The sequence below is a fragment of the Pseudomonas sp. B37(2017) genome (assembly GCF_002112885.1).
In the GTDB taxonomy this organism is placed as follows: domain Bacteria; phylum Pseudomonadota; class Gammaproteobacteria; order Pseudomonadales; family Pseudomonadaceae; genus Aquipseudomonas; species Aquipseudomonas paraglycinae.
In genome coordinates, this window is record NZ_NEIX01000010.1 from 57,672 (window position 1) to 173,014 (window position 115,343).

Below are 115,343 nucleotides of genomic sequence, written 5' to 3' on the forward strand. Positions count from 1 at the left end.
TTCGACACCAACCGCCAGTGGTCTGCGCGACTGCCGGCCATCAACGACCTGTTCCCTCAAGCCAAGGTCATCGCCTGTGTGCGCAATGTCGCCTGGGTGATGGACAGCCTTGAGCGGCTGTACCGCGCCAATCCTTTTGAAAACACCAAACTGTTCGGCGATGCGGTCGAGCGCAACACTGTCTACAGCCGCTGCGAGACTTTGGCCCAGCGCAATCGTCTGGTGGGTTTCGCCTGGGCGGCGCTCAAGGAAGCCTATTACGGCGAGCACGCCGATTCGCTGCTGATCGTCGATTACGACCTGCTGACCCAGGCCCCCGAGCGGGTGCTGCGGCTGGTCTACGACTTCATCGGCGAACCCTGGTTCGAGCACGATTTCGAGCACCTGGCCTATGACGCGCCGGAGTTCGACCAGGCCCTGGGCGTGGCCGGCCTGCACAAGGTCAAGCCCAAGGTCGCCCTTGAGTCGCGGCGCACGATCCTGCCGCCGGACCTGTTCAAGCAATACGCCGATCTGTCCTTCTGGCTCGATGGCTCAGCCAGCGCTGCCAATGTCATTCGTATGAAGTCCGACGCCGCGATCAGCTGATCGCGGCGTTTTTCATTGATGCGTCAACAACTGTGTTCGAGTCCGGGTGAGCAACATGTGGTGGAGCAAGCAGAAGTCGCGGGTTACCGAAGGCCAACGGACGCTGGCGGCGCCCATGATCATGTCGCTGGAACCGCGCATGCTGTTCGACGGCGCCGTCGCGGCCACCGTGGCCACCGTGGCCGACACCGCCGCCCAGGCTGACAGCCATGCCACCGCCGATGCCGCGAAAGCGCCGGCTGCCGACCACCCGAGCGCCAGCAAGGACACCCACGGCCAGGCCGACGCCACGCCCGCCGCCAGCCCGGTCGCGGTGCCGGGGCAGAGCGTGGTGTTCGTCGATTCCCGGGTCAAGGATGCCGACAGCCTGCTCAAGGGCGTGGCCCCCGGCACGCAAGTGGTCAAGCTCGATGCCGGCAAGGACGGTTTGCAGCAGATCGCCGATTACCTCGACCAGCATCAGGGCGTGAGCTCGGTGCAGATCATCGCTCACGGCAACGCCGGTGACCTGTGGCTCGGCAACAGTTACCTGTCGGCCGACAACGTCGCCCAGCGCAGCGCGATCCTGGCGGAAATCGGCAAGGACATGAACGTCGGCGGCGACATCCTGATCTACGGCTGCTACACCGCCGAAGGCGATCGTGGCCTGAGCTTCGTCGACTCGCTGGCGCAATTGACCGGCCGCGATGTGGCCGCCTCGAACAACCGCACCGGGGTGGGCGGCGACTGGGATCTGGAGATCGCCACCGGCAACATCGAAAGCGCCAACGTGCTGTCGACCCGGGCGATGAGCGAATACCAGTGGGGCCTGGCCACCTGGACCGCCACCAACAATGCCAACACCGGGGTCGGCTCGCTGCGCGCCGCGCTGGCGTCGGCGCAGAACGGCGACATCGTGACCTTCAGCAGCGGCATGACGGTGCAGCTCACCTCGGAATTGCTGATCAACAAGAACGTCACCGTGGATGGCGACCTGAACAACGACGGGGTTGCCGACGTTACGCTCGACGGCCAATACCGGACCCGAGTGGTGGAAATCACCTCCGGCAGCACGGTGACCCTGGATGGTCTGGTCATCACCCGGGGCCTGGTCTCGGGCAACGGTGGCAATGGCGGCTACGGGGCAACCGGCGCCATGGGCGGCGGGATTTTCAACGCCGGCATCCTGACCCTGAACAACGTTTCGGTCACCGGCAACGCGGCGGCCGGCGGTGGTGGTGGCGGTGGTGTCACCGGTGCGTTTTACGGCGGTGGCGGCGGCGGTGGCGGTGGTCTTGGCGGTCAGAGCGGCGGTCATGGCGGCACGGCCGGGCCGGGCACCGGTACGCTGGGCGGCCAGGCCGGCAGCGGCGGTGTCGGCGGTTACGGCGGTGGCTACGACGCGACGCACATGGGCGGGCGCGGCGGCTCGACCACGGGCGGCGCGGGCGGTGTGGGCGTGTCCTATTACAGCAATGGCGGCAATGGCGGCACGGCCAGCAACGGCACGATTTCCATCGGTGGCGGCGGTGGCGGCGCTGGCTGGGACAAGGTTGGCGGCGTCGGCGGCAATGCGGCCGGCGGCATTTACAACGCTTCCACCGGCACGCTGAAAATCGTCGGCACCTCGGTCATCAGCAACAACATCGGCGCGGGCGGCGGTGGTGGTGGCGGCAGCGGCCAGGGCAGCAACAACCTGAACGGCGGCGACGGTGGACGGGGTGTCGGCGCGATCTGGAACCAGGGCGGCACGGTACTGATCACCGCTGCCAACTTCAGCGCCATCAGCGGCAACGCGGCCGGCAGCGGTTCCGGCGGCGCAGAACTGGGCGGTGGCGTGACGGGCTCTGTACCGCTGGCCTTCGCGGCGATCTACAACAATGGCGGCACGCTCAACACCGCCTATGTGGAACCACCGACCGCGACCATCGTGATGGCGGACACGGCCCTGAAAATCGGTGAAACCTCGCTGGTGACCATCACCTTCAGCCGGGCAGTCACCGGGTTTACCAACGCCGACCTGACCATCGCCAACGGCACGCTGACATCGGTCAGCAGCAGCGATGGCGGCCTGACCTGGACCGCGACTTTCACGCCGACAAACAACATTACCGACAGCACTAACCTGATCACCCTCGACAACACCGGTGTGACCGCCATCAGCGATGGCGTGGCGGGCGTCGGCACGACCAGCTCGGTCAATTACGCGATCGACACCGCACGGCCGACCGTGACTATCGTGATGTCCGACACGGCGTTGAAGATCGGCGATACCTCGCTGGTGACCTTTACTTTCAGCGAGGCGGTGACCGGCTTCACCAACGCCGACCTGACCATCGCCAACGGCACGCTGAGCGCCGTGAGCAGCAGCGACGGCGGCATCACCTGGACCGGAACGTTCACCCCTACGGCCAGCATCACGGACACCACCAACCTGATCTCCCTGGACAAGACCGGTATCGCTGACCTTGCCGGCAACGCCGGCAGCGGCACCACCGATTCGGCCAATTATGTGATCGATACCGTGCGCCCGACCGCGACCATTGTTGTGGCCGATACCAGTCTGGCAGTGGGTGAAACGTCGCTGGTGACCATCACCTTCAGCGAAGCGGTCAGCGGTTTCACCACCGCCGACCTGACAGTGGCCAACGGCATCCTGACCGGCCTGAGCAGCAGTGACGGCGGCATCACCTGGACCGCCACGCTGACGCCGACCACCAACATTACCGACACCACCAACCTGGTCACCCTGGATAACACCGGGGTCGTCGATCTGGCCGGCAACGCCGGCAGTGGCACCACCAATTCCAACAATTACGCGATCGACACCGCGCGTCCGACCGCGACCATCGTGGTGGCCGACAACGCCCTGAAAATTGGCGAAACCTCACTGGTGACCATCACCTTCAGCGAAGCGATCACCGGTTTCACCAACGCCGACCTGACCATTGCCAACGGCACGTTGACGGCGGTCAGCAGCAGCGACGGCGGTATCACCTGGACGGCGACGTTCACGCCGACCGCCAGCATCACCGACGCGACCAACCTGATCACGCTGAACAACACCGGCATCGCGGACCTGAACGGCAACGCCGGCAGCGGGACCACCGACTCCAACAACTACGCCATCGATACCGTGCGCCCGACCGCGACCATTGTGGTGGCCGACAACAACCTGCGGATCGGTGAAACCTCGCTGGTGACCATCACCTTCAGTGAAGCGGTCAGCGGTTTCACCAACGCCGACCTGACGATCGCCAACGGCACGTTGAGCGCGGTCAGCAGCAGCGACGGCGGCATCACCTGGACCGCGACGTTCACCCCGAGCGCCAGCATCACTGACACCACCAACCTGATCACCCTGGACAACACCGGCATCGTCGACCTGTCGGGCAACGCCGGCAGCGGCACCACCGATTCCAACAATTATGCGATCGATACGGTGCGGCCAACCGCAACCATCGTGGTCGCCGACAGCAACCTCACTGCCGGCGAAACCTCGCTGGTGACCATCACCTTCAGCGAAGCGGTCAGCGGCTTCACCAACGCCGACCTGATCATCGCCAACGGCACGTTGACGGCGGTAAGCAGCAGCGATGGTGGCATCACCTGGACGGCAACGTTCACGCCGAACCTGGGCGTCAACGACGCGACCAACCTGATCGTGCTGGCCAATACCGGCATCGCCGACCTTTCGGGCAACGCCGGCAGCGGCACGACCAACTCCAACAACTACACCATCGACACCGTGGTGCCGACCGCGACCATCATCATTGCCGACAACTCGCTGAAAATCGGCGAAACCTCGCTGGTGACCATTACCTTCAGCGAAGCGGTGACCGGTTTCACCAACGCCGACCTGACGATTGCCAACGGCACGCTCAGCGCGGTCAGCAGCAGCGACGGCGGGATCACCTGGACGGCGACCTTCACACCGACCACCAACATCACCGACGCCACCAACCTGATCACGCTGGACAATACCGGCGTACAGAACCTGTCAGGTAATGCCGGCAGCGGCACCACCGATTCGAACAACTATTCGATCGACACGGTCCGTCCGACCGCCACCATCGTGGTCGCCGACACCGCGCTCGGCGTCGGTCAGACCAGCCTGGTGACCATTACCTTCAGCGAAGCGGTGACCGGTTTCACCAACGCCGACCTGATCATCGCCAACGGTACGCTGAGTGCGGTCAGCAGCAGCGACGGCGGCATCACCTGGACCGCGACGTTCACGCCGGCGGCGGGCATCACCGACACCACCAACCTGATCACCCTGGACAACACCGGCATCTCCGATCTGGCGGGCAACGCCGGCAGCGGCACCACCGATTCCAATAACTATGCGGTCGACAGTCAGCGTCCGACGGCGACCGTCGTCATGACCGACAGTGACCTGCGGCCCGGCGAAAACGCGCTGGTGACCATCACCTTCAGCGAGGCGGTCACCGGTTTCGACAACTCCGACCTGAGCGTTGCCAACGGCACCCTGAGCAACGTTTCGTCGAGCGACGGCGGCATCACCTGGACGGCCACCTTCACGCCGAACATCGGCGTTACCGATCTGACCAACCTGATCGTCCTGAACAACACCGGCATCACCGACCTGGCCGGCAACACCGGCACCGGCACCACCAGTTCGGCCAACTATCAGGTGCAGACTCAGGTGCCGACCGCCACCATCGTGGTTGCCGACACTTCGCTGAAGGCCGGGGAAACCTCTCTGGTAACCATCACCTTCAGTGAAGCGGTCAGCGGTTTCGACAACAGCGACCTGACCATCGCCAACGGCACGTTGAGCAACGTCAGCAGCAGCGACGGCGGCATCACCTGGACTGCGACTTTCACCCCAACCAACAACATCACCGACAGCAGCAACCTGATCACCCTGAACAACGCCGGGGTGGCCAACCTGTCGGGCAACAGTGGCGTCGGCACCACCGATTCCAACAACTTCGCGATCGACACCGCGCTGCCGACCGCCACCATCGTGGTCGCCGACAATCGCCTGGGCATCGGTGAAACCACCACCGTGACCATTACTTTCAGCGAAGCAGTGAGCGGGTTCGACCTGTCGGACATCAGCGTCGCCAACGGTTCGCTGTCGAACCTGACCAGCAGCGACGGCGGCGTGACCTGGACCGCGACCTTCACGCCGACAGCCAACGTCAACGACCCGACCAACCTGATCCTGATCGACACCGCCGGCGTCCAGGATCTGGCCGGCAACCTCGGGGCGAGCATCGCCATCTCCAACAACTACATCCTCGATGCGACCCGGCCGACGGTGAACATCGTGGTCGCCAACCCGCATCTGGGCATCGGCCAGAGCACCACGGTGACCTTCACCTTCAGCGAGGCGGTGAGCAATTTCGACCTGTCCGACCTGAGCGTGACCAACGGTGATCTGAGCAACCTGAGCAGCAACGATGGCGGCAAGACCTGGACCGCGACCTTCACGCCGACCGCGAATGTCACCGACCCGAGCAACTTCATTGCCCTGGACACCAGCAACGTCACCGACCTTGCGGGCAATGCCGGCAGCACGGTGGCGGTGTCGAACAACTACGCCCTCGACAGCGAGCGGCCGACCGCCACGGTGGTGATCGCCAATCCGAATCTGGGCGTCGGTCAGACCTCGCAGGTGATCATCACCTTCAATGAAGCGGTGAGTGGTTTCGACCTGTCGGACCTCAGCGTAGCCAACGGCACCTTGTCCAACCTGAGCAGCAGCGACGGTGGCAAGACCTGGACGGCGACCCTGACGCCGAACGCCAACGTCAACAGCGCCAGCAATGCGGTCAGCCTCAACACGGCCGGGGTCAGCGACCTGTCGGGCAACAGTGGCAGCAGTGTCAGCAGCTCCGGCAATTACGTGATCAACACGGTGCCGGTGGTGCCTGTGCCTCCTGTGACACCGACTTCTCCGCTGATCGTGGTAACGCCAGATCCGGAATTCCGCAGCAGCGATCCGGTCGCACCGCCACCACTGCCGAACGTTCCGCTGCAACCCATCGTCTTCACGCCGCCCACCGGTGACCTCGGTTCACCGCTGACTTTTGCGCCGTTGTTCGAGCAGCGGGTGATCGGCAACGGCATCCGTCCGCTGGGGGACATTTTCATCAACCGCGGTGCGCTGAGCCCGAGCTTCATTGCCCAGGTTTTCAGCAGCAGCGACAACCTGGGTGACGGTTCCGGTCATGGCTTCCTCGGATTCGGCGGCGGCGATGGCGGGGTGTTCGGCAGCAGCACGCTGTCGAGCCTGTTCAATCAGGACAGCAGCGCCGAGCGCGATTCGCTGAATGCCTTCGGCAGCCAGTCGATCAAGGGCGGCGATATTTCCCAGGGCCTGCGCGGTGTGTTCGGCGCGCCGACCCTGGGCCAGCAACTGCAACAGATCAAGGACAGCGAGCAGCACCGGGTCGACAACCTGGCAGCAGCACTGCAACAGGTCGGCATCAGCGAAATGCCGGCCTGACAACACACAACAACTCACATATGTGCGGGACCTAGGGGCGATCCAGGGATGAAGAAAAGTCAGAAGTTGTTCGGCGCCAGCCTGCTGGCGCTGGCGATCAGCGGATGTGCAGTGACCAGTGAACCGATCGAACGCAGTGTCAGCGAACAAAGGGCCCGGGCCGACCTGCAAAGCATGTACAAGGGCCAGGAACCGCTGAGCGGTCCGCTGACCCTGCACCAGGCCATGGCACGCGCGGTGAAATACAACCTCGAAGGCCGCTTGAAAATCATGGAGGAAGCGCTGGCCAAGCGGCAGCTCGACCTTGCCAGTTTCGACATGCTGCCGCGCATGGCGCTGGACGCCGGCTACGTCGGGCGTAACAACGTCAGCGCCTCCAGCAGCCAGAGCGTGCGCACCGGCACCCAGTCCCTGGAACCGTCGACCTCCCAGGACCGCGACCGCGACGTCGCGGACCTGACCATGGTCTGGAACGTCCTCGATTTCGGCGTCAGCTACATCAGCGCCAAGCAGCAGGGCGACCAGCGCCTGATCGTTCAGGAACGCCGGCGCAAGGTGATCAACACCATCGTTCAGGACGTGCGCTCGGCCTATTGGCGGGCAATGGCCGCCGAACGTCTGCTCAAGCAGATCGACAGCCTGATGGCGCGGGTCGACACCGCCCGCCGCAACAGCGAAAGCATGAGCGAACAGCGCATCGGCGATCCGGTGCAGTCCCTCGGCTACCAGCGTTCGCTGATCGAGGCGACCCGGCAACTGGAAGAACAACGCCGCGCGCTGTCGCTGGCGAAAACCGAACTGGCGACCCTGATCAACCTGCCGCTGGGCACCAACCTGACGTTGGCCACCGATGACGGTTATCAGATCCCGGAACTCAAGGTCGATCTGAGCAAACTCGAACAGGAAGCCCTGACCAGCCGTCCGGAACTGCGCGAGCAGGATTACCAGACCCGGATCAGCGCCGCCGAAACCCGCAAGGCCATGCTGCGTCTGCTGCCGGGCCTGGAGTTCTCCGCTGGCGGGCATTACGACAGCAACTCGTTTCTGGTCGAGCAGGGCTGGGCCGACTACGGCGTGAAGGTCACCTGGAACCTGTTCAACGTGATCTCCGCCCCGGCGGCCATCGACGTGGCCAAGGCCGGCGAAGAAGTTGCTGCTGCACGGCGTCAGGCGATGTCGATTGCAGTGCTGGCACAGCTTTACGTGGCCAATGCCAACTATCAGGAGGCGCTGCGCCAGTTCAAGACCAACCAGCAACTGTCGGACATCGACGGGCAAATCGTCGGTCAGTTGCGTAACCGTCGTCAGGCCGACGGCATTGGTGAGCTGGACCTGATTCAGGGCGAGCTCAACACCTTGCAGGCCGACTTGCGTCGGGACCTGTCCTACGCCGATCTGCGCAATGCTTACGGCCAGATTTTCGCCAGCGCCGGCCTCGATCCGCTGCCGGATCAGGTGCAGTCGACCGAAGTCCAGTCGATCGCCACCGCGCTGGCCAACCGCGAAGCGGCGTGGGCCTCGGGGAATATTTCAGTGCCGGTGGCCCATGCCTCCGCGCAGTGACGTATTGGCGCCGACCGCCAGTATCAGCCGTGCCCAACGCGAGGCCCGCAACGGCCACCGCGGCACGGCGATGCTGCTGACCGGTCTGCCGGCGGCGGGCAAATCGACCCTTGCCCAGGCGTTGCATGCCGAGTTGTTCAGTTGCGGTCTGCAAAGCGTGGTGCTTGATGGCGATGGGTTGCGGGTCGGGCTCAACCGCGACCTGGGGTTTACCGATGCCGACCGCCTGGAAAACATCCGCCGCGCCAGTGAGCTGGCGGCGTTGCTGGTGGAGAACGGGCAGATCGTGATTCTGGCGATGATCGCGCCGTTGGCGGAACTGCGCGAGGTGTTTGCCCGCCGTTTGGGCGAGGACTATCGCGAGGTCTGGTGCAGCGCCGCGCTGGCGGTGTGCGAGCAGCGCGATCCGAAAGGGCATTACGCCCGGGCCCGACGCGGCGAGTTGGCCGGGTTCACCGGCATATCGGCACCTTACGAGGCGCCAGCCCAGGCTTCGCTGGTGCTCGACACCGGCACGCTGACGGTCGAAGCCTGTCTGGACCGGTTGCTGACCTGGCTCGGCGAAACTGCGGTGTTGCCCAAGGCATGAGCCGGCCGGCGTTCTCACGGTTGCCGGTGACGATGGACCTGCCGTTGCTGTTGCAGGCGCTGGCGGCGATTGACGACGCTGCCTGGCGCGGTCATTTCAACACCGCTTATTTCGCCGGCGACTGGAGCGGCGTGGCGCTGATTTCCGCCGCCGATGCGCTGACCGAACTGTCCCCCGGCAGTGCCGAACCCGTACAACGCGCCCCTTGGCTGAATGATCGTCGCTGGCAGCAGGCGCTGCGGGATCTGCCGCTGGAAATCGTCAGTGCGCGGCTGCTGCGACTAGGGCCGGGCGGGCAGATTCATGAGCATCGCGACTACGATCTTGAGGGTGCGGACGCCGATTTGCGCCTGCATATTCCACTGCTCAGTCCGCCCGCCGTGGACTTCTGGCTCGACGGCCAGCGTATGCCGATGACGGCGGGAGAATGCTGGTTTCTTGATCTCGCCCGGCCGCATCGGGTCGACAATCGCGACAGCACAGCTCGGGTTCATCTGGTGCTCGATTGCCGCCCCGCGCCCTGGCTGGAGCAGATGGTTGTTGACGGTTTGCCGACCACTCCGCAGCCCGATGGCGCGGAGACGGCGCTGCAGCGTTTTCAACGGTTGCTGGTCACGGATCCGGTGTTGTCCGCAACGTTGCAGGCATTGCACGACCCAGAAGCATTTATCGCCCAGACGCTGGCGCTGGCCACTGAGCGCGGTCTGCATTTTTCCCGTGAAGAACTGCTGGCGGCGATGCGTAACGGTCGCCGGTCATGGAACGAACAATGGCGTCTGTGAATTTCGACGGCTGGTTGCCGATTCGCATCTGGAAAACCGCCGGGCAATGGCAGGTCGACTGGTGCTGGTTTGGCGACACGCCGCTGCATCAGCCGTTCTTTCGTGAGGCCGTCGAAGACGCGTTGCGCCTGCCGTTCAATCAGGCGTTCCGCCGGCAAACACCCTTGTCGGCGCTCATGGATTGGCAAGCGCTCAGTCCGGGTCTGCCGCCGAGTGCCTTTATCCTCCACGCCTCGCGATGCGGTTCGACGCTGATCAGTCAGATGCTTGCCCGGCTCGACGATCACATCGTGGTCTCGGAGCCGCCGCCCCTTGATGCCTTGCTGCGTAGCGCTCTGCCGGACGAAGAACGCCGCGCGGCCATCGCCGGATTGCTTTCGGCGTACGGTCAGCGGCGGTGCGGTACGGAGCAGCGACTGGTGATCAAACTCGACGCCTGGAACATCGGCGAATGGCCGTTGCTGCACGAGTGCTTTCCCGATACGCCGTGGCTGTTTGTTTATCGCGATCCGCTGGAAATCGCTGTCTCTCACCTGCGTCGCCCCGGCCTGCACATGGTGCCGGGCGCGCTCGGCGATTGTGTGCTGGACGATGATTTGCCGTTCGAGGGTCGCGAGGATTTCATCGCCCGGCGGCTGGGGCGCCTGCTGGAGGCGGGGTGGGTGCATTGCCGTGATTCTGCCGGGCTGGCGCTCAATTACAGCGAATTGCCCGACGCGATGAGCGGACGGCTGGCGCGGTTTTTCAAGCTGAGTGCCGCGCAATGTGAACAGACGTTGGCGGCGACGGCGCAGCACGCGAAGCAGCCGTCACAACCCTTTCTCGTCGATAGCGAGCACAAGCGCCGCGAGGCATCGGCGCTGTTGCAGGCACGGGTCGAACATTGCGCCCGTGCGCCTTATGCCGCGCTGGAACGCTTGCGCGCGCTCACGATTTCGCCGACAGATCCGCCATCCCCTTGAGCAACTCGATCGGCAACGGAAAGACGATGGTCGAGCTCTTGTCGCCGGCAATCGAACTCAAGGTCTGCATGTAGCGCAGCTGCATGGCGCCGGGCTGGCGGCCGAGCATTTCGGCGGCCTGCATGAGTTTTTCCGAGGCCTGCAATTCGCCTTCGGCGTGGATCACCTTGGCTCGCCGTTCCCGCTCGGCTTCGGCCTGCTTGGCGATGGCGCGCACCATCGACTCGTTGAGATCGACGTGCTTGATTTCGACGTTGGCGACCTTGATCCCCCAGGCGTCGGTCTGGGCGTCGAGCACTTGCTGGATGTCGATGTTCCGGCGTTCGCGCTCGGCCAGCAGTTCGTCCAGCTCATGTTTGCCGAGCACCGCGCGCAGGGTGGTCTGGGCCAGTTGGCTGGTGGCCATGAGGAAATCTTCGACCTGGATGATCGCTTTCTGTGGGTCGAGCACGCGGAAGTACAGCACCGCGTTGACCTTCACCGAGACGTTGTCGCGGGTGATCACGTCTTGCGGCGGCACGTCGAGGACGATGGTGCGCAGATCGACCCGGACCATTTGCTGCACCACCGGAATCAACAGGATCAGCCCAGGCCCCTTGACCTGCCAGAAGCGTCCGAGCTGGAACACCACGCCGCGTTCGTATTCGCGCAGGATGCGGAACGTCGAGCCGGCCAAGGCGATCAGCAACAGCAGCAGCGCGACAAAACCGATTTGCAGACCCATGATCACTCTCCGAGCGGTGCCGCGTCAGTCGCGGCCACTTGCAGCAACAGGCCCTTGCGTCCGACCACGCGCACCGGTTGCCCGGTGTACAGCGGCGTGGCGCTCAGCACCTGCCAGCGTTCTCCTTGTAATTGCACCCAGCCGTTGCGGCTGTCTTCCGGTTGCACCACCGTCACCGCCGTGACACTGCCGAGCAGGCCGGCATCGCCGCTGACCGGTTGGCGCGGTCGGGTTTTCAGGGCGCGGACCAGCAGCGCGATCAGCAGCAGGGCGCTGACCAGCCCGAGGCCGATCATCATCGGCACCGGCAGTTCGGCGTTGCTCAGAATCAGCGCGCCGATCACAAACATGACGATGCCGCCCAGGCCGATCACCCCGTAGTTGGGCAGCGCGGCTTCGGCGATCAGGAAGGTGATGCCCAGAGTAATCAGCCACAGGCCGACCGGACTGACGGCGGTAAACAGACCGTCAGCCGCAACCACCGATCCACTCAGCAGCAACAGGGCAAGCGCACAGCAACGAATGTTCACGTGACCCTCCGCGAGAGTCAGGACTTGTTCTTACAGTCTAGTTGAGGCTGTGGCTGGATGATTTTTGATCAATCCGCCTGCCTCGCCAGTGGGCGGATTTCCCGGTGTTCGCGGCTCGCCGGACTAGACTTTCAAGGACAGCCACAGCGTTTCATTACCGTCCGCCGCGCAGCGTCGGCGGGCACCGAGGTGCATCATGCGTATGGCCAAGAAAGTGCAGAGCAGCCTCAACCGGGCGCAATGCGAATATGACATCGTCACTCACCCGCACTCGTCCAGCAGCCTGGAAACGGCGCGGGTCTCCGGGATTGCCGCAGAACGGGTGGCCAAATCGGTGATCCTGGACGACCGTCACGGGCACTACCTGATGGCGGTGCTGCCCGCCAGCCGCCACCTGGACTTGAGCAAGGTGCGCAGCAGCGGCGAATGGCAAATCACCCGCGAAAGCAATCTGGCGCACATTTTCGACGACTGCGAACGCGGCGCCGTGCCGCCACTGGGCGATTCCTACGGCCTGGACATGGTCATCGACCCGCTGCTGACCCGGCAGAAAGACATCTACCTGGAAGCCGGCAACCACAACAACCTGCTGCACATGAGCATGCCCGAGTTCCTGAAAATGGTGCCGCGTGCGCAGGTGCGGGAACTGAGTCAGTAGCTTTTTTAGCGTCTGTGCCGACACCCATCGCGAGCAAGCTCGCTCCCACAGGTTCTGCGCTAAACCTGTGGGAGCGGGCTTGCTCGCGAAAAATCTTTCACACCCTTTAAACTCGCAGGAGTTCCGACATGGAAAACCCGACGCACAGCCTCCCATCCCTGTTCAAGCAACTCGGCCTGGACAACGACCCGGTCAGCATCGACCAGTTCATCGCCACCCATTCCCCGCTCAAACCCGAACTGCACCTGTGCGACGCGTTTTTCTGGACCAAGAGCCAGGCGGATTTCCTGCGGGACGAGATTCTCGATGATGCGGATTGGGCGGAGGTGGTGGATCAGTTGGATGTGATGTTGAGGAAGGGGCGGGGGTAATTATCAGCTTGCCGTTCGTAAGCTGAATCAACTCACCCGGTTGCCAGTAATGCTTCCTTAGACCAGAATTACGACCTCAATTGAGGTCTTTTATTATGCAAAGTGTTCTGGCCGATATGGCTGTCAGTGTTTCTGAATTGAAGAAAAACCCCTCCGCAGTGCTTAACGGCGCGCACGGAGGAGCAGTTGCTGTCCTGAATCACAACCGGGTCATGGGCTACATGGTGCCGGCTGACGTTTACGAAGCCATGATGGAGCGGCTCGATGATCTCGAGTTGGCAGAAATCGTTCGTTCTCGCAGTCACGAGACTCCCATACCGGTGAGCCTGGATGACCTATAAGCTCGAATTTCTACCTTCCGCCCACAAAGAGTGGAACAAACTGGGTCATACGCTGCGTGATCAATTTAAAAAGAAGCTGGCTGAGCGTCTTGAGCGTCCCCGTATTCCGGCTGACTCCCTCCACGGCATGCCTGACTGCTACAAGATCAAACTCAAAGCGTCCGGTTATCGACTGGTTTACCAAGTGATCGAAGAGCGGGTTGTTGTCTCGGTAGTCGCCGTGGGTAAGCGCGAGCGAAGCGACGTTTACGAAAACGCGAAAAGACGCTGAGCTGAAGCACGCAACCCAATTTGTTTCAAAACTTGACTGAATTTCCCCACCAATGCGATATTGATAGTTAGCAAACTAACAGTGTGTGCATTCCCTCGTGCCGAATAACCTCGACGCTCTCCAGATGAATATCAGCAGTGCCATGGTGGTGGCCGCCAGGCATTGGCGGAAGATCTGCCAGACCACGCTGGTCAACTATGGAATTTCCGAAGCCTGCGCCGTCCCGTTGTTGATGATCGGGCGTTTGGGCGAGGGTGTGCGCCAGGTGCAGGTGGCGCAGGCGGCGGGGATGGAGTCGCCGTCGCTGGTGCGCCTGCTTGACCAGTTGTGTCACGCCGGATTTGTCTGCCGCACTGAAGATGCCCAGGACCGTCGCGCCAAATGCCTGAGCCTGACCGACACCGGCCGTGAGCTGGTGCAAGCGGTCGAAGCGCAACTGGTGCGCCTGCGTCATGAAGTGCTCGAAGGCATCGACCAGCGCGATCTGGAGGCTACGCTTCGGGTACTGAGAGCTTTTGAGGCGGCCACTCCGCCAACGGTGATCAATCCGTGAACGGGTTCTTTTCCGGCATGCCACCCGCGCGGGACTGGTTCTACGGGATCCGCACGTTCGCGGCCTCGATGATCGCGCTGTACATCGCCTTGCTCATGCAAATGCCGCGTCCTTATTGGGCGATGGCCACGGTGTACATCGTTTCCAGCCCGTTCCTCGGCCCGACCAGCTCCAAGGCGCTGTATCGCGCGATCGGCACGTTTCTCGGTGCGGCGGCGGCAGTGCTGTTCGTGCCGATGTTCGTCCAGAGCCCGTATGTGCTGGTGGTGGTCATCGCCTTGTGGACGGGGATTCTGCTGTTTCTGTCCCTGCACCTGCGCACCGCCAACAACTACGCGCTGATGCTGGCCGGCTACACCTTGCCGCTGATCGCCCTGCCGGTGGTGGATAACCCGCTGGCGGTGTGGGACGTGGCCGAGTCGCGGACCGAGGAAATCTTTCTCGGCATCGCCGTGGCGGCGGTGGTCGGCGCGATGTTCTGGCCACGGCGCCTGGCACCGGTGTTCAACGATGCCGTGGGCAAGTGGTTCGCCGACGCCACAACTTACAGTCTGAAATTCCTCAGCCGCGACGTGCAGCCCGAAGAGGTCGCAGCCCTGCGCATGGCGATGGTTGGCAGTTTCAACAGCCTGGAATTGATGATCGGTCAGTTGCCGCACGAAGGTGCGCGGCCGCAGACGGTGCGCAACACCAAGGAATTGCGTGGGCGGATGATCCACCTTTTGCCGGTGATCGATGCCCTCGAAGATTCGCTTTATGCCCTCGAACGGCGCACACCGGAGCTGGTGGAAAAGTTCGCGCCGCTGCTCACCGCGACCCGCGAATGGCTCGGCCACAAAGACGCCGATCTCGAGCGCTGGCAAGCGTTGCGGGATCAGCTCGAAGCGCTGCAACCGAGCGCCGACGCCCTCGAAGATCGCAAACAGTTGCTGTTTTCCAATGCGCTGTACCGCCTCGGCGAATTCATCGATCTGTGGCAGGACTGCCGCAGCCTGCAGGACGCGATCCTGTGCGAGCGCCAGGACAGCTGGCGCGCGGTTTATCGCCACTGGCGGCTGGGTCGCCTGACGCCATTCATCGACCGTGGGCTGATGCTGTATTCGGTGGTCTCGACCATCCTGGCGATCATCGTCGCCTCGGTACTGTGGATCCTGCTGGGCTGGACCGACGGTGGCAGTGCGGTGATTCTGGCGGCGGTGTCGTGCAGCTTCTTCGCCTCGATGGACGACCCGGCGCCGCAGATCTACCGGTTCTTTTTCTGGACCGGGATGTCGGTGCTGTTTGCCAGCCTATACCTGTTTCTGGTGCTGCCGAACCTGCATGACTTTCCGATGCTGGTGCTGGCGTTCGCGGTGCCGTTCATCTGTGTCGGCACCCTGACGGTGCAGCCACGTTTCTATCTCGGCATGCTGCTGACGCTGGTCAATACCTCGTCGTTCATCAGCATTTCCGGTGCTTACGACGCGGACTTCTTCGCCTTCGTCAATTCCAACCTGGCGGGCCCGATGGGACTGTTGTTCGCGTTCATCTGGACGCTGATCGCCCGGCCGTTCGGCGCCGAGCTGGCGGCCAAGCGCCTGACCCGTTTCAGCTGGAAAGACATCGTCAGCATGACCGAACCGGCGAACCTCGCTGAACACCGGCAACTGGGCGTGCAACTGCTTGACCGCCTGATGCAGCACCTGCCGCGTCTGGCGCTGACCGGCCAGGACACCGGCATCGCCATGCGCGAGGTGCGCGTGGGGCTGAACCTGCTCGACTTGCTTGCCTATACACCGCGAGTGACGGGCGCGCCGAACGCGTTGCTCAAGCAAGTGGTGGCAGAGGTCGGCGAATATTTCCGGGCCTGCCTCAAGGCCGGGGAACGCTTGCCGGCGCCAAGCGCCTTGCTGATGACCATGGATCGCACCCGCCGCGCGCTCAATGGCCACGGCGATGAAGAAACCCGACTAAACCTGTTGCACGCCTTGAGCGGTTTGCGCCTGGCGCTGTTGCCCGGCGTGGAATTCGTCTCCAACGCAGAGCCCGAAGAACCGTTGCCCGAAGGAGCGCCCCTATGATCGGTGATCTGGACATCAGCGGCATTTTCCTGCCGACCCTGCTGGTGTTGATGGGCATCACTTATGTGCTGTTTGTTTTGGTACACGGCGTGCTCACACGCCTGCATTTCTACCGTCTGGTCTGGCACCGGGCATTGTTCAACGTGGCTCTCTACGCCGTGATGCTGTACGGCGTGGATTCACTCAGTCGATACCTGATGACATGAAAAAACCGTTTCTGACCCTCGGTCGCGTCGTCCTGACGCTGCTGATCGTGACTTTCGCCGTCGTCGTGGTCTGGCGCATGGTGATGTATTACATGTTCGCGCCCTGGACCCGCGACGGCCACATTCGCGCCGACATTGTGCAGATCGCTCCGGACGTGTCCGGGCTGATCCAGCAGGTCGAAGTAAAGGACAACCAGCTGGTGAAACGCGGCCAGGTGCTGTTCAGCATCGACCAGGACCGTTTCAAACTGGCGTTGCGCCAGGCCAAGGCGGCGGTCGCTGATCGCGAAGAAACCCTCGCCCAGGCGCAGCGTGAAGCCAAGCGTAACCGTGGTCTGGGCAATCTGGTGCCGGCCGAACAGCTGGAAGAAAGCCAGTCGAAAGTGGCCCGCGCGCAATCGGCCCTGGCCGAAGCGCTGGTGGCGGTGGACAGTGCGCAGCTCAACCTCGACCGCTCGGTGATCCGCAGCCCGGTGGACGGCTACGTCAACGACCGTGCACCACGCTCGCAGGAGTTCGTCACCGCCGGGCGTCCGGTGTTGTCGGTGGTCGACAGCAATTCGTTTCACATCGACGGCTATTTCGAAGAGACCAAACTCGACGGCATCCACATCGGGCAGTCGGTGGATATCCGCGTGATCGGCGACCGTGCTCGCCTGCGCGGGCATGTCGAAAGCATTGTCGCCGGCATCGAAGATCGTGACCGTTCGAGCGGCAGCAACCTGCTGCCCAACGTCAATCCGGCGTTCAGCTGGGTGCGTCTGGCGCAACGGATTCCGGTGCGTATCGCCTTTGACGACGTGCCGGATGACTTCCGCATGATCGCCGGGCGCACCGCCACCGTGTCGATCATCGACGATCAACCGCAGGAGCCCGCCAAATGAGCAGGGCCCTGATGATCGCCGGTTTGGGCATGATGCTGTCGGCCTGCTCGATGGTCGGGCCGGACTACCACGTGCCCGAAGACGCGGCGATCCAGCGCAAGGATTTCCAGGGCGACCTGGCGGTGGCCGGCAAGCCGGTGGTGTCGGCCCCGGTGCCGGCGGACTGGTGGCGGCTGTATCAGGATCCGCGCCTGGATCAACTGGTGCAGCAGGCCATGGCGTCCAACACCGATCTGCGGGTGGCAGCGGCGAACCTGTCGCGGGCCCGTGCGCAGGTCGATGAAGCCGAGGCGGCCGGTGGCTGGAGCGGCGGCGTGAAGATGGGCGCGCAACGCTTGCAGGAATCCGGCGAGGCATTCCTGCTGCCGGAGAAAGTACCGGTGGCCAACATCGGCGATATCGGTATCAGCGCGTCCTACCAGTTCGACCTGTGGGGCACGCTGCAACGCGGGATCGAAGCGGCAAAGGCCAACGCCGACGCAACCCAGGCCGCGGCCGATACCGCGCGCATCACCCTGGTCGCCGACGTGGTGCGGGCCTACACCCAGGTCTGCGCGGCGAACGAGGAACGGGAAATCGCCCAGCATTCCCTCGACCTGCAATCCCAGAGCACCACCCTGATCCAGCGTCTGCGCGATGCCGGGCGCGGCGACGAAACCCAGGTCACCCGTTCGCAGACCCAATTCAAATCCCTACGCGCCGACATGCCGCGCTATGAGGCGGCGCGGCAGGCCGGGTTGTTCCGGCTGTCGATGCTGCTGGCCAAGCCTGTCGATCAATTGCCGGCCGGCACCGCGACCTGCGCCGAACTGCCGAAAATCGCTCAACTGGTGCCGGTCGGCGATGGCGCTGCGCTGCTCAAGCGTCGGCCGGACATCCGCCAGGCCGAGCGGCGTCTGGCGGCCGCGACGGCTGGAGTCGGTATCGCCACCGGCGAGCTGTACCCGGACATCAGTTTCGGCGCGACAATCGGCACCGTCGGTATTCTGGACAACCTTGGCAAACCGTCCACCAACCGCTGGGGCTTCGGTCCGTCGCTGAGCTGGAGTGTGCCGACCAACGGCGCCCGGGCCCGTATCCGCGAAGCCGAAGCCACAACCCAGGGCGCGCTGGCGCACTTTGACGGTGTCGTGCTGAACGCTATCCGCGAAACCCAGACCGGCCTGTCCCAGTACTCCGCGCTGCTGCAACGCCGCGATGCGCTGGCCGATGCCGAGCAGTCGGCGAAACTGGCGGCCGACCAGACGCACCGCTTCTTCCAGGCCGGCCGCGAGTCGTTCCTCGCCGACCTGCAGGCCACCCGCACCTACACCGACGTCACCGCGCAACTGGCCGCCGCCAACACCCAGGTTGCCATGAGCCAGATCGATTTGTTCCTCGCCCTGGGCGGCGGTTGGGAAAGCGGACGAACGCAAGCCTCGAGCGCCAGCAAACCCTGAGGCCGTTGCTATGCTTTGAAGTATTGAAAGGGCGCCCCGAACCAGGCGCATTTTCAGTGCACATCGCTAGCGCAGGTCTAGGGGAAACCAATAATGAAAAACCCTTACGCTCTCGGCTTCTGGTGCGCCCTGGTAGCCTTGGTGCTGCTGTCGGCCACCTATTTCTACGGCATCATGCTGGCCCACCAGATCGACAAGGCAATGGTCTTCCTCGACAGCACCGTGGCGCTGATCGCGGTCATGGCGATCGTGGTCGTGGCGTCGGCGCTGGTGCAAAGCCAGCGACTCAAGAAACGCCAGCTTGAGCAGAGCAAGACGCTGCTGCTGATCTGGGACACCAAAGTCGCGCTGCGCAAAGTCGAAACCGTGTTCGACCGCTACTTCTGGGGCAGCTACTGGCAACCGGGGCGGACCTTCGCCGAAGTCATGGGCGAACTCACCGGCACGCCGCTGGAAAAAAGCCTCGAAGCCCTGAAAAAACAATGTCTGGCCCTCGACCGGCAAGTCGCCGGCGACGGCTGGCACTGGCTCAACAACGCCCGCGAACTGTCGGACGTCGCCACGGCCATGGCCCGCGAGCGCTATCAGCTGGACTTCTGCGACCCGCGCAGCGACGGGCCGGGCGGGGCGGTGATCGACCGGGATTTCGAAGTGCTGGTGTACACCTGGACCGCGCGGCTGAAAAGCTTCGACCATCAGCTCGATGAGATCGAGGTGCAATATTCCTGATCCCGAAAAGATCGCCGAACCCGGCGATCTTTTTGTTTGTCCATGACTTGTCGACACTCTTTAACCTTTAAACATTGGGCCGCGTCGCACTGCCAGTGCTAATCTCCACCGCTAAATTCAGCGGAGTCGCGCCACGGCCCGGTCACGGGTTCAGGGAAGACGACCACACTTTCAGCCACGGAAATCGATCAGGTCATTCATGAATAAATCAGCAGGCGTGCTTCTCGGAATTGTTGTGGCCATCGGCGCCATCAGCGTAGGCGGGGCCTGGTACACCGGCACCAAAATCGAAGGCGTGCTGAACAATGCCGTCGCCAACGCCAACAGCGAGTTGCAGACCGCCATGGCCGGCTCCAACGGCAGTGCGTCGCTGGAACTGGTATCGCTTGAGCGCAACACCTTCAGCAGCACCGCGCACTATCGCCTCAAGGGCGAGGGTGAAATGTTCGGCGAGGCGCCGGTCGAGTTGCTGTTCGTCGATCACATCGAACACGGCCCGCTGCCGTTCTCGCGTCTGGTGTCGCTGAAGTGGCTGCCGGTCATGGCCACCAGTCACTACGAACTGGAAAAGACCCCGATCACCGAAAAATGGTTTGCCGCCACCAAGGGCGCCGCGCCGCTCAAAGGCGTGGTCAACATCGGTTACGACCAATCCACCACCGGCAACCTCGAGCTGCTGCCGCTGGAAGCCGCGCTGGACGACAAGTCGAGCCTGAAGTTTTCCGGCCTGAACATGGACATTTCCGCCAGCGCCCAGGCCCAGAAGGTCAAGGCCGACGGCTACATGGACAGCCTGCACCTGACCACGGTCGCCGAAGATCAGGCGCCGGTGCAGATCGAACTCAACGGCCTGACCCTGGCCAGCAACCTCGCCAAGAGCACCTACGGCTATTACACCGGCGAGAACACCCTGGAACTGACCAGCAGCAAGACCACCTTCGGCGTCAAACAATCGGTGCTGGGCGTGAAGAACTTCGAAATGAAGAACCGCACCGAAGAGAACGGCAGCAACGCCTCCGGCCGTGCCGACTACAAGGTCGGCGAAGTGACCCTCAACGACAAGAAAATCGGTTCGGCCAACCTGGCCATGAGTCTGAAAAACCTCGACATTCCGTCGGCCATGTCGCTGATGCAGATCTACCAGACCAAGCTCCAGCCTTACGAAAAAGCTGCTGCCGAAGCCACCGCCGCCGGCCTGCCGGCACCGGAGCTGAACCTGACCGAGGCCGAGTCCACCCAGGTCAAGGCCGACCTGCAGAAACTGCTGGCAGCCGGGCCGCAACTGGCGCTGGAAGACCTGTCGCTGAAAACCGCCAACGGCGAAAGCCGGGCGAGTCTGGTGCTCGATCTGGCCAAGCCACAGTCAATGGACCTGCCGCCGGATCAACTGGGCAAACAGCTGATCGCGCTGCTTGACGTCAATGTGCTGGTGTCCAAGCCGATGCTGGTCGATCTGCTCAGCGTCCAGGCGCAAATCGACGGTCAGACCGATGCCAAGGCCATCGTTGACCAGGCCAGCGCTGGCGCCGACATGTTCGCCGGCATGGCCGTCGGTTCGCAGCTGGCGACCCTGGATGGCACCAACGTTGTCACCAAACTGCATTACGCCGCCAATCAGGTGGAATTCAACGGCCAGAAGATGACCGTCGAGCAGTTCGTCGGCTTCCTGATGAGCAAGTTCGGCAGCATCGAACAGCCTCAGTAAACGCCCCGCGCTACACCGAAACGCCCGGCCTCTGCACCCGCAGACGCCGGGCGTTTTGCTGTCTGGCGTCCGGGTTTGCGGCCGGTCGGAAAAACCATCGTCACGAATCTGAACAATTATTGTGTTCTGAATATTGATCTACGCTTGCGTGCAAGACTGCTTGGATAAGCTTGGCTGAGCGTTTTTTGCTTGGCCTCCGTTACGAAATGGGCAAGGGGGGGCGTTGCTACCCGGCTGGCCATGTAAGGATGCTGACGAATGCCGCGTATTGATGTTCCTGTATTACATCGTGGTTTACGCCCTTTGTTTCGAGTCGCGCTGTGCAGCCAGTTGCTCTGGCCGGCGTTCGCGTTCGCCGATACGGCCTACGATCAAATGGTGCTCGATGCCCGGGCAGGGCATTACACGCCCGCGCTGACTGCTTTGCGTCAGGTGCCGCCGGCCCAGGCCACCACCGGCCAGGTCAGCGATCACCTGCAAATTGCCGGTTGGGCCGGGCTCGACGCCGAAGTAGTGCAGGTCTACGAGACTCAGGGTCGTGGCCGGGCACTGCCGGTTCAGGCGCTGACCGCCACCGCCCGGGCCTACCGCAACCTCAAACGCTGGGATCAGGCGATCCAGGTCTACAACAAGGCCCTGACGCTGGAGCCGGACAACGCCGACCTGCAACTCGGTCTCGCGCTGACCCAGGCCGATTCCGGCAAGCCTGACGAAGGGGTGATCCGCGCCCGTTCGCTGGTCGCCGCCAAACCCGATGATCCGTCCCGCCGACTGGCGCTGGGCTACGCCCTGAATCGCGCCGGCAAGCCGTACGACGCGCTGTTCGAATACGATCAGGCCTTCATTCGCGCCGGCAATAAACCGGAAGTCGCCCGCGAATACGTGGTCGCCCTGCAAAAGGCGCGTCTGCCGGAGCCGGCATTGCGTCTGGCGAAACAACGTCCGGGGCTGATCGATCCCGTCACCTTGCGACGTCTGGAAGGCGATCTGGCTGCCGAACGCGTGCGTCTCGCCGAACTGGCCACCCGCAGCGAAAAAGAACGCTACGTGATCGCCGATCGTGCCTTGGCCGACTACGACCAGTTGCTCGCCACCTGGACGCCGGACGCCACTGCCCACGACGACGTGACCCGCTGGCGCATCGACCGCATGGGCGCGCTCAAGGCCCGGGCGCGCACCGCCGAAGTCATCAGCGAATACCAGAAGCTGCAAGCCGAAGGCGTGAAGATCCCGACCTACGCCCTACGCTGGGTGGCGGCGTCCTATCTGGATCAGCGCCAGCCGGAAATCGCCACCGATCTTTACCGTCAGGTGCTGGCAGCGCCGGACGCCGATGTCGGCGACCGACTCGAAGACACCACGGCGCTGTATTACGCGCTGCTGGAAAGCGACCGCGCCGAAGAGGCGCGCAAAGTCGCTGAAGATCAGGCCAGGGCGCAGAAGCCGCGCGTCGAACTCAAGGGCCTGCCGATCGGCAACCCCAACGACGAATGGATGGACGCCCAGCAACTGGCGGCGCAGGCCGGAACTTACGGTTCCGACCTGCCTCACGGCGAAGAACGCTTGCAGACCCTGGTGGATCAGGTGCCGGGCAACATCGGCCTGCGCTTGGCCCAGGCCGATCTGTACCTGGCCCGTAACTGGCCGCGCCGCGCGGAAAACCAGCTCAAGGAAACCGAGAGCATCGCACCGCGTGACATGGGCCTGGAAGTCGCGCAGGCCCGCACCGCCATGGACTTGCAGGAATGGCGGCAGATGGATGCGCTGACCGATGACGTGGTGGCGCGTTTCCCCGACAACCGTCAGGTCCAGCGTCTGGCCCGTGAGCGCGAAGTGCACGACATGTCCGAGCTGCGCGTCGAGGCCTACGGCGGCAAGGCCAACGGCGGCAACGGTGGCGATGCCGGTGCGGTTACCGGCAGCCGGGATTTCGGCATCCAGACCACCCTTTACAGCCCGCCGATCAATGAAGACTGGCGAGTGTTCGCCGGGGCCGGATACGCCACTGGCGATTTCGCCGAAGGCACCGGCCACCATCGCTTCCAGCGTGTCGGTCTGGAGCGTCGCACACGCGACATGACCCTCGAAGCCGAAGTGTCGAACCATTCCTATGGTTTCGGCGACAAGCAGGGCGCGCGTCTGGCGATTGCCCGCGACATCGACGATCACTGGCAATACGGAGGCAGCCTCGAATACCTGTCGGCCGAGACCCCGCTGCGGGCACTCAACAGCGACATCAAGGCCAACGGCGGCAGCGGTTTCATCCGCTGGCGCGCCAACGAGAGCCGCGAGTGGCGGCTGGCGGTAAGTCCGTCGCACTTCAGCGACGGCAACAACCGCGTCGAAGCCTTGCTGACCGGAAAAGAGGGCGTCTACAGCGCGCCGAACCTGCAAGTCGACGCGGGCCTGGAAGTGGGCACCAGCCACAACTCCAAGTCCGATGACGTGCCGTACTTCAACCCGAAGTCGGACTTCAGCGTCATGCCGCTGCTGAACGTCAACCACGTGCTGTACCACCGCTACGAAACCGTCTGGAGCCAGCAATTCCAGGCCGGTACGGGTACTTACAGCCAGCGTGATCACGGCACCGGCGGCATGGCATTGCTCGGTTACGGCCAGCGCTACGCCTGGAACGACGTGTTCGAGGTGGGCGGTTTGTTCAGCGTGATCAACCGGCCCTACGACGGTGACCGGGAAACCGATCTGCGTCTGCTCGTCGACCTCACTTTCCGCTTCTAGAAGAGTTTGAAGATGCCTTTGATTTCGCGTTTCATCCTTCTGCTGGGAGTGCTGCTGGTCAGCGCCTGCGCCCAGCAAGCCCCGGCCTTCGTGCCGCCGTCCGAGCGACCGCTGGCAGCCAATGAAAAGCCCTGGCCGAAAAACCACGTGCTGGGCATTGCCTACCACGACGTCGAAGACCGTGACCCCGATCAGGCGGTGGTGGCGGTGCGCACCGAGCGCCTGCTCGAACAGCTCGCCTGGTTGCGGGAGAACAACTACAAACCGGTGACGGTCGACCAGATCATGGCCGCGCGCAAAGGCGGGCCGGAACTGCCGCCCAAGGCGATCCTGCTCAGCTTCGACGACGGTTACTCAAGCTTCTACACCCGCGTACTGCCGGTGTTGCGCGCCTACAACTGGCATGCGCTGCTGGCGCCGGTCGGCACCTGGATAGATACGCCGCTGAACCAACCGGTGGACTTCGCTGGCACGCCGCGTCCGCGCTCGGACTTCCTGACCTGGGCTCAAGTGCGGGAAATCTCCCAATCGGGCTTGGTGGAAATCGCCGCCCACACCGACGCCAGCCACAAAGGCATCCTCGCCAACCCGCAAGGCAACCTGCAGCCGGCGGCCGCGACCCGACGCTACGATCCGGTGAGCAAACGCTACGAATCCGAAGCCGATTTCCAGGCGCGGATCCGCGCTGACGTGCAGGCCATTTCGGAAAAAATCCGCAAGAACACCGGTAAAAAGCCGCGCATCTGGGTCTGGCCTTACGGGACGGCGGACGGCACATCGCTGACCGTGGTCAGCGAAGAGGGCTATGAAATGGCCCTGACCCTCGATGACGGCCTCGATGCCCTCGACAACCTGATGAGCGGGCCGCGTTTCCTGGTGGCTTCCGACCCTGACGGCGAGCACTTCGCCAACAGCGTGGTCGGCGTGCAATCGGACTTCACCATGCGTGTGGTGCATGTGGATCTGGATAACGTCTACGACCCGGACCCGGCGCAGCAGGAAATCAACCTCGGCAAACTGATCCAGCGCATGGCCGACATGGGCGCCAACACCGTGTTCCTGCAAGCCTTCGCCGATCCGAAGGGCGATGGCCTGGTGCATTCGCTGTACTTCCCCAACCGTCATCTGCCGATGCGCGCCGACCTGTTCGACCGTGTCGCCTGGCAATTGCGCACCCGGGCTCACGTGAAGGTCTTTGCGTGGATGCCGGTGCTGAGTTTCGAACTGGATTCGAAGCTGCCACGGGTGACGCGCTGGGATCCGAAGACCGGCACGACCGCTGTCGACCCGGATCAATACAAACGCCTGTCGCCGTTCGATCCCGAGGTGCGACGGATCATCGGCGAGATCTACGAAGACGTGGCACGCCTGACTTCGGTCGACGGCATTCTCTACCACGACGACGCGGTGCTCTCGGACTTCGAAGACGCCAGCCCTCAGGCCCTGGAGGCTTACACCGCCCAAGGCTTGCCGGGCTCGATCGCCGCTCTGCGTGACGATCCGGCGGCGATGCAGCGCTGGACCCGCTTCAAGAGCCGCTACCTGATCGACTTCACCAACGAGCTGACTGCCAAAGTGCGCGCGATTCGTGGCCCGCAAGTGCTCACCGCGCGGAACATCTTCGCCGAGCCGGTGCTCAATCCGCACAGCGAAGCGTGGTTCGCGCAGAACCTCGACGACTTCCTCGTGAGCTACGACTGGACGGCGCCGATGGCCATGCCGCTCATGGAAAAACAGACCCAGGCGCAATCCGGTCCGTGGCTTGAAGAGCTGGTAGCGAAGATCAAACAGCGCCCCGGTGCGCTGGATCGCACGGTGTTCGAATTGCAGGCCCGGGACTGGACGAAAAAGGACCAGGCCGACATCGACGGCGCACAACTGGCCGACTGGATGGGCCGCCTCAAGCGTCAGGGCGCCACCAGTTTCGGCTACTACCCGGACAACTTCCTCGAGAACCTGCCGGACCTGAAAACCGTGCGGCCTGCGCTCTCCAACAAATGGAACCCATGACATGCTGGATAGACTGCTGGCCCTGCTTGTTCTGGCGATCGTCCTCGGCGTCCCGCTGGGGCTGATCTTCCTGGTCACCGGGCAATTCCTGATGGACTTCGTGTTCTTCTACCCGCTGTTCATGTCCGGGTTGTGGATTTCCGGTGGCCTGTATTTCTGGCTGCACTGGGAACGGCACTGGCCCTGGAAGGACGACACCCTGCCGCCACCGCTGGAAGGCGAACCGCTGATTTCGATCCTGATCCCTTGCTACAACGAAGGCGACAACGCCGCCGACACCATCCACGCGGCGCTGGCGCAGCACTACCCGAACATCGAAGTCATCGCGATCAACGACGGCTCCAAGGACAACACCGCCGAAGTGCTGGATGCACTGGCCAAGGAAGATCCGCGATTGCGGGTGCTGCACCTGGCGGAAAACCAGGGCAAGGCCGTGGCCCTGCGCATGGGCGCCATCGCTGCGCGCAGCGAATATCTGGTGTGCATCGACGGTGACGCGCTGCTGGCGCCGAACACGGCGGCTTATCTGGTGGCGCCGATGCTCGACAACGCACGACTGGGTGCGGTGACCGGCAACCCACGGATCCGCACGCGTTCGACTCTGGTCGGGCGGGTTCAGGTCGGCGAGTTCTCGTCGATCATCGGGCTGATCAAGCGCACTCAGCGGGTGTTCGGGCGGATCTTCACCGTGTCCGGTGTGATCGTCGCGTTCCGTCGCACCGCGCTGAACCGGGTTGGCTACTGGAGCCCGGACATGATCACCGAAGACATCGACATCAGCTGGAAGCTGCAACTGGACCACTGGAGCATCTTTTACGAGCCCCGTGCCCTTTGCTGGATCCTGATGCCGGAAACCCTGCGCGGTCTGTGGAAACAGCGTCTGCGCTGGGCCCAGGGCGGCGCCGAAGTGCTGTTCAAGAACATTCGCGGGATCTGGCAGTACCGCCACCGTTACCTGTGGCCGCTGCTGTTCGAATACTGCCTGTCGACCGGTTGGGCATTCACCTTCCTGTTGTCGGTGATCTTCTGGGGCGTCGGCAAGTTCGTGGTCATGCCTGAAGCCATTGCCGTCGACCACCTCATGCCGCCGGCGTTTACCGGATTGCTGCTGGCGTTTGTCTGCCTGGTGCAGTTCGCGGTCAGCATCATCATTGACCGGCGTTACGAACCGGGCCTTGGCAAGACCATGTTCTGGGTGGTGTGGTACCCGATCGCGTTCTGGTTCGTCAGCCTGCTGACCACGCTGGTCAGTTTCCCCAAAGTACTGTTCGGCCAACACCAGAAGCGTGCGCGCTGGGTCAGTCCCGACCGGGGTATCAAACCGATCGGGGACGACGAAGAGGAGGTTATCAAATGAAAATCATCCGGACCCGCCAACGGCCGTTTCTGGTGGTGGTCGATGCGTTCTTCACCGTGCTGGCCTGGGTCGGCCTGTTGTATCTGCTGGTGCGCGGCCTGTGGCCGTTGATCGAGACCCACGAAGGCGGGCCGCGCATCGACAACTCGGCGTTCGAAGCCCTCGGCACCTTGCAGATTTATCTGTGGGTGGCGCTGGTCAACGCGGTGATCCTGATCGGCTGGGCGCGCTATCAGCAACGCAAGAGCCGAAGCTTCGCCCAGCGTCGCCTGCCGTCCCCGGTGGTCGACGATGAAGGGCTGAGCCGCAGCTTCAAGCTGTGCGACGAGCGCTTTCAGAAACTGCGCGGGCCGGGCGTGATGACCATCCACAACGATCAGGACGGTGACGTCAGTCACGTGGTGCCGCATCTGTGGCCGGTCCACCCCGAAGAGCTGCCGCCACCGCTGGCGCCACTGGAACATCCTCGGGTGATTTTTCTGCACGCCGAGGACGACGACAACCGCGAGCCGCTGAACCGGATCACCTGACGGCGCGAATCAGTCGCCAGGCTTCCTCCATCGTCAGCGGTTGCTTCATGCGTTCGGCGAGCAGGGCCATCGCTCGTTCCTCTTCGCAGGCGACTGCTGCCACCACCACGCCCTTGCTCCCGAACAGCCCGATAAACGGCGGCTGTTCGGGTTCGCCGATAAATTCGACCGCATCCCACGCCTCAGCGTGGCCGAGATAGTCGTAGTTGCGGCCGAAATGCCAGGTCCAGAAATACGGCACGTCGAGGTAATGCTCATCGCCACCGAGCAGGTTGGCGGCGGCGATCCGCGCGTGCTGCTGGGCCAGGCGCCAGTGTTCGATGCGTTGTGGTTTGCCGTTCAACGGGAAGGTGGCGATATCGCCAATCGCCCACAGGTTGTCGGTGACGCGCAGGCTGGCATCGACCAACAGTGATTGATCGTCCTCGCGCGGCAAGTCGCCGAACGCTTCGGTGGCCGGATGTACGCCGATTCCCGCCAATACCAGATCCGCCGACAGGCGCAGGCCGTTGTCGAGCAACACTGCCTCGACCTTGCCGTCGCCGGTGATCTCCCTGGCTTCGTGATCGGTGATGAATTTCACGCCGTTTTCTTCGTGCAGTGCCCGGATCGCCTTGCCGACGGCTTCACCAAATTGCGCTGCGAAGGGAATCGCATGGCGCGCCAGCACAGTCACTTCAAGACCGTGCTGGCGCAGGGCCGAAGCGCATTCGAGCGCAATGAAACTGTCACCGATGATCACCGCGCGCTGGCCGGGTTGGGCGGCGTCCATGATGGATTGCGCCTGAGCTTTGGAGCGCAGGACAAACACCTGGGGCAGGTCGGCGCCGGGCAGTTTCAGCGCGTTTGGCGTTGCGCCGGTGGCCAGCACCGCCGCGCTGTAATGCAGTGTGCGGCCATCGCTCAGGTGAAGGGTTTTGGTATCGGCATCGAGCCCGCTGACCTCGCCTGAAACCCGGTTGATGTGCTGTTCGCGGTAAAAGTCGTCATCGCGCAGGGGCGGGGTTTCCGCCGGCGGCATTTCCCCGGACAGCACGAATTTGCTCAGCACCGTGCGGTCGTAGCCGGCGTCCGGCTCGCGGTCGATCAGCACGATCCGCCCGCCGAAGCCTTTTTCCCGCAGGGCGGCGGCGCAGGCGGTTCCCCCGGCACCGGCGCCGACGATGACAAAGGTGCGCGGATCGTCCTGCGGCGGGGTGTGGGGATCCGGCAGCGGCTGGTCATCGACCCACACTTCGTCGCCGCGCAGTTCCAGCGGATAGCGCTTGAGGCTGTCCAGCGCCGGAGGTTCGCACAACGCGCCATCCTCGGCGCGAAAGGCTGCCTTGTGCCACGGGCAGATCAGTCGGCCGTGGCACAACGCACCTTCCACCAGAGGCGCGCCGGCGTGCGGGCATTCCCCCTGAAAGGCGCGCAACTGGCCGGCGGCGCGCAGCAGGATGATCTTGCAGTCGCCGATTTGCACCTCCAGCCCACGGTCTTCAGGCACATCGGCGAAACGGGCGACACGGTGCAGGGTCATGGTCGTGCTCCTCACAGGCATTTCTCTTACGAGTTTGGGCTGCATTGCGAGGTTCAGCCATTTCCCACTGCCACGGCACGAACGGTACGGCTATAGTTTGCAGGCCGACGAAGGCCCAACTGCACAAGGTGCTCCCGGAATGACCCGATTGACCTCTCTCAACCCTTGGCTGGCGGCCGCTGCCGTCGCCCTTTGCGTGCAGTTTCCGGCGCAGGCCCAGGAGCGTTTCACCCTCAGCATTCCCGGTGTGTCGGATAACCGTCTGTTCACCTCGGCGGCGGCCAGCGATGCGGCCGGATGCGGCGGCAAGAACCAGTCGCCGGCCCTGAGCTGGAATGCCGGCCCGAGCGGAACCCTGAGCTACGCCATTGTCATGCACGATCCGGACGGCCAGAAAGGCGCGGGCGTCGATCACTGGGTTCACTACGGGATCAAGGCCACGACCCGGCAGATTCCGGCCGGCGTTGGCGCCAAATCAGCCCTTGAAGGCGTCGGTGGCACCAACAGCAAAGGCACCACCAGCTACATCGGCCCGTGCCCGCCGGTGGGCGACAGCGCGCACCACTACATCATCCAGATCTACGCCCTGGATCTGGCCCCGGACGCCTTGCCCGCCGGCCTGACCCGCGCCCAGCTGATGGAAAAAATCAAAGGCCACGTGCTGCGCAACAGCAGTGCGGTGCGGCGTTATCACCGCTGAAAAAATTTTCGGCGAGGTTTAACCCGAACTGACAGGGCTGCCCGTCTCAGGGGATGAATGGATCAATTCTTCCCCGAGGTCAGCCCCCATGTCCCTTCCTTCCACGCTTCTGCGCCCCCTTGCTGCCAGTGTGTTGCTGGTGGTTGCCGGTTGCGGTGTTTCCTCCACTCCGGAAACCACCGTCGCGCCACCTCCGGCGCAGACCGAACTGAAATCTTCAGTGCAACCTGAAGCGGTCATGACCGATAGCGCGATGGCCAAGCGCAGTGCACTGGCGGCGCCGATCGCCAGTTTTGCACCGATGCCGACCGGTGAAAGTTATCCACAAGGCTATCGCGACGAACAGCGCGAGCAGTACGCCAAGCTGGCCGACAACCCGATCCACAGCGTCGCCGAAACCCCGGTCTCGACCTTTAGCGCCGACGTCGACACCGGCGCCTACGCCAATGTGCGACGCCTGCTCAATCAGGGTCGACTGCCGCCGGAAGGCGCAGTGCGGCTGGAAGAGATGGTCAATTACTTTCCCTACAACTACGCGTTGCCGAGCGATGGCTCGCCCTTTGGCGTGACCACCGAACTGGCCGCTTCACCGTGGAACCCGCACACCCGCTTGCTGCGCATCGGTATCAAAGCGTCCGACCGTGCAGTGGCGGAACTGGCCCCGGCCAATCTGGTGTTTCTGGTGGATGTATCGGGCTCGATGGACCGCCCCGAAGGCTTGCCACGGGTCAAAAGCACCCTGAAGTTGCTGGTCGATCAATTGCGCGAACAGGATCGGGTGTCGCTGGTGGTGTATGCCGGCGAATCCAGAGTGGTGCTGGAGCCGACTTCTGGACGGGAAAAGGCGAAAATTCGCACAGCCATCGAGCAATTGACCGCCGGTGGCTCGACCGCCGGCGCTTCGGGCATCGAGCTGGCTTATCAGATGGCGCAGCAGGCGTTCATCCCCAAAGGCATCAACCGCATCCTGTTGGCCACCGATGGTGACTTCAACGTTGGCATCAGCGACTTCGACAGCCTGAAACAAATGGCTGTGGATAAACGCAAGACCGGGATTTCCCTGACCACACTGGGTTTCGGTGTGGATAACTACAATGAACACCTGATGGAACAACTGGCCGATGCCGGTGACGGCAACTACGCCTACATCGACAACCTGCGCGAAGCGCGCAAGGTGCTGGTGGATCAACTCGGTTCAACCCTCGCCGTGGTGGCGAAAAACGTCAAATTGCAGGTCGAGTTCAACCCGGCGCAGGTCAGCGAATACCGGTTGCTTGGTTATGAAAACCGCGCGTTGAAGCGTGAGGATTTCAGCAATGACAAGGTCGATGCCGGTGAAATCGGTGCAGGCCATACGGTGACGGCGTTGTATGAAATTGTCCCGACAGGCGAGAAGGGCTGGCTGGAACCGCTGCGTTACGGAAAAACCGATGCAGTGGTTTCCGAGAAGAAAGGAGAATTGGCAATGCTGCGTGTGCGATATCAAAAGCCTGAGGGTGGGAAAAGTCTGCTGATCGAGCGGCCGATTGCCAGCCAGGTTGCGCCGGCCAGTGAGGATCTGCGTTTCGCTGCCGCCGTCGCCGCGTTTTCCCAGCAACTCAAGGACGGTCGCTACACCGGCGATTTCAGCTTGAAGGACACCGAAGCCTTGGCCCGAGGTGCGCGCGGCGATGACCGCTTCGGCCTGCGCAACGAATTCGTGCAGCTGGTTGAACTGGCGCAGAGCCTGCGTACCTCCACTGCCTCCAACGCAATGTCCACTGAGCGACGGATTGAATAGTGAGCCGCCTCAAAGGCTTCATCACACAGCTGTTTGCCTCCGCCGACCGCCTTGAGGCCAGCAGCGACGAATCGCTGCTGGCCCGTTATCGCGAGGGTGACGGCAAGGCGTTCGAGATCCTGTACGCGCGCCATCGCCAGAGCCTTTACCGGTTTCTGCTCGGTTTGAGCGGCAAACCGGAACTGGCCGACGAGGTGTTCCAGGAGACCTGGCTGAGCCTGATCCGCAGCGCCAGTCAGCCACAAGGCCGGGCGACCTTTCGTACGTGGTTGTTCCAGATTGCCCGCAATCGCCTGATCGACCACTGGCGCAAACACGGCGCCCGGCAACCGCTGTATGACAGCTACGACGAACAGACTCACGCCGTCAGCGACGACGCCTCCGATCCCGAACAACTGCTCAACCTCAGCCGCGACAGCGAGCGCCTGGAGAGCGCCCTGCAATCCTTGCCCGCCGACCAGCGCGAAGTGTTCCTGCTGCGCGCCCACGGCGACCTCGACCTGGCGCAAATCGCCATCCTCACCGAAACACCGCTGGAAACCGTCAAGAGCCGCTTGCGCTACGCCCAGCAAAAACTGCGTCGGCTGCTGGCCGAGGAGGTACTGACATGACGGACGCCCGCCCGACACCCGAAGAGCAACTGCTCAAGCACGTGCGCGAACAGCACAACGCCGAACCGCCGGCGCATCTCGATGCGCTGATCCTCAATGCCGCCCGCCGTGAAACCCCGGCACCACGGCAAAGCCTGTGGCAACGCTGGCTCAAGGCCTGCCAGCAACCGCGCTACCAGGTGGCTTTTGCCAGTCTGGTCGGCATCGCGCTGATGCTGTCGCTGGTGCAACGCGCGCCGGAGCCCGTGGCTCAATACGATTTCGCCCCTGCTGCCAAACCGGCCGCGCCTGTGCTCCGTCAGGAGGCCCGATCGTTGTCGACCCCCGCCGGGGCGCTTTCTGCGCCAGCTCCCGCGCCGATGGCGGAAATGGCTGCACCGATGCAGAGCGAGTCGATCAGCGCCGACACGGCAGACGAAGCCAAGGTCAGCAAGCGCGCCGCCGCCCCGGTCAACGGTCTCGACGAGCAACTGCGCGAAGTCCTGCGCCTGCGCGAGTCCGGCCAGTCGCAAGCGGCCGACAACCTGTTCAACAACCTGCACAAGCGCTACCCGAACGTGAATCTCGACCTGCGACTGGAAAAAATCCGCAAGAACTGACCGTATCAGCCATCCGCCATTTGGCATTGACCCGCAAAAACGCGCACTATCGGGTCATTGCCGATGCGCTGGAGGATGCCGTGGCCCAAAAAATCGACCGCATCGCCCAAATGCTCAACTGCCCGGTGAAGGGTGAGGAACTGCGGCGGGCAGTAACGGAGAGTCGCAAGGAGTTTCTTCTGGCCAAACAGGCTGAAGAGGATCTGGAGGAAGACGTTCTCGATGATGACTTGATCGAGGACGAAGAAGACGATGATGAATACGACGAGTTTGACTGGACGACGGAGTGAGTCGCCAGCCAGCAGACACAAAAAAGCCCCGGACCTTGCAGTCCGGGGCTTTTTCGTTTTGTTCATGGCGCACCAGGCGGGATTCGAACCCACGACCCCTGCCTTCGGAGGGCAGTACTCTATCCAGCTGAGCTACTGGTGCAGCGGGCGACATCATACCTAGGTCGGCTCGGGGCGTCCATGCCGGGTTTGGGCGTGGATTGTCAGTATGCATGTCGGTAAGAAACCCCTGCATTCCATAAAGCTGTAACGTCCTGCAAAAGGCTCGCTTGGCGCTTTGGGGAGGCTGTTCTATGGTTTCCATGCGATCAGGGCTGTTGGTACGTTGATCTGAAATGTTCAGCAATTGCGGCGTTTTTGTTCTTTTTTTCGAACGCCCTATTGTCCTGCAACCCCTTTGAACCTAGGATTCGTTTGAGATTTCAAACGCTCCTTATCCAGGTGCTGAGCCGCACGCGTTTTGAGTCGTGCGCTATTTATGTGCCAGCCCGGTAAATGATTTCCCTGACGGCAGCCTTGCGAGGCGCCTTTCTACAATCATAATTTTGCTCCGCGCCTTGCGCGGTGCTGTTAAGGAAAGCCGACATGCAGCTTAAAGACACCCAGTTGTTCCGCCAGCAAGCCTTCATCGATGGCGCATGGGTCGACGCGGACAACGGTCAGACGATCAAGGTCAACAACCCGGCCACCGGCGAAATTCTGGGCACCGTGCCGAAGATGGGCGCTGCCGAAACCCGCCGTGCCATCGAAGCCGCCGACAAGGCGCTCCCGGCCTGGCGTGCACTGACCGCCAAGGAGCGTGCAGGCAAACTGCGTCGCTGGTTCGAACTGATGATCGAGAACCAGGACGACCTCGCTCGCCTGATGACCCTCGAACAAGGCAAACCACTGGCCGAAGCCAAGGGCGAAATCGTTTACGCCGCATCGTTCATCGAGTGGTTCGCCGAAGAAGCCAAGCGCATTTACGGCGACGTGATTCCAGGCCACCAGCCGGACAAGCGCCTGATCGTGATCAAGCAACCGATCGGCGTTACCGCTGCCATTACCCCGTGGAACTTCCCGGCGGCGATGATCACCCGTAAAGCGGGCCCGGCCCTGGCTGCCGGTTGCACCATGGTACTCAAGCCTGCTTCGCAAACTCCGTTCTCCGCATTCGCTCTGGCTGAACTGGCCCAGCGCGCCGGCATTCCTAAAGGTGTGTTCAGCGTGGTGTCCGGCAGCGCCGGCGACATCGGCAGCGAGCTGACCAGCAACCCGATCGTGCGCAAACTGTCCTTCACCGGCTCGACCGAAATCGGTCGTCAGCTGATGTCGGAATGCGCCAAGGACATCAAGAAAGTCTCCCTCGAACTGGGCGGCAACGCGCCGTTCATCGTGTTCGACGACGCGGACCTGGATAAGGCTGTCGAAGGCGCGATCATTTCCAAGTACCGCAACAACGGCCAGACCTGTGTCTGCGCCAACCGTCTGTACATTCAGGATTCGGTCTACGATGCGTTCGCCGAGAAGCTGAAAGTGGCAGTCGCCAAGCTGAAGATCGGCAACGGTCTGGAAGAAGGCACCACCACTGGCCCGCTGATCGACGAGAAAGCCGTGGCCAAGGTACAAGAGCACATCGCTGACGCGGTGAGCAAAGGCGCAACCGTTCTGGCCGGCGGCAAGCCGATGGAAGGCAACTTCTTCGAGCCGACCATCCTGACCAACGTGCCGAAAGACGCTGCCGTGGCCAAGGAAGAAACCTTCGGTCCGCTGGCGCCGCTGTTCCGCTTCAAAGACGAAGCCGACGTGATCGCGATGTCGAACGACACCGAGTTCGGTCTGGCCTCGTACTTCTACGCTCGCGATCTGGGCCGTGTGTTCCGTGTGGCTGAAGCCCTGGAGTACGGCATGGTCGGCGTCAACACCGGGCTGATCTCCAACGAAGTCGCGCCATTCGGCGGCATCAAGGCCTCGGGCCTGGGCCGTGAAGGCTCCAAGTACGGCATCGAAGATTACCTGGAAATCAAATACCTCTGCCTGGGCATCTAAGCCTCGGTAGAAGATCGCTGTAAACGCAAAGGGCACGAGAGCGCTGTCCCTTTGCGTCGTTTCAAACCGGAATTTTCTCTGCGGCCGGGAACGCCGTGGCAGTCGATCATCGCATGCTGCCACCGCCGATTCCTCCCGCTTTATCCTTGAACCACGCCGCCCGATGAGCGGCGAATGAGGACTGTAATGAGCAAGACTAACGCTGAACTGATGGCCCGTCGTACCGCAGCTGTTCCACGTGGTGTTGGCCAGATTCACCCGATCTTCGCCGAGTCCGCGAAGAACGCGACCGTGACCGACGTTGAAGGTCGTGAATTCATCGACTTCGCCGGCGGTATCGCCGTACTGAACACCGGCCACGTGCACCCGAAAATCATCGCCGCCGTGACCGAGCAGCTGAACAAGCTGACCCACACCTGCTTCCAGGTTCTGGCCTACGAGCCGTACGTCGAGCTGTGCGAGAAAATCAACGCTCGCGTACCGGGCGACTTCGCCAAGAAAACCCTGCTGGTGACCACCGGTTCCGAAGCCGTTGAAAACGCCGTGAAAATTGCTCGTGCTGCCACTGGCCGCGCTGGCGTGATCGCCTTCACCGGCGCTTACCACGGTCGCACCATGATGACCCTGGGCCTGACCGGTAAAGTCGTGCCTTACTCGGCCGGCATGGGCCTGATGCCAGGCGGTATCTTCCGCGCGCTGTACCCGAACGAACTGCACGGCGTGAGCATCGACGACTCGATCGCTTCCATCGAACGCATCTTCAAAAACGACGCCGAGCCGAAAGACATCGCCGCGATCATCATCGAGCCTGTTCAGGGTGAAGGTGGTTTCTACGTCGCGCCGAAAGAATTCATGAAGCGTCTGCGCGCTCTGTGCGACCAGCACGGCATCCTGCTGATCGCTGACGAAGTGCAGACCGGCGCTGGCCGTACCGGCACCTTCTTCGCCATGGAACAGATGGGTGTTGCTGCCGACCTGACCACCTTCGCCAAATCCATCGCTGGCGGCTTCCCGCTGGCCGGTGTGTGCGGCAAGGCCGAATACATGGACGCCATCGCTCCAGGCGGCCTGGGCGGCACCTACGCCGGTAGCCCGATCGCTTGCGCCGCGGCCCTGGCCGTGATGGAAGTGTTCGAAGAAGAAAAACTGCTGGACCGCTGCAAGGCTGTCGGCGAGCGTCTGGTCACCGGCCTGAAAGCCATCCAGGCCAAGTACCCGGTGATCGGCGAAGTCCGTGCCCTGGGCGCGATGATCGCGGTCGAGCTGTTCGAAAACGGCGACAGCCACAAACCAAACCCGACCGCCGTCGCGGCTGTCGTGGCCAAGGCGCGTGACAAGGGCCTGATCCTGCTGTCCTGCGGCACCTACGGCAACGTTCTGCGCGTCCTGGTACCGCTGACCTCGCCGGACGAGCAACTGGACAAAGGCCTGGCGATCATCGAAGAGTGCTTCTCGGAGCTGTAATCCGTAGCACCGTGTGATCGGATCGACAAAAAACCCGCTTCGGCGGGTTTTTTCATGCCTGGAGAAACACTTGCGCGGTTTTCAGGTTGTACCGAAACGCCAGCATTGGCTAAGGTTCAAGCATTGCAAGGGAGGGCGAGCATGACTGCCGTCGATTTACCCGCTGTACCCCGAGTGCTGATTGCCGAGGCCGATCTCTGGTCGCGTGACCTGCTCAAACAAGTGTTGCTGAATGTGCGCTGCGACGCGCGGCTGGACCTGTGCGCCGATGGCCAGGAGGCAATGACGCTGCTCAGCGAAGTCCCCTATGACCTGGCGATCGTCGACTGGGAGTTGCCCGGCGTCGATGGCTTGAGCGTGTTGCGCAGTGTCCGCCAGCGCAAACGCAATCCGCCGCTGCCGTTCATTCTGATGAGCAGTCGCAACGACAGCGCCAGCGTGCGCGAAGCCCTGCCGCTGGCGCCGACCGCCTACCTGGCCAAACCCCTGAACATGGAAAGCCTGACCGAACGTTTGCAGGGTCTGCTGCTGAACGCCGGTGAAGAAGTGTTCTGTGAAGTACCGGCGCTGGCGCCGGGCATGACCCTCTCGGTATTCCTCGAACGTCGCCGCGAGCAGGCCGATGGCGCGCCGCTGATGACCGACGTGCAAGTGGCGGTCAAACGCAGCCTCAACCCCAACGGGCTGGACTTGAAGCTGCTGGAAGAGGAAATCCGCACCGATCCGCAGATCACCGCCGTGTTGATCGCAGCGTCGAACAGCGCCGCTCAGCATCATGGCGCGCCAGTGCAGACTCTGGCGCAGGCGCTGCATCGCCTGGGCACCGGGCAAAGCATGAACCTGATTCTTGGCCTTGCACTCAAACGCAGCGCCCGACTCAGCGACCCATGCCTGGCGGATTACGCCGAGCGTTATTGGGGCCTGTCGCTGCACACCGCCGAGTACGCCCGCACCTTGGCGCGGCTGCTCGATCTGGATCAGGAGCGCTGCTACTGCGCCGGGATGCTCCATCGCCTCGGTGATCTGGCGTTGCTGCGTTGTCTGCAGGAATGGAAGCAGGCCGGCGGCGAGCTGGATGAACTGGAGGAAGTCGGCGATGCGCTGGCGGAATTCGGTGCGGCTTACGGCTCGGCGTTGCGCACCCGCTGGCGTTTGCCACTGGAGCTGCGCGAGTTGATTGCCTCGGTCTACCAGCTCGGTGGCGGGGTGTACTCCCGCGAGGCGCTGGTGATGAACATGGCGGCGCAGATGGCCCGGCTGACCGAGCATGAAGGCGTTGAGGAGTTGGCGAAGAGCCGCACGGCGCGCTTGCTCAAGATCGGGTTGCCGGAGCTGACGCGGATGCGCAAATAGCGGCTTGATTGCGCATCCGGTCTGGAATCAGGCGGAAATGATCCGGTTCTTGCCCTGCCGTTTGGCCTCGTACATCGCCGCGTCCGCGCGGGCGAACAGTGTGTCGAGGCTTTCGTCTTCCGGGGTGAGGCTGGTCAGGCCTTGGCTGACGGTGATGCCGAACGTCTGATCGGCGTGATTGAAGCTCAGCCGCTGGATTTCCCGTTGCAGCCGTTCGGCCACCTGCATCGCCATGTCCGGCGCACAGCCCGGAAAAACCGCAGCAAATTCCTCACCGCCAATCCGCCCGAACAGGTCTCCCCGGCGTAACGAAGCACGACCGCATTCGGCAATTCGTTGCAGCACATTGTCGCCTTCCGGGTGGCCGTAGGTGTCGTTGATCACTTTGAAGTCATCGATGTCCAGCAGCAGGAACGCCAGTGGCGCACCCTGCAGGCGGGCGTTTTCGAATTCGCGGTGGGCGCACTCGAAGAAGTGCCGGCGATTGCTGCTCTGGGTCAGCACGTCGGTGGTGGCCAGGCGTTGCAGCTCGGTTTCCATCTGCTTCTTGTCGGTGATGTCTTCGGCGATGCCGACGATGATCACCGGTTGCCCCGGTTCGTCCTGACGGTTGATGAAGCACTTGTCGCTGATCCAGCGCACCTGGCCGTCGGCGTCGATGATCCGGTATTCGCGGTCTTCCACGGCGCCTTTGTGCAGCACTTCGGCGAGGCTGCGTTCGGCGTATTCGAGGTCATCGGGGTAGATGCTGTCGCGCCACTGGTTGTAGTCGGCCAGCAGCAGGGCGGCGGAGCGGCCGAAAATCCGTTCGTAGGCGGGGCTGACGTACAACACCTGACGGGTTTCCCAGTTAAAGGCCCAAAGCACGGCGTTGACGCTGACCAGTAGCGAACTGAACAGCTGTTCACGTTCGCTCAGTCGGGCGACTTCGCCCTGGGCGTGCATCAACGCCATCAGGGTCTGCGCGGCCTCGGGCCACTGGGGAGGGGATGAGTCTTTTTGATTGTTGTTGACCATCGACACGAATCTCAAAGGGCGTGCCGGGAAGTCGACAACGGCCACGGGAAAGCCCGCCGGGGGTGGCGAAGTGTCTTTGAGATAGGGGATCGGGGGTGAAGTTCCGAAGGGTGCGCCCTGGAATGGGGGCGCACCGATCAACGGCATCAGACGGCGGCAGGGCGCAGCGAGTAGGTTTTCAACTGGTCGGCGAATTCACGCAGAGACTGGATGCCACTGGCCTCGGCCTCGTGTACCCATTCCTTGATGGCGGCGAGCATGTCGTGGCCATTTGCGCTGGTCTTGACCCAGATCTGCTGCAGGGCCAGACGTTTCTCGTAGATTACCTTCAGCGCCTGGCTGTGCTCGAGCATGCTCTGGATGCGCGCGTGGTGGCGATCTTCCAGCAGGCTGGTTTCCCGCGACAGTAGACGCTTGGCGCGATGGAACTGGTGGCGTACCGAATGATCGACCTTGGCCAGTTCCTGTTTGACCAGCGGGCCGATCACCAGCTTGCGGTACTGGGCCATGATCTGGAAGCGGTTGTTGAGGATCGCCATGGCGGTGTCCATGTCCAGGCTGCCCTTGCCTTCGACGCGGTGGGCGATCGGGGCAACACGCTGAACCTTGGCCAGACGCAGGAAGCTGAAGACCTGGATCCAGGCCCAGCCGAGGTCGAACTCCCACTTCTTGACCGACAGCTTGGCCGAGTTGGGATAGGTGTGATGGTTGTTGTGCAGCTCTTCGCCGCCGATCAGGATGCCCCATGGCACCAGATTGGTCGCCGCGTCGCGGCATTCGAAGTTGCGGTAACCGACGGCATGGCCGAGACCGTTGACCACGCCGGCCGCCCAGACCGGGATCCACATCATCTGGATTGCCCAGATGGTGATGCCGATGGTGCCGAACAGCAACAGGTCGACGACGGCCATGATCGCTACGCCCAGCAGCCGGTAGCGGCTGTAGAGGTTGCGCTCGATCCAGTCTTCGGGGCAGTTCTTGCCGTAGATGCGCAGGGTTTCCGGGTTCTGCGCTTCTTCGCGGTACAGCTCGGCACCTTTGCGCAGGACAGTGGACAGACCCTTGACGACCGGACTGTGCGGGTCGTCTTCGGTTTCGCATTTGGCGTGGTGCTTGCGGTGGATGGCGGTCCACTCGCGGGTGTTCTGCGCTGTGGTCAGCCACAGCCAGAAACGGAAGAAATGCTTCAGCCCGGCATTCAGCTCCAGAGAGCGATGGGCCGAGTAGCGGTGCAAGTAGACCGTGACGGCAACGATCGTCACGTGGGTCATCACCAGGGTGACGGCGACCAGTGACCAGGCCGACAAGCCAAGAAAACCTTCGTACCACATAGGCTATAGGGCCCTCGATAAAGAAAAAACAGCCGTTGCATTATCACCAAGCACACAGATAAAACCAGTCGCCCTTTCAGATAAGAGATGGCTGGATGTTTCTTGACCTATAATCCCGACATTTTTGTAGGGACATGGACGGCCGAATGTCTGCCACATACCGCGATGCTGTGCGTGCAGCGCTGCTTTACCTGGTCCTTGCCGTTGTCTGGCTGCAAGGCACTGGCTATTTATTGAACAGTTTCTTTGATAACTCTGACGAACTGCTGCGCTGGCAACTGATCAACGGCTATCTGTTCGTAGCGCTCAGCGCCGGGTTGATCTTCCTGGCCCGGTCGCGGCTGTTCGAATGCCTGGGCATCGGCGCCCGATTGCGTGAGCGCCAGGCGGATCGCGAACGCCTGCGTCAGGCCGCTGCGGTATTCGATTGCACCCGCGAGGGCGTGCTGGTCACGGACCGGCAGGGGCTGATCGTGCACGTCAATCGCGCCTTCATGGAAATCACCGGCTATCAGCGTGAAGAAGTGATTGGCCAGCAGCCCAGCCTGTTCAAGTCCGGGCACCATCCGCCGGGTTTTTATCAGGCGATGTTCGCTACGTTGCAGGCGCAGGACGAGTGGAGCGGCGAGATCTGGAACCGCCGTAAAAGCGGCGAGATCTACCCGCAGTGGCAGACGATCCGGGTGATCCGCGACGAAGACGGTCGGCTCAGCCACTACGTCGCGGTGTTCTCCGATATCAGCGCGATCAAGGATTCCGAACACGAACTCAAACACCTGGCCCACCACGATCCGCTGACCGACCTGCCCAATCGCCTGCTGTTCAGCGACCGCGCCGAACAGGCGCTGGCATCGGCGCAGACCCACAAGCGCGGCTGCGCATTGCTGATGATCGATCTGGACCATTTCAAACTGATCAACGACAGCCTCGGCCACACCATTGGTGACCGTTTGCTCAAGGCAGTCGCGGCGCGTTTGCAGGCGTTGTTCGGGCCGGGCATCACCCTGGCGCGGCTGGGCGGCGATGAATTTGCGGTCCTGCTGGAAAGTTGTCCACAGCCGGCACAGGCGGCAGCGCTGGCTCAGCGTATTCTCGATGCGCTCAAGGAGCCATTCTGCCTCGACGGCCATGAACTGTTCATCAACGCCAGCCTCGGCATCAGCCTGTTTCCCAGTGATGCACTGAGCGCCGAACAGCTGTTGCGCAACGCCGATGCGGCGCTGTTCAAGGCCAAGAGCAGCGGCCGCAATGGCTACGCGCTGTACACCGAAGAGCTTACGGCTCACGCCCAGCAGCGGGTCGAAATCGCCTTCGAGTTGCGCCGCGCGCTGGAGCAGCAGGAACTGCGGGTCTACTACCAACCGGTACACGACCTGCAAACCAGTCGCCTGATCGGCGTCGAAGCGCTGGTGCGCTGGGAGCATCCGCAGCGTGGCCTGGTGTCGCCGGCGGAGTTCATCCCGATTGCCGAGCGCACCGGGCTGATCTCGGAAATCGACGCCTGGGTCATGCAGCAGGCCTGCCGGCAGATGTGCCAATGGCAGCAGGCGGGAGTAGTGCTGTCGTTTGTCGCGGTGAACGTGTCGTCACGTTTGTTCGCCCGTCGCGAGTTGTACGAGCAGGTTGCGCAGGTGCTGCACGAGACCGGCCTGGATCCGGCCTATCTGGAACTGGAGGTCACCGAAAGTGCGGTGATGGACGATCCGGAAGTCGCGCTGGAACAGATGCATCGTCTGCGCGAGCTGGGCATTCGTCTGGCCATCGATGACTTCGGCACCGGTTATTCGTCGTTGCTGCGGCTCAAGCGCCTGCCGGTGCAGAAGCTCAAGATTGATCAGGGCTTCGTTGCCGGCCTGCCGTGGGACGAGGACGATGCGGCGATCGTCCGGGTGATCATCGCCCTAGCCCGCAGCATGGGCATGCAGGTGCATGCCGAGGGTATCGAGCAGGCGGAACAGGCGGCGTTCCTGCTGGGGCAGGCCTGTGATCTGGGGCAGGGCTACTGGTTCGGACGGCCGGTCCCGGAAGCGCAAATCGACTGGAACCGGGCGCCCTTGATCGGTTGAGGGCGGCCTACGGCGGGTTTGCCGACGGGCAAATCCGCCGCAAACCCTTGCTGCACCACATAATGTTTTCCAGTTATATAAACATTCTTAAATAGTCTTTTTAAGAATATCCAAAGCTCTCTTATATTGCTCCCACGCCAAACGCAGTGCCGCCCACTGCCAGGCATATCCCATACAAAGGAGCAGCACCATGAGCGCATCCCTGCGTAGCGTTGACGGTCAGGACGAAAGCACCATCTTGCGCGAAATCCAGAGCGCCTTGCGCGACCTGCGTTTCGGCGCGGTGGAAATCACTGTGCATAACGCCCAGGTGGTCCAGATCGAACGCAAAGAGAAATTCCGTCTGCAGCAACCGGGTAACAAACCGGCCTGATTCGTAGTCTGCGGCAGCTCCTGCGGGGAGCTGTTGGCAGAAGCTGCCACAGGCTGCGGTCGTTGAACGAGCAACCCGATTCCAGCAATCCATAAGAAAAAGCCACCACCAAGAATTCCAGGAGCTTTCACCATGTCGTCGATTCGCCGTTACGCTTTGGCCGCCCTGGCCAGTGCTGTGTTTGCCGGTTCCGCGGTTGCCAAGGATTACGAACTGCTCAACGTGTCGTATGACCCGACGCGCGAGCTGTATCAGGATTACAACGCCGAGTTCGTGAAGTACTGGCAGTCGGAGCACGCCGGCGACACCGTGAAAATCCAGCAATCCCACGGCGGTTCGGGCAAGCAGGGCCGTGCGGTGATCGACGGTCTGCGCGCCGACGTCGTGACCCTGGCCCTGGCTGGCGACATCGACGAAATCGCCAAGCTCGGCAAGACCCTGCCGGCTGACTGGCAGAAGCGTCTGCCGGAAGCCAGCACTCCGTACACCTCGACCATCGTGTTCCTGGTGCGCAAGGGCAACCCGAAAGGCATCAAGGACTGGGGCGACCTGGTCAAGAACGACGTCTCGGTGATCACCCCGAACCCGAAAACCTCCGGCGGTGCGCGCTGGAACTTCCTCGCGGCATGGGCCTACGGCCTGAAAGCCAACGGCGGCAACGAAGCCAAAGCCAAGGAATACGTACAGACCCTGTTCAAGCACGTTCCGGTTCTGGACACCGGCGCCCGTGGCTCGACCATCACCTTCGTCAACAACGGTCAGGGTGACGTGTTGCTGGCCTGGGAAAACGAAGCCTTCCTGGCGCTGAAAGAAGACGGCGGCAAGGACAAGTTCGACATCGTCGTGCCTTCGCTGTCGATCCTCGCCGAACCACCGGTGGCCGTGGTCGACAAGAACGCCGAGAAGAAGGGCAACGAGCAGATCGCCGAAGCCTACCTCAAGCACCTGTACAGCCCGGCCGGCCAGGAAATAGCGGCGAAGAACTTCTACCGCCCGCGTGACAAGGACGTGGCAGCCAAGTACGCCCAGCAGTTCCCGAAACTGGAACTGGTGACCATCGACAAGGACTTCGGCGGCTGGAAAACCGCACAGCCGAAATTCTTCAACGACGGTGGCGTGTTCGACCAGATCTATCAGGCGCAGTAAGTTTCAATAGCCTAAAACGAGCCCCGGATTTATGTTCGGGGCTTTGCGCGTTCTCAAACCAAGGACTTTTATGTCGCGTCGTATCTCCCCCGTCATACCCGGCTTCGGGCTGACGCTGGGCTACACCTTGGTGTACCTCAGCCTGATTGTGCTTATCCCGCTGGCGGCGATGTTCGTCCACGCCGCCCAACTCACCTGGGACCAGTTCTGGACGATCATCTCCGCGCCCCGCGTTCTCGCCGCATTGAAGCTGAGCTTCGGCACCGCGCTGTGCGCCGCGATCATCAACGGCATCATCGGCACGTTGCTGGCCTGGGTGCTGGTGCGCTACACGTTCCCGGGGCGCAAGGTGATCGACGCGATGATCGATCTGCCGTTCGCCCTGCCGACCGCCGTGGCCGGTATTGCGCTGACGGCGCTGTACACGCCGACCGGGCTGGTCGGGCAGTTCGCCGCCGACCTCGGTTTCAAGATCGCCTACACCCCGCTCGGGATCACGCTGGCGCTGACCTTCGTGACCTTGCCGTTCGTGGTGCGCACGGTGCAGCCGGTGCTGGCCGACATCCCGCGTGAAGTCGAAGAAGCCGCGGCGTGCCTCGGCGCGAAACCTTTGCAGGTATTTCGTCACATCCTGCTGCCGGCGCTGTTGCCGGCCTGGCTGACCGGTTTTGCCCTGGCGTTTGCCCGGGGCGTCGGCGAGTACGGTTCGGTGATTTTCATCGCCGGCAACATGCCGATGAAAACCGAGATCCTGCCGCTGCTGATCATGGTCAAGCTCGACCAGTACGATTACACCGGCGCTACCTCCATCGGCGTGTTGATGCTGGTGGTTTCCTTCGTCCTGTTGCTGCTGATCAACTTGCTGCAGCGGCGCATCGAAACCCCATAAGGAGGCGCGAACCATGTCCCAATCGTCTATTGCGGCCGCTTCCTCGGCCAACGCCGCCCGCCGTGGCAGCGCCACTTCGCGGCGGATCCTGATCGGCCTCGGCTGGCTGATTTTCTTCCTGTTTCTGGTGCTGCCGCTGTTCATCGTGGTGTCGCAGGGTTTGAAGAACGGCCTCGGCGCGTTCTTCACGGCGATCTTTGAACCGGATGCCTTGTCGGCCCTGAAACTCACCGTGATTGCGGTGCTGATTTCGGTGCCGCTGAACCTGGTGTTCGGTGTCAGCGCCGCGTGGTGCGTGAGCAAATACTCGTTCCGCGGCAAGAGTATGCTGGTGACCCTGATCGACCTGCCGTTCTCGGTGTCGCCGGTGATCGCGGGTCTGGTCTACGTGTTGATGTTCGGCGCCCAGGGCCTGTTCGGGCCGTGGCTGCAGGATCACGATATCCAGATCGTCTTCGCCCTGCCGGGCATCGTGCTGGCGACAATCTTCGTCACCGTGCCGTTCGTGGCCCGTGAGCTGATCCCGCTGATGCAGGAACAAGGCACTCAGGAAGAGGAAGCCGCGCGCCTGCTCGGCGCCAACGGCTGGCAGATGTTCTGGCACGTGACCGTCCCCAACATCAAATGGGGCCTGATCTATGGCGTGGTGCTGTGTACCGCGCGGGCCATGGGTGAGTTCGGTGCGGTGTCGGTGGTTTCCGGGCACATTCGCGGGGTGACCAACACCTTGCCGCTGCACGTCGAGATCCTCTACAACGAATACAACCACGTGGCCGCGTTCGCTGTGGCGAGCCTGTTGCTGATCCTGGCGCTCTTCATCCTGCTGCTCAAGCAGTGGAGCGAAAACCGTATCAACCGCCTGCGCGCCAGCGCCGCGGAGGAATAATTCATGTCGATCGAAGTGCGTAACGTCAGCAAGAATTTCAATGCGTTCAAGGCGCTGGACAACATCAGCCTGGACATCCACAGCGGTGAACTGGTGGCGCTGCTCGGCCCGTCCGGCTGCGGCAAGACCACCCTGCTGCGCATTATTGCCGGTCTGGAAACCCCGGATAACGGCAACATCGTGTTCCACGGCGAGGACGTTTCCGGCCATGACGTGCGGGATCGCAACGTCGGTTTCGTGTTCCAGCACTACGCTTTGTTCCGCCACATGACCGTGTTCGACAACGTCGCATTCGGCCTGCGCATGAAGCCGAAAAACCAGCGCCCGACTGAAAGCCAGATCGCGACCAAGGTTCACGAGCTGCTGAACATGGTGCAACTGGACTGGCTGTCGGATCGTTATCCGGAGCAACTGTCCGGCGGCCAGCGTCAGCGTATCGCTCTGGCCCGTGCGCTGGCGGTAGAGCCGAAAGTGCTGCTGCTCGACGAGCCGTTCGGTGCCCTCGACGCCAAGGTGCGTAAAGAGCTGCGCCGCTGGCTGGCGCGCCTGCACGAAGACATCAACCTGACCTCGGTGTTCGTGACCCACGACCAGGAAGAGGCGATGGAAGTGGCCGACCGCATCGTGGTGATGAACAAGGGTGTGATCGAGCAGATCGGCTCACCGGGCGACGTCTACGAAAACCCGGCCAGCGATTTCGTCTATCACTTCCTCGGCGATTCGAACCGTCTGCATCTGGGCGATGACAATCACGTGCTGTTCCGCCCGCACGAAGTGTCGCTGTCGCGGCATGAGCTGGAGGATCACCACGCCGCTGAAGTCCGCGATATCCGTCCGCTGGGCGCGACCACGCGGGTGACGTTGAAGGTTGAAGGCCAGACGGATCTGATCGAGGCGGAAGTGGTGAAAGACCACGACAGCCTGACCGGGTTGGCGAAGGGGGAGACGTTGTTCTTCAAGCCGAAGGTCTGGCAGAAAGTCGCCAACGTTTGATCTCGCTCGTTCCCACGCTCCGCGTGGGAACGCCGCTATAGACGCTCCGCGTCCACTGTGACGCGGAGCGTCACGGGATTCATTCCCACGCAGAGCGTGGGAACGAGCGAGCCGGGCAGTGGTTCAGACAGCCGCGCGATTCGGATTGACCCGCACCACACCCGCCCGCGCCTCGATCTGCTCTTTCAGCTCATGGCGCATCCCGAGCATGAACGCCAGTTCGGCCACCACAAACAGCGGCCCGACAATCAACCCGCTCAAGTCATCGACGAACGCCGGTTTTCGCCCTTCATAGTGGTGCCCGACAAACTGGATCACCCAGCCAATCAAAAACATCGCCAGACCGCTGCTGAGCCAGACCATGGTGCTCTGCTGCGCCAGGACATGCCCGGCCCACACCGACAGCCCCATCAACACGGTCATCAACACCCCGAGTTTCAGTTCCAGGCGCAGGTAAAACCACGCCGAAGCGAGGGCCGCGATCACCGCCGGGGAAATCCACAAGCCGCCCACCGACCATTCCGGCCGCGACAACAGCACGGCCACCGCCACCACAATCAGCGGAATGCCGATAAAGTGGCTGGCGATGTTGCGCGGGTCACGGTGGTAAGCGGCGTATTGACTCAAATGATCGACGAGGCTTTTCATTGTTGTTCCTCCTGTAGGGTGATCGAATCATGCCCCGGGTTCACGGCTCGCTCTGTCAGGCAGGCGACAATCTTTAGGAGAACGCATGGATAAGGTCTGGCGCGAGCGTCTGTTGACCGGGCAATGGTTCAGTCATCTGCCTTCGTCCTTTCAGGATAGTCTGCTGGCGGCGGCCCGGGAGCGGCGGCTGGCGGCGGGGCAGCGCTTGTTCCAGCGCGGCGATGCGCCATGCGGGCTGTACGCGGTGCTCGACGGCGCGGTACGCATCGGCGCGGTCAGCGAGCAGGGCAAGGAGGCGTTGCTGAGCCTGGTGGAAGCGCCGCACTGGTTCGGTGAAATCTGCCTGTTCGACGGCCAGCCGCGTACCCACGATGCCTACGCGGTCGGGCCTTGCACCTTGCTGAACATTCCCCAGGCCACGCTGCTGAAACTGCTCGACGAACAGCCCGTCTACTGGCGCCATCTCGCTCTGTTGATGAGCCACAAACTGCGCCTGACCTTCATCAATCTCGAACAATTGAGTCTGCTGCCGGCCCCTGCGCGTCTGGCCCATCGCTTGCTGATGATTACCGAAGGCTACGGCGAACTTGATCCACCGCGCCGGGTGCTGCAACTGCCCCAGGAACAGTTGGCGTCGATGCTGTCGTTGTCGCGGCAGACCACCAACCAGATCCTCAAGGAGTTGCAGGGGCAGGGGATTATCGGATTGAGTTATGGCGAGATCGAGATCCTCGACGCCGCGCGATTGCGCGCACTGGCGACACTCTGATCACTACCGATCAATGGCTTACGAACCGCGATAAGTGGAGAAGCCATATGGGCTGAGCAGCAGCGGAATGTGATAGTGCTGATCCGTCTGCTTCACTTTGAAAATCACCGGAATCTCCGGGAAAAACGTCTCGTGCTTCGTCTTCTCGAAGTACTCGCCAGTCTTGAACACCACTCGATATTCACCCGCCTCGAACGGCTTGTTAGCCGGGAACAGTTCGGCGATCCGCCCCTGTTCATTGGTGGTGCCCTGCGCCAGCGGCTGCCAGTCCTGGCCGACATGACGTTCCAGCGTCACGTTGATGCCCGGCGACGGCAGGCCGTTTTCCAGATTGAGCACGTGTACGCTCAGCGGGTTGCCGGCGGCCAGCGCCAGGCTCGAAAAAGCGCTCAAGCCAAGCGCGGCGAAAGTCATGCGCAGTGGGGTCATGGTGATGCTCCAGGGTTCAAATACGGTTGATGGACAGGCCGACGAGGTCGGCAGCCTTGATCGCGCAGTTCTCGTCCTGCTCGCCGCCGCCGGAACCGGCCACGCCCATGGCGCCGACCAATTCTTTTTCGGCGAATAACGGAATGCCACCGCCGAGCAAAAGCAGCTCGTCGAGAGTGTTGAGGTTGGCGGTTTCCGGGTTGCTTCGGGCGCGCTCGGCGAACAGCCGGGTCGGGGTTTTCGTCGACAGCGCGGTGTAGGCTTTGCGTTGGCTGGCGGCGGTGTTGTGCGGGCCGATACCGTCGCCGCGCAAGGTCACCAGCAGGTTGCCGCCTCGGTCGAGCAGCGACACCGTGGCGGTGCAGTTTTCCAGCGCTGCATCGGCCAGCAGCCGTGCGGTTTTCAGATCGAGATCGGCGTACCGTGGCAGCTCAGGCGCGGCGATTGCGGCAGTGCCGAAGCTGATTGCCAGGCTGGCGATCAAGTATTTAGCGGACATGGGCAGGCTCCAGAAGCGAAGGCCGCCACCTTATCCGCCGGTCCCCGTCGAAACCTCGTCAGCCGGATTACAAGTTTGTAATGGGCAACGCCGCCGAAGGGGCCTAGCCTGTGCTACTGATCAATCGAGGTGTGCCATGCGTTTGCTGGTCGTAGAAGATGAAGCCAAAACCGCGAATTTCCTCGCCAAAGGGCTGGGCGAGTCGGGTTTCGCCGTGGACGTGGCGCTGAATGGACTCGACGGGCGCTACTTCATCGAGCAGCAGGCATATGACCTGATCATCCTCGACGTGATGCTGCCGGGCCTCAATGGCTGGCAACTGCTGCAGCTGATCCGTCAGCGTGGCGCCACGCCGGTGCTGTTCCTGACGGCGAAGGATGCCATCGAAGACCGCGTGCGCGGCCTCGAACTGGGGGCCGATGACTATTTGCTCAAGCCGTTCGCCTTCGCCGAATTGCTCGCGCGGGTGCGCACGTTGTTGCGGCGCGGGCCGATGCGCGAAGCCGAGTCGTACAGCATCGCCGATCTGGAAATCGACGTGCTGCGCCGTCGGGTCAGCCGTGGCGGTCAGCGCATCGCTCTGACCAACAAGGAATTCGCCCTCCTGCATTTGCTCGCCAGCCGACAGGGTGAAGTGCTGTCGCGCACGCTGATTGCTTCGCAGGTGTGGAACCTGAATTTCGACAGCGACACCAACATGGTCGAAGTCGCGGTGCGCCGGCTGCGTTCGAAAGTCGATGACCCGTACATGCCCAAACTGATCCACACCGTGCGCGGGGTCGGCTATCAACTCGAAGCGCCCGACGATGCGCGCTAGATCCATCGCCTGGCGCCTGGCCCTGGCGTTCGCCGCCGTCTGCGCGTTGGTGCTCAGCGCGATTGGCGTGTTCCTGTATCGCTCGCTGGCCTCGGAGATCGCCTGGCGCGATGACATGGCCTTGCTCGGTCGTCTGGAACAGGTACGCGCATTGCTCGCCGACAGCGACAGCCTCGACGCCTTGCAGGCGCGGCCACGGCTGTACCAGAACATGCTTGGCAATCTCGACAGTCTGCTGCTGGTGCAACGCGCGGACGGCTCGAATGTGATCACGATCAACCCACGCCAACGCGCACTGCCAGCCGTGCAGGCCATCCCCCGGGATCAACCGCCGCAACGCCGCGATGTGCTGACCTGGCAGGCGGCGGACGGTGTCGAGCTGGCCCTGTTGTCAGGTCAGGCCCAAGGCCCGAACGGCGAAACGCTGACCGTGATCGCCGGCAAAGTCTTGAGCGAGCGCGAGCAGATGCTCGGCAGCTATCGCCTGCGCTTGTATCTGGCCGTCGGACTGGGTGCCGTACTCGCCTTCACGCTTGGTCTGGTGCTGTTGCGCCGAGGTTTGCTGCCTCTGCGCAAGCTGAGTGAGGCGCTGCGCGGCATCGACCTGCGCAGCCTCGACCAACGCGTCCCCACCGCCGGCACGCCAGCGGAATTGCTGGAACCGGTGCACGCGCTGAACGGCATGCTGGTGCGGCTGGACGACGGCTTCCAGCGCCTCTCACAGTTTTCCGCCGACCTTGCCCACGAAATCCGCACGCCCCTGCACACTTTGCTCGCCAGCAACGGCCAGGCACTGAATTACCCGCGCAGCAGCACCGAGTATCAGGAAGTGCTGGCCTCGAACATGGAAGAGTTCGAGCGGCTCAAGCGCATGGCCGAGAACCTGATGTTTCTCGCCCGCGCAGAGCAGGCTGAGCGGGCGCTCGATCTGCGCACGCTGGAACTGCACGAAATCGGTGATGAGTTGTGCGACTACTTCGAAGCCCTGGCCGATGACCGGGAAATCTGCCTCGAAAACACGTTCAGTGGAGAGTTGCTGGCGGATCAGCAACTGCTGCAACGCGCCTTGGGCAACCTGTTGGCCAACGCTGTACGCCATGCCGACGCCGGCTCGGTCATCAGCCTGCGCCGGCGCGATGAACCAGGCGTGTGCTGGCTGCAAGTCCACAACCTCGGCCCGGTCATCGCGGATGAGCATCTGGGCAAACTGTTCGACCGCTTCTACCGCGTCGACCCGTCCCGCGCGGAGCCGGGAGATTCCGGCGGCCTGGGACTGGCGATCGTGCAGTCGATCATGCAGTTGCATGGTGGGCGGGTGCGGGTGAGTAGTGATGCAACGGGTACGGTTTTTGAGCTTGGATTTGCAGCGATCTGAATGGCCTCTTCGCGGGCAAGCCCGCTCCCACAGTAGTCGAGGTGTGACGCAAATTTTTGTACGCCCCAATCCTTGTGGGAGCGGGCTTGCCCGCGAAGAGGCTGGTCGATTCAGTACAAATTCCAGCCCCGTCAGCGCAACTGATCCCGAAACTGCCCCGGCGTCATCCCCGTCCAGCGTTTGAACGCGCGGCTGAAGCTGCTGGTGTCGGCAAATCCCAACAGATAACTGACCTCGCTCAGCGAGCATTGCGGATCGCGCAGGTGCAGCAGCGCGAGGTTCTCGCGGCTTTCATTCAGCAGGGTGTCGAAGCGACAACCCTCGTCCGCCAGATGCCGTTGCAGGCTGCGCAGGCTCAAGTGCAGGGCCTGGGCGATGCGTTCGGCGCTGGGTTCGCCTTCGGGCAGTTGTTCTTCGATGGCGTCGCGCACCTTGCGCTCCCAGGTCAGCGGTTGGAGCTGGGCGAGGGTGCGTTTGAGCACTGCCTCGTTGTGCTCGGCCAGTTCCGGGTTGGCGTCGTCGAGGTGGCTGTCGAAGTCGGTGAGGGCGAATTCGATCCGGTCTTCTTCGGCGGAAAAATGCACCGGCGAGCGGAACACCTTGTGCCATTGATGCGCATCGGCCGGTTCCGGGCGACGCAGATAAACCGCCAGTGGTGCGTAGTCGCGGCCCAGGCGATTGCGACAGGTACGCACGTAGATCGCGGCGAAGGCGTCGATGGCTTCGAAGGCCGGAGCGGGGTTGTCGGTCGGGATTTTCAGGCGAAACCGATAGCGGTCTTCGGTGCGGGTCAGCTCCAGTTCCAGCGCGTCGCTGACCACCTGGTGATAACGCACGATCCGCTCGAACACTTCACGCAGGCTGCCGCTGGCCACCAACGCATAGCCCAACGCGTGAAATGTCGTGGGGCTGACGAACCGCGACACTCGCAAACCGATTGCCGGATCACCGCTGACCTGCACCGCGATTTCCCACAGGCGTGTGGTCGCGGACAACGGATAGCGGGCGTTCGGGTCGTCCATCAGTTGCGGATCGAGTCCGGCCTGCTGACACAGGGCAGTGCTGTCCAGCCCCAGCGCGTCGAGTTGCTTGCGCAGTGCACGGGTCCAGCTGGCGAGAGAAGTCGGTTCCTTCATGCTGATTGGCGCTTCCGGTCAACAGGTTGGCGTTCTCGGCTACCGCGTTCGGAATCCGCGCGGGGCAGGATACGAACATCAATAACCAGAGGATGGAAGCATGGACCGTACTTCTGCAAGTCCCCAGCGACACAATGCTGCCCAGCGATCAGCGCATATTCGCGAAGTGGTGCTGGCCAAAGGCGTCGAGCTGCGTGAGCGCTACCCGATTCTCAAGCATCAGGACGCCCTCGGCGCGGGGATTCTGGCGTTTGCCATGGCCGGGATGATCGGTTCGGCGGCGCTATACATCAACGGGCACATGGCGTGGTGGGCGTGTCTGTTGCTCAACGCGTTTTTTGCTTCGCTGACCCATGAGCTTGAACACGACCTGATCCACAGCATGTATTTCCGCAAACAGCGCGTGCCGCACAACCTGATGATGGGCATGGTGTGGCTGGCGCGGCCGAGCACGATCAACCCGTGGATTCGCCGCCATTTGCACCTCAATCATCACAAGGTGTCCGGCACTGAAACCGACATGGAAGAACGGGCAATCACCAACGGCGAGCCTTGGGGTTTCGCGCGGTTGCTGATGGTCGGCGACAACGTGATGTCGGCGTTCATCCGCATGCTCCGGGCCAAGACCTGGGCGCACAAGTTCAGCATCATCAAACGCACCTTGAAGGTCTACGCGCCGCTGGCGCTGGTGCATTGGAGCGCGTGGTACGTGTTTCTCGGGTTCCATGCCGCCAATGGAATCGCTTACTTGATGGGCTCGCCGATCGAATGGTCAGCGACCACGTTGTCGGTGATGCAAGTGATCGACATCGCCGCGGTGGTGATCATTGGCCCGAATGTATTGCGCACCTTCTGCCTGCACTTCATCAGTTCGAACATGCATTACTACGGGGATGTGGAGCCGGGTAATGTGCTGCAGCAGTGCCAGGTGTTGAATCCGTGGTGGCTGTGGCCGTTGCAGGCGTTCTGCTTCAACTTCGGCAGCAGTCACGGGATTCATCATTTTGTGGTGAAGGAGCCGTTTTATATTCGCCAGCTGACGGTGCCGGTGGCGCATAAGGTGATGCGGGAGATGGGGGTTCGGTTTAACGATTTCGGGACGTTTGGGCGGGCGAACAGGTTTGTTCGCAAGGAAGAAGTCCAGCAGAAAGAAGTGCAGACGGCTCAGGCTTGAAGGTATCCGAAGCTATCGCCGGCGAACCGGCGATAGCCTTACATCAGCCCCCCTCAATCCGGCTGAAACGGCGACTCACTCAAAATCACCCCGGTCTCCTCCACATACCGCTGCCAATGCTCAATCAGCGCTTCAAGCTTCTGCGGCTGACTCGCCGCCAGATCATGAATCTCCCCCGGATCACTGCCCAGGTCATAAAGCTGCCATGTCGCCGGCCCCACCGGCCCGGGGATCCACACCGCCTTCCACTGCCCCTGCCGAATCGCCCGGCGCCCGAACAACTCCCAGCCGGTAACGGTGTGTTCGTCATGCACCTGCGCCGTTTCGCCGGACAAGAAACCCAGCCACGATTTACCACGCAACGGCGCCACCGGTTTGCCGTGCCACTGCTTGCCGGGATGGCGCACGCCGGCCAGATCGAGGATGGTCGGCGTGATGTCCATCACCGTGCCGAAACCATGGCTGATCTGCCCCTTCAGCGGCAGCTGCGGATAGTGCAGCAGTGCCGGAACGCGAATCCCGCCCTCGGTGGTGAAGGCCTTGAACAGGCGTGACGGCGCGGTCGCCACCTGCGCCCAGTTCGGCCCGTACCAAACGTAGGAATTGGCGCGCCCGATGTTTTCGAGGCTGTTGTCGTAGTGCTGGCTCAGATACGTCACCAGCTCCGGACCGAATTTCGGGAAGGCTTCCAGCAGTGCGCCTTCGGCACCGTTGTCGGACATGAACAGGATGAAAGTGTTGTCGAGCTGGCCCTGCTGGCGCAGGTAGTCGACGACGCGGCCGATGTTCCAGTCCATGCGCTCGACCATCGCTGCGTAGACCTCCATCGCCCGGGCGGAAATGCGTTTTTGTTCATCGCTCAGCGCGTCCCATTGCGCGGTCAGCTGGATCAGCGGATGCGGCTCGATATCCGGCTCGATCAGCCCCAGCGATTTGAGTTTTTCCAGACGCTCGAGGCGCAGCACTTCCGGCCCCGCGTCGTAGCGGCCACGGTATTTTTCGACGATGTCGGCGGGCGCCTGCAACGGCCAGTGCGGCGCGGAAAACGGCAGGTACGCGAAGAACGGCCGGCTCTGGTCACGCTCCTTGAGGTACTGCAACAGCTTGTCGCCGAAGGCGTCGGAGGAATAGAAATCCTTGGGCAATTCGTCGATGAACGTGTCGTCCTCGATGTACAGCGCCGGGGTGGATTTCAGCAGGCCGGGCGTGTGTTCATCGTAGGTCGGTTCGAATCCGTAGTGGTTGGCCGCGCCGGGCAGCAGCGAGAACGAACGCTCGAAGCCACGGGCGTGAGGCGCCAGTTCCGCGGTCAGGCCCAGGTGCCATTTGCCGCTCATCAAGGTCTGGTAACCGGCTTCGCGCAGCAACTCCGGCAACGCGACGACACGGTCGTTGAGATAGCCTTCGTAACCCGGTTTGCCGATCAGCTCCGGGGTCAGGGTTTCGGCCATGGTGCCGATGCCGGCGATGTGGTGATCGGTGCCGGTGAGCAGCATCGAGCGGGTCGGCGAGCAGGTCGGTGCGGTATGAAAATCGGTCAGGCGCAGGCCGTTGTTGGCCAGGGCATCGAGGTTCGGCGTGGCGATTTCGCCGCCGAAGGCACCGATGTCGGAGAAGCCGAGGTCATCGGCCAGAATCACCAGAAAGTTGGGACGTTGCGGCATCAACAGGCTCCTGTTCAGCAGGCAATGAACGACAGCGGCAGATCGCGGATCTGCACCGGTGCGCTCGGTTGGTAATGGTCGTCACTGGTCAGTTCGTGCAGCAGTTCTTCGCGTAACTGGTGGAAGTCGAAACTGCTGCGCTGGCGCGGATGGGGCAGGGCGATGTCCACCACCTGTTTGATCCGGCCGGGGCGCGGTTCCATGACCACCACGCGGTCGGCGAGGAAGATCGCTTCCTCGACATCGTGGGTGACCAGAATCGTGGTGATCTTTGCCCGTTCGCGAATCGCCAGCAGCTCGTCCTGCATCTGCTGGCGGGTCAGCGCGTCGAGGGCGCCGAAGGGTTCGTCGAGCAACAGGATCCGTGGGCTCGCTACCAGCCCGCGAGCAATCGCCACGCGCTGGGCCATGCCGCCGGAGAGTTGATGCGGGTAGGCGCGGGTGAAATCGCGCAAGCCCACCAGCTCGATGAAATCGTTGATGCGTTGCTGTTTTTCAGCGGCGCTCAGCGGCTCGTTGACCAGACCCAGCCCGATGTTGTCGGCTACGGTCAGCCACGGGAACAAACGGTGTTCCTGAAACACGATGCCGCGCTCGCCGTCAATGCCGTTGACGGCTTTGCCATCGACTGTGATCTGCCCGCGAAACTGCGTATCGAGGCCCACCAGCAAACGCAGCAAAGTGGATTTGCCGCAGCCGCTGGAGCCGACGATGGCGACGAATTCGCCCTCGGCGATGTCGAGGTTGAATTCGCGAATCGCCTCCAGTTCGAAACCGTCGACGTCGAAGGATTTGCCTACATGGTTGAAGCTGACAATCGGTGCGTTCATGCGTGTCTCCAGCGGGTGGCGCGGATTTCCAGGCGTTGGCCAATGAGGTTGAGCAGGGCGCCGGTGAGGCCGACCAGCAGCATCCCGGCCATGATCAGGTCCATGCGCAGCAGTTGTTGGGCGCCGATCATCTGGCTGCCGATGCCGCTGTTGGACGGCATGAAATATTCGGCGCCGATGGTGCCGAGCCAGGCGTAGATCAGGCTCAGTCGAAGGCCGGCGAAAATCCCCGGCGCGGCGCCCGGCAATACCAGTCGGCGCAGGCGTTGAGCAAGGTTCAGGCGCAGCACTTGCGCGGCTTCGTTGAGTTGTGGCGAGAGGTTGGCGACGCTGCGTTGAGTCGCGACGAACAACGGAAAGAAAGCGGCGAGGGCGACGAATACCCACTTCGCCAGTTCGCCCAGCCCGAACCACGCGGTGAGCAGAGGCACCCAGGCAAAAATCGCGATCTGGCGCAGGGCGGCGAGGGTCGGGCCGAGTACGCGTTCGCTGGTGCGCGACAGACCCAGCAATAAACCCAGCACGAGGCCGAGGCCGCCGCCAATCAACAGGCCACCAAGTGTGCGGCCCAGGCTCAGGGCCATGCCGGAGATCAACGTGCCGTCGAGCAATCCGTTTTTCGTCGCCTCAAGCACCACCCACGGGCTGGCCAGAATGTTGGCATCGATCCATTGCTGATCGACCGCCAGTTGCCACAATGCAAACAGCGCCAGCGGCAGCAGCCACGGCTGCACGCGTTGCCAGCCTTCGTAGCGCGGGCCGCGACGAATCTCCGCCGTGGCTGGGTGCGGCCAGTGCACCAGTTTCCTGTCCAGCAGACCGATGCCGCGATCCATCGCCACGCCGATCAGACCGATCACCACGATGCACACGAAGACGATGTCGAGCATGAACAGCTGACGCGCCCAGACCATCAGGTAACCGATGCCTTCGCTGGAGGCCAGCAGCTCGACGGCAAGCAACGACGTCCAGCCAGCGGCCAGTGCCAGACGCACGCCGGCCATGAACGCTGGCAGCGCGGCGGGCAGCACCAGTCGGCGGATCAACAAGCGTGGCGGCAGACGTAAAACCGCGGCGGCTTCACGCAGTTTGGGTTGCGCATCGCGTACGCCGACCAGTGTGTGCAAAGTCACCGGCACCACGATGGCCTTGACCAGCACCACCAGTTTCAGCGTTTCGCCGATGCCGAAAAACACCATGAACAGCGGAATCCACGCCAGCGTCGGCACCTGGGCCAGGCCGGCGAAGGTCGGGAAGATCAGGCGTTCGAGACGACGGCTGAAGCCCAGCGCCGCACCGAGTACCGCGCCGGCGGTAACGCCCGCCAGCAGGCCCCAGAACAGCCGTTGCAGACTGATCCACAAATGGCTCCATAACTCGCCCTGGGACAACTCGATCGCGCTGTTCCACACCAGCGATGGCGCCGGCAGGATCTGTTCGCTCATCCATTGATTGCGCGCCGCCAGCCACCATAGGGCGAACAGTCCGAGCGGCAATATCCAGGGTAAAACGCGGTGGCTCAGGCTTGGCCAGGTTCGCCGGCTTTTCAACGGCGGTGCGGCCAGTGGCAGGCTGAGCAGGGATTCACGGGCCATGGTGACCTCCGTTGTCGGGTTGGATCGAGTCAGCGGAATTAGCTAAAAACAAATTGTTATAAGTGAGTTGGAAAATAATCATTTTGGAGATAAGCAGCGCCATTTAAGGCCTCCAGCCCGGCGCGCATCCAATGCATTTGAAGAATATTTTCGATGCTCTCCATGCATACGGCTCTGCATGTCCCGACTTTGCTGGCTTAGCGTGAAAAGCTATAAAAATGTGCTTTTTAAGTATTTAAGCGCTGATACGGATTGCGCCTACTTTCGGCTCCTCAATGCCCGCCGTGATCAGGAGCCGCACCCATGAACCTTCCCTTCAAACGTGTCATCAGTCTGTTTGCCGCGCCGGCGCTGGCGGGTCTGCTGGCGTTCTCTGCCCAGGCCGACGAGCTCAAGGAAATCAGGATTGCCGTGCCTGATCTGAGCGCGGGTACTCAACACAGCGGCGGGGGCATCGTGGACGTGCTGCGCGATCAGCAGATCTTCGAAAAGGCCTTCGCCGATCAGGGCATCAAGATTCAGTGGAGCTTCTTCAAGGGCGCCGGGCCGGTGATCAACGAGGCGTTCGCCAACGGTCAGGTGGATCTGGCCTATCTCGGAGATCTGGCGGCCATCATCGGCAAGTCCAACGGTCTGGATACGCGCCTGCTCAGCGCCAGCGCCCGGGGTGTGAAGCAATACCTGGGCGTGGTGCCGGGTTCGGGGATCAAGACGCTGCAGGATCTCAAAGGCAAGCGCGTGGCGATCTTCCGGGGCACCGCGACCCAGCTGTCGTTCGATGCGGCGCTGGCCAGCGTGGGCCTGAGCGAGAAGGACGTGAAAGTGATCAACCTCGATTTCAACGCAGCGGTTGCGGCGCTGGCGGCGAAGCAGATCGATGCGTCGTGGGGCAGTTCCGGGCTGACTGCATTGCAGGCCAAAGGCCTGGCCGAGTTGCCGCTTAACACCAAAGACCTCGGTGGCGCCGGTAGTGTGCAGTCGGTGCTGGTTGGTACCGGCAAGTTTGTCGACGGGCATCCGGAAGCCGTGGCGAAGCTGCTCAAGGCGCAGCAGCAGGCGGTGGAGTGGCTGACTCAGGACAGCAACAAGGACGCTTACGTGCAGCTTGTGTCGGGACTCGCGAGCTATCCGCCAGTGATCCTGACCCAGGATCTGAAGGATCAGAATCTGAGCGAAGTGTTCCCGTCGACACTGGACCCGCTGTTCCTCGAAAACCTGCAGGGCAAGGTGGATCTGGCGGCGCAGCAGAAGCTGATTCGCAAGCCGTTCAAGGTGAACGAGTGGGTGGCGCCTGAGCTGGCGGCCGCGAAGCTCTGAGTCATGCAGTCATTCCCGCGCAAGGCGTGGGAATGACCCTCAAACCGCGACGCTGATCGCCTGTTTATCCACCGCCACCAGCGTCTCGATCATCGCCCGCGCCGCCGGTGACAGCCGGAATCCCGTGCGGCTCACTATCCCGCATCGCGCATTCATGCTCTCCAGGTTCTGCGGCAGATTGCGCCAGTGCAGCAGCGCCAGCGAGCCTTGGGCGATGTCCTCGACAAACGCCTCTTCAGTGCCCACGCCAATCGCGTCGGATTGCAGCACCACTTTCACCAGCGCTGGAAAATGCTCGGTCTCGATGGTCGGTGAGAAATCGATCCGCCCGCTGAGATTTGCCAGCAGTTTGCGAATGCCCGGCGGGATCAGCGTGGTCGCCAGCGGGTAGTCGAACATGTCGTTGGTCGACAGGCTTTCCTTGGCCAGCAGCGGATGCCCCGGCCGGCAGAAAAACACCCCGCGCTTGGGTGTCAGCGGCTGGGTCTGGAAGTTCGGGTCGGACTCGAAATGGCGGATGTCGGCGATGAAGAATTCGATCTCTTCGCGGCTCAGGGCGCGGCTGAGTTTTTCCCAGTTATCCACCTGAAAACAGGTGCGCACTTTCGGGTGCGCATTGATGAATTGCGCCACCGCGTCCGGCACCAGTTTTACCGCCGGCGCCGGGCCGCAACCGAAGTGCAGTTCGCCAGCGTCGAGCTTGGTCATCTGCGTCACTTCGGCGCTGAGTAATGCGGCGCCCTGCACCAGGGTCAGGGCGTGTTGCAGAACCACCTGGCCTTCGGGCGTGGGGCGCAGATCCTTGTTGCCGCGATCCACCAGCACGCAGCCGAACTCCTGCTCCAGCCCCTGAATACTGCGGCTGAACGCCGGTTGAGTGATGCCCATGGCGTCAGCCGCACGGACAAAACTGCGGTGTTCGTTGAGGGCGATGAAGTAGCGCAACTGGCGAAGATCCATATGCTTTTCCGGCATCCTAAAAATAGCTCGAAGGCATTTGCGACGAGGTTGCTTGAGGTTTTAAATGCAAGCTCTTATTCCGTCAACGAAGCATGTGAATATCTATTAGATGTAAATGGAATATAGATAGAGCGTTGTTTCGCTGCCGTCCAACCGCAAGCAGTCGATGAGGGTCTACCCATGAGCAATGCCGCACTCGCTGTAAAACCCGCTGTCCACGCGCTGGACATTCATCCGGTGGCCGGCCGTATCGGCGCCGAAATCCGTGGAGTGCACCTGTCCGGTGAGCTGGATGCCGCGACGGTTGAAGCCATTCAACAGGCGCTGATCCAGTACAAGGTCGTGTTCTTCCGCGAGCAGACCCAGCTCGACGATCAGCGCCAGGAAGCCTTCGCGCATCTGCTCGGCGAGCCCGTGGCGCACCCGACCGTGCCGTCCCGCGAGGGCACCCGTTATCTGCTGGAACTGGACGGCGCCGAAGGGCAGCGCGCCAACTCCTGGCACACCGACGTGACCTTCGTCGATGCCTACCCGAAAGCCTCGATCCTGCGTTCGGTGGTGGCTCCGGCGTTCGGTGGCGACACGCTGTGGGCGAACACCGCGACCGCGTACAACGAACTGCCGACGGAATTGCGTGAGCTGGCAGACAAACTGGTGGCCGTGCACAGCAACGAGTACGACTACGCCGCCGTGAAGCCGGACGTGTCGGCGGAGAAGCTCGAGCGCTATCGCAAGATCTTCACCTCGACCGTCTACGAGACTGAACATCCGGTGGTTCGTGTACACCCGATCAGCGGCGAAAAGAGCTTGTTGCTGGGGCACTTCGTCAAGCGCATCAAGGGCTATTCCCAGGCTGATTCGGCGCACCTGTTCGGCTTGCTGCAGAGCCATGTGATTCGCCAGGAGAACGTCGTGCGCTGGCGCTGGAAGGCCGGTGACGTGGCGATCTGGGATAACCGCTCGACGCAGCATTATGCGATTGATGATTACGGCACTCAGGATCGTGTGGTGCGTCGGGTGACGCTCAAAGGGGAAGTGCCGGTCGGGGCGAATGGGCAGCGTAGCCAGACCATCAAAGGCGCAGAAATCGTCGGTGTCTGACTGATCGTTCCCACGTCGAGGCGTCGAACCGTCTGCGTGGGAATGCCTCAAGGGACGCTCTGCGTCCGCTTTGGGACGCGGAGCGTCCCGGGCTGCATTCCCACGCGGAGCGTGGGAACGATCAACAACAATCTCAATCACCAGACGCCAATCTGAACGAGCTTCTCAGTCTCCGGCTCCCCATAACGAAACCGCTGCCCACGCAAATCAATCTCCTGATGACTGATGGTCGTGCGCCGCTTCAACCCGCGCACCCACTCGAACAGATACCCCGCATGCTCCTCGCGCACTGCCGCATACGCCGGATCAGCGCCCAGATCCTGCAGCTCCTGCGGGTCATTCAACAGATCGAAAAGCTGCGGCCGGAAGCCGTCGTACGCCAGGTATTTCCAGCGCTCGCTGCGCACCATGGTCATGCGGCAGCGGTCGATCGGCTGGCCCAGTCGCTCACGTGCCGGGGCCTGGAAGGCATAGTCGTATTCGCTGATCGCATAGCGGCGCCAGTCAGGACTTTCACCGTGCAGCAGCGGAATCAACGAGCGACCCTCCAGTCGATGCTCGGCGCCCCTCACACCCAGCGCTTCGAGAGAGGTCGGCACGCCGTCGATGGTTTCCGCCAGGCGTTCGTCCACCGTGCCCCGCGTGACATCCGCCGCCGCACGCGGGTCGCGCAAGATCAGGGGGACGCCCACCGCCTGCTCCAGCAAAAACTCCTTCTCGCCCAGCCAGTGATCGCCCAGAAAGTCGCCGTGATCGCTGGTGAACACGATCAGCGTGTCCTCCCAGCGACCGTTGCTTTGCAGGAAATCGAACAGCCGCCCCAACTGATCATCGACCTGTTTGACCAGGCCCATGTACGTCGGGATTACGTTCAGTCGTACCGGATCTTTGGAGAAATTCAGGCTTTCCTCATGCTGGCGAAAGGCCTGATAGACCGGGTGGTCGCTTGGAGAGGCATTACGTACCGGTTCGAGAATCGATTTCGTACTGTACAAGGTGTGGTATGGCGCCGGTACGATGTAGGGCCAGTGGGGTTTGATATAGGACAGGTGTAAAAACCACGGTTTTTCACCTTGCTCACCGATGAAGTCGATGGCTCGATTTGTAGTGTAGACAGTCTCTGAATGTTGCTCGGGAATTCGCGCTGGCAAATGGGCATTGCGCATTTTCCAGCCGCTGAGGATTTCGCCGTTGTCGCCTTCGGCCGCGTTGGCCCAGTCGTGCCAGGGGTTACGCCCTTCGAAACCCTGTTCCCGCAGGTAATGGGTGTAAGGCGCGGATTCGCGTTTGTCATCGAACAGTGGATCGTCCGGGAAGATGCCGTCGTGTCGAAAGTACGGCTCGAAGCCGACTTCGTTGAGCACTTCGGCCTGGGCGCTTTCGGGGTTGATCGCCAGCCGCTGCAAGGCATCCACGTTGGCCGTGGCGTGGGTCTTGCCGACCAGCGCAGTACGAATGCCGTGGGGCCGCAGGTAATCGCCGATGGTCAGTTCTTCCAGCGGCAGCGGCACCGCGTTCCACGCTACTTGATGGCTGCTGACATAGCGCCCGGTGTAGGCCGACATCCGCGACGGCCCGCAGATCGTGCCCTGTGTATAGGCGCGGCTGAAGCGCACGCCGGCGGCGGCCAGGCGATCGATGTTCGGGGTGTGCAGGTGCGGGTGGCCGTAGCAGGACAGGTAATCGCGGCGCAGTTGATCGCACATGATGTACAGCACGTTGCGCACAGGGTTTTGCGGGTTGGACATGGGGTTCACCAGTCAGAAAGACAGGCGAGGTTTTTCGCTTTCGGCGAGGGTGTTCGGCAAGTGCATTCGGGGAATGTGTTTCATGCAAGAAATGCATTGGCGCCTGTACCGGCCTCTTCGCGAGCAAGCCCGCTCCCACAGGAGTACGCGTTCCAGATGTGGGAGCGGGCTTGCTCGCGAAGGCGGTGCGTCAGACGGCAAAATTGTCCAGTGAACACAGTTCTTCTTCCACCGCATCGATCGCCTTGATCTGCTCGATCATCGCCTCGGCCAACGGTGACAAGCGATACCCGGCGCGGCTGACAATTCCGTAACGGGTGTAAAGCTCCTCCAGATCATCCGCCAACCCTTCGACCTTCAAGCACACCAACTCACCCCGGGCCTGATGCAGCGCATCCGAATAGGCGCCGACGATGCCGATCGCGTCGGAGCGCAGCACCACGCCGAGCAGGCTGGCGCTGTTCTCGCACTCCACATTCGGGACGAAATCCGGGCGGCCACTAAGATCGACGATGACCTTGCGTAGATTCGGCGGACGAATGCTCACGGCCAGTGGATAACTCATCAATTGCTCGGCCGTGACCCGATCCGATGCGGCCAGCGGATGCCCGGAGCGGCAGCAGAAATGCCATTTGCGCGGTCGCAACCGGTGGGTCAGATAATCCGGATCCGCCTCGAAGTGCCGAGTATCGGCAACGAAGAATTCGAACTCTTCGCTCAGCAGCCGTTTGCTCAGGCTCTGCCAGTCATCGACCTGGTAATGCACCCGCGCTTTCGGGTATCGGCCGATGAAGCTGCCGATCGCTCGCGGGATCAATCCTGCCGCCGGCGCCGGGCCGCAACCGAAGCGCAATTCCCCCGCCTCCAGCCCGTTGAACTGGCTGATCTCGTTGGCCATCTGCTGCGCACCGCTGACCAGTCGCCGCGCATGTTCAAGCAGCACCTGGCCCTGTTTGGTCGGTGGCAATTCCTTGCGCCCGCGATCCACCAACTGACAACCGACGCTGTGTTCCAGCGCCTGAATGCTGCGGCTGAATGCCGACTGCGACAGGTTCACCGCCTGCGCGCCGGCGACGAAGCTGCGTTGTTCGGCGAGGGCGATGAAGTGTCTGAGCTGGCGCAAGTCGATATGCATTTTTCACATAAAAAATATCCGGGAAATGCATTGGATATGCATTAGGTCGACTCCTTATAAAGGCAATCTCTTATGCAGTAAATCTTTGTAAAAACATAAATAAATAACTTAAAAGAATATGCAGCACGGAAGATGTCTGCGTGTTTTTTGACCAGGAGCAGCCCCATGAGTCCGTTGAACCTCGCTTCACCGCCGCCGCCACGACGGCTCAAACGTCTGCCTCTGGCCCTGTTGCTGGCGGGGAGTGCCAGCTGGACCCACGGCTACGCTGCGGAAACGGAAACCCCTGTGCCGGCACCGGCAGGCAAGACCGCGACCGCCACTTCGCAACTGGAAACCGTGACCGTCACCACCCGCCGTCGCGAAGAAAGTTCTCAGGACGTGCCGACGCCCATGAGCGTGGTGAGCGGCACGACTTTGGAGACGCAACGGGTCTACCGGATTCAGGATCTGCAGCAACTGGTGCCCAGCGTCAACGTCGCCTACATGCATGCGCGCCAGTCCAGCGTGTCGATCCGGGGCCTGGGCAACAACCCGGCCAGCGACGGTCTGGAAGGCAGCGTCGGGCTGTACATCGACAACGTTTATCTGGGTCGCCCGGGGATGGCGGTGTTCGACCTGATGGACATCGAACAGCTCGAAGTCCTGCGCGGGCCGCAGGGGACTTTATTCGGCAAGAACACCACCGCCGGGGTGATCAACATCAGTACCCGCGCGCCGAGTTTCACCCCGGAGCGCAGCATCGAGACGTCGGTCGGCGAGGACGGTTACTTCCAGACCAAGGGCACGCTTTCCGGGCCGCTCAACGATCAGTTGGCCGGACGCATCTCTGCCTATCGCACCCGCAGCGACGGTGACATCAAGAACGAATTCAACGGCCATGACCTGAACGGCGGTTCCCGCGACGGCTTCCGGGCGCAACTGCTGTTCAAGCCCAACGAGAATTTCAATCTGCGCTGGATCGGTGATTACAACGAAGAGGATTCCAGCGCCGGCACCCGCGTGCTGTACAACACCGGGCCGACCATCAATGGCGTCAATCTCTACTCGGCCCGCGCCGCCGCTGCCGGCGCGACGCTGGTCAACGGCTCGCACCGCAAGGTCAATCTGGACAACGACCAGCACGTCACCGTGCATCAGGGCGGCACGTCGGTGGAGGCCAACTGGACCCTGCCGAGCGACTTCACCCTGACCTCGGTCAGCTCGTACCGCTTCTGGAATTTCACCCCGCGCAACGACGATGGCCTCAACGTGCCGGCGACCTACAACGCCGGGGTGTCGGTGGAGGACAAACAGTATTCCCAGGAATTTCGCCTCGCGTCGCCCAAGGGCGAGTTCTTCGATTACGTCCTCGGTGCCTACTATTTCGGCTCGGACCTGGACAACAAATCCTTCGCCTATTACGGCCCGCAGGCAGACATCTGGAACGGCACGCCACGGGGTGCGCTGGCCAACGTCAACACCGTCGGTCGTGGCCACATCAAGACCGACAGCTTCGCGCTGTTCGCCCAAGGCACCTGGCACCTGACCCCGCGTCTGGATTTCACCGCCGGGGTGCGTGGCACCTATGAAGAGAAGAACGCCTGGGTCAATCGTGATGCGCCGGTCGGTGGCGCCGCTGTCACGGGTGCCGCCGCCACCGCGCGACGCGGCCGGACCGGCGCCTACGATTCCGGCGACCTGAATCAGTACAGCTCCAGCCCGTCCGGATTGCTCAATCTCAGCTATCGCTTCACCGATGATCTGCTCGGCTACGCCACCTTGTCTCACGGCGAAAAATCCGGCGGGGTCAACCTTGTGGTCGGCTCGGCCCCGACCGCTGGCGCCGACTCGTTGCTGATCGGCACCGAGCGCGCCAACAACGCCGAACTCGGCTTCAAGAGCACGCTGTGGGATCGGCGTTTGCAGCTCAACGCCAACGTGTTCTGGACTCAGGTCAACGCTTACCAGACCAACGCCTACGACGACGTCAACCGTGTGCAATACCTGACCAACGCCGGTTCAGTGCGCTCGCGCGGCGTGGAGTTCGAGAGCACCGTGATCCCGTTGCGCGGCCTGACGCTGAACTTCAACGGCTCGTACAACGACGTCAGTTACCTCTCGTACAAGGACGCGCCGTGCCCGCCGGAAGTCAGCCAGGCACCGGGTGCTCCGGCCTCGTGCGACCTCAGCGGTCATCAGGTGGTCGGCGCCTCGAAATGGATCGGCAACGCCAACGGCAAGTACGAATGGAATCTGGATAACGGCCTGCAACCTTACGTCACCGGCAGCTACGCGTTCCGCTCTAAAGCGGTGGGCACGGTCGAAGATTCCGACTATGGCCAGATCCCGAGCTATGCGGTGGTCAATCTCTCCACCGGCCTGCGCGGCGATTTCAATCAGGGTCAGTGGGACGTCTCGCTGTGGCTGAAAAACGCCTTCGACAAAACCTACTACACGACCCTGTGGACCGGCGGCAACGGCGGTTACGAAGGCCTGCTCGGTACGCCGCGCACCCTTGGCGTCACCGGTCGCTATGACTTCTGATCGACCCTTCAAGGAGCTGCATCATGTTGCGCATCAAAACCGCTTTACCGGTGTTGTTGTCCGGCGCAGTGCTCAGTGCCGGGGCGCTCGCCGCGCCCAGCGTCTACCCCACCGGCGTCACCCGTTACGACCCGGCCAAGGCCTTCAATCAATATGTGATCTTCAGCGGTGCCGACAAGCAGACGCGCCTGATCGACATGAACGGCAACGAGGTCAAGAACTGGCCGCAGTCGGGTTTCCCGTCGGCGATCATCGACCCGAAACTGGTGGGTGGCGAGCGCGGCCATGTGTTGCTGCAACTGAGCGAAAAGGATCCAGGCAAGCTCGGCTCCGCCGGCAATGGCCTCGGCAATCAGAGCGTCGGCGAGCTGGACTGGAATGGCAAAGTCGTCTGGCAGTGGGGCGACAAGGCGCCCGGTGGTGCGGCGCAACAGCATCACGATCAGCGTCGCCTGAGCAACGGCAACACCGTGGTGCTGGCGAACAAGGTGCACAAGGTCAAAGGCTTCAAGGTGCCCGAGGTGATCGACGATGCAATCTACGAAGTCAGCCCCGCTGGTGCGGTGAAATGGCAGTGGCTGGCGTCGGATCACTTGAACGAATTCGGCTTCACCGCCGAGCAGTTGAAGCTGGTTCGCGCCAGTGAAAATCCGGATTACTTGCACATCAACAACCTCAGCCTGGTCGGGCCGAACAAGTGGTTCGATGCCGGCGACAAGCGCTTCAACCCGGACAACCTGCTGATCGATTCGCGCAACGCCAACTTCATCGTGATCATCGACAAACACAGCGGCAAGGTGGTCTGGCGCCTGGGGCCGAATCTGCCGTTGGCCAATCCGAAAACCGCGCAGAAAATCCCGCGCCCGGTGGACCAGTTCGTCGGTCAGCATGACGCGCACATCATCCCGGCCGGATTGCCCGGCGCGGGCAATCTGCTGGTGTTCGACAACCAGGGTTCGGCGGGTTACCCGAACGTCACGCTGGGGCTGATTTCCGGTTCGCGGGTGCTGGAGATCGACCCGGTGAAAAATGAAATCGTCTGGCAGTACAGCGCCGCCAATTCGAAGCAGCCGGGGTGGGCGTTCTACAGCTCGTTCATCAGCAGCGCGCGGCGCTTGCCCAACGGCAATACGCTGATCGATGAAGGCATGAACGGGCGGTTTTTCCAGGTGACGGCCAGTGGTGAAAACGTCTGGGAATACGTCAGCCCTTATCTGGGCAAGGCGCCGGGCAGCGACGCGATCAGCAACTGGGTCTATCGGGCCCTTCCTGTGAGTTATGACTGGGTGCCGGCAGGAACGCCGCGCTCGGAAACGGCAGTGATTGCGCCGGCCATTGGTGTGCAACAAACCAATGCCAGTCGTTAGTTATTAAGAGTCTTCCGAATCGAAATAATTTATGAGCGACATGAATAGTGCATATAGCAATTTCGTTGAAAAGTCGCGTGGACAATAAATGAATGTCCAACCATCCTGAGTGTCGTGAGTTTCCAGGAGGAAACTTGCTCTCATCGGAAGACACTTATCCAACGATAAAGGAAATCTCGTTATGTCGAGCATTAATGGCACTTATGTAAATGCCAACTCTGGCGCCAAGCTGGTTATCACCGACGGTAATGATTCCAATGGCAGCTTCAGCGGCACCCTCAGCCAGGGTGGCGTGAATTATGACATCCGTTACGGGAACTACCACTTCCAGAACAGCACCGGCAACCCGACTACAATCGCGGTGCTGGCTCAGAACGGAAATAGTGGTTATCAGACCTGGACGCTGTTTTCGCCTGATCACAACTACGCGAAACTCCGGGCTACCGGCTCGCGCGTGAACTTCGATGGTGAAGTTGTGAATTTGGGTGGTGAGTTTCTGAAGCAATAAGAAATTCCGTAAATCGAAGGCCGATGCATTAAACATGCATCGGCCTTTTTATTTACCTCTTAAAAAGCTCGTCAACTATCACCTTGGCATTAGTTGTCACTGAATCCCGGGTCATCGATAACCCAATGCCTTGGATGAATACTTTTTATGCCAGGAAAGCATGTCGATTTCGGCGAATCGCTGGAAGCCTTGCAGGCCGTGGCTTTGGCGGAAATGACCGTTTCATATATTCCATAAGCGTCTATTCATAACATGAAAGATTACTTTCGGAGATAAGCGTCTAGCCCAATGATTGACCCATCGATCACGCCGTGGGGGATTCAACAAGCGGCGAATCGGCTACGCGAAAAAACGCAAAGAGACCGCAGGGAGTAAATCAATGGGCAATGTCCAGACCGCCGCCAGTGCACAGGAGGTGCTGTGGCGCCAGGCGCCGAGCGGCGAGTTGGTCGATCTCGGCCGGCCCCATCGCGTGCCGTTGGGGCAACTGCGTTTGCAGCGCGCGCCCAAGGGCATTCTGAGCCGCCGCGAAACAATTCTGCTCGGCGTTCTGGCGCTGGTGGTGCATGGCGCGGTGATCTACTGGATCACCCAGCATCCGACACCGGCGCTGCCGATCGTGCCGCCGGAAATTCCACCGATGACCATCGAATTTTCGCGCCCGGCGCCACCAGCTCCACCTGTGGTTGTACCGCCGCCACCGGCGCCTGTGGTCGAGCCTCCGCCACCGGTGGAGGACGAACTGGCAACCAAGCCGCCACCGAAACCGAAACCGATTCCCAAACCGAAACCGGTCGCCAAACCTGTACCGAAACCAGCGCCAAAGGCGGTCGAGCAACCACCGGCTCCGCCACAACCGGCCGCTCCGGTCGCCGCGCCAGCGCCACCTGCACCACCAGCGCCTGCTCCGGTGACGCCGGCCTCGGCCAACGCGGCGTACCTGAAGAACCCGGCGCCGGAGTATCCGTCGCTGGCCCAGCGTCGCGGTTGGGAAGGCACGGTGTTGCTGCGGGTACACGTGTTGGCCAGCGGCAAACCGGGCGAGATCCAGATTCAGAAAAGCAGTGGCCGGCAACAGCTCGACGACGCGGCGCTGGACGCCGTGAAGCGCTGGAGCTTCGTGCCGGCCAAGCAGGGTGATGTCGCCCAGGACGGCTGGGTCAGCGTGCCTATCGATTTCAAGATTCATTAAACCGAAACCAATTTCGCGCTAAACGTTTACACGAGGGAACACATCATGACGTTACTGGCATCTCCACTGGAATCCATCGAAAGCGCGGTGATCTGGCTGCTGGTGGTCTTCTCTGTCGCCACCTGGGGCCTGGCATTGCTCAAGGCTTTGCAGTTCGGCCGGTTGAAGGCGCAGGACCGCAAGTTTCACAAGCGCTTCTGGGCGGCGTCGAGTCTGGACTCCGCCGCCGAGTTGAGCGAAACCCAGCCCGGCGCAGCAGCGCGGGTGGCACAGGCCGGTTATGCGGCGATACAAGTGGGCGAGGCGCCGCAGGCCAACGACCTGAGCCAGGCGATCAATCATCAGGATCGCCTCGAACGTGCCTTGCGCCAGCAGATCGTCCGCGAGCGCCGTTCGCTGGAAACCGGTCTGGCGGTGGTCGCGAGTATTGGCAGCACCTCGCCGTTCATTGGTCTGTTCGGCACGGTGTGGGGAATCATGGAAGCGTTGAAAGGCATCAGCGCGGCGGGCTCGGCGAGCCTGGAAACGGTCGCAGGGCCCATCGGTGCAGCGCTGGTCGCCACCGGTGTGGGGATCGCGGTCGCGGTGCCGGCGGTGCTGGTTTACAACTACTTTTTGCGTCGTCTGAAACTGACGGCGGCGGACCTGGACGACTTTGCCCACGACTTCTACAGCCTGGCGCAAAAGAGCGCGTTCCGCGTGTTGATCCACCCGACCGCGCATAAGGCAGCGGCCCAGGGCAACGCAACAAAAGTGAAGGAGGCGTCCTGATATGGCCTTCTCCACGCAAGACAGCGACGAGGTGCTGAGCGAAATCAACGTGACGCCGCTGGTGGACGTGATGCTGGTGCTGCTGGTGGTGTTCATCGTCACCGCGCCGCTTTTGACCAACGCGATACCGATCAACCTGCCGAAGACCGAAGCGGTGGCGCCGGTCGAGCAGAAAGACCCGTTGGTGGTGAGCATCGACGGTGCTGGAAAACTATTTATCAACAAGGACGAAATCCAGCCGGACCTGCTGGAGTTCAACCTCAAGTCGGCCAAGGCGAAGGACCCGGAAGTGCGCGTGCAATTGCAGGCCGACGACGGGGTGAATTACGGCGAAGTGGCGCGAGCCATGGCTTCGATTGAGCGGGCGGGCATCACCAAGCTGTCGGTGATCACTGCACGATAAGGGTTTCACGTTTTTCCGGGGCCGTCTCCTTGGCAGGGTGCGGCCCCTTTTTTTGCCCAATGCTTAATATTCTTTTCAGGTCTTAATAAATAGCTTCTTATTCCTTAACGAATATAAATCCCGTCCCTATACTCGTTCAGGAACAGACACGACGCAGGAGAGCTCCCCCATGCGCAACGAATCAATCCGTTATCTGATTGTGCCGGGCTGGCAAGGATCGCCAGAAGATCATTGGCAAACCCACTGGCAGAACAGCCTGCCCAACAGCGCGCGGGTGGAGCAGGTCGACTGGCTGACGCCGCGTCGTGAAGACTGGGTCGCTGCGCTGGCTGAGGCAATTGCTGCCGACAGCTCGCCGGTGATTCTCATCGCGCACAGCCTGGGCTGCATCACTGTGGCGCACTGGGCGGCCACCGCGCCGCTGCATCATTTGCGTCAGGTACGCGGGGCGCTGCTGGTTGCGCCAGCGGATGTCGAGCGTCCGGCGTGCGTGCCGGCACTGCGTAATTTCGCGCCGATCCCGACCGATCTGCTGCCCTTCCCGAGCCAGGTCGTCAGCTCCGACAACGACGCCGCCGTCAGTGCGCCGCGTGCGCTGGAACTGGCGCGCAACTGGGGCGCCGAGGCGGGGATTCTCGCGGGCGCCGGCCATATCAACGTGAAGTCCGGGCATCAACGCTGGGAGCAGGGATTCGCTTATCTGTATCGCCTGCAAAACCGCATGGAACATCACGCCCGGCGCCGTGCCTGATCACTTTTATTTTTTTCAACGCCCCCGTCTCCCGGCGATTTGGGGCGGGAGTCTGCCATGAGTTTTGAAACCTTCGGTCAGCCGTTGCTGACCTTTCCCGATGCGGAAAAAAGTCCCCTGAGCATCCGCGCCAAGGCGCTGGTGTTCGTCGATCCACGCTCGCGTCAGTTGCGCGAGGAAATGGCCCAGCTCGCACCGCGCTCGACCTCTGTGTTGATTCACGGCGAGACCGGCACCGGCAAGGAATTGCTCGCCCGCCACATACACCGCGCCAGTGATCGCAGCGGGCTGTTTGTCTCGGTCAATTGCGGGGCGATCAGCCCGACCTACGCCGATGCGGAGTTGTTCGGCTACGCCGCCGGCAGCTACAGCGGATCGGCCAGCAGTCGCGCCGGCTGGTTCGGTTCGGCCAACGGCGGCACCTTGTACCTGGACGAGATCGGCGACCTGCCGCTGCCGATCCAGATCAAATTGCTTTCCGCCCTGGAAAACCACGAAGTCACCCGCGTCGGTGCACATCAACCAAGCCCCGTGGACGTGCGCCTGGTCGCTGCGACCAGCATCGATCTGGCCCAAGCAGTGGCGGCGGGGAAATTCCACGAGCGGCTTTATCACTATCTCAGCGAAGGGCATCTGGAACTGCCGGCATTGCGCGCGCGGGTCGGCGACATTCTGTCGTTGGCCGAGTACTTCCTTGGCATCTACAGCCAGCGCCTGGATCTGCCGGTGCCGCTGATCAGCGAAGCGGCGCAACAGGTGCTGGAGCAGCACAGCTGGCCGGGCAACACCCGGGAGCTGGAAAACGTTATTCATTTTGCGCTGCTGGTGAGTACCGGCGACGAAATTCTGCCAGAACACCTGAACCTGCCCGAGGTGTCTGGGCCGCTGGTTCAGATCGAACGTCAAGTGGCGAACATCAGCCTCAACGGCACCGTCGACGAACGTAAGGCATTGAAAGAATTGCTGTTGAGCCTGAGCGAGGCGTTGTAACCATTTTGTTCAACATGAACAAAATGGAATATGAAGCTGAATAAACGTTATTGTCCGGGAATAAAAAATCCCGGTATTGTCCGCTTCACGCCAGCAGTAGCACATCGCTGGCACACGTATTAATGCCGTCGTCGATGACGACCGATTTTCGATAAGGACACTGCATGAAAAAGGTTCTGTTGTTTACCGCATTGGCGGCTGCTCTGACTGCTTCCCTGGCCCAGGCCGGCGAGAAACTGGTGGTTGCTGCGACGCCGGTACCGCACGCCGAGATCCTCGAACTGATCAAGCCGACCCTCGCCAAAGAAGGCGTGGATCTGGAAATCAAGGTCTTCACCGACTACGTGCAGCCGAACGTACAGGTGGGCGAGAAGCGTCTGGACGCCAACTACTTCCAGACCAAGCCTTACCTGGACAGCTTCAACGCCGGCAAATACAAGGACGACAAGGCCAAGTACCTGGTGACCGTGCAAGGTGTTCACGTTGAACCGTTCGGTGGCTACTCGAGCAAGTACAAGACCCTGGCCGAACTGCCGGACGGCGCCACCATCGCCATTCCGAACGAAGGCAGCAACAGCGGTCGTGCACTGATCCTGCTGCAGAAGGCTGGCCTGATCGAGCTGAAAGATCCTAAGAACGCTCTGGCCACGCCAAAAGACATCGCCAAGAACCCGCACAACTTCAAGTTCAAGGAACTGGAGTCGGCCCTGCTGCCGCGCGTTCTGAAAGAAGTCGATCTGGACATGATCAACACCAACTACGCGCTGGAAGCCAAGTTGAACCCGACCAAGGACGCCCTGGTGATCGAAGGCGCTGATTCGCCTTACGTGAACTTCCTGGTCGCCCGTGAAGACAACAAGAACAGCGACGCCATCAAGAAACTGGCCGCTGCCCTGACCAGCCCTGAAGTCAAAGCGTTCATCGAGAAGAAGTACAACGGCGCGGTACTGCCGGCGTTCTGATCCGACGCAACAGCAACCCACTTCAAGGTTGAAAAAAACGCCGATGACCAGCGATGGTCATCGGCGTTTTTGTGTGTGCGTTTGCGATGATCGTTCCCACGCTCTGCGTGGGAATGCCTCATCGGGCGCTCTGCGTTCGGCTCTTGATGGGACGCGGAGCGCCCCGGGCTGCATTCCCACGCAGAGGGTTCGACGCCTCGACGTGGGAACGATCGAAGTGGGGGCTACGCAGCGCTGGTTTTCAGCGCCCTGCGCAAAGCCACCAGCCATTTCACGAAATCCTGCGGGTCCGGTCGCTGCGGCACTTTTACGTCCATGTTCTCTTCCTTGTTATGGGGTCGGCCGGGGGAGTCTGGCCAAAAGCTGTTCGTCCTTGGAGGGCTTTTACGAAAAAAAGATCCGTCCTACAGCGAAAGGAAAAATAGCCTTCTTATTCTGTCGGAGCAAACCCGCAGGATAGTTTTTTGCGTGATATCAATATGCTTTAACGGTATTTAAATTCTTTTTCTTATACCTTTAAAGTCGGTGCCTGCCGGACAGTTACCCGCTGTCCATGGACTGCACCACCGTCGCTTACCGAGCGGCGTCAGGATGTTTCATGACCTTCGATTACGCATTTATCCTCAGCATCCTGCCGGCGTTTCTCAAAGCCGTGGGCGTGACGCTGCAGGTCGGTTTGATCGCCATTGGCACCTCGCTGCTGGTGGCATTGCTCAATGCGACGATTCTGGTGTTCCGCACGCCTTACCTGCAAAAACTGGTCGGGCTGTATGTGGAGCTGGCGCGCAACACGCCGCTGCTGATCCAGTTGTTCTTCGTCTACTTCGCGCTGCCGGCGCTGGGGATCAAGGTTTCCGGTTTCACTGCGGCGATCATCACCATGACTTTTCTCGGCGGCGCCTACCTCACCGAAGTGCTGCGCGCCGGCGTCGATGCGGTGCCTCAGGCGCAACTGGAATCCGGTCGCTCCATCGGCTTGTCCCACGGCCAGTTGCTGCGCTACGTGATCCTGCCGCAAGCCGGAATCCTCAGCCTGCCGTCGCTGTTCGCCAACTTCATTTTCCTGCTCAAGGAGACCACCGTGGTCTCGGCCGTGGCGGTGCCGGAAATTCTCTACACCACCAAAAGCTACATCGCGCTCTACTACAAGACCTACGAAATGCTCGCCGTGCTGACGCTGATCTGCGTGCTGTTGTTCCTGCCGCTGTCGCTGCTGTTGAGCCGTCTGGAAAGGAGGCTCCAGCATGGCCAGTTCGGGTCTTGAACTGCTCTGGGTGTCGTTGCCGCAGTTGGCAAAAGGCGCCGGGCAAACCCTGTCGATCTCGTTCCTGAGCATCGCCATCAGCACCGTCGGCGGCGTGCTCTACGGCGTGCTGCGCACGCTCAACGTGACGTGGCTGAACGCGCTGCTGCGGATCTATCTGGAGCTGTTCCGGGCGATCCCGGTGCTGGTCTGGTTGTACCTGCTGTTTTTCGGCCTGCCGATTTTCTTCGGTCTGAGCCTGCCGAGCTTCTGGTGTGCGGTGCTGGTGCTGTCGCTGTGGGGCGCCAGCGAGGTGGGCGAAGTGGCGCGCGGTGCGTTGCATTCGTTGCCGCGCGGGCAGCGTGAGGCGGGGCTGTCGATCGGCCTGAACGCGGCGCAGCTCTACGGCTACGTGCTGTTGCCCCAGGCGCTGAAGCGCATGACGCCGCCGACCATCAACGTCTACACGCGGATCATCAAGACCAGTTCGCTGGCGGTGCTGATCGGCGTGGTGGATGTGATCAAGGTCGGCCAGCAGATCATCGAACGCACCTACGAATCGGTGCTGATCTACGGCGCGCTGTTCCTGTTTTTCTTTTTCATCTGCTACCCGCTGTCGGCCGCCTCGCGCGTGCTGGAGCGGCGCTGGACGCAAGCATGAGCGCATTGATCGAGTTTCAGGGTTTCAACAAATTCTTCGGTGAACAGCAGGTGCTCAAGGGCATCGACCTGCAAGTGAAGTCCGGCGAAGTCATCGTCATCCTCGGCCCCAGCGGCTGCGGAAAAAGCACCTTGCTGCGCTGCCTCAACGGTCTGGAAACCGCCCACAGTGGCTCTCTGAAATTCGCCGGCCGCGAATTGCTGGATAAGGCCACCGACTGGCGCGAAGTACGTCAGCAGATCGGCATGGTGTTCCAGAGTTATCACCTGTTTCCGCACATGAGCGTGCTCGATAATTTGCTGCTCGGCCCGCTCAAGGTGCAGAAGCGCGAACGCCGCGAAGCACAGCAGCAAGCTGAAGCGTTGCTTGAGCGCGTGGGCCTGTCGGACAAGCGCGACGCCTTCCCGCGCCAGCTCTCCGGTGGCCAGCAGCAACGCATCGCCATCGTCCGCTCGTTGTGCATGAACCCGCGGGTCATGCTCTTCGACGAAGTCACCGCCGCCCTTGATCCGGAGATGGTCAAGGAAGTGCTGGAAGTGATTCAGGGCCTGGCCCGCGAAGGCATGACCCTGCTTATCGTCACCCACGAAATGGCCTTCGCCCGCGCGGTGGCCGATCGCATCGTGTTCATGGATGCCGGGCGCATCCTTGAACAGAACCCGCCCGAGCTTTTCTTTACGAACCCGCAAACCGCACGCGCGCAGCAGTTCCTGGAGAAGTTCTCCTACGTTGAAGCACTGCCTTCAACGACTTCGCCCAAAACGACTCAACCCAAGGAACTGGAACTGCCATGAAAACTGCCAAAGCCCTATTTGCTTTACCGCTGATCAGCCTTGCGCTGCTGGCCGGCTGCAACAAGACCGAAGAACCGGCCAAGCCGAAAGTCGCCAGCGAAAGCACCGCGCCGGCCGGTTACCTGGACAAGATCAAGGCCCGCGACAAACTGATCGTTGGCGTATTCACCGACAAACCGCCGTTCGGTTTCGTCAACGAAGCGGGGCGTTACGTCGGCTTCGATACCGACATCGGCCGTCAATTCGCCAAGGATCTGCTGGGCGACGAAAACAAGGTCGAGTTCGTGGCCGTCGAGCCGGCGAGCCGCATTCCGTTCCTGCAAAGCGACAAGGTCGACCTGATCCTCGCCAACATGACCGTGACCCCGGAGCGCAAGGAAGCGGTGGAATTCACCAATCCGAACCTCAAGGTCGCGGTGCAGGCGTTGGTGCCCCAAGGCAGCGAAGTGAAGAAACTGGATGACCTGGCGACCCGCACCACCATCGTCACCACCGGCACTACCGCCGATATCTGGCTGACCAAGAACCACCCGGACTGGAAACTGCTGAAGTTCGAGAAAAACTCCGAGTCCCTGCAAGCCCTGGCCAACGGCCGTGGCGATGCCTACGCGCAGGACAATCTGGTGCTGTTCAGCTGGGCCAAGCAGAACCCGGGCTACCGCGTTCTGGACGAAAAACTTGGCGCCGAAGCGCCGATTGCCCCGGCGGTGAAGAAGGGCAATATCGAATTGCGCGACTGGGTGAACACCGAACTGGCCAAGCTGGGCGAAGAGAAATACCTGCTCAAGCTGTATGACCAATATGTGCGCAAAGAGCTGAGTGATGACACCAAGCCAGAGAGCGTGATTGTTGAAGGCGGGAAGTGGCAGGGTTAACTCCCTGACAGATGATCGTTCCCACGCTCCGCGTGGGAATGCAGCCCGTGACGCTCCGCGTCACTGGACGCGGAGCGTCCCCAGAGGCATTCCCACGCAGAGCGTGGGAACGATCAGATACGGTGTGGGATCGAGAGTGTGAGGCTAATCAGGCCAATTCCACGCCGGCTCATCCAGAATCCTCTGCCCGACGATCCCGGTCTGGCCGAGGTTTTTTTCCAGCACGATGCAATTGCATTCCGGGTCTTCCTGCAACGCCGAAATCAAGCGCCGGGCATGGGACACCACCCACACCTGACACTGCTCCGACACGCGGATGATCAAGCGCGCCAGCGCTGGCAGCAGGTCCGGATGCAGGCTGGTTTCCGGCTCGTTCAGCACCATCAGCGATGGCGGGCGTGGCGTCAGCAGCGCGGCGACCAGCAGCAGATAGCGCAACGTGCCATCCGACAGTTCCGCCGCCGACAACGGCCGCAGCAATCCTTCCTGAAAAAACTCGATGGCAAAGCGTCCGCCCGCCAGCGGTGCGATATTCAGCCGTGCGCCGGGAAAGGCGTCGCTGATCGCCGCCTGCAACGCCTCGGGATCGCCGATCTCGCGGATGGTCTGCAACGCCGCTGCCAGATCGCGCCCGTCGTGGTGCAGCACCGGCGTGCGCGTGCCCAGTTGCGGCTGGCGTACCGGGGCGTCGGCGTCGCTGCGAAAGTGATCGTAGAAGCGCCAGCGGCGGATGAACTCGCGCATCTGGAACACTTCCGGCGAGGTGCGCAGGCTGCCGACCTGATCGAACAGGCTGTCGAAGTTCGGCGTGTATTGCGCCAGAACATCCCAGCCACGACCTTCACGGGCACGGATCATCGGCCCGTCGCGATCCACCAGCAGGCTGGCCGGACGATAGAGCGGCCCGGCCCAGATGCATTCCTTTTTGATTTCCGGGTCGAGGGAAAAGAACGAGAGGCTTGGCTCCGGCAATCCCAGGGCGATCGAATAGCTGAAATCTTCCCCGGCAAAGCCCAGACGCAGGCGTTTGACACCTTGGCGCACCGTGGACTGGATCGGCACCTCGCCGTTGCGCATGCGTCGGCTGATGGTTTCCGGCCCGGCCCAGAAGGTCGAGTCGAGCCCTCCCTCACGGGCCAGCGCATTGACCACGCCGCCCTGAGCGGTTTCCGCCAGCAGCCGCAGCGCCCGGTACAGGTTCGACTTGCCGCTGCCGTTGGGGCCGGTGATCAGGTTCAGACGGCCCAGCGGAATCACCAATTTATTGATCGAGCGGTAATTGGCCACCGCGAGGGTCTTGAGCATTGAATCCTCGTTGATCGTTCCCACGCTGTGCGTGGGAATGCATCTGCGTCAAAGGCAGACGCGGAGCGTCCATGGCGGCGTTACCACGCAGAGCGTGGGAACGATTGCAGGGAGTATAAGATTCGCGCACACAGACTCGGAACCCTGTTCTAAGCTCACAGTCGTATCGTCACTTGCACGTTCGTACACAGGAAGGAGTCTGCATGGCGAGTCCCGGATTGAAAACAGCGGTCATGCTGAGTCTGTTCGCTTTGTTGAGCGCGTGCGGCGAGAAAAAGGCCCCCGCCGAATACCTGCCCCGGGTCTTCGTGCAGGAGGTCAACCCCGCCAATTACGCCGCCGCCGTGACCCTCACCGGCGATGTTCAGGCCCGCGTGCAGACCGAACTGTCGTTCCGGGTCGGCGGCAAGATCATCCAGCGCATGGTCGATGTCGGTGACCGGGTCTCGGCCAAACAAGTGCTGGCCAAGCTCGATCCGAAGGATTTGCAGACCAACGTCGATTCCGCCCAGGCCCAGGTAGTGGCCGAGCAGGCGCGGGTCAAACAGAGCGCCGCGGCGTTCGTCCGCCAGCAGAAACTGTTGCCCAAGGGCTACACCAGCCAGAGCGAATACGATTCCGCGCAGGCCGCCTTGCGCAGTAGCCAGAGTGCCTTGAGCGCGGCCCAGGCGCAGTTGGCCAATGCCAAGGATCAACTGAGCTACACCTCGCTGATCGCCGATGCGCCGGGCGTCATCACCGAGCGTCAGGCCGAAGTCGGTCAGGTGGTTCAGGCCACGGCACCGATTTTCAGCCTGGCCCGTGACGGCGACCGTGACGCCGTGTTCAATGTTTACGAATCCCTGCTGGCCGAACGGCCGGCGGAGCGCTCGATTGTCGTCAGCCTGCTCGACAACCCCGCCATCAAGACCACCGGCACCGTGCGCGAAATCACCCCGGCGGTGTCCGCGCAGTCCGGCACGGTGCAGGTCAAGGTCAGCCTCGACAGCCTGCCGCAGGGGATGCAACTGGGCTCAGTGGTGAGCGCCACGGCCAAGGGCACCGGCAAGTCGGCGGTTGAATTGCCCTGGTCGGCGCTGACCAAGAACGTCAGCGATCCAGCCGTGTGGATGGTCGACGACAAAGGCGAAGCGCAGTTGCACAACGTCACCGTCAGCCGCTACCTGATCGGCAAGGTCATCATCAGCGAGGGCCTCAAGGGTGGGGAAAAAGTCATTGTTGCGGGTGGGCAGTTGCTGCATCCGGGCATGAAGGTCGAAATTGCCGAAAACACCTACAAGGATCTGCAACCGGGAGCACAGCCATGAAGCGTCTGGGGCTGTTATCCATTGGCGTGTTGCTGGCCGCCTGCTCGAAAAGCGAGCCACCGCCGGAGCCGGTACGGCCGGTGTTGTCGGTCAAGGTCGAAGCCATGAGCGAGGAAAACCTCGGGCGTTTCGCCGGCAGCATTCAGGCGCGCTATGAAAGCAACACCGGTTTTCGTGTCGGCGGGCGCATTGCCAGCCGCAACGTCGACGTCGGTACCGAGGTGCAGAAGGGCACGCTGCTCGCCACCCTCGATCCGTCCGATCAGCAAAACCAGCTGCGTTCGGCTCAGGGCGACCTGGCCAAAGTTCAGGCCCAACTGATCAACGCCCAGGCCAATGCCCGCCGTCAGCAAGCGCTGTTCGACCGGGGCGTGGGTGCGCAGGCGCAACTGGACATTGCCATGACGGACCTGAAAACCACCCAGGCCTCACTGGATCAGGCGCGCGCGGCGGTCAATCAAAGCAAGGATCAACTCGACTACACCGAGCTGCGCTCCGATCACAAAGCCGTGGTCACTGCGTGGAACGCCGAGGCCGGGCAAGTGGTGACGGCGGGCCAGCAAGTGGTGACCCTGGCGCAACCGGACATCAAGGAAGCGGTGATCGATCTGCCGGACACCCTGGTCGATGAGATCCCGTCCGACGTGGTGTTTCTGGTGGCCGGGCAACTCGATCCGAGCATCAACACCACGGCCACCCTGCGCGAGATCGAACCGCAGGCACAAAGTGCGACACGCACCCGACGCGCACGGCTGACCCTGGCCAATACGCCCGACGGCTTCCGCCTCGGCACGGCGATCAGCGTCACCCTCAGCTCGGCGATCAAGCCGCGTATCGAATTGCCCGTCACTGCGTTGCAGGAGGTCGATGGCAAACCGCGAATCTGGGTCATCGACACCCAGAGCAAAACCGTCAACCCGCGCGACGTCAGCGTGATCAGCCGCACCGACAGCAGCGTGGTGCTCGCAGGGGGCGTGAAGAACGGCGAGCGTGTGGTCAGCGCCGGCGTCAACAGTCTCAAACCCGGACAATCCGTGAAACTTGACGAGGACAGTCAATGAAAGGCTCTTTCAATCTCTCCGAATGGGCCCTCAAGCATCAGTCTTTCGTCTGGTATCTGATGTTCGTCGGATTGCTCATGGGGGTGTTCTCCTACTTCAATCTGGGGCGCGAGGAAGACCCGTCGTTCACCATCAAGACCATGGTGATCCAGACCAAATGGCCGGGCGCGACCCAAGAGGAAACCCTCAAGCAGGTCACCGACCGCATCGAGAAAAAACTCGAAGAGCTCGACTCCCTCGACTACGTGAAAAGCTACACGCGCCCCGGCGAATCGACGGTGTACGTGTATCTGCGCGACACCACCAGCGCCAAGGACATTCCGGAAATCTGGTATCAGGTGCGCAAGAAGATCGACGACATTCGCGGGCAGTTTCCGCAAGGCATTCAGGGGCCGGGATTCAACGACGAATTCGGTGATGTTTTCGGCTCGGTCTACGCCTTCACCGCCGACGGCCTGACCATGCGCCAGTTGCGCGATTACGTGGAACAGGCGCGGGCCGAGATCCGCAATGTGCCGGGGCTGGGCAAGATCGAAATGATCGGCCAGCAGGACGAAGTGATCTATCTGAACTTCTCCACTCGCAAACTCGCAGCGTTGGGCATCGATCAGCGCCAAGTGGTGCAGAGCCTGCAATCGCAGAACGCGGTGACCCCGGCCGGTGTCATCGAGGCGGGGCCCGAGCGGATTTCCGTGCGGACTTCGGGGCAGTTCGCTTCGGAGAAAGACCTGGCCGAGGTCAATCTCAAACTCAACGACCGTTTCTATCGTCTGGCGGACGTGGCCGACATCACCCGTGGTTACGTCGACCCGGCCACACCTGAGTTCCGTTTCGACGGCAAGCCGGCGATCGGTCTGGCGATTGCCATGCAGAAGGGCGGCAACGTCCAGGAGTTCGGCAAGGCCCTGCATAAGCGCATCGATGAACTGACCGCAGATCTGCCGGTTGGCGTGGGCGTACACACGGTGTCCGATCAGGCAGTGGTGGTGGAGGAAGCCGTTGGCGGCTTCACCAGTGCGTTGTTCGAAGCGGTGGTGATCGTGCTGGTGGTCAGCTTCATCAGCCTCGGCGTGCGCGCCGGGCTGGTGGTGGCGTGCTCGATCCCGCTGGTGCTGGCGATGGTGTTTGTGTTCATGGAATACAGCGGCATCACCATGCAGCGGATTTCCCTCGGCGCTCTGATCATCGCCCTCGGCCTGCTGGTGGACGACGCGATGATCACCGTGGAAATGATGGTCACGCGCCTGGAAATGGGCGAGAGCAAGGAGGAGGCGGCGACGTTCGCCTACACCTCGACCGCGTTCCCGATGCTCACCGGTACGCTGGTGACGGTCGCCGGTTTCGTCCCCATCGGTCTCAACGCCAGTTCTGCCGGCGAGTACACCTACACGCTGTTCGCGGTGATTGCCGTGGCGATGATCGTGTCCTGGATCGTGGCGGTGTTCTTCGCCCCGGTGATTGGCGTGCACATTCTCAGCACCAACGTGAAACCCCATGAAGCCGAACCGGGGCGTGTTGGTCGTGCATTCAATGGCGGTTTGCTGTGGTGCATGCGCAATCGCTGGTGGGCCATCGGCATCACTGTGCTGTTGTTTGTGCTGGCGGTGTTCTGCATGCGGTTTGTACAGAATCAGTTTTTCCCGTCCTCGGATCGACCGGAAATCCTGGTCGACCTCAACCTGCCGCAAAACGCTTCAATCGACGAGACCCGCAAGGCCGTCGACAAGCTCGAGGCCACGCTCAAGGGCGACGCGGACATCGTGCGCTGGAGCACCTACATCGGTCAGGGTGCGATCCGTTTCTACCTGCCACTCGACCAGCAATTGCAGAACCCGTACTACGCGCAACTGGTGATCGTCAGCAAAGACTTCGAAGCCCGCGAGGCCCTGAGTCAGCGTCTGCGCGAACGGCTGCACAAGGACTTCGTCGGCATCGGCAGTTACGTGCAGGCGCTGGAAATGGGCCCGCCGGTGGGGCGTCCGATCCAGTACCGGATCAGCGGCAAGGACATCGATCAGGTGCGCAAGCACGCCATCGACCTGGCAACTGAACTGGACAAGAACGAGCACATCGGCGAGATCATTTACGACTGGAACGAACCGGGCAAAGTCCTGCGTATCGACATCGCCCAGGACAAGGCGCGCCAGCTCGGGCTCTCGTCCGAAGACGTGGCGAACCTGATGAACAGCATTGTCAGTGGCGCGCCGCTGACCCAGGTCAACGACGACATCTACCTGATCAACGTGGTCGGTCGCGCGGTGAGTTCGGAACGCGGTACGCCGGAAACCCTGCAGAACCTGCAGATCGTCACACCCAACGGCACGTCGATTCCGCTGCTGGCCTTTGCCACGGTTCGTTATGAGCTGGAGCAACCGCTGGTGTGGCGTCGTGATCGCCTGCCGACCATCACCATCAAGGCGTCGGTGCGTGACGAGATTCAGCCGACCGATCTGGTGAAAATCCTCAAGCCGTCCATTGATGACTTTGCGGCCAAATTACCCGTGGGCTACAAGGTCGCCACCGGCGGTACGGTCGAGGAGAGTGGCAAGGCGCAGGGGCCGATTGCCAAGGTGTTGCCGCTGATGCTGTTCCTGATGGCGACCTTCCTGATGATCCAGTTGCACAGCGTGCAGAAGCTGTTTCTGGTGGCCAGTGTTGCGCCGCTGGGGCTGATCGGCGTGGTGCTGGCGCTGGTGCCGACCGGCACGCCAATGGGCTTCGTGGCGATCCTCGGGATTCTGGCGCTGATCGGCATCATCATCCGCAACTCGGTGATCCTCGTGACCCAGATCGACGAGTTCGAGCGCAAAGGTTATGCGCCGTGGGATGCGGTGGTGGAAGCCACCGAACACCGGCGTCGCCCGATCCTGCTGACCGCCGCCGCGGCGAGCATGGGCATGATCCCGATCGCCCGGGAAGTGTTCTGGGGGCCGATGGCCTACGCGATGATTGGCGGGATCGTGATTGCGACCTTGCTGACGCTGCTGTTCCTGCCGGCGCTGTACGTGGCCTGGTACAAGATTCGCGAGCCGAAGAAAGAGGCGCAGTAAGGCGAGCGCTTTGCGCTCATCGCCAACTACACGATTTTGCGCCAGACACTCGCCAGCCAGGGCTGCTGCTCACGCGGCAGCCCCGCCGGCCGGTAGTAATGTTCCAGCTCGACGAACCCGGCAGCGGTCAACAACCCGCGCCACGCTTCAAGATCGTGATACGAGCCATAACGCGGCCCGTTCCAGCCTTCACGGTTATCCCCACGCGGATTGGAGCTGAACAGCACGCCGCCCGGTTTCAATGTCCCGTGCAACTGCTTCAAGACCCGGGGCAACTCCTGCAACGGCACATGAAACAGCACCGCATTGGCGAAGATCCCGTCGAAGCGTTCTGCCGGCAGATCCAGCTTCAGAAAGTCCTGGCACCACACTTCACAGCCACTGTCTTCCCGCGCCATCTGCGCGAATTTTTCCGCGCCGTCGAGGCCGACGGCGACGTGTCCCATCCGGGTGAATGTCTGCAAGTCCCGACCCGGTCCGCAGCCGAAATCGAGAATGGAAAACGGCGCCTCAGCCTGGATGTGCCGCAGCAGGGCGTCGATGTTCTGGCTGACATCGTGATCGCGGGTGCCTTCACGAAAATCCTCGGCCACCGAGTTGTAATGGCCGAGGGTGGTGGCGGTGATCTGTTCGAGGTCGGTAGAGGTCTGCTTCATGGTCGTCATGGGCTGAAAGGAAGATCGGCAGACTATAAGCGCTTTCGCGGTTCAGAGGATCCAGATCCGGACAAAGCACAAAACGCCGGTTCAAGTGCAATACATATTTACCGCACCTGACCGTTCCCGATCGGTTGCAATAGCGCCCACGCGATAGACGACTAGCGCGATGTCTGCCCGATTTTTTCAGGGGGATTTACTCAACAAGGATTTTTTCATGGGCAATACTCGCAAAACCTCCACCGCGTCCTCCAGCCACTGCCTGGCAGACGCCATTGCACTGCGTAAAAGATCCGGTGCTGACTTTCCCGAGTACGAACCTGCGCACAAGAGTTTTCGGGACATGGATCAAACGGATGTGGAGGCCGTTCGCCAACCGGATATGCCAGACGCCGCAGTCATTGTTTCATCCTTGCCGACCGCCGAGGTCCTGTCGGGTCGTTTCGGGGACGGGGCGCTTGCGGACTATCGCCTGAAAGCGCCGGCCACCCTGCCTGCGCCTGATGCCCTGGGGTTGAGGGTTATCAAGGGACGCACGTTCGTCGATGTCGCCCCCGGCGAGATTGTCCAGGTTCGGCAAACCGCAGCGGGCGGTGAATATCGCGCGACCTTGATGTCCGAGTGGACGGCTTCGGGACCGGTCCTGTTCTTCGATCCGCACAGCAAGAAATGGTCGCCGGAACGGGCTCGGTCATCCGGCGACGCAGGCAATGTCATCGATATCGACATCGATGAGCTCATCCGCAATATCAGGAAAGATTCGGAAAAGCACAGTCGGGTTCACACCGGTATTGATGACGCGATCGAGCACGAGACTGCAAAGGAAGCCACGCTGATTGCACGGGGGCTGAAGCAGTTTCCACCGGAGCAGGCCGCATTGATTCGCACAGAGTTGCGAGTGGTCGAAAGCGTTTTCGCTGATGCCGTTCACGCCATTGGCTTGAAATACGACGGTGCCAGCGCGGTTTACGAAAGTTTTTTTGGCGCAGGGCACCAGGCCGTGGCGCAGCAGTTCTCTGACTCGGTGGCGCGAGGTCTTGCGCTTTCCAGGGAGTACCAAGGGATCTGGGGGGAGGAGAAATTCTTCGCAGTGGAAACTGAAAACAACAGTGCCGCATGGATGTACAAGAAGGATTTCCATGGCCGCTTCTTCCTCAACCGCAAGTACATGCAGCAAGAGATTCTAGGCATGTCCCTGGGCCATGAAATGCTGCACACCAACCGCATCGATCGCTTCAGGACCATCGGTCCCAACGCCGCGGATTTCTTCTATCTGGGTGACAGCCAGCGTGGCTTGCTGAGTCTGGAGCCGCTGACCGTCTACGACATTCCGGAGCGCAGTGTTTCCGAAGTGATCATGCGCGGTGGATTGACAGTCGAGTACGTGAACGCTTTTACGGACGATCACGACAACCTGCTGTTCGGGATCAGTGATTATCTGGGGATCGGCGACGATCTGGATCTTCAGACGGCGGTCGGCCTGTTCAATGCAAATCCGGCGCTGCGCGCGCATTTGGCCGCGAACAACGCCGACAGCATTGTTTACGCGGCAAAAAGCATGCAGGCGCTACATCGAAGCAAAACTGAATACGCGTGGCTCGACAGCCTGATCGATGATTGATGCCGGGGAGGGCAGCGCTCATCGATTGTTCTAGCGCTTGTTCAGCCCTCGCGCCAGGCGATCGCCGCCCAGTTGAATCAGCGCCACCAGCGCCACCAGCAGCACGATCACGGTCAGCATGATCTGGCTGTCGAAGCGCTGATAGCCGTAGCGATAGGCGATGTCGCCCAGGCCGCCGGCGCCAATCGCTCCGGCCATGGCCGAGGAGTTGATCATCGTCACCAGGGTGATGGTGAACCCGCCGACGATCCCCGGCAGCGCCTCGGGCAACAGCACATGCCAGACGATGTGCCAGCGCCGGCAGCCCATGGCTTGCGCGGCTTCGATCAGGCCGTAGTCGACTTCACGCAGGCTCACTTCGGCAATTCGCGCAAAGAACGGCGTGGCCGCAATGGTCAGCGGCACGACGGCTGCCCACACGCCGTAGGTGGTGCCGACGATCAGCCGGGTGAACGGAATCAGCGCGACCATCAGGATCAGAAACGGGATCGAGCGAAACAGGTTCACGAACGCACCCAGCGCGCGATTGAGCACCGGTGCTTCGTAGATCCCGCCCTTGTCGCTGGTGACCAGAATCACCGCCATCGGAATCCCCGCCAGCAGTGCGATCAGCGACGACACGCCGACCATCAGAAACGTGTCGATAAAACCCTGCAGCAAGCGATCAAACCACATAACCCAGCACCTCCGTGCGTTGTGCCCATTGCCCGGCGCGCTCACGCAATTGCTCGGCATTCAGCTGCGAACCCGCGACCGCCAGCAGCAGTTGCCCGAGCGCGTGGCCCTGAATCCGTTCCACGCCGCCCTGCAGCAATTTCACCCGGCCACCGAGCGCGGCGAACAGCGCGGCCAGATCCGGTTCGTCCTGCTGGCTGCCGGTGAACTGCAAGCGCAGCACCACGGCCGCATCGGACGATGAAGGTTGTGCCTGCAAACGGCTCTGCAATTCTTCGGGCAAGGCGTGTTGCAGCGGTGCGAGCAAGGTCTGGCTGACCTCGTGCTGCGGGTTGCCGAACACTTCCCAGACCGGGCCCTGCTCGACAATGCGGCCATGTTCCAGCACGACGACGCGGTCGCAGATTTCCCGGATCACCGCCATCTCGTGAGTGATCAGCACGATGGTCAGGCCCAGGCGTTTGTTGATCTCGCGCAGCAGGCCAAGGATCGACTGGGTGGTTTCGGGATCGAGGGCCGAAGTGGCTTCGTCGCAGAGCAGAATATCCGGGTCATGCACCAGCGCGCGGGCGATGCCGACGCGCTGTTTCTGCCCGCCGGAAAGCTGCGCCGGATACGCCTTGTGTTTGGCTTGCAGGCCCACCAGTTCCAGCAGTTCGCGAACCTTTTTCTCCCGCTGTTCTTTCGGGACACCGGCGACTTTCAGTGGCAGTTCGACGTTCTGCCACACCGTTTTCGCCGACATCAGATTGAAGTGCTGGAAGATCATGCCGATTCGCCGGCGCAGGGCAACGAGGCGATCCTCGTCGTACTCGCCGATGTCCACCTGATCGATCAGCACCCGGCCCGAGGTCGGTTGTTCGAGGCGGTTGATGGTGCGGATCAGCGACGACTTGCCGGCGCCGCTGCGGCCGATGATGCCGAACACTTCACCGCGCTGGATCGCCAGGTCGATGCCTTGCAGGGCGGCGACCGGACCTTGTTTGCCGACGTAGGTTTTGCCGAGCCCGACGAAGCGCACATGGGCGCGGTTCAGTTCTGGATGCAGTTCGGTGCGCTGTGCCAGCGCGGGTGGCTCTGGAAGATCCAGTCGCCGTTGAATGGCTGCCGTCATCCTCAGCTTTCCCAACCGGCCTGGTACAGCTTGCCGTGGGCCTTATCCAGTGCGGCGCGAACGGCCGGCGAATGCTGGTAGATGTCGACGAACTTGATCAGGCGCGGGTCGGTTTTGCTCTTCGGCTGGATCACGAACTGAATCACGTATTCCTTGTGGTCGAGGCCGTCGAACAGCAGCGCGGAGCCCGCATCGAACGTCTTCGCCAGACGGATGTAGGCCGGGTAGCCCTGGACCAGATCGGCGTCATCGTAGGCGCGCACCAGTTGCACGGCTTCGACTTGCAGGATCTTGATCTTCTTTGGGTTGGCGACGATATCGTCTTCGGTGGCCTTGTAGCCGACGCCCGGTTTGAGGGTGATCAGACCGGCCTTGGCCAGCAGTTGCAGACCGCGACCGCTGTTGATCGGGTCGTTGGCGATGGCGACGCTGGCGCCCTCAGGCAGCTCGTCGAAGCTTTTGTATTTCTTCGAGTACAGGCCGACGTTGTTGATGATGCCCGGGGCGAATGGCACCAGGTCGAAGCCGGAGGCGGCCTTGGCGTTTTCCAGGAACGGGATGTGCTGGAAGTAGTTCACGTCGATGTCACCGGCGGCGAGGCTGACGTTCGGCGCGATCCAGTCGGTGAATTCCACCAGCTCGACTTTCAGGCCTTGTTTGGAGGCCTCTTCGACGGCGGCTTCCAGCGGAATCGCGAAGGCGGCGGTGGTGCCGATTTTCAACGGCGCATCGGCGGCGAACACCGCCGAGCTGAACAGGCCGAAGGCCAGGGCCAGTGCTTTGACTGGGTGGGACAGGCGTTTCTTGGTCATGGTGGTTTTCCAGTCAGTGAATTTAGCCTGATCGCTCCCACGCTCCGCGTGGGAGCGCGCCTCAATGGACGCTCTGCGTCCGCTGTCGGGACGCAGAGCGTCCCAAGGCTGCATTCCCACGCAGAGCGTGGGAACGATCAGTGCCGGGGTTAGTGTCGGTAGTGGGCGCCGGTGTGTTGCTGCGGCAAATGCGCTTCGCCGTGAAACAGTTTTTCCCGCAGGCTGCCGGTGTCGTACGCGGTCTTGTACGAGCCGCGCCGTTGCAGTTCCGGAATCACCAGATCGATGAAATCCACATAGCTTTCCGGGGTGACGATGCGGGTCAGGTTGAAGCCGTCGAGGCCGGTTTCGGCGATCCACGATTCCAGTTCATCCGCCACTTGCTGCGGCGAGCCGACCACGGTGATGTAGCGTCCGCCGAGGGCGTGCTGGTCGAGCAACTTGCGCCGGGTCCAGTCGTTGTTCTGCAGGTTCTTGGTGGCGGACTGGATCGCGTTGCTCTTGACGTACTGGATCGGTTCGTCGATTTCGTACTGGGAAAAGTCGATCCCGGTGGACGCCGAAAAATGCGCCACGCCCGCTTCGGCGCTGGCGTAGCTCAGGTATTCGGCGTGCTTGGCCCAGGCCGCGTCTTCGGTCTCGCCGACGATCACGTTCAGGCCCATGAACACCTTGATGTCCTCGGGATTGCGACCCGCTTCGACGGCGCTGGCGCGGACCTTGTCCACCTGCACCTTGGTCGACGGCTTGTTCTGGCCGCTGATGAACACGCACTCGGCATGCCGCCCGGCGAACAGCAGACCGCGATCCGAACTGCCGGCCTGGAACAGCACCGGCGTGCGCTGCGGTGACGGTTCGCACAGGTGATAACCCTCGACCTGATAGAACTCGCCCTTGTGTTCGACCTTGTGTACCTTGTCCGGCTGCGCGTAGATCCGCTGCTGTGGATCGTTGAGCACCGCGCCGTTTTCCCAGCTGCCTTCCCAGAGTTTGTAGAGCACTTCGAGGTATTCGTCGGCCTGGTCGTAACGCCGGTCGTGCTCGACCTGTTCACTCAGGCCCATGGCCTTGGCGGCGCTGTCCAGATAACCGGTGACGATGTTCCAGCCCACCCGTCCACGGCTCAGATGATCGAGGGTCGACATGCGTCGGGCGAACAGATACGGCGGCTCGTAGGTGAGGTTGGCGGTCAGGCCGAATCCGAGGTTTTTGGTCACCGCGGACATCGCCGATACCAGCAGCAGCGGATCGTTGACCGGCAGCTGGATCGACTCTTTCAGGGTGACGTCCACCGAGTTCTGATAGACGTCGTACACGCCGACGATGTCAGCGATGAACAGCCCGTCGAACAGCCCGCGCTCCAGCAGTTGCGCCAGTTCGGTCCAGTACTCGATGGTCTTGTACCGGGTCGAGGTGTCGCGGGGATGCGTCCACAACCCGTGGTTGATGTGGCCGATGCAATTCATGTTGAACGCATTGAGCAGGATCTTTTTCTTGCTCATCAGATGGTCCCCCGCAGCGGAGGGTTTTCATCGTTGAGGTAGTAATTGCCCACCGCGTGATACTTCCAGCGCACCGGGTCGTGCAGGGTGTGCACCCGGGCGTTGCGCCAGTGGCGGTCGAGGCCGTGCTCGATCAGGGTGGCCTGGCTGCCGGCGAGTTCGAACAGGGTGCTGCCGGCGGCCAGGGAGATTTCGGTGCTGATCGCCCGTGCTTCGGCGACGGCAATCGAGGCCGCTGCAACCGTCTCGGCGTTGGTCTCGGCCTGGGCCGCGTCGAGGAATTCGCCGGCGCGTTCGAGCAGCGCTTCGGTGGCGTCCAGGCGAATGCTCAAGTGGCCGAAACTCTTGAGGGTCAGCGGGTCTTCGGTGGCCTTGTCGTTACCCGAATCGATCCATGGCCGGGTCTTGCTGCGCACGAAGTGCAGCGCATCTTCGTAAGCGGCGCGGGCGATGCCGGTGTCGATGGCGGCGTGAAGGATCTGCGCCAGCGGGCCGACCGGGGTCGGGCGTTCGAAGGCGCTCTGGAAAGGGATGACATCTTCGGCGGCGACGTACACGTCTTCGAACACCACCGAGCCGCTGCCGGTGGTGCGCTGGCCGAAGCCGCTCCAGTCGTCGATCACGGTCAGGCCTTTGCTGTCGCGCGGGACGAAGGCCAGTTGTTGCACGCCGTTTTCATCGACTACCGACGTTGGAATGCGTTGGGCGTAAATGGCGCCGGTTGCGTAGAACTTGCGACCGTTGATGCGATAACCGCTGCCGTCGCGTTTCAGGCTGGTAACACGGTCATGGGCAGTCTTGGTGCCCAGTTCTGCCAGGGCATTGCCGAAGCGCTGGCCGGCGAGAACTTCGGCGTACAGCCGTTGTTTCTGCTCGTGGCTGCCGTTCACCCGAAGCACTTCGAGGGCATAGAAATGGTTCTGTGGAATCTGCCCCAGCGAGCCATCGGCCCGGGCGATCAGGGCGATGACTTTGGCCAGGGTCACATTGGACACGCCAGCGCCGCCGTATTCCTTGGGCACGCTGATGCCCCACAGGCCGGAGCGGGAAAACACGTCGAGCTCCGGCAGCGGCAGGCGGCGTTCGCGATCGCGCAGGTTGCTGTCGCGCTGGAAGTCTTCGGCCAGGTCGCTGGCGACGATCAGGGCTTGCTCGTCGCTGGTGATGACCGCGACGGGATGGGAAAAAGTCATGTGTTTCTCCAGAGATCTGGTCAAAAGTGTTCTGGTCGTCAGATCCAGGAATGGCGAGCCGGCAACTTGCCGTTGAGGCGATAGGCGCCGACCGCGTGATACTTCCAGCGCACCGGGTCGTGCAGGGTGTGCACCCGGGCGTTGCGCCAGTGACGGTCGAGGTTGAATTCGGCGAGGGTGGCGCGGCTGCCGGCCAGTTCGAAAAGCTTTTCGCTGGCCAGCAGCGAGATCTCGGTGGTCAGCACCTTGGCTTCGGCCACGGCAATCGACGCGCGGGCGGCGGACTCGGCGGTCAGCGGTGCGGCATGCACCTGATCCAGCACTTGCCCGGCCTTGCGCAGCAGCGCTTCGGCAGCGTGCAGTTCGATTTTCAGTTTGCCGATGTCGGCGATCACGTAGAGATCGTCGCTGGCGCGTTCGACGTTGGCGTCGACCCACGGCCGGGCGCGGGTCTTGACGAATTCGATGGCGTCATCGATCGCGCCACGGGCGATGCCGGCGTCGATTGCAGCCTGAATCAGCTGCGACACCGCGCCTTGGGTATTGGGCTTTTCGTTGATTTTCCAGTTGTCCACCACGAGGCCGGCGTCGACCCGCACGTTGTTCAACAGGATCGTGCCGCTGGCGGTTGTACGCTGGCCGAAACCCGACCAGTCATCGACGATGCGCAATCCCGGCGTGCCGCGACGGACGAAAGCCAGGACTTGTTTGCCGTCATCATTGAGCGCCTTGACCGCGACCCAGTGGGCGAACAGGGCGCCGGTGGAATAGAACTTCTGGCCGTTGATCACGTAGTCATCGCCGTCGGCGGTGATGCGCGCTTTCAATTCCAGGGTGTCCTTGGTACCGCGTTCAGGCCCGGCGTTACCGATGCGCCAGCCTTCCAGAACGCTCTGCAACAGCAGTTTTTTCTGCTGTTCGGTGGCGCTGCCGAGGATCAGGTTGATGATGCCGAACTGGTTCTGCGGGATCTGCCCCAGTGCCGGGTCGGCCGCGGAAATGATCGCGAACACCTCGGCCAGGGTGACGAAGGAAACCTGCGGCCCGCCGTACTCGCGCGGAATCGCGATGCTGCCGAGGCCGCTGCGGGTGAACTGTTCGATTTCCGACCACGGCAGCTTGCGCTGACGATCACGTTTGGCGGCCTGCACGCGGGCGACTTGCGCCAGCTCATGGGCGGCCTTGATGGCTTGAGCGTCGTTGCGCAGCACTTGTGCGGGCAACAACAACGGGGCGATGTCCAGGTCACTCTGGACGTTTGCGTCTGCCAGACTGGACATCAGTGCCGCTCCTTGGCTGCACGCAATGCCCTGGCGATCTGCACTGGGGTGATTGTGTTCCGGACCATGTTACCTACCTCACATCTCATGAAAAACGCCGCAAAAGTGCGGCGAACGAAAGAATGTCCGGTGGTCCGGTTCATATACCCTAAGCGCGTATAAAATTTAAATAAACTAACTTTTAGGAATATGTATAGAAGGGGGCGTGGTCCGTCTGGTTAAGCGTGCGGTGGCGAAGGAATTCGTCCCTCGCCGACCGTCGATGCTCATTTTTTTCGCGGCTCTGCTGCCTTCAGCGTTTCCTTGAGCGGCACCTTGAGGTAGGGATTCACGCAACCGATCTTCAGCGTTCGCGGCGGTGCCCAGCGCGAGTTGTTGCCGACCCGGTCGAGGATGCAGTAGGTCACGTCCAGCCGCAGGTCCTCGCCGGCCTCGGTGATGATCGCCGGCGGCACCCAGACCTGAATCGGCTTGCCGATATCGGCCGGGGTGATGCGCGCCAGGTCCATCCGTACATCGCCCCAGCGCAGGGTGATGGCGTCGCCTTCGGCCATGTTCAGATAGGGCTCGATGGTCAGCGGGACGCCGCGTCTGATCTGGTTCGCGTTGACGCCCTGACGGCGAATGGTGTCGGGCAGGGTCACGGGGGCGAGTTGCTGGTTTTCGTCGCCACACAGCGCTGGAGGCTGCCCACCGGGGCAGTCGAGTTTGACCGTGACCCGCGCGGCTGCCGACAGCGATGGTCCATGACCCACCCGCATGACCCGATAGTGGATGCGTGACGAGCCGCTGGCGATAAAACTCTCCGGCACTCGCAGGCTGACCGGGGCGGCGACGTCCTGTGCTGTCAGCAGGTGAGAGGCGACGTAGCAGTTGTCCCAGAACAGTTCGATCAGATCGCCGGTGTCCATGTCCGGGTAGGGCGGTACACCGACCAGCAGATGAGCCGCTGCCGCGAGGTTGATGCCGTTGTGTTGGGATGGCGCCAGGCTCGGCGCGGCCAGTTCGGGGATGTGCGAAGTGCGGGTCATGAAGTCCTCTCCTTGAAGCCTTGCAGCGAAATCCATTTCTGAAAGTTCAAATGGCGTGAATTGCCCGGTAATAAAAACAGGGTCGTTCGGCCATTCGTTATCGGGTCTTGGTAATGTTGTGGGGCGCGATGAGTGACTAGATAAAAGTTCGCTGAATGGCGTGTCAACGGAGAGGATTAGTTAATTGAAGAATTACGGATTTATCAGAAGCTTCCTACGCGGATAAGGCACTCTACCTATTCTGCATAGCGAATCGGGCCACAGCTTTTGCCGGATTTTATTGTTCTGTCGTCGGTCGGTTTGTACAGCTGGAAATTTGCAGGGGGCGAACTCTAATCACGGCGAGACTGTTGCAGGACATATATATGTAATGCAGTCGCTGGATTAAGTTTTTTATAGGGGAGGGTGTAAGCGAAACTTCCATCCATGGAAGTTTGTATTCGGGAAATTTAACGGATCAGCCGTTGTTTCTGAACTTGCTGAGGAACTGTCGGGTGCGTTCTTCTTTCGGATTGGCAAACAACGCTTTCGCTTCACCTTGTTCGACGATCACGCCCTTGTCGAAAAAAACCACTCGGTTGGCCACGTCACGGGCGAACGCCATTTCGTGGGTGACGATCACCATGGTGCGTTTCTCCTCGGCGAGGCCGCGGATGGTCGCCAGCACTTCACCTACCAGTTCCGGATCGAGGGCCGAGGTCGGCTCGTCGAACAGGATCACTTCCGGCTCCATCGCCAGCGCCCGGGCAATCGCCACGCGCTGTTGCTGGCCACCGGACAGGCGCCGTGGGTAGGCGTCTTCCTTGCCCGCCAGGCCAACCTTGGCCAGCAGCTTCTTGCCCAGGGCAATGGCTGCATCGCGGGGCGTCTTCTTGACCACGATCGGGCCTTCGATGACGTTTTCCATAGCGGTGCGGTGCGGGAACAGGTTGAAGTTCTGGAACACGAAGCCCACGTGCTGGCGCAGGTTGCGCACCAGGCTCTGCTGCTGGTTCAGCGGGCGGCTGGTATCGATTTCGATATCGCCAACCTTGATCCGGCCGCTGGTGGGTTGCTCGAGGAAGTTCAGGCAACGCAGGAACGTGGTCTTGCCCGAGCCGCTGGGGCCGATGATTGCCACGACCTCGCCTTCCTTCACCTCCAGATCAATGCCGTTGAGCACGACTTGACCCTTGAACTGCTTTGTCAGTTTTTCCACGACAATCATGGGGTCAGGACTCCTGGTCGTGCCGATTGACCCGCTCTTCCAACTTGTTCTGGAAGTGCGACAGCACCGTGGCCAGAATCCAGTAGATCAGCGCGGCGGCAAGATACATGGTGAAGACTTCGAAAGTCCGGGCGGTAATCAGCTGTGCCTGACGGAACAGCTCCGGCACCTGAATGGTGGCGGCCAGTGCGGTGTCCTTGACCAGCGAAATGAAGCTGTTGCCCAGCGGCGGCAAGGCCGTGCGCATCGCCTGCGGCAGGATGGCCCGGCGCAGGGTCTGCGCGCGGGTCATGCCGATGCTCGCAGCGGCTTCCCACTGGCCGCGCTCGATTGAACCGATTGCGGACCGCAGGATTTCACAGGCGTAGGCGGCCATGTTCAGCGAGAAGCCGATCAGTGCCGCCGGCAGCGGGTCGAGTTCCATGCCCAATTGCGGCAAGCCGTAATAGATCACGAACAGTTGCACCAGCAACGGCGTGCCGCGAAAGAACGACACGTAGATGCGGGCCAGCCAGCTGACCGACTTGAAACGCGACAGGCGCATCAACGCCAAGCCAAAGCCCAGCAGCAGGCCGAAGAACATGCCGCCCAGGCTAAGGATTACCGTGTAGTACGCGCCCTTCAACAGGAAGGGCGCGGAGTCCAGTGCGAGTTGGAAAGCTTCTTCCATTATTGGGTGACGTCAGCGTTGAAGTATTTCGTGGACAGCTTCTCAAGAGTGCCGTCGGCACGCAGTTCGTCGAGGGCCTTGTTCACGGCGGCCAGCAGTTCAGGCTCGCCTTTGCGCAGGGCTACACCGGCTTCCTGACGCGAGAAGGCTTCACCGGCAGCGACGGTTTTCGGCGCTTTCTTGGCGTATTCCAGTGCCGCCAGACGGTCGATCAGGATCGCGTCGGTACGGCCGTTGTTCAGGTCGGCGAACTTGGTCGGATCATCGTCGTAGGTGCGAACGTCGGCACCCGGCACGTTGGCGCGGACCCATTGTTCGTAGTTGGTGCCCAGGCCCACGCCGACTTTCTTGCCGGACAGGTCAGCGGCGGACTTGATGTTCAGCGCGGTTGCCTTGTCTTTCAGCACCAGCGCCTGAATCCCGGAAACGGTGTACGGCTCGGAGAAGTCATACTTCTTCTTGCGCTCTTCGGAGATGGTCACCTGATTGACCACGACGTCCAGACGCTTGGATTCCAGGGCTGCGAGGATGCCGTCCCACTTGGTCGGCTGGATCTTGGCCTTCACGCCCAGCTTCTTGGCCAGGGCTTCGGACAGCTCGACTTCGAAACCCGACAGCTTGCCGTCGGCATCGACGAAGCTGAACGGTGGGTAAGTGCCTTCCAGGCCGACGTTGATAACGCCTTTGTCCTTGATCTGTTGCAGTTGCTCACCGGCAACGGCGTTGCTGATCAGACCGGCGCTCAGTGCCAGGCCCAGCGAACCTACCAGCAGATTTCGACGTAGTGCGGAAAGAATCATGACAAGCCCCTGTGTTTTCTTATGGAAGACGCTTAAGGAAAGTTGGCGAATCCGGGAATTGGACGACAGCGCTATCCTGCCTTAAAGCAGCTTATGCGTCTCTCGCGAAATTCGCCTGCGGCGAGACTATATGACGGTTCTTTTAGAATGGAAAATAATGAATTTTCCGTTTGTTATTCTTTTAATGAATATGTAGCCAAGCTGACGCTGAGCGTTCCCACGTCGGGCGCGGGAACGCGCTCAGGCCTACAGAAAGTCCTTGTACGCGAACAACGCCGGGGCGCCGCCGGTGTGCAGGAAGATGATCGGGCCGTCGTCGAAACGTCCGCGACCGATGCCGTCGAGCAGCCCGGCCATGGCCTTGCCGGTGTAGACCGGATCGAGCAGCACGGCATCCTGACTCGCCAGCAGCTTCACCGCCGCCAGGGTTCCGGCGTTCGGCTCGCCGTAGCGCGGGCCGAAGTATTCGTCCCACAACTCGACCTTGAAGCTGTCCGGCAGCGCCACACCCAGAAGGTCGGCGGTGCGTTCGGCCAGGCCCTGGACTTTCGGGCGCTGATCTTCTTCGCTGCGCGAAACCGTCACGCCGATCACCGGCAGTTGCGGCAGGGCTTCGCTCAAGGCCAGCGCCAGACCGCTGTGAGTGCCGGCGCTGCCCGAGGCCAGAACCACGGCGGAAAATTGCAGGCCGGTGTCCTTGATCTGCTCCGCCAGCTCCAGGCCGGCGCGCACGTAACCCAGCGCGCCGAGGGCGTTGGAGCCACCGATCGGCACCAGATACGGCTTCTTGCCGTTGCTGCGCAGGCGCACGGCGAGGGCGGCCAGTTGTTCGTCGGCGTTGTCGAGGTTGTCGACCAGCTCGACCTTGGTGTCGAACAGGTCCAGCAGCAGGCGGTTGCCGTTGCCGGTGTAGTTGCTGTCGTCGGTGCCCAGCGGATTTTCCAGCAGGGCCACGCAGCCCAGACCCAGTTTCGCGGCCAGCGCGGCGGTCTGGCGAACATGGTTCGATTGCAGTGCACCAGCTGTGATCAGCGTATCGGCGCCTTGGGTGAGGGCATCGGCGGCGAGGTATTCGAGCTTGCGCAGCTTGTTGCCGCCCATGGCCAGAGGCGTCAGGTCATCGCGCTTGATGTAGACATCGCGGCCGAGCCAGGTGGACAGGCGCTCGAGTTTTTCCAGTGGGGTCGGTTGGCCGAGCAGGTCGAGGCGGTTAAAGCGATCCAGCTGTTGTTTGATCGGTTGTGTGGACATGGTTCCGTACTGATGCAAGGAGATGTCAGGACTATAGGCACGCCGATTTACCGGGGCAACCGCCAATCGCTTATAGCCAAATGTGCTTAGCCCAGCACTATCGGTTCTTAATTCGCCCCGGTGGGGTTGCCGTAAAGTAGGCGCCGTTGACGCGGCCAGACAGTCCGGCCGCCCGTGAGGAGTCTTTACCGTGAGCGAGCGTTCCAGCCATTGGCAATTGCAGACCATCGTCAGCCAGCTGCGTACCGCGCGGGATCAGTGGCGTGCGCAAAATGGCCGTGCTTCCGGCGAGCAGGGCGGGCGCGAGTTGCCGTCCCGTGATGCGATGGCGCAAATCCTTGAAGCCCTGTGCGGCGCACTGTTTCCGATGCGGCTGGGGCCGGTGGATCTGCGTGAGGAAAGCGAGGATTTCTACGTCGGCCATACCCTCGACGTTGCCTTGAATGCATTGCTGGCTCAGGCACGACTCGAACTGCGTTACGTCGCCCGTCACAGCGCCCAGGCTGACACTGAAGTCGAGGCGCAGGCGATCAGGATCATCCAGGATTTCGCCCTCGCGCTGCCGGGCCTGCGCAGCCTGCTCGATACCGATGTGCTGGCCGCGTATCACGGCGATCCGGCGGCGCGCAGCGTTGATGAAGTGCTGCTGTGTTATCCGGGGATTCTGGCGGTGATTCACCATCGTCTGGCTCACCATTTGTATCGCGCAGGTCTGCCGCTGCTGGCGCGGATCAGTTCGGAAATCGCCCACTCGGCGACCGGCATCGATATTCACCCGGGCGCGCAGATCGGCCGCAGCTTCTTCATCGACCACGGGACGGGTGTGGTGATCGGCGAGACCGCGATCATCGGCGAGCGCGTCAGGATCTATCAGGCGGTGACCCTCGGCGCCAAACGCTTCCCGGCGGACGAGGACGGCCAGTTGCAGAAGGGCCATCCACGCCATCCGATTGTCGAGGACGACGTGGTGATTTACGCCGGGGCGACGATTCTCGGGCGGATCACCATCGGCAAAGGCTCGACCATCGGCGGCAACGTGTGGCTGACCCGCAGCGTACCGGCCGGGTGCAACCTGACCCAGGCCAACCTGCAGCATGATGACGGGACGCAGAAGTAATTTTTCTATCCGATCGTTCCCGCGCAACGCGGGAACGATCGCTCTCACTAAAGCGTCATACCCCTCCTTGAGCTAGCGTACGAAAAGTACCGCTGAGCCCTGCGATTAGTCCTGAGCGTACTATCCATGTTTAACTTGAACGTTCATTCAAGTTAAACCGGCGGTTCGCTGCCCGCTCACAACAGGAGGCTTGCCTTTGCTGAGTCCGATCATTTCAGCCATTTTCCAATCTCTTGAGGTGCACCGTTCATGAGTGCATCGTCCACCCCCGCCAGCGGTCTGGTGCGCATGAATCCGCCGGTGTTCTGGTTCGCCGCGACGGTGATCCTGCTGTTCGGCCTGACAGTCATCGCAATGCCGGAACAGGCCGGCGCCTGGCTTCTCGAAGCGCAAAACTGGGCGGCCAACACGGTCGGCTGGTACTACATGCTCGCGATGACTCTGTATCTGGTCTTCGTGGTGGTCACCGCGTTATCGGGCTACGGCAAGATCAAACTCGGTGCCGACCACGACGAACCCGAATTCAGTTACCTGTCCTGGGCCGGCATGCTGTTCGCCGCCGGGATCAGCATCACGCTGTTTTTCTTCTGCGTGTCCGAGCCGCTGACCCACATGCTCCAGCCGCCGCAAGGCGAGGCCGGCACCGCGGAGGCGGCGCGTCAGGCGATGCAGATTCTGTTCCTGCACTGGGGCCTGCACGGCTGGGGCGTGTTCGCCTTCGTCGGGATGGCGCTGGCGTATTTCGCCTACCGGCATAACCTGCCGCTGGCCCTGCGTTCGGCGCTGTATCCGCTGATCGGCAAGCGCATCAACGGCCCCATCGGCTACGCGGTGGACGGCTTCGGCATCATCGCCACGGTGTTCGGCCTCGGTGCGGACATGGGCTTCGGCGTGCTCCATCTCAACTCCGGTCTGGACTACCTGTTCGGTATCGCCCACACCCAGTGGATTCAGGTCGGCCTGATCACGCTGATGATGGGCGCGGCGATCATCGTCGCCGTCTCCGGTGTGGATAAAGGCGTGCGGGTCATGTCCGACATCAACATGCTGCTGGCCTGTGCGCTGCTGTTGTTCGTGTTGTTCGCCGGCCCCACCCAGCATTTGCTCAACACCCTGATCCAGAATCTGGGCGACTACCTCGGCGCGTTGCCGATGAAGAGTTTCGACCTCTACGCCTACGACAAACCGAGCGACTGGCTCGGCGGCTGGACAGTCTTTTACTGGGCCTGGTGGATCGCGTGGTCGCCGTTCGTGGGCCTGTTCATCGCACGGATTTCCCGTGGCCGGACCATTCGCGAATTCGTCTTCGGCGTGCTGCTGATTCCGCTCGGTTTCACCCTGGCGTGGATGTCGATCTTCGGCAACAGCGCCATCGACCAGGTGCTCAATCACGGTATGTCGGCGCTGGGCATGTCGGCCCTCGACAACCCGTCGATGACCCTCTACCTGCTGCTGGAAACCTATCCGTGGGGCAAGACCGTCATCGCGGTGACGGTGTTCATCAGCTTCGTGTTCTTCGTCACCTCCGCCGACTCCGGCACCGTGGTGCTCTCGACCCTGTCGGCCAAGGGCGGCAACCCGGATGAAGACGGGCCGAAATGGCTGCGGGTGTTCTGGGGCGCGATGACCGCGCTGATCACCAGTGCGCTGCTGTTCTCCGGCAGCATCGATGCGCTGAAGTCGGCGGTGGTGCTGACCTCGCTGCCGTTCTCGCTGATTCTGCTGCTGATGATGTGGGGCCTGCACAAGGCGTTCTACCTGGAGTCGCAGAAGCAGATCGCGCAACTGCATTCGCTGGCGCCGGTCTCCGGCTCACGGCGTGGCAAGGGCGGCTGGCGTCAGCGTCTGAGCCAGGCCGTGCACTTCCCGTCGCGCGACGAGGTGTACCGCTTCATGGACACCACGGTGAAACCGGCCATCGAAGAAGTGACGGCCGTATTCGCCGAGAAAGGCCTGAACGTGGTCACCCAGCCGGATCCGGCGCACGACAGCGTCAGTCTGGAAATCGGTCACGGCGAGCAGCACCCGTTCATCTACCAGGTGCAGATGCGCGGCTACTTCACGCCGTCGTTCGCCCGCGGAGGCATGGGCTCCAAGCAGCTCAACAATCGCCGCTACTACCGCGCCGAAGTGCACTTGAGCGAGGGCAGTCAGGACTACGATCTGGTCGGCTACACCAAAGAGCAGATCATCAACGACATCCTCGACCAGTACGAACGGCACATGCAGTTCCTGCATCTGGTGCGTTGATCGGGGCAGGGCGCCGGGACGCTTTCAGGTCTCGGCGCTCAGCACCATGAACAACACCATCGCCGCCAGCGGCACGCCATACACGGCGCTGCCAATCGCAATCTCCGACCCCAGCGGCTGCCCGGCGTGCACCACGCCGACTGCACCATTGATCACCGTCAACGCCAGCCACAACGCCGCGAAACCATAGGCCAGCGTCTGCCGACTGAAGCCGATGCGCTCGCCGATGTAAAACATCAGCGCCAGCAGGATCAGGCCGAAGAAAATGATGATTGCGGTGTGCATGGGGAGGCCTGCGGCATAGTCGGTGTTTGGTCGGGCGCCTTCGCGGGCAAGTCGAATCGTCGCACCGCCGCTCCCACAAGGGTTCTGTGTCCTCCACAGATTCTGTACGCAACACAGAACCTGTGGGAGCGGGCTTGCCCGCGAAGGCGCCACCTCGGTTTCATTTAGAGCATAGCCAAACCCGCCCACGCCATATTCGTCAGGTACTTTCCCGCTCAATAACCGTGCACTGCAGCAAGTTCAGCCGCTGCACCTCATCGCTCGGCAACACGCCCAGACTTTCCAGCACCCGCGTTGCCGCCAGCACGCCGATCTCCAGCGCGGGCGGTTTGATGGTGCTCAGGCTCGGCAGCAGCATCTCGGCGAACGGGTAGTCGCCGAAGCCGAGGACGGCGCAGTCTTCGGGGATGTTGAGGCCGGCGCGTTGTCCGGCCAGCAGGGCGCCGGCGGCGAGGTTGTCGTTGGCGAAGATGATGGCGTCGGGGCGGGGTGAGGCGTTCATCAGTGCTTGCATCGCTTGTTTGCCGGCCTCGAACGGGGCGCGATCGGCGTCCGGTGCGAATACCCAAGGCTCAAGTCCTAGCTTGCGCACGGTCGCGGCGTAACCGTCGCGGCGTTCCAGTGCGCTGAAGTCGCCGGGTGCGCTGTTCTGCACGAACGCGATGCGTCGATAGCCTTTGCCGTGCAGATAACGAGCGGCGCTGACACCCACTTCAAAGTGCGAAAAGCCGATCTGCATCGGCTCGCGATCCGGTTGGTAATCCCAGGTTTCGATCACCGGGATATCCGCCTCGGCGAGCATCTTTTCCGTGCCCGCGCTGTGGAAATGACTGGTGACCACCAGCGCTGCAGGCGACCAGCCGAGGAACGCCCGCACGGCGTTTTCTTCCTGTTCTGTGCTGAAGTAACTCGAGGCCAGCAACAGCTGATAACCGTGACGGCTGAGGGTGTCGCTGAAACCCTGAATGGTGTTGGCGAAGATCGGCCCGGAGATGTTCGGGATCACCATGCCGACGATTTTCCCCCGCGCCGAGGCGAGCCCGCCGGCCACTAGATTCGGCACGTAACCCAGTTCGGCGACCACGGCCGCGATCCGTTCGCGGCGTTCGGGCGAGACCTGTTCCGGCTGGTTGAAGTAGCGCGACACGGTAATCGCCGAAACACCGGCCTGGCGCGCTACCGCGTTGAGGGTCACGCGGCCGGCACCACGGCGTTTGCGGGGCTTTTCTTCGCTCAAGGCTCGATCCTTCTTAAAAACCAAAACGCATATAAAAGTAATTTTTCAGTATTGGACGGTCTATGTCCGACTTGCCAATACTGGCGATGTTAGCGCTAACAAGGCGCGTTGTCTGCTACTCGCTCGAGCGAATGCCCAAGACACCGAGACAGGCGCTGTCGTCGCAGAACGGCAGCGGTTCAGGGCAACTTTTCGAGCGGGCAAACATGCACAACATTCCTGGGGCGACACACAAACTGGCGCAATCGATCCGCGCTGCGGGCTGGCTACTCACCGGGCTGGCCGCGCTGCCGCTGCCGGCCGCGTTCGCCGCCGACAGCTCCGATCAGGAGCCGACACTCAAGTCCGTCACGGTCACTGCCACCCGCCGCGAAGAGTCGCTGCAAAAGGTGCCGGTGGCGGTGTCGGTGATCGACGGTGAGCAGCTGGAGCGCGACAACCGCAACAGCGTGGCGAGCATCGTCCAGCAAGTGCCGTCGCTGAATTTCCGCACTGGCGCGTCGAACAAGGACACCTCGCTATTCGTGCGTGGCGTGGGGACTATTTCCACCTCGCCGGGCGTCGAGCCGACCGTGGCCACGGTAATCGATGGCGTGGTCTACGCCCGTCCCGGCCAGTCCACTCTCGATCTGCTGGATCTGGAACGCGTCGAAGTCTTGCGCGGCCCGCAAGGCACGCTGTTCGGCAAGAACGCCTCGGCCGGCGTGCTGAACATCACCAGCAAGGCGCCGACCGCCGAGACCCACGGCTACATTGATCAGTCGTACTACAGCGGTAACGAAAGCCGCACCCGTTTCGGCATCGGCGGCAGCCTGATTCCGGACACGCTCAAGGGCTCGATCAGCACCTTGTTCGGCACTTACGACGGCAACGCCGACAACAAGCACAACGGTCAGGAGGTCAACGGTTACAACCATCGCGGCGTGCGCGGCAAACTGGAATTCACTCCGAATGACGACATCACGTTCACCCTGATCGCCGACTACATGCAGTCCCACGATGACGGCCCCAACGGCGTCGTCACCAAGGCTCTGACCCCGGCCTTCGCCAATGCGCTGAGCCCGGTCGGCGCGACCAGCCACAACCGCGACATCAACACCGACACCCGTACCCACGTCGAAGACACCAACAAGGGCCTGTCCGGCCAGCTCGACTGGCAACTGGGGGATTACACCCTGACCTCGATCACCGCGTGGCGCGGCTGGGACAACACCCAGTATCAGGACGGTGACCGCCTCGGCACGGTAACGGCGGCGTTCCCGGGCACAGCGGACAAGGGCGATCTGGCCTTCGACCAGTACTCGCAGGAGCTGCGTCTGGCGTCGCCGAAAGGCGAGTTCCTCGAATACGTCGGCGGCCTGTTCTACATGCACGGCAAGGACGAGGAAACCTATCAACGCACCCTGACTACCACCACGCGCACTGATCGCGGCGTCGCCGATTACAGCACCACCAGCGACAGCTACGCCGTGTTCGGCGAGAGCACGCTGAACTTCACTTCGGACTTCCGTGGCATTGCCGGCCTGCGCTACACCCACGACGATCTGGAATACGATCACCGTCGTGTTTCCACCTCCGCCACCACCGTCAGCGGCATTCAGCCAGCCACCCGCAGTTCCGGTTCGGTGGACGAGGATGGCTGGTCCGGCCGGCTCGGTTTGCAATACGACCTGAGCGATACCGTCACCACGTATCTGACCTATTCGCGTGGCTACAAAGGCCCGGCCTACAACGTGTTCTTCAACATGCAGCCGCGCGACACGGAAGCGCTGAAACCGGAGACTTCCAACACCTGGGAGGCGGGGATCAAAGCCTCAAGCTGGAACAATCGCCTGACCACCAACCTCGCGGTTTTCCACAGCGACTACGACAACTATCAGGCGAACTTTTTCGACACCGTCGCCGGGCAAGTCGTAACGCGCCTGATCAACGCCGGCAGCGTCAGCACCGAGGGTGTGGAACTTGATTTCGCCCTGCAGGCGACCCAGCAACTGAAATTCTCGGGTGCGCTGGCCTACACCCGCGCCCGCATCGACGAGTTCGCCTGCCCGGCAGGCGCGGCGGCGTCGTGCAACGTCAACGGTAAACCGCTGCCGTTCAGCCCGGACTGGAAAAGCTACGTGCGGGCCGATTACACCATCCCGCTGGAGAACGGCCTGGATATCGAACTCGGCACCGACTACAGCTGGCAGAGCGAAGTGCAGTACGACATCAGCCAGAACGCCGACACCAAACAGGGCGCCTACGGCCTCTGGAACGCCAGCGTGGCTCTGGCCGATTACACCAACGGCTGGCGCGTGGCGTTGCTCGGCAAGAACCTCACCGACAAGTCGTATTCGCCATTGCTCGCCAGCGGTGGCAACTACATCTACCGCGCTGTGCCTCGCGACGACGAGCGCTACTTCGGCGTGCAACTGCGCAAGGACTTCTGAGATGAGCAGACAGCTGAAACTCGGCGCGTTCGTCATGGCCACCGGGCACCACGTTGCCGCGTGGCGTCATCCGGACGTGCCGGCCAACGCCGGGTTGGATTTCGCCCATTACAAACGCCTGGCGCAGATTGCCGAGGCGGCGAAATTCGACACCTTGTTCGTCGCCGACAGCGTCGCCGCGCCAACCCAGGACATTGCTAGCCGCATGGCCCGTTCGGATCACTTCGAACCACTGACCTTGCTCTCGGCCCTGAGCGCAGTGACCGAACACATCGGCCTGATCGCCACCGCCACCACCAGCTACAACGAGCCGTACCACGTGGCGCGTAAATTCGCCTCCCTCGATCACCTGTCGGGCGGGCGAGCGGGGTGGAATCTGGTGACCTCGGACAACGCCGCCGAAGCGCAGAATTTCGGCCGCGACGAACACATCGGCCATGCCGAACGCTACAGCCGCGCCCGGGAATTTCATCAGGTGGTCACCGGGCTCTGGGACAGTTGGCAGGACGACGCCTTCATCCGCGACAAGGCCAGCGGCGCGTATTACGACCCGGAAAAGCTGCACGTGCTGAATCACGTCGGCGAGCACTTCAAGGTCAAAGGCCCGCTGAATGTCGCGCGTTCGCCACAGGGTCAGCCGGTGATCGTGCAGGCCGGCTCGTCGGAAACCGGACGTGAACTGGCGGCGCAGACGGCCGAAGTGGTGTTCACCGCGCAGACCTCGCTGGCCAGCGCTCAGGCGTTTTACGCCGACCTCAAGGGACGCTTGCCGAAGTACGGACGCAGTGCCGATTCGCTGAAAATCATGCCCGGCGTGTTTGTCGTGGTCGGGCAGACGGAAGCCGAAGCGCAGGAAAAATGTGAAACGTTTCAGCAATTGGTCGAACCCGAGGTTGGCGTCGCCCTTCTTGGGCGTATGCTGGGCAACTTCGATCTGTCGAAGTACCCGCTGGACGGGCCGCTGCCGGAGTTGCCGCTGACTGACAGCGGCCAGCAAAGCCGGCAGAAACTGCTGACCGAACTGGCCGGCCGGGAGCATCTGACCCTGGCCGAGCTGGGTCGCAGAATCGCCGGTGGTCGCGGGCATTACAGCGTCGTCGGCACACCGTCGCAGATTGCCGACCGTTTGCAGGAATGGTTCGAGCAGGGCGCGGCGGACGGCTTCAACGTGCTGGTGCCGCACCTGCCCGGCGGGCTCGAAGACTTCGCCAACGGCGTGGTCCCGGAACTGCAACGGCGTGGACTGTTCAGAACCGAATACGAGGGCCGGACCTTGCGCCAGAACCTTGGCCTCGCCCGGCCCGGCAACAGATTTGCGTAGCAATCGACACCCGATTCAAGACCGACAAGAGAGGATTCGATGACTTACACCGCTGCCAAGAATCGCTACAACTCCATCCCTTACCGCCGCGTCGGACGCAGCGGTCTGGTGCTGCCGGCGCTGTCCCTGGGCCTGTGGCACAACTTCGGCGACAGCACGCCGATCGATACTCAGCGCTCGTTGCTGCGCACGGCGTTCGATCTGGGGATCAACCACTTCGACCTGGCCAACAACTACGGCCCGCCCTACGGTAGCGCCGAGACCAATTTCGGCCGTTTGCTGCGCGAAGACTTCAAGCAGTATCGCGATGAACTGATCATCTCCAGCAAGGCCGGTTGGGACATGTGGCCCGGCCCTTACGGCCAGGGCGGCGGCTCGCGCAAATACGTGCTGGCCAGCCTCGACCAGAGCCTGCAGCGCCTGGGCCTGGACTATGTGGATATCTTCTATTCGCACCGCTTCGACCCGGACACCCCGCTGGAAGAAACCGCCAGCGCCCTCGCCACGGCGGTGCAGCAGGGCAAGGCGCTGTACATCGGCATCTCGTCGTACTCCGGGGTGAAAACCCGCGAGATCGCCGCGTTGCTCAAAGAGTGGAAAGTGCCGCTGCTGATTCACCAACCGGCGTACAACCTGCTCAACCGCTGGGTGGAAAAGGACCTGCTCGACACCACCGACGAACTCGGCACCGGCGTGATTGCCTTCACCCCGCTGGCGCAGGGGCTGCTGACCGACAAATACCTCAATGGCGTGCCGGCGGATGCGCGGATCAATCGTCCGGGCGGTGGCTCGTTGCTGTCTTCGCACTTGTCCGAGGCGAATATTGCTCATGTGCGGGCGTTGAACGAGATTGCCAAGCGTCGTGGGCAGAGCCTGGCGCAACTGGCGTTGGCGTGGACGCTGCGCGATCCTCGGGTGACTTCGGCGCTGATCGGCGCGAGCCGGCCGGAGCAGATTATCGAGAACGTCGGGGCTTTGAAGAATTTGAGCTTCAGTGCGGAAGAGCTGGCGGAGATTGACCGGTTTGCCCTGGAGGGCGGGATCAATCTTTGGGAGAAACCTTCTACGGCGGAATAACGACACACTGATCGTTCCCACGCAGAGCGTGGGAACGATCAATTGTTCAGCGAAAAAACGGCACATCCCCCAACACCGTAGCCCGCTGCATCACCCGCCGCGCCGGACGGTAATCATCCACCGCGTAATGCTGCGTCACACGGTTGTCCCAGAACGCAATGTCATCCTTCTGCCAGCGCCAGCGAATGGTGAATTCCGGCCGCGTCGCATGCGCGAACAAGAACTTCAACACCGCTTCGCTCTCGGTCTCCGACAGCTCATTGATCTTCGACGTGAACCCTTCACTGACGAACAGCGAACGCCGCCCGCTCACCGGGTGCGTGCGAATCACCGGGTGCGACAGCGGTGGATTCTTGCGCCGTGCCGCTTCCCACTGCGCCAATGCTTCCGGCGTGTTGCCGTAGCGCTCCAGTGGAAACGAGCGGGTGAAATCGTGAGTCGCGGTCAGCCCTTCAAGCATGGCTTTCATCGGCGCCGACAGCGCTTCATACGCGGCAATCCCGCTGGCCCACAATGTGTCGCCACCAAACTCCGGCAACAGCTTGGCGCTGAGCACCGCGCCCATGGCCGGGGTCGGCAGGAAGGTCACGTCGGTGTGCCAGATGGCGTTGTCGCGCACGTCGGTGACGGCGGTGTCGAGGATCAGCACTTCCGGCTGTTCCGGCACGTTCGGGTAGATCGGGTGAATGTGCAGGTCGCCGAAATAGGCGGCAAAACGCGCCTGCTGCGAAGGCTCGATCGGCTGATTGCGGAAGAACAGCACCTGGTATTTGAGCAGTGCCTGCTCGATGGCGTCGCGCTGTTCCAGGTTCAGCGGCTGGCTGATGTCGACGCCGCTGATCTGTGCGCCGAGGGCCGAGCTTAAAGGGGTGATGTTCAGGCTGCTCATGGTGGTTCTCTTCAATTCCGGGGCCCCGAAACTGTCGGGGTAGTCAGTGCTGAAAAATCAGTGGGCCTGGCCGTGCCACGGCACCAGTTTGCGTTGCAGGGCGCGCAGGCCCATTTCCATGGCGAAGGCGATCAGGGCGATGACCAGAATCCCCAGTACCACCACATCAGTGACCAGAAATTGCGCAGCGGACTGCACCATGAAGCCCAGGCCGCTGGTGGCCGCGATCAGTTCAGCGGCGACCAGAGTCGACCAGCCGACACCCAGACCAATGCGCACACCGGTCAGAATGTCTGGCAGGGCGCTTGGCAAAATCACGTGGCGGATCAGTTGTGCGCGAGTGGCGCCCAGCGACTGCGCGGCGCGCAGTTTGGCCGGGTCGACGGTGCGCACGCCGGTGGCGGTTGCAATCGCGATCGGGGCAAAAATCGCCAGGTAGATCAGCAGCACTTTCGACAACTCGCCGATGCCGCACCAGATCACGATCAGCGGCAGATAGGCGAGTGGCGGAATCGGCCGGTAGAACTCGATCAGCGGATCGAGCACGCCACGGGCGATTCGGTTGGCGCCGATGGCAATGCCTACCGGCACTGCGGTCAGAATCGCAAAACCGAGGCCCAGGCCTATGCGGCTCAAACTGGCGCCCAGGTGCTGCCACAACGTCGAATCCATGTAGCCCGTGGTCGCCAGCAACCAGCCTTTTTGCAGCACGGCGGACGGTGGCGGCAGGAACAGCGGTTCGATCAGACCGGTGGCCGTGACGGCCCACCAGATCACCAGCAACGCGAACAGGGTCAGCAGGCTGATCCAGCGGGTGCTGAGGCTGCGACGCACGGGAATCACCACCGATGTGGCGGCGGGTTTCACGGCGGTGGCGGAAACGTCGTAACTGCTCATGCGCGCTCCTGCCGTTGAACGGCGCTGCGTTGCGAGAACACTTTGGCCAGCACGTGTTCGCGGGTTTCGATGAAGCGCGGATCGGACTTGATCGCCCGCGCCGATTCGCCGGCGGCGTAGCGCTGGCCGAAGTCGAGGTGCAGACACTCGACGATCTGCCCCGGATTCGGCGCGAGCAGAATCAGGTCAGTGGCGAGGAACACCGCTTCTTCAATGTCGTGGGTAATCAGGAACACCGGTTTGGCGGTGCGTTGCCAGACTTGCAGCAACAGCTCCTGCATCTGTTCGCGGGTAAAGGCGTCGAGGGCGCCGAAGGGTTCGTCCATCAGCAAAACACGCGGATCGGCGGCGAGGGCGCGGGCCAGGCCAACGCGTTGCTTCTGGCCGCCGGAAAGCTGCCAGATGCGACGATGTTCAAAGCCGGAAAGGTCGACCAGCGCGAGCATTTCCCGGGCGCGCTGTTCGCGTTTGTCCTTGGCCACACCGGCCAGTTCCAGACCGAAAGCGACGTTGGCCAACACGTCCTGCCAAGGCAGCAGGGCATCGTCCTGGAACACCACGCCGCGCTCGGCGCTCGGGCCTTTGACCGGCACGTTGTCGAGGGTGATACGGCCGGCGCTCGGTTCGACGAAGCCGGCAATCAGGTTCAACAGCGAAGTCTTGCCACTGCCGGACGGGCCGAGGGCCACCAGCAATTGCTGAGGGCCGAGGGTCAGGGAAATGTCGGACAGTACCGGTTCCGGGCTGCCGGGGTACTGTGCGCTGATGCGCTCCAGCTGTAGCAAGGCCATCGCAATTAACTCCCGATCAGTTGGTGATGTACTTGGCGCTGACGTACGGCGCGTAGTCCGGCAGTACCGCTTCGACCTTGCCTTGCTCCTTGAGGAACGCAGCGGTGTCGGTGATGGCTTTGGTGGTCGGCGCGCCGAGGTCACTGACCTGATCCGCCGCCAGCGGGTAGACGTTGCCTTGCAGCAGCAATGGGATGTCGCTGGCCTTGGCGCCGGAGAGCTTCACCAGCTTGTCGACGTTGCTCTGGTTGGCGAGCCAGGCTTTCGGATCCTTGCGGTAGTCGGCGTAGGCGTCGAGGGTGACCTTGGCGAATGCGGTGACGATTTCCGGGTGCTTCTCGGCGAAGTCCTTGCGCACGATCCAGGCGTCGAAGGTCGGCGCGCCGAACTTGGCCAGTTCACCGGAAGTGATCAGCACTTTGCCGTTTTCCTTGGCCACACCCAGCGCTGGATCCCAGACGTAGGTGGCGTCGATGTCACCGCGTTTCCACGCAGCAATGATCGCTGGTGGGGCGAGGTTGAGGACGGTGACTTTCGACGGGTCGATGTTCCAGTGCTTCAGTGCGGCCAACAGGCTGTAGTGACCGGTGGACACGAACGGCACGGCGATTTTCTTGCCGACCAGATCCTGCGGCGTCTTGATGCCGGAGCCGTCGCGGGCGACCAGCGCTTCGGCGGCGCCGATCTGGGTGGCGATGAGGAAGGTTTCCACCGGGACTTTGCGGGTGATTGCAGCGGTCAGCGGGCTGGAACCGAGGTAGCCGATCTGCACGTCGCCGGAGGCGATGGCGGCGATGATGTCGGCACCGTTATCGAATTTGCGCCAGTTGATGTCGGCCTTGGTGGCTTTCTCGTAGGCGCCGTCGGCCTGGGCGACTTTCGCCGGGTCAACGGTGGTCTGGTAGGCGACGGTGAGGTCGGCGGCCTGAGCCAGGAAACTCGCAGCAGCCAGAGAGGCCACGGCCAGCAGGCGAAGCGGGAAATTCAGTTTCATTGAAGAGCTCCATATCAGGCGACCGAGCGTCGGCGTGAAAGGAGACTAAATGATCTAAGAATCTAAAAATAAATAACTTTTTAGAATGAGCTTATGAGCGGAAAAATCTAAGCCGGGGAGTCTTTGTCAGTTCCCACGCTCTGCGTGGGAACTCAGCTTGTGACGCTCCGCGTCACTGGGACGCAGAGCGTCCCTTGAGGCATTCCCACGCAGAGCGTGGGAATGATCATCAGCGTGAGGCGTTACCACACAGGCGGTTCGATGCCTCGACGTGGGAACGATCAATCCAAAGACAAACGATCAGTTGCTGATCGCCAGAATGCTCGCCTGATACGACCCGACAAATACGTCGAAATCGCCCACCTCGTTCTGCTCAAGGTCAGCCTGTTGCGCCAGCGAAGACCGCGCCAGTTCTTCGAACTTCGCTTGTTCCTCAGCCGCCAACGGTTCGCTGCGGAAGAACTCGGCGTGGGCCTGGCTCTGGCGCAGGGAGAATTGCGCGAAGCTTTCCTTGTGCGCGGCCATCGCCGCCAGCACCTGAGCCGAAGGTGTCAGGGACGAATCCTTGACCTTGGCCAGCTGCGCATCGAGTGCCTTGCTGTGGGCATCGCCGCCGTGGCTTTGATCCAGCATCGCCGCCAGCGGAGCGATTTTTTCCAGCAGTTCGGCGGCCCATTCCTTCAGCTCGACCGGTTGCCCGTCGCGCTGCAATTGCAGGCCCGGACGGCGACCTTCCTTGACCACGCTGAGGAAGTTGGAGGTGGCGTTGCCGCAGGAGTTGTTGGTCAGCAGCGGGCTTTCGTTCAGCGCGCAGTACAGCAGGAACGCGTCGAGGAAGCGCGACTCGGTGAGGTCGATGCCCATCGGCAGGAACGGGTTGATGTCCAGGCAGCGCACTTCGACGTACTGAATGCCACGGGCCATCAAGGCCTGGATCGGCCGCTCGCCGGTATAGGTCACGCGTTTCGGGCGGATGTTCGAGTAGTACTCGTTTTCGATCTGCAGGATATTGGTGTTCAGTTGCACCCACTCGCCATCCTGGTGCGTGCCGACTTCAACGTACGGCGCGTACGGTGTGGCCACCGCTTTGCGCAGGCTGTCGGTGTAGCTCGCCAGGTCGTTGTAGCACGGCGTCAGGCCGGCCTGGGCATTGCTCTGGTAACCGAGGTCGCTCATGCGCAGGCTGGTGGCGTAGGGCAGGTACAGGGTGTCCGGATCCAGCTGTTCCAACTGGTGCGCACGACCGCGCAGGAAACCGGCGTCCAGCGCCGGCGAAGCACCGAACAGGTACATCAGCAGCCAGCTGTAGCGGCGGAAGTTGCGGATCAGCGCGATATAGGACGACGACTGGAAATCCCGGTCGGTGCCGACGAAGCCTTCGGCCTCTTTCAGCAACGGCCAGAGCTTTTCCGGCAGGGAGAAGTTGTAGTGAATCCCGGCGATGCACTGCATGGTCTTGCCGTAACGCAGGGCCAGGCCCTTGCGGTAGACGTACTTGAGCTGACCGATGTTGGAGGTGCCGTAATAGGCGATCGGGATGTCTTCCTCGGCCGGCAACGGGCACGGCATCGATGGACTCCACAGGTACTCATTGCCGAGCTTGCTGTAGGCGAAGCGATGAATCTTGTCCAGACTCGCCAGAGTATCGGCAGGGTCTGGCAGGGCGGGCGTGATGAACTCCAGCAGCGACTCGGAATAGTCGGTCGTGATCTGTTCGTTGGTCAGCGCGGAACCCAGGGCTTCAGGGTGCGGCGTTTGGGCCAGGCGGCCTTCGCCGGTCACGCGCAGGCATTCACGTTCGATACCGTGAAGGCACTGCTCAAGCAGAGAGAGGTTAGCGCGCTCGCCGAGCAGAGCCAGGCGGCGGTTGAGAAGTTCGCTCAATTTGGATTCCTTCACGCGTCAGTCGCCCCAATATGGGGGTGGGCAGGACGGTCTACAAGGGTGAAGTTGAAACTGGCGTTTTCGCCTGGTTTTCGGGTGGTTAAACCCATGTTGGAAACGCCGACTTCAATCCTTGAATCTGGCTGATACACGCGAAGAAAATGAGATCCCTGTGGGAGCGGGCTTGCCCGCGAAAGCGGTGTGTCAGACAAGTTGATACTGGCTGATACGCCCCATTCGCGGGCAAGCCCGCTCCCACAGGAAACTCCGACGCTGCGATCACAGCGCCGAAATTAACTCAAAATGATGAACAACATCTACAGGACAGCGAACGTGCCTTGCGCTTTTGCGACCAGTTTGTCGCCCTGCATCACGTCGGCTTCGACCACCAGCGTGCGTCGGCCCGGGTGGATCACCCGCGCCGTGCACATCACCTCGCCTTCAGAGACGGCGCGGATGTAGTTGATCTTGCACTCGATGGTCGCGCTCTGCTGGTCGAAGCCATGGGTGCTGGAACAGGCTAGCCCCATGGCGATATCCACCAGACTGAACAGTGCGCCGCCGTGCAGCTTGCCGCCGCGATTGCGCAGTTCGGGTTCCAGCGCCAGGGCGACTTGCGCCACCCCGGTTTCCAGGCTGTGCAGGCGGCAGCCCAACAGCTTGAAAAACGCGCTCTCGACGAGCCCGGCCGGAATGCCCATCAGCGTTTCTTCAACTGCTTGGCGTTGGCAAACAGCGATGCCATGGCGTTGTTCGCCGGAGCCGCCGGGGTGCTTTCCTTGCGTGGCGCCGAACCCTGCGACTGGCGTGGCGCCGAGCCTGGGCGCGAGCCACGGGCACCGTCGATTTTCTCGCCCGGGGTGTCGCTCATGCGCATCGACAGGCCGACGCGTTTGCGCGGGATATCGACTTCCATGACCTTCACTTTCACCACGTCACCGGCCTTCACCGCTTCGCGCGGATCCTTGATGAATTTCTCCGACAGCGCCGAAATGTGCACCAGACCGTCCTGATGCACGCCGATGTCAACGAACGCACCGAACGCGGTCACGTTGGTCACCACGCCTTCGAGGATCATCCCCAGTTGCAGGTCCTTCAGGTCCTCGACGCCTTCCTGGAACTCGGCGGTCTTGAACTCCGGACGCGGGTCGCGGCCCGGTTTTTCCAGTTCCTGCAGGATGTCGGTGACGGTTGGCAGACCGAAGGTCTCGTCGGTGAATTTCTTCGGATCCAGACGCTTGAGGAACGAGGCGTCGCCGATCAGCGAGCGAATGTCGCGGTCGGTTTCAGCGGCGATGCGTTGCACCAGCGGATAGGCTTCCGGGTGAACGGCCGAGGAGTCCAGCGGGTTGTCGCCGTTCATCACGCGCAGGAAGCCGGCGGCCTGTTCGAAGGTTTTCTCGCCCAGACGCGCGACTTTCTTCAGCGCGGCGCGGGTCTTGAACGCGCCGTGCTCATCACGGTGAGTCACGATGTTCTGCGCCAGCGTCGCGTTGAGGCCGGAGATCCGCGCCAGCAGCGCCACGGAGGCGGTGTTCACGTCCACGCCGACGGCGTTCACGCAGTCCTCGACTACGGCGTCCAGACCACGCGCCAGTTTCAGCTGCGACACGTCGTGCTGGTACTGGCCGACACCGATGGATTTCGGATCGATTTTCACCAGTTCGGCCAGCGGATCCTGCAGGCGACGGGCAATCGATACCGCGCCGCGGATGGACACGTCCAGATCCGGGAATTCCTTGGCTGCCAGCTCCGATGCCGAATACACCGATGCGCCGGCTTCGGACACCATGACCTTGGTCATTTTCATCGCTGGGTATTTTTTGATCAGCTCGATGGCCAGCTTGTCGGTCTCACGGCTGGCGGTGCCGTTGCCGATGGCGATCAGGTCGACCGAATGTTTGGCGCACAGAGCGGCCAGAATGGCGATGGTCTGATCCCATTTGTTGTGCGGCACGTGCGGGTAAACCGTGGCGTGATCCAGCAGCTTGCCGGTGGAGTCGACCACCGCGACCTTGCAACCGGTACGCAGGCCCGGGTCGAGGCCCAGGGTGGCGCGCGGGCCGGCCGGGGCGGCCAGCAGCAGGTCGTGCAGGTTGTGGGCGAACACATTGATCGCTTCGGTTTCGGCGCCGTCGCGCAGCTCGCCCAGCAGGTCGGTTTCCAGGTGGGTGTAGAGCTTGACCTTCCAGGTCCAGCGCACCACTTCACCCAGCCATTTGTCGGCCGGCCGGTTCTGGTTCTGGATGCCGACGTGCTGACCGATCATGCCTTCGCACGGGTGCAGGGTGCCCG

Annotated in this window: 100 protein-coding genes and 1 tRNA gene (2 of these 101 cut by a window edge); 63 read left to right on the forward strand and 38 right to left on the reverse strand. The window is 62.0% G+C overall.

Features of this window, described 5'->3' with window-relative positions; translation table 11 throughout:
* The 6 genes in view from CAF90_RS22500 to CAF90_RS22525 are tightly spaced (at most 55 nt apart) and all read left to right on the forward strand, a layout consistent with a single transcriptional unit that may run on beyond the window.
* Window positions 1-588 carry the 3' portion of a sulfotransferase gene (locus CAF90_RS22500; protein WP_085608546.1) on the forward strand. It extends 258 nt beyond the left edge of the window, so only the last 588 of its 846 coding nucleotides appear in the window; its start codon lies beyond the left edge, outside the window; it ends in the stop codon at window positions 586-588.
* A gap of 55 nt (window positions 589-643) precedes the next feature.
* Window positions 644-7,048, forward strand: coding sequence for an Ig-like domain-containing protein (locus CAF90_RS22505; RefSeq protein ID WP_085608547.1), 6,405 nt, complete (start codon window positions 644-646; stop codon window positions 7,046-7,048).
* Between the two features lie 48 nt (window positions 7,049-7,096).
* Window positions 7,097-8,611 (forward strand): TolC family protein, encoded by a 1,515-nt coding sequence (locus CAF90_RS22510; RefSeq protein WP_007957681.1) that lies wholly within the window; start codon window positions 7,097-7,099, stop codon window positions 8,609-8,611.
* A complete protein-coding gene (gene cysC / locus CAF90_RS22515) occupies window positions 8,595-9,200 on the forward strand; it encodes an adenylyl-sulfate kinase (protein WP_085608548.1) in 606 nt (201 codons plus the stop codon). Before CAF90_RS22510 ends, cysC begins: the two co-directional genes overlap by 17 nt.
* Entirely contained in the window at window positions 9,197-9,982 is a 786-nt protein-coding gene (locus CAF90_RS22520; RefSeq protein ID WP_085608549.1) for an aspartyl/asparaginyl beta-hydroxylase domain-containing protein, read from the forward strand. Before cysC ends, CAF90_RS22520 begins: the two co-directional genes overlap by 4 nt.
* Window positions 9,970-10,944 (forward strand): sulfotransferase family protein, encoded by a 975-nt coding sequence (locus CAF90_RS22525; RefSeq protein ID WP_085608550.1) that lies wholly within the window; start codon window positions 9,970-9,972, stop codon window positions 10,942-10,944. The genes CAF90_RS22520 and CAF90_RS22525 overlap by 13 nt, the downstream gene beginning before the upstream one ends.
* Here the strand turns inward: CAF90_RS22525 and CAF90_RS22530 are convergent.
* Together CAF90_RS22530 and CAF90_RS22535 are read right to left on the reverse strand one after the other, a co-directional pair.
* On the reverse strand, window positions 10,910-11,668 hold the full coding sequence (locus tag CAF90_RS22530) for a slipin family protein (RefSeq protein WP_085608551.1): 759 nt from the start codon (window positions 11,666-11,668) through the stop codon (window positions 10,910-10,912). The two genes, CAF90_RS22525 and CAF90_RS22530, sit on opposite strands and share 35 nt — an antisense overlap.
* Before the next feature lie 2 nt (window positions 11,669-11,670).
* The gene (locus CAF90_RS22535) at window positions 11,671-12,198 is read right to left on the reverse strand and encodes an NfeD family protein (protein ID WP_085608552.1); all 528 of its coding nucleotides are present in this window, start codon (window positions 12,196-12,198) and stop codon (window positions 11,671-11,673) included.
* A gap of 196 nt (window positions 12,199-12,394) precedes the next feature.
* Here CAF90_RS22535 and CAF90_RS22540 point away from each other — a divergent pair, with 196 nt between their 5' ends.
* From CAF90_RS22540 to pgaD, 15 genes are all read left to right on the forward strand, one after another.
* Window positions 12,395-12,856 (forward strand): aminoacyl-tRNA deacylase, encoded by a 462-nt coding sequence (locus CAF90_RS22540; protein WP_085608553.1) that lies wholly within the window; start codon window positions 12,395-12,397, stop codon window positions 12,854-12,856.
* 128 nt (window positions 12,857-12,984) lie between these two features.
* Entirely contained in the window at window positions 12,985-13,227 is a 243-nt protein-coding gene (locus CAF90_RS22545; RefSeq protein ID WP_085608554.1) for a DUF2789 domain-containing protein, read from the forward strand.
* 95 nt (window positions 13,228-13,322) lie between these two features.
* A complete protein-coding gene (locus CAF90_RS22550) occupies window positions 13,323-13,568 on the forward strand; it encodes a type II toxin-antitoxin system Phd/YefM family antitoxin (protein ID WP_039773014.1) in 246 nt (81 codons plus the stop codon).
* Entirely contained in the window at window positions 13,558-13,839 is a 282-nt protein-coding gene (locus CAF90_RS22555) for a type II toxin-antitoxin system RelE/ParE family toxin (RefSeq protein ID WP_039773012.1), read from the forward strand. Before CAF90_RS22550 ends, CAF90_RS22555 begins: the two co-directional genes overlap by 11 nt.
* A gap of 124 nt (window positions 13,840-13,963) precedes the next feature.
* Window positions 13,964-14,392, forward strand: a complete 429-nt coding sequence (locus tag CAF90_RS22560) for a MarR family winged helix-turn-helix transcriptional regulator (RefSeq protein ID WP_011331882.1) — start codon at window positions 13,964-13,966, stop codon at window positions 14,390-14,392.
* Window positions 14,389-16,452: an FUSC family protein gene (locus CAF90_RS22565; protein WP_085608555.1), complete on the forward strand. Its 2,064-nt coding sequence runs from the start codon at window positions 14,389-14,391 to the stop codon at window positions 16,450-16,452. Before CAF90_RS22560 ends, CAF90_RS22565 begins: the two co-directional genes overlap by 4 nt.
* Window positions 16,449-16,658, forward strand: coding sequence for a DUF1656 domain-containing protein (locus tag CAF90_RS22570; protein WP_007957657.1), 210 nt, complete (start codon window positions 16,449-16,451; stop codon window positions 16,656-16,658). The genes CAF90_RS22565 and CAF90_RS22570 overlap by 4 nt, the downstream gene beginning before the upstream one ends.
* The gene (locus CAF90_RS22575; protein WP_007957655.1) at window positions 16,655-17,542 is read left to right on the forward strand and encodes an HlyD family secretion protein; all 888 of its coding nucleotides are present in this window, start codon (window positions 16,655-16,657) and stop codon (window positions 17,540-17,542) included. Before CAF90_RS22570 ends, CAF90_RS22575 begins: the two co-directional genes overlap by 4 nt.
* Window positions 17,539-18,981, forward strand: coding sequence for an efflux transporter outer membrane subunit (locus CAF90_RS22580; RefSeq protein ID WP_085608556.1), 1,443 nt, complete (start codon window positions 17,539-17,541; stop codon window positions 18,979-18,981). Before CAF90_RS22575 ends, CAF90_RS22580 begins: the two co-directional genes overlap by 4 nt.
* A 93-nt stretch (window positions 18,982-19,074) precedes the next feature.
* Window positions 19,075-19,710, forward strand: a complete 636-nt coding sequence (locus CAF90_RS22585; RefSeq protein WP_085608557.1) for an NADH:ubiquinone oxidoreductase subunit N — start codon at window positions 19,075-19,077, stop codon at window positions 19,708-19,710.
* Window positions 19,711-19,909: 199 nt separating this feature from the next.
* Window positions 19,910-21,415: a YdgA family protein gene (locus tag CAF90_RS22590; RefSeq protein ID WP_085608558.1), complete on the forward strand. Its 1,506-nt coding sequence runs from the start codon at window positions 19,910-19,912 to the stop codon at window positions 21,413-21,415.
* Window positions 21,416-21,673: 258 nt separating this feature from the next.
* Window positions 21,674-24,154 carry a poly-beta-1,6 N-acetyl-D-glucosamine export porin PgaA gene (gene pgaA / locus CAF90_RS22595; RefSeq protein ID WP_085608559.1) on the forward strand — a complete coding sequence of 827 codons (2,481 nt, stop codon included), beginning with the start codon at window positions 21,674-21,676 and terminating at the stop codon, window positions 24,152-24,154.
* A 12-nt stretch (window positions 24,155-24,166) separates the two neighbouring features.
* The gene (gene pgaB / locus CAF90_RS22600; RefSeq protein WP_085608560.1) at window positions 24,167-26,164 is read left to right on the forward strand and encodes a poly-beta-1,6-N-acetyl-D-glucosamine N-deacetylase PgaB; all 1,998 of its coding nucleotides are present in this window, start codon (window positions 24,167-24,169) and stop codon (window positions 26,162-26,164) included.
* Between the two features lies 1 nt (window position 26,165).
* Window positions 26,166-27,521, forward strand: a complete 1,356-nt coding sequence (pgaC, locus tag CAF90_RS22605; RefSeq protein ID WP_007957644.1) for a poly-beta-1,6-N-acetyl-D-glucosamine synthase — start codon at window positions 26,166-26,168, stop codon at window positions 27,519-27,521.
* Window positions 27,518-28,051, forward strand: a complete 534-nt coding sequence (gene pgaD, locus CAF90_RS22610; RefSeq protein ID WP_085608561.1) for a poly-beta-1,6-N-acetyl-D-glucosamine biosynthesis protein PgaD — start codon at window positions 27,518-27,520, stop codon at window positions 28,049-28,051. Before pgaC ends, pgaD begins: the two co-directional genes overlap by 4 nt.
* On the opposite strand, the gene CAF90_RS22615 is transcribed toward pgaD, so the two are convergent.
* Window positions 28,044-29,573 (reverse strand): FAD-dependent oxidoreductase, encoded by a 1,530-nt coding sequence (locus CAF90_RS22615; protein ID WP_085608562.1) that lies wholly within the window; start codon window positions 29,571-29,573, stop codon window positions 28,044-28,046. The genes pgaD and CAF90_RS22615 overlap by 8 nt on opposite strands.
* Before the next feature lie 139 nt (window positions 29,574-29,712).
* On the opposite strand from CAF90_RS22615, the gene CAF90_RS22620 reads away from it, so the two are divergent.
* The 5 genes from CAF90_RS22620 to CAF90_RS22640 all read left to right on the forward strand — a co-directional run bounded on the left by CAF90_RS22620 (window position 29,713) and on the right by CAF90_RS22640 (window position 33,553).
* Window positions 29,713-30,273: a YbhB/YbcL family Raf kinase inhibitor-like protein gene (locus CAF90_RS22620; RefSeq protein WP_085608563.1), complete on the forward strand. Its 561-nt coding sequence runs from the start codon at window positions 29,713-29,715 to the stop codon at window positions 30,271-30,273.
* A gap of 88 nt (window positions 30,274-30,361) precedes the next feature.
* The gene (locus CAF90_RS22625; RefSeq protein WP_085608564.1) at window positions 30,362-32,053 is read left to right on the forward strand and encodes a VWA domain-containing protein; all 1,692 of its coding nucleotides are present in this window, start codon (window positions 30,362-30,364) and stop codon (window positions 32,051-32,053) included.
* Window positions 32,054-32,082: 29 nt separating this feature from the next.
* Window positions 32,083-32,664, forward strand: coding sequence for an RNA polymerase sigma factor (locus CAF90_RS22630; RefSeq protein ID WP_256578511.1), 582 nt, complete (start codon window positions 32,083-32,085; stop codon window positions 32,662-32,664).
* Entirely contained in the window at window positions 32,661-33,263 is a 603-nt protein-coding gene (locus tag CAF90_RS22635; RefSeq protein WP_085608566.1) for a hypothetical protein, read from the forward strand. The genes CAF90_RS22630 and CAF90_RS22635 overlap by 4 nt, the downstream gene beginning before the upstream one ends.
* A 20-nt stretch (window positions 33,264-33,283) precedes the next feature.
* The gene (locus CAF90_RS22640) at window positions 33,284-33,553 is read left to right on the forward strand and encodes a hypothetical protein (RefSeq protein WP_011331897.1); all 270 of its coding nucleotides are present in this window, start codon (window positions 33,284-33,286) and stop codon (window positions 33,551-33,553) included.
* A gap of 65 nt (window positions 33,554-33,618) precedes the next feature.
* Here CAF90_RS22640 and CAF90_RS22645 read toward each other — a convergent pair.
* Window positions 33,619-33,695 (reverse strand) — tRNA-Arg (locus tag CAF90_RS22645).
* 443 nt (window positions 33,696-34,138) lie between these two features.
* Here CAF90_RS22645 and gabD point away from each other — a divergent pair.
* From gabD to CAF90_RS22660, 3 genes are all read left to right on the forward strand, one after another.
* Entirely contained in the window at window positions 34,139-35,581 is a 1,443-nt protein-coding gene (gabD, locus tag CAF90_RS22650; RefSeq protein ID WP_011331898.1) for an NADP-dependent succinate-semialdehyde dehydrogenase, read from the forward strand.
* Between the two features lie 186 nt (window positions 35,582-35,767).
* Window positions 35,768-37,045, forward strand: coding sequence for a 4-aminobutyrate--2-oxoglutarate transaminase (gene gabT / locus CAF90_RS22655; protein WP_007957613.1), 1,278 nt, complete (start codon window positions 35,768-35,770; stop codon window positions 37,043-37,045).
* A gap of 141 nt (window positions 37,046-37,186) precedes the next feature.
* Window positions 37,187-38,398 (forward strand): response regulator, encoded by a 1,212-nt coding sequence (locus CAF90_RS22660; protein WP_085608567.1) that lies wholly within the window; start codon window positions 37,187-37,189, stop codon window positions 38,396-38,398.
* Between the two features lie 27 nt (window positions 38,399-38,425).
* On the opposite strand, the gene CAF90_RS22665 is transcribed toward CAF90_RS22660, so the two are convergent.
* Both CAF90_RS22665 and desA read right to left on the reverse strand, forming a co-directional pair.
* The gene (locus CAF90_RS22665) at window positions 38,426-39,415 is read right to left on the reverse strand and encodes a sensor domain-containing diguanylate cyclase (RefSeq protein WP_085608568.1); all 990 of its coding nucleotides are present in this window, start codon (window positions 39,413-39,415) and stop codon (window positions 38,426-38,428) included.
* Window positions 39,416-39,561: 146 nt separating this feature from the next.
* Window positions 39,562-40,746 carry a delta-9 fatty acid desaturase DesA gene (desA, locus tag CAF90_RS22670; RefSeq protein WP_085608569.1) on the reverse strand — a complete coding sequence of 395 codons (1,185 nt, stop codon included), beginning with the start codon at window positions 40,744-40,746 and terminating at the stop codon, window positions 39,562-39,564.
* A gap of 146 nt (window positions 40,747-40,892) precedes the next feature.
* Between desA and dibA the strand changes: the two genes are divergently transcribed.
* The 6 genes from dibA (at window position 40,893) to CAF90_RS22700 (ending at window position 47,099) form a co-directional block, all read left to right on the forward strand.
* Window positions 40,893-42,812, forward strand: coding sequence for a phosphodiesterase DibA (dibA, locus tag CAF90_RS22675; RefSeq protein WP_085608570.1), 1,920 nt, complete (start codon window positions 40,893-40,895; stop codon window positions 42,810-42,812).
* Window positions 42,813-43,002: 190 nt separating this feature from the next.
* Window positions 43,003-43,185, forward strand: a complete 183-nt coding sequence (gene oscA, locus CAF90_RS22680) for a sulfur starvation response protein OscA (protein WP_007952821.1) — start codon at window positions 43,003-43,005, stop codon at window positions 43,183-43,185.
* A 132-nt stretch (window positions 43,186-43,317) separates the two neighbouring features.
* Window positions 43,318-44,331, forward strand: coding sequence for a sulfate ABC transporter substrate-binding protein (locus tag CAF90_RS22685; protein ID WP_007952819.1), 1,014 nt, complete (start codon window positions 43,318-43,320; stop codon window positions 44,329-44,331).
* A gap of 70 nt (window positions 44,332-44,401) precedes the next feature.
* On the forward strand, window positions 44,402-45,220 hold the full coding sequence (cysT, locus tag CAF90_RS22690; protein ID WP_007952818.1) for a sulfate ABC transporter permease subunit CysT: 819 nt from the start codon (window positions 44,402-44,404) through the stop codon (window positions 45,218-45,220).
* Between the two features lie 13 nt (window positions 45,221-45,233).
* Window positions 45,234-46,106, forward strand: a complete 873-nt coding sequence (gene cysW / locus CAF90_RS22695) for a sulfate ABC transporter permease subunit CysW (protein WP_007952817.1) — start codon at window positions 45,234-45,236, stop codon at window positions 46,104-46,106.
* A gap of 3 nt (window positions 46,107-46,109) precedes the next feature.
* Window positions 46,110-47,099: a sulfate/molybdate ABC transporter ATP-binding protein gene (locus tag CAF90_RS22700; protein WP_064382696.1), complete on the forward strand. Its 990-nt coding sequence runs from the start codon at window positions 46,110-46,112 to the stop codon at window positions 47,097-47,099.
* Between the two features lie 123 nt (window positions 47,100-47,222).
* On the opposite strand, the gene CAF90_RS22705 is transcribed toward CAF90_RS22700, so the two are convergent.
* Window positions 47,223-47,747, reverse strand: a complete 525-nt coding sequence (locus tag CAF90_RS22705; protein ID WP_085608571.1) for a DUF962 domain-containing protein — start codon at window positions 47,745-47,747, stop codon at window positions 47,223-47,225.
* 85 nt (window positions 47,748-47,832) lie between these two features.
* Here CAF90_RS22705 and CAF90_RS22710 point away from each other — a divergent pair, with 85 nt between their 5' ends.
* Window positions 47,833-48,516 (forward strand): Crp/Fnr family transcriptional regulator, encoded by a 684-nt coding sequence (locus tag CAF90_RS22710; protein WP_085608572.1) that lies wholly within the window; start codon window positions 47,833-47,835, stop codon window positions 48,514-48,516.
* Window positions 48,517-48,534: 18 nt separating this feature from the next.
* On the opposite strand, the gene uraH is transcribed toward CAF90_RS22710, so the two are convergent.
* Entirely contained in the window at window positions 48,535-48,945 is a 411-nt protein-coding gene (uraH, locus tag CAF90_RS22715) for a hydroxyisourate hydrolase (RefSeq protein WP_007952813.1), read from the reverse strand.
* A gap of 16 nt (window positions 48,946-48,961) precedes the next feature.
* Window positions 48,962-49,444: a heme-binding protein gene (locus CAF90_RS22720; protein WP_085608573.1), complete on the reverse strand. Its 483-nt coding sequence runs from the start codon at window positions 49,442-49,444 to the stop codon at window positions 48,962-48,964.
* A gap of 136 nt (window positions 49,445-49,580) precedes the next feature.
* Here CAF90_RS22720 and CAF90_RS22725 point away from each other — a divergent pair, with 136 nt between their 5' ends.
* Complete coding sequence (locus CAF90_RS22725) at window positions 49,581-50,261, forward strand: heavy metal response regulator transcription factor (RefSeq protein ID WP_007952810.1); 681 nt, start codon at window positions 49,581-49,583, stop codon at window positions 50,259-50,261.
* Window positions 50,251-51,636 carry a heavy metal sensor histidine kinase gene (locus tag CAF90_RS22730; protein WP_085608574.1) on the forward strand — a complete coding sequence of 462 codons (1,386 nt, stop codon included), beginning with the start codon at window positions 50,251-50,253 and terminating at the stop codon, window positions 51,634-51,636. Before CAF90_RS22725 ends, CAF90_RS22730 begins: the two co-directional genes overlap by 11 nt.
* 131 nt (window positions 51,637-51,767) lie before the next feature.
* Here the strand turns inward: CAF90_RS22730 and CAF90_RS22735 are convergent, their stop codons facing one another.
* Window positions 51,768-52,772 carry an AraC family transcriptional regulator gene (locus CAF90_RS22735; RefSeq protein ID WP_085608575.1) on the reverse strand — a complete coding sequence of 335 codons (1,005 nt, stop codon included), beginning with the start codon at window positions 52,770-52,772 and terminating at the stop codon, window positions 51,768-51,770.
* Between the two features lie 100 nt (window positions 52,773-52,872).
* Here CAF90_RS22735 and CAF90_RS22740 point away from each other — a divergent pair, with 100 nt between their 5' ends.
* Window positions 52,873-53,946: a fatty acid desaturase gene (locus CAF90_RS22740; protein WP_085608576.1), complete on the forward strand. Its 1,074-nt coding sequence runs from the start codon at window positions 52,873-52,875 to the stop codon at window positions 53,944-53,946.
* Between the two features lie 53 nt (window positions 53,947-53,999).
* On the opposite strand, the gene CAF90_RS22745 is transcribed toward CAF90_RS22740, so the two are convergent.
* From CAF90_RS22745 to CAF90_RS22755, 3 genes are read right to left on the reverse strand one after another with little or no spacing between them, the layout of a single operon-like run.
* Window positions 54,000-55,610, reverse strand: a complete 1,611-nt coding sequence (locus CAF90_RS22745; RefSeq protein ID WP_085608577.1) for an arylsulfatase — start codon at window positions 55,608-55,610, stop codon at window positions 54,000-54,002.
* Between the two features lie 14 nt (window positions 55,611-55,624).
* Window positions 55,625-56,440 carry an ABC transporter ATP-binding protein gene (locus CAF90_RS22750; protein ID WP_085608578.1) on the reverse strand — a complete coding sequence of 272 codons (816 nt, stop codon included), beginning with the start codon at window positions 56,438-56,440 and terminating at the stop codon, window positions 55,625-55,627.
* Window positions 56,437-58,035, reverse strand: coding sequence for an ABC transporter permease (locus tag CAF90_RS22755; protein WP_085608579.1), 1,599 nt, complete (start codon window positions 58,033-58,035; stop codon window positions 56,437-56,439). Before CAF90_RS22755 ends, CAF90_RS22750 begins: the two co-directional genes overlap by 4 nt.
* A gap of 303 nt (window positions 58,036-58,338) precedes the next feature.
* Here CAF90_RS22755 and CAF90_RS22760 point away from each other — a divergent pair, with 303 nt between their 5' ends.
* The gene (locus CAF90_RS22760) at window positions 58,339-59,352 is read left to right on the forward strand and encodes an ABC transporter substrate-binding protein (protein ID WP_011331920.1); all 1,014 of its coding nucleotides are present in this window, start codon (window positions 58,339-58,341) and stop codon (window positions 59,350-59,352) included.
* 39 nt (window positions 59,353-59,391) lie between these two features.
* Here CAF90_RS22760 and CAF90_RS22765 read toward each other — a convergent pair whose 3' ends face one another.
* Window positions 59,392-60,312: a LysR family transcriptional regulator gene (locus CAF90_RS22765; protein WP_085608580.1), complete on the reverse strand. Its 921-nt coding sequence runs from the start codon at window positions 60,310-60,312 to the stop codon at window positions 59,392-59,394.
* A 180-nt stretch (window positions 60,313-60,492) separates the two neighbouring features.
* Between CAF90_RS22765 and CAF90_RS22770 the strand changes: the two genes are divergently transcribed.
* Window positions 60,493-61,413 (forward strand): TauD/TfdA family dioxygenase, encoded by a 921-nt coding sequence (locus CAF90_RS22770; protein ID WP_007952791.1) that lies wholly within the window; start codon window positions 60,493-60,495, stop codon window positions 61,411-61,413.
* Window positions 61,414-61,550: 137 nt separating this feature from the next.
* Here CAF90_RS22770 and CAF90_RS22775 read toward each other — a convergent pair whose 3' ends face one another.
* Window positions 61,551-63,161, reverse strand: a complete 1,611-nt coding sequence (locus CAF90_RS22775) for an alkaline phosphatase family protein (RefSeq protein WP_085608581.1) — start codon at window positions 63,159-63,161, stop codon at window positions 61,551-61,553.
* A 190-nt stretch (window positions 63,162-63,351) separates the two neighbouring features.
* Entirely contained in the window at window positions 63,352-64,296 is a 945-nt protein-coding gene (locus CAF90_RS22780; RefSeq protein ID WP_085608582.1) for a LysR family transcriptional regulator, read from the reverse strand.
* 165 nt (window positions 64,297-64,461) lie between these two features.
* Here CAF90_RS22780 and CAF90_RS22785 point away from each other — a divergent pair, with 165 nt between their 5' ends.
* The 13 genes from CAF90_RS22785 to CAF90_RS22845 all read left to right on the forward strand — a co-directional run bounded on the left by CAF90_RS22785 (window position 64,462) and on the right by CAF90_RS22845 (window position 77,339).
* Complete coding sequence (locus tag CAF90_RS22785) at window positions 64,462-66,822, forward strand: TonB-dependent receptor (protein ID WP_085608583.1); 2,361 nt, start codon at window positions 64,462-64,464, stop codon at window positions 66,820-66,822.
* A gap of 23 nt (window positions 66,823-66,845) precedes the next feature.
* Window positions 66,846-68,189, forward strand: coding sequence for an aryl-sulfate sulfotransferase (locus CAF90_RS22790; protein ID WP_085608584.1), 1,344 nt, complete (start codon window positions 66,846-66,848; stop codon window positions 68,187-68,189).
* 181 nt (window positions 68,190-68,370) lie between these two features.
* Window positions 68,371-68,697, forward strand: a complete 327-nt coding sequence (locus CAF90_RS22795; protein ID WP_039764506.1) for a hypothetical protein — start codon at window positions 68,371-68,373, stop codon at window positions 68,695-68,697.
* Between the two features lie 379 nt (window positions 68,698-69,076).
* Complete coding sequence (locus CAF90_RS22800; protein ID WP_007952777.1) at window positions 69,077-69,889, forward strand: energy transducer TonB; 813 nt, start codon at window positions 69,077-69,079, stop codon at window positions 69,887-69,889.
* Between the two features lie 45 nt (window positions 69,890-69,934).
* On the forward strand, window positions 69,935-70,660 hold the full coding sequence (locus tag CAF90_RS22805) for a MotA/TolQ/ExbB proton channel family protein (protein ID WP_085608585.1): 726 nt from the start codon (window positions 69,935-69,937) through the stop codon (window positions 70,658-70,660).
* 1 nt (window position 70,661) lies between these two features.
* Window positions 70,662-71,063, forward strand: coding sequence for a biopolymer transporter ExbD (locus CAF90_RS22810; protein WP_003220570.1), 402 nt, complete (start codon window positions 70,662-70,664; stop codon window positions 71,061-71,063).
* A gap of 169 nt (window positions 71,064-71,232) precedes the next feature.
* Window positions 71,233-71,814, forward strand: coding sequence for an alpha/beta hydrolase (locus CAF90_RS22815; RefSeq protein WP_085608586.1), 582 nt, complete (start codon window positions 71,233-71,235; stop codon window positions 71,812-71,814).
* Window positions 71,815-71,871: 57 nt separating this feature from the next.
* Window positions 71,872-72,804, forward strand: a complete 933-nt coding sequence (locus CAF90_RS22820; protein WP_085608587.1) for a sigma 54-interacting transcriptional regulator — start codon at window positions 71,872-71,874, stop codon at window positions 72,802-72,804.
* Window positions 72,805-72,968: 164 nt separating this feature from the next.
* Window positions 72,969-73,766 (forward strand): MetQ/NlpA family ABC transporter substrate-binding protein, encoded by a 798-nt coding sequence (locus tag CAF90_RS22825; RefSeq protein WP_011331930.1) that lies wholly within the window; start codon window positions 72,969-72,971, stop codon window positions 73,764-73,766.
* Between the two features lie 598 nt (window positions 73,767-74,364).
* Complete coding sequence (locus CAF90_RS22830; RefSeq protein WP_085608588.1) at window positions 74,365-75,030, forward strand: amino acid ABC transporter permease; 666 nt, start codon at window positions 74,365-74,367, stop codon at window positions 75,028-75,030.
* Window positions 75,011-75,670 carry an amino acid ABC transporter permease gene (locus tag CAF90_RS22835; RefSeq protein WP_007952770.1) on the forward strand — a complete coding sequence of 220 codons (660 nt, stop codon included), beginning with the start codon at window positions 75,011-75,013 and terminating at the stop codon, window positions 75,668-75,670. The genes CAF90_RS22830 and CAF90_RS22835 overlap by 20 nt, the downstream gene beginning before the upstream one ends.
* Window positions 75,667-76,464, forward strand: a complete 798-nt coding sequence (locus tag CAF90_RS22840) for an amino acid ABC transporter ATP-binding protein (RefSeq protein WP_085608589.1) — start codon at window positions 75,667-75,669, stop codon at window positions 76,462-76,464. Before CAF90_RS22835 ends, CAF90_RS22840 begins: the two co-directional genes overlap by 4 nt.
* Window positions 76,461-77,339, forward strand: a complete 879-nt coding sequence (locus tag CAF90_RS22845) for a transporter substrate-binding domain-containing protein (RefSeq protein WP_007952765.1) — start codon at window positions 76,461-76,463, stop codon at window positions 77,337-77,339. Before CAF90_RS22840 ends, CAF90_RS22845 begins: the two co-directional genes overlap by 4 nt.
* A gap of 144 nt (window positions 77,340-77,483) precedes the next feature.
* On the opposite strand, the gene CAF90_RS22850 is transcribed toward CAF90_RS22845, so the two are convergent.
* The gene (locus CAF90_RS22850; RefSeq protein ID WP_085608590.1) at window positions 77,484-78,644 is read right to left on the reverse strand and encodes an AAA family ATPase; all 1,161 of its coding nucleotides are present in this window, start codon (window positions 78,642-78,644) and stop codon (window positions 77,484-77,486) included.
* Window positions 78,645-78,847: 203 nt separating this feature from the next.
* Between CAF90_RS22850 and CAF90_RS22855 the strand changes: the two genes are divergently transcribed.
* The 3 genes from CAF90_RS22855 to CAF90_RS22865 are packed head-to-tail and all read left to right on the forward strand — an operon-like array spanning window position 78,848 to window position 84,062.
* The gene (locus CAF90_RS22855) at window positions 78,848-79,951 is read left to right on the forward strand and encodes an efflux RND transporter periplasmic adaptor subunit (RefSeq protein ID WP_085608591.1); all 1,104 of its coding nucleotides are present in this window, start codon (window positions 78,848-78,850) and stop codon (window positions 79,949-79,951) included.
* Window positions 79,948-81,012, forward strand: a complete 1,065-nt coding sequence (locus CAF90_RS22860; protein WP_085608592.1) for an efflux RND transporter periplasmic adaptor subunit — start codon at window positions 79,948-79,950, stop codon at window positions 81,010-81,012. Before CAF90_RS22855 ends, CAF90_RS22860 begins: the two co-directional genes overlap by 4 nt.
* Window positions 81,009-84,062 (forward strand): efflux RND transporter permease subunit, encoded by a 3,054-nt coding sequence (locus tag CAF90_RS22865; protein ID WP_085608593.1) that lies wholly within the window; start codon window positions 81,009-81,011, stop codon window positions 84,060-84,062. Before CAF90_RS22860 ends, CAF90_RS22865 begins: the two co-directional genes overlap by 4 nt.
* 26 nt (window positions 84,063-84,088) lie before the next feature.
* Here CAF90_RS22865 and CAF90_RS22870 read toward each other — a convergent pair whose 3' ends face one another.
* Entirely contained in the window at window positions 84,089-84,718 is a 630-nt protein-coding gene (locus CAF90_RS22870; RefSeq protein ID WP_085608594.1) for a bifunctional 2-polyprenyl-6-hydroxyphenol methylase/3-demethylubiquinol 3-O-methyltransferase UbiG, read from the reverse strand.
* Window positions 84,719-84,935: 217 nt separating this feature from the next.
* On the opposite strand from CAF90_RS22870, the gene CAF90_RS22875 reads away from it, so the two are divergent.
* A complete protein-coding gene (locus CAF90_RS22875) occupies window positions 84,936-86,339 on the forward strand; it encodes a hypothetical protein (protein ID WP_085608595.1) in 1,404 nt (467 codons plus the stop codon).
* Between the two features lie 30 nt (window positions 86,340-86,369).
* Here CAF90_RS22875 and CAF90_RS22880 read toward each other — a convergent pair whose 3' ends face one another.
* The 11 genes from CAF90_RS22880 to CAF90_RS22930 all read right to left on the reverse strand — a co-directional run bounded on the left by CAF90_RS22880 (window position 86,370) and on the right by CAF90_RS22930 (window position 97,874).
* Entirely contained in the window at window positions 86,370-87,014 is a 645-nt protein-coding gene (locus tag CAF90_RS22880) for a methionine ABC transporter permease (RefSeq protein WP_007952752.1), read from the reverse strand.
* Window positions 87,004-88,128 carry a methionine ABC transporter ATP-binding protein gene (locus tag CAF90_RS22885; protein WP_085608596.1) on the reverse strand — a complete coding sequence of 375 codons (1,125 nt, stop codon included), beginning with the start codon at window positions 88,126-88,128 and terminating at the stop codon, window positions 87,004-87,006. Before CAF90_RS22885 ends, CAF90_RS22880 begins: the two co-directional genes overlap by 11 nt.
* A 2-nt stretch (window positions 88,129-88,130) precedes the next feature.
* Window positions 88,131-88,940 carry a MetQ/NlpA family ABC transporter substrate-binding protein gene (locus CAF90_RS22890; RefSeq protein ID WP_085608597.1) on the reverse strand — a complete coding sequence of 270 codons (810 nt, stop codon included), beginning with the start codon at window positions 88,938-88,940 and terminating at the stop codon, window positions 88,131-88,133.
* Between the two features lie 149 nt (window positions 88,941-89,089).
* Window positions 89,090-90,442: an LLM class flavin-dependent oxidoreductase gene (locus tag CAF90_RS22895; protein WP_085608598.1), complete on the reverse strand. Its 1,353-nt coding sequence runs from the start codon at window positions 90,440-90,442 to the stop codon at window positions 89,090-89,092.
* Window positions 90,442-91,635 carry an SfnB family sulfur acquisition oxidoreductase gene (locus tag CAF90_RS22900; protein WP_085608599.1) on the reverse strand — a complete coding sequence of 398 codons (1,194 nt, stop codon included), beginning with the start codon at window positions 91,633-91,635 and terminating at the stop codon, window positions 90,442-90,444. Before CAF90_RS22900 ends, CAF90_RS22895 begins: the two co-directional genes overlap by 1 nt.
* Before the next feature lie 38 nt (window positions 91,636-91,673).
* On the reverse strand, window positions 91,674-92,915 hold the full coding sequence (locus CAF90_RS22905; protein ID WP_085608600.1) for an SfnB family sulfur acquisition oxidoreductase: 1,242 nt from the start codon (window positions 92,913-92,915) through the stop codon (window positions 91,674-91,676).
* Window positions 92,916-93,181: 266 nt separating this feature from the next.
* Window positions 93,182-93,946 carry a hypothetical protein gene (locus CAF90_RS22910; RefSeq protein ID WP_085608601.1) on the reverse strand — a complete coding sequence of 255 codons (765 nt, stop codon included), beginning with the start codon at window positions 93,944-93,946 and terminating at the stop codon, window positions 93,182-93,184.
* A 457-nt stretch (window positions 93,947-94,403) separates the two neighbouring features.
* Complete coding sequence (gene tcyN / locus CAF90_RS22915; RefSeq protein ID WP_085608602.1) at window positions 94,404-95,153, reverse strand: L-cystine ABC transporter ATP-binding protein TcyN; 750 nt, start codon at window positions 95,151-95,153, stop codon at window positions 94,404-94,406.
* A gap of 4 nt (window positions 95,154-95,157) precedes the next feature.
* Window positions 95,158-95,823: a cystine ABC transporter permease gene (tcyL, locus tag CAF90_RS22920; protein ID WP_007952735.1), complete on the reverse strand. Its 666-nt coding sequence runs from the start codon at window positions 95,821-95,823 to the stop codon at window positions 95,158-95,160.
* Complete coding sequence (gene tcyJ / locus CAF90_RS22925) at window positions 95,823-96,623, reverse strand: cystine ABC transporter substrate-binding protein (protein WP_085608603.1); 801 nt, start codon at window positions 96,621-96,623, stop codon at window positions 95,823-95,825. The genes tcyL and tcyJ overlap by 1 nt, the downstream gene beginning before the upstream one ends.
* A 246-nt stretch (window positions 96,624-96,869) precedes the next feature.
* Window positions 96,870-97,874, reverse strand: a complete 1,005-nt coding sequence (locus tag CAF90_RS22930; protein WP_085608604.1) for a D-cysteine desulfhydrase — start codon at window positions 97,872-97,874, stop codon at window positions 96,870-96,872.
* Between the two features lie 190 nt (window positions 97,875-98,064).
* On the opposite strand from CAF90_RS22930, the gene epsC reads away from it, so the two are divergent.
* Window positions 98,065-98,991, forward strand: coding sequence for a serine O-acetyltransferase EpsC (epsC, locus tag CAF90_RS22935; RefSeq protein ID WP_007952730.1), 927 nt, complete (start codon window positions 98,065-98,067; stop codon window positions 98,989-98,991).
* A gap of 288 nt (window positions 98,992-99,279) precedes the next feature.
* Window positions 99,280-101,241, forward strand: coding sequence for a choline transporter BetT (betT, locus tag CAF90_RS22940; protein WP_170929420.1), 1,962 nt, complete (start codon window positions 99,280-99,282; stop codon window positions 101,239-101,241).
* Window positions 101,242-101,265: 24 nt separating this feature from the next.
* Here the strand turns inward: betT and CAF90_RS22945 are convergent, their stop codons facing one another.
* Window positions 101,266-101,526: a hypothetical protein gene (locus CAF90_RS22945; protein ID WP_007952727.1), complete on the reverse strand. Its 261-nt coding sequence runs from the start codon at window positions 101,524-101,526 to the stop codon at window positions 101,266-101,268.
* 199 nt (window positions 101,527-101,725) lie between these two features.
* Entirely contained in the window at window positions 101,726-102,763 is a 1,038-nt protein-coding gene (locus tag CAF90_RS22950; protein ID WP_085608606.1) for a LacI family DNA-binding transcriptional regulator, read from the reverse strand.
* A gap of 206 nt (window positions 102,764-102,969) precedes the next feature.
* Between CAF90_RS22950 and CAF90_RS22955 the strand changes: the two genes are divergently transcribed.
* Genes CAF90_RS22955 through mgrA form a run of 3 tightly spaced genes read left to right on the forward strand, consistent with a single transcriptional unit; the run spans window position 102,970 to window position 107,593 of the window.
* Window positions 102,970-105,195: a TonB-dependent receptor gene (locus CAF90_RS22955; RefSeq protein ID WP_085608607.1), complete on the forward strand. Its 2,226-nt coding sequence runs from the start codon at window positions 102,970-102,972 to the stop codon at window positions 105,193-105,195.
* 1 nt (window position 105,196) lies between these two features.
* Window positions 105,197-106,516: an LLM class flavin-dependent oxidoreductase gene (locus tag CAF90_RS22960; RefSeq protein WP_085608608.1), complete on the forward strand. Its 1,320-nt coding sequence runs from the start codon at window positions 105,197-105,199 to the stop codon at window positions 106,514-106,516.
* Between the two features lie 39 nt (window positions 106,517-106,555).
* On the forward strand, window positions 106,556-107,593 hold the full coding sequence (gene mgrA / locus CAF90_RS22965) for an L-glyceraldehyde 3-phosphate reductase (protein ID WP_085608609.1): 1,038 nt from the start codon (window positions 106,556-106,558) through the stop codon (window positions 107,591-107,593).
* A gap of 46 nt (window positions 107,594-107,639) precedes the next feature.
* Here mgrA and tauD read toward each other — a convergent pair whose 3' ends face one another.
* The 7 genes from tauD to CAF90_RS23005 all read right to left on the reverse strand — a co-directional run.
* Entirely contained in the window at window positions 107,640-108,482 is an 843-nt protein-coding gene (gene tauD / locus CAF90_RS22970; protein ID WP_085608610.1) for a taurine dioxygenase, read from the reverse strand.
* Between the two features lie 57 nt (window positions 108,483-108,539).
* On the reverse strand, window positions 108,540-109,379 hold the full coding sequence (gene tauC / locus CAF90_RS22975; RefSeq protein WP_064382739.1) for a taurine ABC transporter permease TauC: 840 nt from the start codon (window positions 109,377-109,379) through the stop codon (window positions 108,540-108,542).
* Window positions 109,376-110,170 (reverse strand): taurine ABC transporter ATP-binding subunit, encoded by a 795-nt coding sequence (tauB, locus tag CAF90_RS22980; RefSeq protein WP_085608611.1) that lies wholly within the window; start codon window positions 110,168-110,170, stop codon window positions 109,376-109,378. The genes tauC and tauB overlap by 4 nt, the downstream gene beginning before the upstream one ends.
* Before the next feature lie 16 nt (window positions 110,171-110,186).
* Window positions 110,187-111,164 carry a taurine ABC transporter substrate-binding protein gene (gene tauA, locus CAF90_RS22985; protein WP_007952702.1) on the reverse strand — a complete coding sequence of 326 codons (978 nt, stop codon included), beginning with the start codon at window positions 111,162-111,164 and terminating at the stop codon, window positions 110,187-110,189.
* A gap of 300 nt (window positions 111,165-111,464) precedes the next feature.
* A complete protein-coding gene (gene gshA / locus CAF90_RS22990) occupies window positions 111,465-113,048 on the reverse strand; it encodes a glutamate--cysteine ligase (RefSeq protein WP_085608612.1) in 1,584 nt (527 codons plus the stop codon).
* A 317-nt stretch (window positions 113,049-113,365) separates the two neighbouring features.
* Window positions 113,366-113,749, reverse strand: coding sequence for a PaaI family thioesterase (locus CAF90_RS23000; protein WP_085608614.1), 384 nt, complete (start codon window positions 113,747-113,749; stop codon window positions 113,366-113,368).
* Window positions 113,749-115,343, reverse strand: partial view of a Tex family protein gene (locus CAF90_RS23005; protein WP_085608615.1) — the 3' portion only. The gene runs 730 nt beyond the window's last position; the window shows 1,595 of its 2,325 coding nt (coding positions 731-2,325); the start codon falls outside the window, past its right edge; the stop codon is at window positions 113,749-113,751. Before CAF90_RS23005 ends, CAF90_RS23000 begins: the two co-directional genes overlap by 1 nt.

Coding starts and splice junctions, on each gene's coding strand:
- CAF90_RS22505 (WP_085608547.1), top strand. CDS start 644: ATGTGGTGGAGCAAGCAGAAGTCGCGGGTTACCGAAGGCCAACGGACG.
- CAF90_RS22510 (WP_007957681.1), top strand. CDS start 7,097: ATGAAGAAAAGTCAGAAGTTGTTCGGCGCCAGCCTGCTGGCGCTGGCG.
- cysC (WP_085608548.1), top strand. CDS start 8,595: ATGCCTCCGCGCAGTGACGTATTGGCGCCGACCGCCAGTATCAGCCGT.
- CAF90_RS22520 (WP_085608549.1), top strand. CDS start 9,197: ATGAGCCGGCCGGCGTTCTCACGGTTGCCGGTGACGATGGACCTGCCG.
- CAF90_RS22525 (WP_085608550.1), top strand. CDS start 9,970: ATGGCGTCTGTGAATTTCGACGGCTGGTTGCCGATTCGCATCTGGAAA.
- CAF90_RS22530 (WP_085608551.1), bottom strand. CDS start 11,668: ATGGGTCTGCAAATCGGTTTTGTCGCGCTGCTGCTGTTGCTGATCGCC.
- CAF90_RS22540 (WP_085608553.1), top strand. CDS start 12,395: ATGCGTATGGCCAAGAAAGTGCAGAGCAGCCTCAACCGGGCGCAATGC.
- CAF90_RS22545 (WP_085608554.1), top strand. CDS start 12,985: ATGGAAAACCCGACGCACAGCCTCCCATCCCTGTTCAAGCAACTCGGC.
- CAF90_RS22550 (WP_039773014.1), top strand. CDS start 13,323: ATGCAAAGTGTTCTGGCCGATATGGCTGTCAGTGTTTCTGAATTGAAG.
- CAF90_RS22555 (WP_039773012.1), top strand. CDS start 13,558: ATGACCTATAAGCTCGAATTTCTACCTTCCGCCCACAAAGAGTGGAAC.
- CAF90_RS22560 (WP_011331882.1), top strand. CDS start 13,964: ATGAATATCAGCAGTGCCATGGTGGTGGCCGCCAGGCATTGGCGGAAG.
- CAF90_RS22570 (WP_007957657.1), top strand. CDS start 16,449: ATGATCGGTGATCTGGACATCAGCGGCATTTTCCTGCCGACCCTGCTG.
- CAF90_RS22575 (WP_007957655.1), top strand. CDS start 16,655: ATGAAAAAACCGTTTCTGACCCTCGGTCGCGTCGTCCTGACGCTGCTG.
- CAF90_RS22580 (WP_085608556.1), top strand. CDS start 17,539: ATGAGCAGGGCCCTGATGATCGCCGGTTTGGGCATGATGCTGTCGGCC.
- CAF90_RS22585 (WP_085608557.1), top strand. CDS start 19,075: ATGAAAAACCCTTACGCTCTCGGCTTCTGGTGCGCCCTGGTAGCCTTG.
- CAF90_RS22590 (WP_085608558.1), top strand. CDS start 19,910: ATGAATAAATCAGCAGGCGTGCTTCTCGGAATTGTTGTGGCCATCGGC.
- pgaA (WP_085608559.1), top strand. CDS start 21,674: ATGCCGCGTATTGATGTTCCTGTATTACATCGTGGTTTACGCCCTTTG.
- pgaB (WP_085608560.1), top strand. CDS start 24,167: ATGCCTTTGATTTCGCGTTTCATCCTTCTGCTGGGAGTGCTGCTGGTC.
- pgaC (WP_007957644.1), top strand. CDS start 26,166: ATGCTGGATAGACTGCTGGCCCTGCTTGTTCTGGCGATCGTCCTCGGC.
- pgaD (WP_085608561.1), top strand. CDS start 27,518: ATGAAAATCATCCGGACCCGCCAACGGCCGTTTCTGGTGGTGGTCGAT.
- CAF90_RS22615 (WP_085608562.1), bottom strand. CDS start 29,573: ATGACCCTGCACCGTGTCGCCCGTTTCGCCGATGTGCCTGAAGACCGT.
- CAF90_RS22620 (WP_085608563.1), top strand. CDS start 29,713: ATGACCCGATTGACCTCTCTCAACCCTTGGCTGGCGGCCGCTGCCGTC.
- CAF90_RS22625 (WP_085608564.1), top strand. CDS start 30,362: ATGTCCCTTCCTTCCACGCTTCTGCGCCCCCTTGCTGCCAGTGTGTTG.
- CAF90_RS22635 (WP_085608566.1), top strand. CDS start 32,661: ATGACGGACGCCCGCCCGACACCCGAAGAGCAACTGCTCAAGCACGTG.
- gabD (WP_011331898.1), top strand. CDS start 34,139: ATGCAGCTTAAAGACACCCAGTTGTTCCGCCAGCAAGCCTTCATCGAT.
- gabT (WP_007957613.1), top strand. CDS start 35,768: ATGAGCAAGACTAACGCTGAACTGATGGCCCGTCGTACCGCAGCTGTT.
- CAF90_RS22660 (WP_085608567.1), top strand. CDS start 37,187: ATGACTGCCGTCGATTTACCCGCTGTACCCCGAGTGCTGATTGCCGAG.
- CAF90_RS22665 (WP_085608568.1), bottom strand. CDS start 39,415: ATGGTCAACAACAATCAAAAAGACTCATCCCCTCCCCAGTGGCCCGAG.
- desA (WP_085608569.1), bottom strand. CDS start 40,746: ATGTGGTACGAAGGTTTTCTTGGCTTGTCGGCCTGGTCACTGGTCGCC.
- dibA (WP_085608570.1), top strand. CDS start 40,893: ATGTCTGCCACATACCGCGATGCTGTGCGTGCAGCGCTGCTTTACCTG.
- oscA (WP_007952821.1), top strand. CDS start 43,003: ATGAGCGCATCCCTGCGTAGCGTTGACGGTCAGGACGAAAGCACCATC.
- CAF90_RS22685 (WP_007952819.1), top strand. CDS start 43,318: ATGTCGTCGATTCGCCGTTACGCTTTGGCCGCCCTGGCCAGTGCTGTG.
- cysT (WP_007952818.1), top strand. CDS start 44,402: ATGTCGCGTCGTATCTCCCCCGTCATACCCGGCTTCGGGCTGACGCTG.
- cysW (WP_007952817.1), top strand. CDS start 45,234: ATGTCCCAATCGTCTATTGCGGCCGCTTCCTCGGCCAACGCCGCCCGC.
- CAF90_RS22700 (WP_064382696.1), top strand. CDS start 46,110: ATGTCGATCGAAGTGCGTAACGTCAGCAAGAATTTCAATGCGTTCAAG.
- CAF90_RS22705 (WP_085608571.1), bottom strand. CDS start 47,747: ATGAAAAGCCTCGTCGATCATTTGAGTCAATACGCCGCTTACCACCGT.
- CAF90_RS22710 (WP_085608572.1), top strand. CDS start 47,833: ATGGATAAGGTCTGGCGCGAGCGTCTGTTGACCGGGCAATGGTTCAGT.
- uraH (WP_007952813.1), bottom strand. CDS start 48,945: ATGACCCCACTGCGCATGACTTTCGCCGCGCTTGGCTTGAGCGCTTTT.
- CAF90_RS22720 (WP_085608573.1), bottom strand. CDS start 49,444: ATGTCCGCTAAATACTTGATCGCCAGCCTGGCAATCAGCTTCGGCACT.
- CAF90_RS22725 (WP_007952810.1), top strand. CDS start 49,581: ATGCGTTTGCTGGTCGTAGAAGATGAAGCCAAAACCGCGAATTTCCTC.
- CAF90_RS22730 (WP_085608574.1), top strand. CDS start 50,251: ATGCGCGCTAGATCCATCGCCTGGCGCCTGGCCCTGGCGTTCGCCGCC.
- CAF90_RS22735 (WP_085608575.1), bottom strand. CDS start 52,772: ATGAAGGAACCGACTTCTCTCGCCAGCTGGACCCGTGCACTGCGCAAG.
- CAF90_RS22740 (WP_085608576.1), top strand. CDS start 52,873: ATGGACCGTACTTCTGCAAGTCCCCAGCGACACAATGCTGCCCAGCGA.
- CAF90_RS22745 (WP_085608577.1), bottom strand. CDS start 55,610: ATGCCGCAACGTCCCAACTTTCTGGTGATTCTGGCCGATGACCTCGGC.
- CAF90_RS22750 (WP_085608578.1), bottom strand. CDS start 56,440: ATGAACGCACCGATTGTCAGCTTCAACCATGTAGGCAAATCCTTCGAC.
- CAF90_RS22755 (WP_085608579.1), bottom strand. CDS start 58,035: ATGGCCCGTGAATCCCTGCTCAGCCTGCCACTGGCCGCACCGCCGTTG.
- CAF90_RS22760 (WP_011331920.1), top strand. CDS start 58,339: ATGAACCTTCCCTTCAAACGTGTCATCAGTCTGTTTGCCGCGCCGGCG.
- CAF90_RS22765 (WP_085608580.1), bottom strand. CDS start 60,312: ATGGATCTTCGCCAGTTGCGCTACTTCATCGCCCTCAACGAACACCGC.
- CAF90_RS22770 (WP_007952791.1), top strand. CDS start 60,493: ATGAGCAATGCCGCACTCGCTGTAAAACCCGCTGTCCACGCGCTGGAC.
- CAF90_RS22775 (WP_085608581.1), bottom strand. CDS start 63,161: ATGTCCAACCCGCAAAACCCTGTGCGCAACGTGCTGTACATCATGTGC.
- CAF90_RS22780 (WP_085608582.1), bottom strand. CDS start 64,296: ATGCATATCGACTTGCGCCAGCTCAGACACTTCATCGCCCTCGCCGAA.
- CAF90_RS22785 (WP_085608583.1), top strand. CDS start 64,462: ATGAGTCCGTTGAACCTCGCTTCACCGCCGCCGCCACGACGGCTCAAA.
- CAF90_RS22790 (WP_085608584.1), top strand. CDS start 66,846: ATGTTGCGCATCAAAACCGCTTTACCGGTGTTGTTGTCCGGCGCAGTG.
- CAF90_RS22795 (WP_039764506.1), top strand. CDS start 68,371: ATGTCGAGCATTAATGGCACTTATGTAAATGCCAACTCTGGCGCCAAG.
- CAF90_RS22800 (WP_007952777.1), top strand. CDS start 69,077: ATGGGCAATGTCCAGACCGCCGCCAGTGCACAGGAGGTGCTGTGGCGC.
- CAF90_RS22805 (WP_085608585.1), top strand. CDS start 69,935: ATGACGTTACTGGCATCTCCACTGGAATCCATCGAAAGCGCGGTGATC.
- CAF90_RS22810 (WP_003220570.1), top strand. CDS start 70,662: ATGGCCTTCTCCACGCAAGACAGCGACGAGGTGCTGAGCGAAATCAAC.
- CAF90_RS22815 (WP_085608586.1), top strand. CDS start 71,233: ATGCGCAACGAATCAATCCGTTATCTGATTGTGCCGGGCTGGCAAGGA.
- CAF90_RS22820 (WP_085608587.1), top strand. CDS start 71,872: ATGAGTTTTGAAACCTTCGGTCAGCCGTTGCTGACCTTTCCCGATGCG.
- CAF90_RS22825 (WP_011331930.1), top strand. CDS start 72,969: ATGAAAAAGGTTCTGTTGTTTACCGCATTGGCGGCTGCTCTGACTGCT.
- CAF90_RS22830 (WP_085608588.1), top strand. CDS start 74,365: ATGACCTTCGATTACGCATTTATCCTCAGCATCCTGCCGGCGTTTCTC.
- CAF90_RS22835 (WP_007952770.1), top strand. CDS start 75,011: ATGGCCAGTTCGGGTCTTGAACTGCTCTGGGTGTCGTTGCCGCAGTTG.
- CAF90_RS22840 (WP_085608589.1), top strand. CDS start 75,667: ATGAGCGCATTGATCGAGTTTCAGGGTTTCAACAAATTCTTCGGTGAA.
- CAF90_RS22845 (WP_007952765.1), top strand. CDS start 76,461: ATGAAAACTGCCAAAGCCCTATTTGCTTTACCGCTGATCAGCCTTGCG.
- CAF90_RS22850 (WP_085608590.1), bottom strand. CDS start 78,644: ATGCTCAAGACCCTCGCGGTGGCCAATTACCGCTCGATCAATAAATTG.
- CAF90_RS22855 (WP_085608591.1), top strand. CDS start 78,848: ATGGCGAGTCCCGGATTGAAAACAGCGGTCATGCTGAGTCTGTTCGCT.
- CAF90_RS22860 (WP_085608592.1), top strand. CDS start 79,948: ATGAAGCGTCTGGGGCTGTTATCCATTGGCGTGTTGCTGGCCGCCTGC.
- CAF90_RS22865 (WP_085608593.1), top strand. CDS start 81,009: ATGAAAGGCTCTTTCAATCTCTCCGAATGGGCCCTCAAGCATCAGTCT.
- CAF90_RS22870 (WP_085608594.1), bottom strand. CDS start 84,718: ATGAAGCAGACCTCTACCGACCTCGAACAGATCACCGCCACCACCCTC.
- CAF90_RS22875 (WP_085608595.1), top strand. CDS start 84,936: ATGGGCAATACTCGCAAAACCTCCACCGCGTCCTCCAGCCACTGCCTG.
- CAF90_RS22880 (WP_007952752.1), bottom strand. CDS start 87,014: ATGTGGTTTGATCGCTTGCTGCAGGGTTTTATCGACACGTTTCTGATG.
- CAF90_RS22885 (WP_085608596.1), bottom strand. CDS start 88,128: ATGACGGCAGCCATTCAACGGCGACTGGATCTTCCAGAGCCACCCGCG.
- CAF90_RS22890 (WP_085608597.1), bottom strand. CDS start 88,940: ATGACCAAGAAACGCCTGTCCCACCCAGTCAAAGCACTGGCCCTGGCC.
- CAF90_RS22895 (WP_085608598.1), bottom strand. CDS start 90,442: ATGAGCAAGAAAAAGATCCTGCTCAATGCGTTCAACATGAATTGCATC.
- CAF90_RS22900 (WP_085608599.1), bottom strand. CDS start 91,635: ATGACTTTTTCCCATCCCGTCGCGGTCATCACCAGCGACGAGCAAGCC.
- CAF90_RS22905 (WP_085608600.1), bottom strand. CDS start 92,915: ATGTCCAGTCTGGCAGACGCAAACGTCCAGAGTGACCTGGACATCGCC.
- CAF90_RS22910 (WP_085608601.1), bottom strand. CDS start 93,946: ATGACCCGCACTTCGCACATCCCCGAACTGGCCGCGCCGAGCCTGGCG.
- tcyN (WP_085608602.1), bottom strand. CDS start 95,153: ATGATTGTCGTGGAAAAACTGACAAAGCAGTTCAAGGGTCAAGTCGTG.
- tcyL (WP_007952735.1), bottom strand. CDS start 95,823: ATGGAAGAAGCTTTCCAACTCGCACTGGACTCCGCGCCCTTCCTGTTG.
- tcyJ (WP_085608603.1), bottom strand. CDS start 96,623: ATGATTCTTTCCGCACTACGTCGAAATCTGCTGGTAGGTTCGCTGGGC.
- CAF90_RS22930 (WP_085608604.1), bottom strand. CDS start 97,874: ATGTCCACACAACCGATCAAACAACAGCTGGATCGCTTTAACCGCCTC.
- betT (WP_170929420.1), top strand. CDS start 99,280: ATGAATCCGCCGGTGTTCTGGTTCGCCGCGACGGTGATCCTGCTGTTC.
- CAF90_RS22945 (WP_007952727.1), bottom strand. CDS start 101,526: ATGCACACCGCAATCATCATTTTCTTCGGCCTGATCCTGCTGGCGCTG.
- CAF90_RS22955 (WP_085608607.1), top strand. CDS start 102,970: ATGCACAACATTCCTGGGGCGACACACAAACTGGCGCAATCGATCCGC.
- CAF90_RS22960 (WP_085608608.1), top strand. CDS start 105,197: ATGAGCAGACAGCTGAAACTCGGCGCGTTCGTCATGGCCACCGGGCAC.
- mgrA (WP_085608609.1), top strand. CDS start 106,556: ATGACTTACACCGCTGCCAAGAATCGCTACAACTCCATCCCTTACCGC.
- tauD (WP_085608610.1), bottom strand. CDS start 108,482: ATGAGCAGCCTGAACATCACCCCTTTAAGCTCGGCCCTCGGCGCACAG.
- tauC (WP_064382739.1), bottom strand. CDS start 109,379: ATGAGCAGTTACGACGTTTCCGCCACCGCCGTGAAACCCGCCGCCACA.
- tauB (WP_085608611.1), bottom strand. CDS start 110,170: ATGGCCTTGCTACAGCTGGAGCGCATCAGCGCACAGTACCCCGGCAGC.
- tauA (WP_007952702.1), bottom strand. CDS start 111,164: ATGAAACTGAATTTCCCGCTTCGCCTGCTGGCCGTGGCCTCTCTGGCT.
- CAF90_RS23000 (WP_085608614.1), bottom strand. CDS start 113,749: ATGGGCATTCCGGCCGGGCTCGTCGAGAGCGCGTTTTTCAAGCTGTTG.